Source organism: Kitasatospora sp. P5_F3, assembly GCF_054049135.1.
This window is the reverse complement of the sequence record NZ_JBFUMY010000009.1, coordinates 110,875-224,920: the sequence shown is the minus strand read 5'-3', so window position 1 is coordinate 224,920 and position 114,046 is coordinate 110,875. Positions and strand designations below refer to the sequence as shown.

Here is a 114,046-nt window from a genome sequence, read left to right as displayed (position 1 = left end):
ACGACCGATGACCAGGTCGATCAGGAACGGTCCCGGGTGCGCCAGCGCCCGTGCGATGGCCGGGGCGACCTCAGCCGGCTTCTCCACCCGTACGGCCGGGACGCCCAGCGACTCGGAGAGCGCCGCGAAGTCGATCTCGGGCCGGGAGAGGTCGAAGATGCCGGGGAAGTCGTGGTGCTCGATGTCCTGGCTCCGCCAGTACTGCTCGATGTTGTCGTCGAGCAGCTTGTAGCGGCCGTTGTTGCAGATCACGAACTTGGCGGCGATGTCGTACCGGGCGGCCGTCCACAGGCCCTGCACGGTGTACATGCTGCCGCCGTCCCCGGTGAAGCCGACCACCGTCCGCTCGGGGTGGGCCAGCTTGGCGCCGATCGCGCCGGGGATGCCGACCCCGAGCGAGCCGCCCCGGGTCTGGTGCCAGTGGCCGGGCTCGTTCGGCGGGTTGTACCGGAAGATGCCCGGCGAGGAGGTCAGCGCCTCGTCGAACAGCACGGCGTCGGGCGGGAGTTGGCGGGCCAGCTCGCGGCCGAAGTACGCGGCGGTCAGCGGGCCGCCCTCGTCGGCGGCCAGGTCGCGGGCGACCGCGTCCGCGTAGGCGGCGGCCTTCTTGTCGGCCAGCCCCTGGATGCGCTCGGCCACCGCCTGCTGCCGCTCGGTGGACTGACGCTCCGTCAGGGCCTCGGTCAGCCGGGCCAGCGAGAGCTTGGGGTCGGCGACCAGACCGAGGTCGACCGGGAAGTTCTTGGCTATCGCCGCACTGTCGAGGTCGATGTGGACCACCGGCGCGCCCTCGGCGAAGACGCCGTCGAGCAGCGGGTAGACCTCCGGCAGGGCGTAGGTGCCGACGATCAGCACGGCATCCGCCGCGGCGGTCACCCGGCTGCTGTTCTCGCCGAACATGTGGCCCAACTGGCCCTGGTAGAGCGGGTGGTCGGCCGGCAGGTTGACCTCCGCCCAGTCCGCCCCCCAGACCTCGGCGCCCCACACCTCGGCGAACCGGGCCAGCTCCGCCTGTGCGTCGGCGAAGTGCACCCCGTCCCCGGCGATGATCAGCGGCCGCTCGGCGCCCGCCAGCAACGAGGCTGCCAGCCCGATCGTCCCGGCGTCCGGGACCACGGCGGTGTGCAGGTAGGAGGTGGGGACGGCCGGCTCGCTGGTCGGCCGGTCCAGCACGTCGGCCGGCAGCACCACCAGCACCGGTCCGTACGGCGGGGTGGCGGCGACCTTGAAGGCCCGGCGCAGCACCCGCAGGGTGGACTCCGGATCGACCACCCTGGTGGCCCACTTGGTGACCGGCTTGGCCATCCCGACCAGGTCGGCGGCCATCTGGGCGTCCATGCTGTCGTACGCGAGGCCGGACTCGCCGACCACCACCACCAGCGGCGCGTGACCCCGCATCGCCTGGTAGAGCATGCCGATGCCGTTGCCCAGGCCCACCCCGGAGTGCAGTTGCAGCAGGGTGGGCGTGCGGGTGGCCCGGGCGTAGCCGTCGGCGATGCCGACCACCACGGCCTCCTGGAGCGCGAGCACGTACTCGATCTCGGGGAAACCCCGCAGCTCGTCCAGGAAGCCCTGCTCCACGGTGCCGGGATTGCCGAACATGTACTTCACGCCGTCGGCTTTGAACTGCTCGAGCATCGCCACCCGGGCGGGCCTGCTGGCCATGGCTTGCGTACCTCTCGATCGGTGGACTGTACGGAGGAAGCCGGGAGCGGGCGGCCGGCCGGTATGCGCCGGGGCACGGCCGCCCGTCTCCACGGGTCAGGCCTTGAAGCCCCACTGGCGCAGGCCCTGCTCCAGCACCTCGACGACCTTCTGGCCGGTGAGGTAGGAGTCGGGGGTCGAACGCCCGGTGATGAACGGGTAGTCGACGATCACCGAGGTCTCCTTGCCGAAGTTGCCGTGGTAGGCACCGTCGGGAGCGGTGGCGTCGCGCAGGATGTACTCCAGCGGGTATGGCGGCGGGCCGATCACGAAGTCGGTGCCCATGAAGCCGGTGCCGTCCTTGTAGTCGTACTCGATGCAGTGCCCGGTGACGTGCTTGTTGCGGATGATGCTGGCCCGGTCGTCCTGCTCGCGGGCGAAGGCCAGGCAGGCCACGCCGTAGCACTCGGCGGCGATCGGCAGGCCGAGGTTGTAGAAGGCCAGCACCAGGTCGTGCACCCGCCAGTTGTTGGCGAGGTCGACGATCGGACCACTGCCGCCGACGATCAGCAGCGCGTCGTACCGGTCGGCGATCTGCTCCTGGACGTGCTCGCGGCGGTGGTTGTAGCCCTCCCACGCGCGCAGGAAGTCGTTGCGGCTGCGGTACGGCCGGTCCGGCAGCCAGGACGACAGGTCGAGCGGGCTGTCCAGGCGGTTCGAGCCGTCGAACGCGCGGACCTTCTCGGCCATCTCGGTGCTGGTCACCGAACGGCCGAGCGGCGGGTCGATGTACTCCGGGTCGTAGCTCGGCGGCAGGGCCACCGCGCGCTTGCCGGTCGGGGTCGCGAAGGTGATCTCGTAACCGGCCTTGTCGAAGGTCTCGAGCGGGCCGATCAACTCCTCTCCCCAGTAGCCGTACTCGGAGAGGACGATGAGAATGCGCTTCTTCGCCATCGGCGTTGGTCTCCTTCAAAGGGATTGCGGGCCGGCCACGAGCGGGCTGCTGCCCCGGTGGCCCCACTCCTGTCTACCGGCTCACGAGTACTCCAACTGCCTTTCCAGGCAGCCGAGTTGGGCATGCGGTAAGTCGGAGGAAGTACTGTGCGAGGTCAGTCGGCGTAGGTCAGGGCGGCCTTGGTGATCAGGCCGTCCGCGATGTCGAAGGCGTAGTTCGCCCGGAAACCGCCGGAGCCGCCGGGGGCGAAGACCACCAGCATGGTGGTGCCGTTCTCCCGCGGGGTTTCGCGCAGGACGGTGAGCCGTCCGCCGATCACCTCGGAGGCGGCCCAGTGCCGGATCGCCTCGTGACCGCGGATCTCGCGGCCGACGTCCACGATCAGGCCGTCGGGGTGGAAGGAGGCCACCAGGGCGTCCAGATTCCTGGCCTCGACCGCGTCGACGTAGCTGCGGGCGGCCGGCGGCAGCGCCTGCAGGGTCTGCGGCGCACTGGTGGTGGGATCGTTGCGGATCGACTGGACCACGGTGGCCCCGGCGGGTCGGGCCACGAGGATTCCGGACAGTGGTTCAGCGACTTCCGGCCGTCTCGCGCCCCTCGACGCCGGCCTCGGCCGGGGCCTCGGCCGGGGCCTCGGCCACGGGCTGCTGCTGCGGCTTCGGACGGATCCCGAACAGCGCGATCAGCACGCCGACCAGGGAGAACAGGCCCGCCGCCAGGAAGGCCCAGCGGTAGCTGGTGACCCCGACGCCGGAGCCCTCGGTGACCACGGTCGCCGTCATCACGGCGGTCAGCACGGCGACACCGACACCCGCACCGATCTGGTACGAGGCGGTGATCAGGCCGGAGGCCACACCCTGGCGGTCGTCCGAAACCCCGCTCACCCCGGCGATGTTGACGGTCGGGTAGACCAGGCCGTTGCCGATGCCGTGGATGATGATGGCCGGCAGCAGCACGGTGACGAAGTCCGCGTCGTGGCCGATCCGCAGGAAGAGCAGCACGCCCGCGCCCTGCAGGATCATGCCGACGGTGGTGACGGTGCGGACCCCGAACCGGCCGACCAGCGGGCCGGACGCGTACTTGGCGGTGGCCACGATGACCAGGCCGAGCGGCAGGAAGCAGAAGGCGGTCTGGAGAGCGGTGTAGCCCAGGGTCTCCTGGAGGTACAGGCTCGCCACGAACTGCCAGCCGATGGTGGAGCAGGCCCAGACGATGCTCACCAGGTTGGCGCTGCTGAGCGTCGACGAGCGGAAGATCGAGAGCGGCACGAGCGGCGCGCGGTGCCGGGCCTCGATCAGGACGAAGCCGATGAGCAGTGCCACGGCGCCACCGATCGTGCCCAGGGTGCCGACCGAAGCCCAGCCCCAGGACGGGGCCTGCACCAGGCCGTAGACCAGCAGCATCGCACCGGCGGTCGCGGTGACCGCGCCGCCGACGTCGAACCCGCCCCGTCGGCCGGAGCCGGCGGCACGGTCGTCGCCGATGATCAGCGGGCTGGCGATCAGGACGCCGAGCGCGATGATGGCGGGCACGAAGAAGACCAGCCGCCAGTTGATCTCGGTCAGCACGCCGGAGAGCACCAGGCCGAAGCTGTAGCCGCCGGCCCCGGTCATCGCGAAGATGCCCAACGCCCGGTTGCGCTCGGTGCCTTCACGGAAGGTCGTGGTGATCAGCGACATCGCCGCGGGCGCGGTGAACCCGGCCGCGACACCCTTGAGCACCCGGGTGGCCACCAGCAGCGAGCCGTCGGTGAAGAAGCCGCCGAGCATGCTCGCGATGATGAAGACGACGGTCGCGGCGACGAAGGTCCGCTTGCGACCCCACACGTCGGCCACTCGGCCGCCCAGCAGCAGGAAGCCGCCGTAGCCGACCACGTAACCGGAGACGAGCCACTGCAGTGAGCCGTCGGACAGGCTGAGCGCCTGCTTGATGCTCGGCAGCGAGACGCCGAGCACCGAGTTGTCGAGCGAATCGAGGAAGACCGCCGCGCAGAGCACGAGGAGCGAGAGGTTCTTCCTTCGTTCCGTCAGCGCCGAGGCTGTGCGTTCGATTGTGGTCATGGTGTGTCAGGCTCCTCGCTCTTCCGGATCGGAAGGAACGTCGAGGCGGAGCCCCGCGGAGGACCGCCCCCGCCGGGGCATGACAGTGCGCAAGCAGTTAACTACGAGCGCGGATAGCTGTCAAACCATCAGTCAATTCATTGCCGGGCGAGCACCTCGATCCGCATCACCCCTGCTCATAGAGCCCATGCCTCACATGGCTTGCACCTTGTCACTTATATGGTTGACTAGAAATGACTGCACTGGTTAAGTCTGCTGACGTTAAGTCCGGTCACCCCTGACCTGCCGCACACCTGGAGGTTTCATGGACAGCCCCATCGCGGTGATCGGCGGCCGTGGCCGCACCGGCCGCCTCGTCGTGCAGAAGCTGCTCGAGCGCGGCGAATCGGTCCGCGTGCTCAGCCGGGGTGCCCGGCACGGCCAGGGCGCCGAGTTCGTCCAGGGCGACGTGCGGGACGCCGGCTCACTGGTCAAGCCGCTGGCCGGGGTCTCGGCCGTGGTCTACGTGGTCGAGCCCGGCACGTCCGACTCCGGCCCCGACAGCCCGCGCGCCACCATGTTCGACGGCGTCCGCAACGCCCTCGCCGCCGCCACCGCCGACGGCAACCGCCCGCACTTCGCGCTGGTCAGCCAGATCTACGTGACCCGGCGCAGCCACTCGATGAACAGCTACGGCCGGCTGCTCGACTGGCGGCTGGCCGGCGAGGACGCCGTCCGCGAGTCCGGCCTGCCGTACAGCGTGGTGCGACCCAGCTGGCTGACCGACCGGCACAGCGCCGGCAACCAGGTCCGCCTCGAGCAGGGCGACACGGGCGACGGCAAGATCTGCCGGGACGACGTCGCCGAGGCCGTCGTCCAGTCGCTGTACACCCCGGCAGGCGCGGGGATCACGTTCGAGATCTACAACGAGTCCGGCAGCGCGGCCACCGACTGGCCGGCCCTGTTCGCCGCCCTCGACCACACCGCCCCGGCGGTGGCCGAATGAGCACCGCCGCCGCCCGGCCGATACCCGCGCTGACCCTCTCCGGCTGCCTCTCGGTCGCCGACCTGGACGCCACCGCCACCTGGTACGCCGAGGCGCTCGGATTCCACACCGTCCGGCGGCACACCTTCGCCGAGTTCGGCGCCGAGGTCGCCTACCTCAGCAACGGCACGCTGGCCCTGGAGCTGCTCCAGGTCACCGACGGCATCTCGCTGCAGCGGCCGGCCCCGCCGAACCACGGCGCACTGCACGGTCTCACCCAACTCGCTTTCTACGTCAGCGATCTGGACCAGACCGTACGCGAGCTGCGCGAGCGCGGCGTCGAGCCGGTGACCGACATCGCCGAGGTGCCCGTGCTCGGTGTCCGGGCCCTGTTCGTGCGCGATCTCGAAGGTCACTACATCGAGTTCATCCAAGCCGACTGGCTCTGACGACCCGTCGGCACCAGCCGCCCACAAGGAGCCTGCACATGAGCGAAGAGCAGCTGAGCGCCGCCACCCGCGCGGTGGCCGAGCGCTGGTTCACCGCACTGACCACCGGGGACTTCCCCACCGCCCTCGACTGCCTGGCCGATGACGTGGAGTGGGTGAACTATGCCCCCGTGCCCGGCTACAACGACGACATGCCCTGGATCGGGACCCTGCACGGCAAGGACGCCGTCCTGGCGAGCCTCGGCGTCTTCACCTCCCTCGTCGAGGTCGGCGAGGAGGTGCTGGTGCGGCTGAGCGTCGACGGCGAGAACGCGGCCGGCGTGATCCACGAGCGGTCCGTGGTCAAGGAGAACGGCCTGCCGTTCGAGATCGAGTTCATCCAGTGGCTGACCGTCCGGAACGGCCGGATCGTCCGCTGGAAGTCGTACACCGACCCGTCCGAGATCGTCCGCGCGCTCCGCGGCGACCACGGCGCGCGCAGCACGCACAGCAGCCTGGCGCTGCTGGAGGCCGTCCGCGCCGGGGACACCACGGCCGTGAACCTGCTGATCGCCCAGGGTGCCGACCCCGGCAGCCGGGACGAGGCGACCGGGCTGACCGCGCTGATGACCGCGGCCGGCCAGGCCGACGCCGCCACCGTCCGGGCCCTGCTCGCCGCCGGGGCGGACCCGCTGACCGCGGACACCCGGGCCGGTGCCACCGCCCTGCACAAGGCGTGCCAGGGCGGCAGCGTCGAGGTCGCCCAGGCGCTGGTCGAGGCGGGCGCCTTCGTCGACGCGGTCGCCCCCACCACCGGCCACACCCCGCTGATGGACGCGCTCTGGTACAAGTTCCCCGACCTGGTGCGGTACCTGCTCGGCCAGGGGGCCGGCCTGGAGGTCTACACCCACTACGGCTTCTCGCTCAAGCAGCACTTCGAGTACGAGCTGAACGTCAACACCCGCGGCAAGGACCTGCTGCTGCAGGCCGAGGAGCACCTCAACAACCGTCGCTCCCAGGACAGTTCGGCCGTCCAGTCGCAGCGCCTGATGGCCGCCGTGGCGGCCGGGGACACCGCTCAGGTGCCCGGCCTGCTGGCGGCCGGCGCTCCGGTCGACGAGATCTTCCCCCGGCTGAACGGCTTCAACGACGGGCACACCCCGCTGCACGTGGCCGCGCGGGACGGACACACCGACATCGTCGTCGCCCTGCTCGCCGCCGGGGCCGACGTCAACGCGGTGGAGCCGTGCTTCGGTGCCGTCCCGCTGCACAAGGCGGTCTACAACGGCCACGCCGCGATCACCGGGCTGCTGGTCGCCCGGCCGGGCATCCAGCTGGACTTCCAGGGCGCCACCAACGGCTACACCCCCCTGCACGACGCGCTCTGGCACGGCTACGAGGACTGCGTGCGGATCCTGCTGGACGCCGGTGCCCGCACCGACCTGGTCGGGCACGACGGCAAGCTCCCGTACGACCTCGCGGTCGAGGTGTTCGGCGACGGGCACCCGCTCGCGATCGAGCTGAAGTCCTGACCACCCGGCACCACCCTTCCCCGCACCACGACAGGAGATCGCCATGCTGTTCTACGTCCAGATGAAGTGGAAGCACGAAGGCCGGATCACCCTCGACGAGCTCTGGGAGCTGGAGCAGGAAGAGGCCGAGCACGCCCAGGAGACCATCAACTCCGGGTTCTGCGTCGGGATCTGGAAGGTGGCCGCGCAGAAGCGGGTCATCGCCATCATCGAGTCCCCGGACGCCGAGGAGCTCGACCGCACCGCGCTCGGCCGACTGCCGATGCGCGAGTACCTGGAGTTCGAGACGGTCTGGCCGCTCCGTGACTACCTCGGCTTCGCCGAGGACGTCAAGAAGCGCTACCAGGTCTGACCCGGCCCGCCTCACCCACACACCACGGAGTCCCGATGATCCATCAGTTGATCTTCGCCCACCCCAAGCCCGGGATGAGCGAGCAGGAGTTCCAGCGCTACTGGCTGGACGTGCACGCCCCGAACTACGCAGCCAAGATCCCGCAGATCCGCAAGTACTGCGTGGACACCCGCATTCCGCTCGGCCCCGAGCCCGCCGACCCGCTCTGGAGCGGCATAGCCGAGATCTGGCTGGACAACGACGAGGACCAGCTGGCCTCGCTGCAGACCCCCGAGTTCCTCGAGGGCGCCCGGCTGGACGAGCCGCGCTGGGCCGCCTTCTGGCGGACCGTCGTGCTGGACACCGACGCTCAGGTGCTGCTCGCCGGCCCGGGCACCGAGCGGCCGGAGGGCACCAAGCTGGTGATCCTGGCCAAGCGCGCCAACGGGACCACGGTGGAGGACTTCCGCCGCCGCAGCCTGGAGGGCCACGCCAAGACGGCGCTGGACGTGCCGGGTGTGGTCCGGTACGTGCAGGGCTTCGTCCGGGACGGCGCGTACGCGATCGGCGAGTCCCTGCTGGACGTCGCCTACCAGCTGAGCTTCGAGAACGAGGAGGCACTGCGCCTGGCGGCGGACTCCGCGGAGTTCGGCCGGCTGCTGGCGGACCTGGCAGAGTTCACCGAGCCGCGCTACATCCACCAGCTGGCGGTCCGTGAGCACTGGATCATCGGGGCCGAATAGCCGATCGGGCCGGGAGGCCGCCGTGAACCGTACCGCTCTCGTCACCGGTGCCAACCGTGGCATCGGACTGGAGACCTGTCGTCAACTCGCCACCGCCGGACTGGACGTGGTCCTCTGCTCCCGCCGGGCCGACCGCGGCCTGGCCGCCGCGGCCGGCCTGGCGGGGCTCCGCGGCCGGGTCCGGGTCGAGCAGCTGGACGTCGAGTCGGCGGAGAGCGTGCGAGCCTGTGCCGGACGGCTTGCCACCGACGGCGTGCAGGTCGACGTCCTGGTGAACAACGCCGCGGTCTACCCGACCACGGGGTTCTTCGCCGCCGACGAGGACCTGCTGGAGCACACCTGGCAGGTGAACCTGGTGGGTGCCTTCCGGACCTGTCAGGCGTTCGTGCCCGGCATGGCCGAACGCGGCTGGGGACGGGTGGTCAACGTCTCCTCCGGCGGCGGCTCGCTCGACGCGGGCCTCCCCGGGCCGCCGCTGTACGGGATCACCAAGGCGGCACTCAACGCCCTGACGGTGACGCTCGCCTCCACCGTGCCCGCATCGGTGAAGGTCAACGCGGTCTGCCCGGGCTGGGTCCGTACCGACATGGGCGGCGCCGGTGCCCCGCTGAGCGTCGCTCAGGGCGCCGACACCGTGGTCTGGTTGGCGCAGCTTTCCGAGTCCGGCCCCACCGGCGGTTTCTTCCGCGGGCGCAAGCCCATCCCCTGGTAGCCAGTCAGCCCGGCGGCACCGGTCCCCCACMCCGGTGCCCCCGGGCCGGCGACTCCCCTGGAGGTAGTCGACTGTGAAGAGCAGTCAGCAACATCAGGTCCAGCATCAGCATCAGCACGAGACGGCTCCCGAGCCGGTGGAGATGAACTCCGCCCGTCTGGAGGCGTTCAGCGACGGGGTGTTCGCGATCGCGATCACCCTGCTGATCCTGGACATCCGGGTGCCGAAGGAAGGGCCGCTGCTCCAGGGCCTGATCCACGAGTGGCCCGCCTACTGCGCCTACGTCGTCAGTTTCCTGATCATCGGCATGGTGTGGATGAACCACCACACCATGCTGTTCTACATCCGCAAGGTCGACCGGGGCCTGCTGCTGTTCAACCTGCTGCTGTTGATGAACGTCGCGTTCATCCCCTTCCCGACCCACGTGCTCGCCGAGGCGATGAGCTCCGGCGAGGGCGGACGGACGGCAGCGGTGTTCTACGGTCTGACGCTCACCCTGGGCGGCATCCCGTTCAACGCGATCTGGGTGTACGCCTCACGCGGGCACCGGCACCTGGGCAACATGATCACGCCCGAACAGGCCGCCGTGATGCGCCGTCACTTCCTGATGGGGCCGGTGCTCTATCTGGGCGCCACCCTGGTCGGGCTGATCAGCGCGGTGGCCAGCCTCACCATCTTCGGGGTGCTGCTGCTCTTCTACATGATCGAGGTGCTCAGCTCGGTCGGGCACTCCCAGGCCGACGCACAGGCCAGGCCGCCGATCAAGACGATGGGGGCGGTGGCCGAACCGCCGACGCCCGCGCCGCCGGACGCCGTCACGGCATCCGCCCCGGCTCCGGCTCCGGCCGACCGGGCGCACGAGCAGGACGACACCGGCACCGCCCCCACCCCGCTGCGCAAGCCGACCCCCACCCAGGCGAACGCGGCACCGGAGCTGCGTGCAGTCCCCATTGTCGTGCCCCAGCCGGGCGTCCCGGTGGCGGTCGGCGGCGGGGAACGCTGCACCAACTGCGGCCGCGCCGACTGACGGCACGTCCGTTCCGCCCGCTGCCCTGCCGAGTCCTGACCGACCCGGCAGGGCAGCGGCGTTCACGCCCGTAAGTTCTTCGAAGGAGGAGGACCACCATGCAGTACGCGGTCATCGGTACCGGAGTCGTCGGCCGGACCCTCGCGGCCGGCCTCGCCGCCCTCGGACACGAGGTCACCGTCGGGACCCGGGACGTACGGCAGACCATGGAGCGCACCGAGCCCGACGGCTACGGCACTCCGCCGTATCCGCAGTGGAGCACCGAGCACCCCGGCATCCGACTCAGCACCTTCGCGGAGGCGGCGCACGGCGCCGAGGTGGTGGTCAACGCCTCGGCGGGAGCGGCCAGTCTGGCCGCGCTGACCGCCGCCGGCGCCGACAACCTCGCGGGCAAGCTGCTGATCGACGTGGCCAACCCCCTGGACTTCTCGCGCGGCATGCCGCCCACCCTGGACCCGGTCAACATCGACAGCCTCGGGGAGCAGATCCAGCGCGCGTTCCCGGCTGCCCGAGTGGTGAAGACCCTCAACACCATGAACACCGCCGTCATGGTCGACCCCCGGCGGGTGCCAGGACCGCACAACGTCTTCGTGTGCGGCGACGACGAGACGGCCCGGAAGGAGGCGGCCGAACTGCTGGTCGGCCTCGGCTGGCCCTCGGACTGGGTGATCGATCTCGGCGACCTCACCGCCGCCCGCGGCCTGGAGCAGATCCTCCCGCTGTGGCTCCGGATCTGGGGCACGCTGGGCCACGCTCGTGCTCAGTGCTCAGCCCACCTCGGCCTGGAGCACCGGTTCGGCCGCCGCGCCCTCCAGCTCCTGCAGGGTGTGGAAGCCGAGCGCGGCGGAGGCCAGGGTGACGTGGTGGTGCCAGCCCCGGAACGACCGGCCCTCGAAGTCCGCCAGCCCGTACCGCTGTTGCAGGCGTTCGCAGCCCGTACCCGAGCTGTGCCGCAGCCCGGCGAGCGCGACCATCTCGGCGAGCTGGTCGGCCGGCAGGTTGGTGACCCACTGCGAACGCGGCTGCGGGCGGCCGAACGGCCACTCCACCACCAGGTTGCGGGTCGGCCGACGGCGGATGCCGGACATCCGGGAGGGCAGCACGGCCGGGCCGCCCGGGAGCCCCAGCACCATGAACTGCGAGTGCCTGCGCCGGGCCGCCGAGCCGTCCCGCCAGGCCAGCACGGTGCCCGCGTTCCGGCTGCCGAGGACACCGGCCAGGTCGGCGACCGACCGCCGGGCCACCCCGGGACGGCCCGGCTGGGTGGGGACGGACAGCATCGTGCTCGGGCTCACTTCGATCAGGTAGGACAGACCCCGGCCCTCCAGGCCGAGCTGCAGCGGCTCGAGGTCCGGCTGGTTGGACCAGTCGGCGAGCACCGGAGCCCGGGGGACGTTCCACTCCAGGATCTGGTCGAGCGACTGCAGGACGTACTCCCACCGCGGCCGGTGCCGCTGCTCGTCCGGGAGATGGGCCTGTGACCGCAGCTGCTCGTCGGCGTCCCACTGACGGGGCAGCAGCAGGTGCCAGTTGACCGGCAGGCTCCCCTCCGCGTGGACCAGTGAAGTGGCCAGCGCCAGCTGGCAGTTCATCATCCGGCCGGCCGACGGCGCGAACTGCCGGGCCACCCCGACCGACCGTGACCCGTTCTTCTGGAAGGCCACCTCGTCGAAGGCCCAGGCCAGTGGCGCCGTCAGGGCGCTGACCCGCTCGGCGAGGTGGCGCCGGACGTCGTTGCACTCCCAGGTCGACTGGCTGACGAACTGTTGGATCGGCTGCACCACACGTCGCCCCAGCACCGCTTCGGTGATGTTCGCCGGAGTCCTGCGCCCGGAGCCGTGGAGCAGACCGCGCAGGTAGACCTCGCCCCACCGGCGCTGGTCGCTGCGGGCAAAGCAGGCGAAGAGCTCCCGGCAGTAGTCGGAGAGCCCGTCCTGCTGCTCCCGGTCAGGTGCTTCGCGGAGGTGTGCGATCGTGGCCACAACAGTCCTTCGGAGTCTCGGAAAAGGGGCCTGTCCTCCCCCGCGCCGTAGTCAGCGGGAGAGGACAGGCGCTGTGGGGTCAGGCGTGTTCGGGGCAGCTGTGGTCCGGGTCCAGCACGAAGGCGTCGGTGGCGATCAGCGCCTGGGTCACGTCCGGCAGCGCCGAACCGACGATCACGAAGTCCACGTCCAGGCCGACCTTGGTGCGCTGGAAGAGCAGCTCGTTGATGGCCGGACGGGCGATCTCGGTGACCTTGCACAGGTGGAACTCCACCCGCTCGGGACCGACCGACAGGGCCTCGCTCATGCCGCGGCGGAACTTCTCCAGTTCCTCCAGGTCGACGATGCCCTCCAGGAAGATGTGCGTCGTCCGGCCGTCGAAGTCGCTGCGGATCCGCAGCCGCATGTCGGCCGGCTCGACCGCGACCCGCACCCGCAACGGCTGGTCTGAGACCGGCAGATTGACCGTCAGCTGCTTCGGGTCGAAGTCCTCGTACGGCTGGTCGTCGATCCACACCCGGTCGATCTGCACCGAACCCGGCGGCAGCAGGTCGGGCGAGACCCGCAGCACCCGGTCCGGGAAGGAGTCCGGCAGCGGCCGGAAGTGCAGGGTCAGCGGCGAGGAGGTGATCAGCAGACCGGTGTACGCGGCGGCCAGGTAGCAGAGCTCCAGCGCGTGGTAACCCGCCATCGAGTGGCTGCCCTTGAGCCGCTCGGTGCCGAGCAGGTAGGGGATGCCGTTGGCCAGCACGTTGAAGTAGACGCCGCCGTCGTCGTAGTCGAGGAAGAAGGCGTTGTAGAACGCCGCCGCCTCGCGGGCGAGCCGCTTGTGCTCCGGGTCGCCGGACACCCCGGCCAGGATCAGGTAGGCCAGGATCGACTGCTCCTGCTGCCACCAGGCCTTGCGGTCGTGCCAGACCAGCCGGTGCGCACCGCTGTCCGGGTCCGCCCGGCGCTCGACCACGTCGTACCAGCCACCGCGCTGCTGGTCGCTGCCGACCGACGGCATCATCTCGGCGATCCGCTCGGCCAGCGCCGTGTACTCGGGCTTGTCGCGCAGGGCCCGGATCCGGGTCAGGTTCCAGGCGATCTTCAGGTTGTGGCCGACCACGGCCCGGTCCTGCTGCCAGCCCCAGGTCCGGTCCGGCGTCCAGTCCTCGTGGAACCGCTCCTGGACGAACGGGCTGGCCGGCTCGTCCGGGAAGTGCCGGGCGATGTCGTCGGCGGTCTGCTCCAGCAGCTCGGCGAAGTCCTCCCGGCCGGTGGCCAGGTAGGCGTTGATCAGGTACGCCGGGGCGTGGTCGCCGACCGAGTTCCAGTTCTTCCGGGCCCGGTTGCGACCGAGCGCGTCGGAGCGCGGGTCCATGGTGATCGGGTCCAGGTGGGAGAAGAAGCCACCCCGGTCGTGGTCCTCGAAGTACCGGTGGAACAGCGCCACGGTGTGGTCGATGTCGTTCAGGATCCGCGGGTCGCCGGTGATCCGGTAGGTCTGGGTCGGCCCGGCCAGCGCGTAGATCTGCTCGTACATCGGGATGGCGTCGAAGTCGTCGCCGAACTCGGAGGCGAACACCTTGCGCTGGCCGGCCGGGGTGATGTCGATGCCGTGGTACCAGTAGGCGATGCCCTCCCGGTCGTCGCTCACCCGCATGTGCTCGCGCAGGTAGTCGGTGCCGGACTCGGCCGCGTCCAGGAAGCGCTGCTCACCGGTGAGCAGGTAGGCGGTGGACAGACCGTAGACCAGCCGGGAGATGGTGTCGGTCTCCTGCCGCACGTCCTGGCCGGCCGAGTCCGGCAGGTGGGTGCCGCTGAGCGTCAGCTTGGTACGGAAGTTGCGCCAGTCGTACACCCCGTCGGGGAAGTGCCCGCGCAGGTAGAAGTCCGCTATCTCGGCGGCCTGCTGCACCCACCAGCCGGGCTTCTCGAAGACGTACGTGCCACGGCTCTCCTCCGGGAAGGTGATCTGCCGGGCCTCGATCCGCTCGCCGCCCTCCCACTGGTGGAACAGGCCGTGCACGAAGACGTAGCGGCCCTCGGCGAGCATGTCGCGGGTGGCGCCGGAGGTGTCACGCACCTCGTCGCCGAGGTTGCGGACGATCTGCGAGCCGAGGAAGCCGTCCAGGTGGATGGTGAACTCGCGGCCGTCGGAGGTCCGCAGGCCGAAACGCTCGCGGGTCGGCTCGTAGGACGTCACGTAGCCGGCGATGCTGTCGGAGTACGTACGTCGGGTCTCGGGTGCGCTCATCGGTGGATGCCTCCGTCGTGGGGCAGCGAGGTCAGGACGACCACGCTGCGACCGTGGGCGTGGTAGGTGTGGCCGGTCACCGGCTCCTCCGTGCCGGGCGGCAGGATGTCGGCCGGGCCCTCGAACGCCGTGTCGACGGTGCGGGCCCACTGGTGACCGGTGATCCGCGGCAGCTCGAAGTCGAGGCCGAAGTGGAACATGTTGAGGATCACGTGGGTGTCCGGCTCCCCGCCGAACCCGGCCAGCGTGAACGCGAGCACCCGGGCGTCGGAGTCCTCCCAGCCCGGCTGCTCCAACTTGGTGCCGTGCCAGGTGACGTCCGGCAGGTCCCGGTCGTTGCGGCGGCCGGAGAAGAAGTGCGGCTCACGGACGGCCCTGGTCCGCTTCCGGAAGCTGATCATCTCCTGGAAGAAGTGCCGGGTCTCGGTGTTCTTCTCGGACTGCTCCCAGTCCAGCCAGGCGATCGAATTGCCCTGGCAGTAGGCGTTGTTGTTGCCGTCCTGGGAATTGCGGAACTCGTCGCCCGCCAGGATCATCGGCACGCCCCGGCTCAGCATCAGCAGCGCGACGTGGTTCTTGATCTGACGGATCCTCAGCCGTTCGATGTCGAACGCGTCGGTGGGCCCCTCGACGCCGCCGTTCCAGCTGAAGTTCTCGTGCGAGCCGTCCGCGTTGGACTCGCCGTTGGCGTGGTTGTGCTTCTCGTTGTAGCTGACCAGGTCGTTCAGCGTGAAGCCGTCGTGGCAGGTGATGAAGTTGACGCTGTTGGTGGGCAGTTCACCACTCTTGCCGAACAGGTCACGGGAGCCGCCGATCCGGGTGGCGACCGCGCCGACCAGGCCGCTGTCGCCGCGCACGAACCGGCGTATGTCGTCCCGGTAGGGCCCGTTCCACTGCGCCCAGCGCTTCCCGGGGAACCGGCCCACCTGGTAGAGGCCGCCGCCGTCCCAGGGCTCCGCGATGATCTTCGTCTCGGAGAGGATGCCGGACAGCTCGATGCCCCAGAGCACCGGCGGCACGTCCATCTCGTACCCCTCGGCGCCGCGCGAGAGCTCGGAGGCGAGGTCGAAGCGGAAGCCGTCCACGTGGTGTTCGGTCACCCAGTACTCGAGGCACTCGATGATGAACTTGGCGACCGCGGGGTGGTTGGCGTTGATCGCGTTGCCGCAGCCGGTGAAGTCCATGTAGTGCCGGCGGTCCTGCGGCCACAGGTGGTAGTAGGTCTCGTTCGCCTGGCCGCGGAAGCTGATGGTCGGGCCGTGCTCGTTGCCCTCGGAGGTGTGGTTGAAGACCACGTCGAGGATGACCTCGATCCCCGCCTTGTGCAGGGCCTTGACCATGTCGCGGAACTCGGTGATGTGGGTGCACTCGCAGGCGTCCGAGCAGTACCCGGTGTGCGGGGCGAAGAAGCCGAACGGGTCGTAGCCCCAGTAGTTGTGCAGCGGGGTCCCGTTCGGACCGGTCCGCAGCACCTGGCGCTCGTCGAAGTCGAAGACCGGCAGCAACTCCACTGCGGTGACGCCGAGTTCCTTCAGGTACGGGATCTTCTCCACCACGCCGGTGAAGGTGCCGGGATGGGTGACCCGCGAGGTCGGCGATGCGGTCAGGCCGCCGACGTGCACCTCGTATATGACCGAGTCGGCCAGCGGCGTGCGCAGCGGCTCGTCACCCTCCCAGTCGTAGCCGTCCAGGTCCACGACCATGCTGCGCATCGAGTACGCGCAGTTGTCCTCGGGGCCGATCGCCCTGACCCGCTCCCAGAGCGAGTTGACGTTGGCCCGCGCGTAGGGGTCGAGCAGCACCTTGCGGGGGTTGAAGCGGCTGCCCGAGTCCTTGGTGTGGTGCGGTCCGTCCATCCGGTACGCGTAGGTCTGACCGACCGTCAGACCCTCGACCCGGCAGTGCCAGAAGTGGTAGCTGCGGTGGTGGTCCGGGTCCAACCGGATGACCTGACTCGGCGCGAGCGCGTCGTACCGGTCGAAGAGCAGCAGCTCGACCTGGGTGGCGTGCTCGGAGTACACCGCGAAGTTGACTCCGGTGGCATCCAGGGTGGCACCGAGCGGCTGGGGACGCCCCGGGCCGACCTTCACCTCGGTCGGCCCCGGGGGCGCTTCCACGGGCGCATGACTCATTGTCATTTTCTCTGTCATTTCTGTCGCTGCGACGGGGGATTATCGAGCGGCGGAGCAGGCTCGGCCGACGTTCCGGCCGGCCCGTTTCAGGCCTGTTGTCAGGCCACCGGGGCGCGGTCCAGCTCGAGCGAGGCGAAGGCCCGCTCCCAGTCCGCAAGCCGCGCGCCGGGCTCGTTGAACAGCTCGAAGGTGAGGCCGCGCGCCGGGATGGAGTAGAGGGCCTGCACGACCGCGTCGGCGACGTCCTGCCGGTCGACCTGACCGAAACCCCGGTCGCCCTGCTCCAGCCGGACCCGCTCGCCCATCCCGTGGTCGTCGATCAGCCACCCGGGTCTGACCACCGTGTACGGCAGCCCCGACTCGCGCAGCAGTTCCTCGCCGGCCCTGCGCCACTCGAGCAGCCGGCCGTAGGCGTTCAACGGGTGCCCCTGGTGGGTGGCGTGCAGCTGGCTCACCAGCACCACGTGCGGGCGGGCTCCGGCGGCCGTGGCCGCCTCCAGGACGTTCCGTACGCCCAGGTACATCGTCGCCTCGGGCCGGTTCGGGCCGTCGTCGTCGGTGCCCGGCTCGACCGAGATCACCACCGCCGACGACCAGGCCAGCGGCCCGGCCAGGGTCTCCGGCAGGCGGACGTCGCCCTGGACGAACACTGCGCCTGGCGGCAGGTGACGTCTCGCCAGTTGCACCGTGCGGCCCATGGCCCGCACGCTCTCACCTCGGTCCAGCAGGCGCTGCACGATCAGTCGGCCGAGTCGGCCGGCACCGCCGACCACCACTACCGGGCTGTCCATCGGTTCCTCCTCGTTGCGCTCGAAGCCTTGCCCCGTCGCTCACCGGCCGCAGGAGAAGCCCGCGGCCGGACCTGTCACTCCACCGGCCGGTCACGCCGCCGGAGCTGTCCCGCCGCCGGGCCGGTCAGACCCAGCGCAGGATGTCGTCGGAGCTGGTCAGTGCCGTCCCGGACGGCAGGTTGGCCATCGCCGGGACCTTCAACCGGGGGTAGACACTCACCCCCGACAACCGCGTCCCCGGCCACAGGAACGCCCCGTCGCCCACGGCCGAGAAGCCGTCCAGGCGCACCGGTTGCGCGCGCTCCGAGCGGATCTCCACCATCGGTCCGACATAGCTGTCCTTGATCTCCGCGTACGGGCCGATCACCGCCGAGTCGCCGCAGGACGCGCCGACCAGACTGGCTCCTTCGCGGACCTCCGCACCGTCCCCTATGTCGGCGTACTCCAGCCGGACGTCGGCGCCGATGGTGACGTGGCGGCCGATCCTGACCCCCGCACCGATCTGCACCGTGCCGTTGGCGATCTTGTCGGCCAGCGTGGTGCCGGTGACGTCGTCGCGGGTGCCGAGCGAACTCTCGTGGACCCAGAAACGCGGGCGCTCGCTGTGCGGCGCCGTCATCAGCTGGTTCATCTGCGGGTAGTCGCCCGCCAGCACGTTCCGCAGCGTGACCAGGTAGTCCTCGACGTTGCCGAGGTCGCCGAGCCGGGCGATGTGGTGCGCCGCCACCGGGTGGCCGTTGCGCACCAGCCAGGGCAGCAACTCCCCGCCCCAGTCGAGCCGTTGCTGGGCCTGACGCATCAGCTTCGGCTCCCGGGCGGCGGCCCGCAGCCGCCCGCAGTCGATCAGGTACATCCCCGCGTTGGTCGGGATGAGCCCACAGCTGTCTCCGCTGATACCGGGGAAGAACTCGTGCACCTGGGCCAGGTTGGGCTTCTCCACGAAACCGGTGACCCGACCGTCGGGGTCGGTCTGGACGGCGCCGTACTTGCCGGCCACCTCGATCGGGCTGCGGGCGACGGCCGCCACCGTCACCAGCGCGTCGTTGGACTGGTGGGTGGCCCGCAGCTCCGCCAGCGAGAAGTCGAAGATCGAGTCGACCGGCAGGACCAGCGCCTCACCCGTGAGGTCCCACTGCTCCAGGTTGTGCAGGGTGGCCGCGCCGGAGCCGACGTTGTACCGGTCGAAGCTGGAGCGCGAGTACCTGACCTCGACTCCGTACCGCTCGCCGTGACCGAGCAGGAGCTTGACCTGGCTGCGGTTCTCCAGCCCCTGCGCGACCACGTAGAACCGACGGATGCCCTGCTCACGGCAGGCGTCGATCACCCACTCGACGAGTCGGCGCCCGGCGAACGGGATCAGCGCCTTACTGCGGATGTAGTCAGTGGCTTCCAAGGTGATCGGTTTGGCCCGTTCACCTCTGCCTCCGGCCAGGATGATCCCGACCGTGTCACCGTCTCCCCCGGCCATCGCGTTCCTTCGCCTCGCATCGGCAACCTTGTCCTTCGAGATTCAACATGCGCTGTCAAATCTTGTCAATCCCCCAGTTAATTCGACCCCTCGGCAGGCCGGCAGCCACTGCCGAGCGGCTCCCACCGTGTCGGTTCAGAGCCCATTTGGACCGTCACGCCCCCATATGAGCCAGCCTCCGGCGAATTTCCCCAATCGTCGTGATCGCGACTCGCTGGGAGCATTTCCGAGCAATCAGACGTGTTTCTCCCTCCTTTTCCCCGATCAAATAATCGTCATCCACCGTGGCCGTTCGATCACCCAATGCGCTATTTTCGATAGACAGCATTGGTCGCGGGCCAATGAAACGAGCAGCGGGGGCCACGGCGTGACAGGCGGGATCGGCCAAAGGACATTGACGGCGCCACAAAGTCGGCGAGCTGCATTCTTCGATCTCAGAGGCGGCACCGGCGATTCGGTCGATCCCGCCAGAGCGGCGATGTACAGACACCGGGCCGAGGGCGACCTGGTGGTGCTCCTGCTCCCGATTCTCGACGCAGAGTCGCCGGACGGCTACAGAGGGGCAGCAGCCGATGTCGTCCTCTATTACTCTCCCGGGCCCAGCTCCCCCAATAGTCGGCTCGCCATTGTTGTCGGGCTCATGGCAACAATGGAACTGTCGGCGTCCCGCTGCTTCGGCTACGGCGATCACGCCGCAAGCGCGGGAATGCTCTGCGCAGTCGGCAATCCACGCGTACTCGGCCACGATCCGGAATTGCAGAAGGTCGCCAAGGACCGGGGCTGGCCCACAATCGAAGCACCGTCTTCCGCGAATTCTTGACGGGACCTGTCAGAATACGACGTCCGCCGCTGCTCGAAGCCGTTACCCGATCGGTCCGGCCGCAGGCCGAGCCACCGCAGCCGCGTGCAGCGCCCAGCAGTGCAGGCAGTACCTGGCGTCCGAACGCCGTCCAGCTGAGATCATGGACCGATGCGACCTCTGTACTCCGTCCCGCTCGGAATCGCCGCCACCGGCGCCGCCTGCCTCGCCTACTCCGCCGGGTTCGAGGTCCGCTCGTTCCGGCTGCGCCGGGTCGAGGTACCGATCCTGCCGAAGGGCGCCAGGCCGGTACGAGTACTGCAGGTCTCCGACATCCACATGGTCAACGGCCAGACCAAGAAGCAGCGCTGGCTGCAGAGCCTGGCCGGGCTCCGCCCCGACCTGGTGGTGAACACCGGCGACAACCTCTCCGACCCGCTCGGCGTACCCGCCACGCTCGACGCGCTCGGCCCGCTGCTCGACTTCCCCGGCGTGTACGTCTTCGGCTCGAACGACTACTACGGCCCGAGCCCGAAGAGCCCCACCCGCTACCTCGCAGCACTCAAGAGCGGCGTGCACGGCCTGAACAACCCCGACGGCTCCGGCCGACGCGGCATCACCGGCGCCGTCCACAACCCGTGGGAGGACCTCCGCGACGGCTTCGACGCGGCCGGCTGGCTCGACCTCACCAACACCCGCGGCCGGCTGAAGCTCGCCGGCCTGGACGTCGAGTTCACCGGCCTGGACGACCCGCACATCCGCCGCGACCGCTACACCGAGGTCAGCGGCGGCCCGTCCGCGGACGCCGACCTCTCGGTCGCCGTCGTCCACGCCCCCTACCTCCGGGTCCTGGACGCCTTCACCGCCGACCGCTATCCCCTGATCCTGGCCGGCCACACCCACGGCGGCCAGCTCTGCATCCCCTTCTACGGCGCCCTGGTCACCAACTGCGACATCGACACCCGCCGGGTCAAGGGCCTCTCCGCCCACCGGGCCGGCGGCCACCAGTCCTACCTGCACGTCTCGGCCGGCTGCGGCACCAACCGCTACACCCCCGTCCGCTTCGCCTGCCCCCCCGAGGCCACCCTGCTCACCCTCACGCCCCGCCGCTGACCCCTCCTCAGCGCCCCGGGAAACCGGATTTCGTCTCTCGGCGACCGTCCGGTAGAGTTCTACTCGTTGCACCGGAGACGGAGAGCAACGAAGCAGGACCGGGGTGTGGCGCAGCTTGGTAGCGCGCTTCGTTCGGGACGAAGAGGCCGTGGGTTCAAATCCCGCCACCCCGACCCAGTAAGACCAGCTCAGGGCCGGTCTCCCGCAAGGGAGACCGGCCCTGACTGGTTCTCAGGGGTGTCTCTGGAGAAATCCTGGAGAAGATCATGGAATCCGCCTCCAGAGCTGCTCCTACTGACGGGCCTTCAGCAAGACGTCGAGGACGGCTACAGGAGAACCTGGATTCATCGCCCGGCGTGCCTCCAATGCCTCCTCCCACATCTCCGAGAGTGCGGCCATGAGCGTCTGCCGCATCGTCGCGGTGATGTGGTCGTAGCGGGACTGCACCGAGCCGTCCTCATGCCCCATCCGCTCGTCCATGAGCTTCGGCGGAGTGCCCATCTCCCGCATCAGGGTCTTGTGGGTGTGCCGCAGACCGTGCGGGGTCAGCCCCGGAGCGATCGGCAGCCAGCACGCCTCCGCGCGCCCCGAGGCTCCACGTCCGCGAGCCGGGATCCCCGGCCAAGGCTCGGCAACCACAGGCACCGGGTGGGCCTCATGCTGGCCGCGCTTGGGGTAGACACCGGTGGCGGCCGGCTGGAACAGCCAGGTGGCGAAACCGGAGCGCCGCCAGTGTGCCGCCAACTCCCCCGCCGCCGCGTTGCGGACGTACCCGAGCTCGGAGATGGCCGCCAGGACATTGAGGCGAGTCGGGTCCGCCACGGCGTGGGGCCGGTTCAGGACGTTGGAGACCGTTCCGGTCGAGACTCCGGAGCGCCGGGCGACATCGACCAGCTTCGCCCCCGGGCGGCTGGCCGACCCGTTGGCAGCGCCGTGCCCCTGGAAGGCGTACGTCAGCCCGTGGCACTCGCATGGCCTCGGCCGAGTGCGGGTGATGTGATCCGCCAGCAGCGCTCCGAGGAAGTCGGGAGTGTCGATGTCCCGATAGGAATCGTCCTTCGGCGGGCAGCGGTGCAGCTCCCCCGTGTCCAGCTCGTAGAGCTGCCACTCAATCCGGACGCTCTTGGGCCGGATGAACTCGGTCTCCATGCCGACGACTTCGCCCCAACGCATGCCCGTGTAGCCCTTGAGTACGGTCGCGACGAACTCGTCGTCCCGGCCGGAGAGCAGCGCCATCCTCTCGGCAAGCAGCAGGATCCCGAGCGCCGTCGTCACCGCCTTCTCCGGACCACGGTTGCGCGAACGGCCGGCGCGCTTCCCCCGTCCACGCCGCTTGGTCGCGGGGTTGGAGTCACGCAGCCCCTCTTCGACCGCATCAGCAAGGATCAGATGCAGCGTCGCCCGCCACGTCTTGACGCTGGACGCCGCGTAGGGAACGGCGCGTTCCCGCTTCTCCCAGGCTGCGATGTCCGTGCTCAGGATGTCCGCGACGGCGAAGTCCTCGAACGTGGGGAGGAGATGCTCCTCGATGTGGCGCCGATAGTTCTGCATGGTGGAGGCGGCCAGGTCCTGCGCCTCGTACCAGCGGCTCACGTAGGCGCCGAAGGTGACGCGCTCGGGGGCCACCTTCTTCACGCCCGCAAGCAACTTCGCCTCTTCCGCGTCCGCTGCCTTCTTCGCTGCGGATTTGGTCTTAAAGCGGATCGCCTCTCCGGCGGCATCGCGGACCGTGGCGTACTTGCCGGGCTCGGCCTTGTATCGGCCGCGCCAGTAGCTGCCGAGGTTCTCGGCGTATCCCAACTTGCTCTCCTTTATAGCGGCATGCGGCCCGGCGAGATCGCCGGGCCGCACGGACTTCAGGCCGCGCTGGACTGCGCCTCGCTCTGCTGGGCCCTACGCGGGGTCCGGGCCCGGAGCCTCACGGCTGCGGTCGGCGCGGCTGTTTGCTGCGCGACGATCGGTACCGGTCTGGCCATCGGCTGGCACGACTGCGGTACAGATACAGCGGCCGGCCTTGTCTCAAGAAGCCGGATGATCTCGGCGTACTGCTCGGCTGTAAAGCGGTAGGCACGGCCCGGCTTCGTGAACGGAATCCGCCCTCTGCGGGCTTGTTCCTTGACCCACCACTCCGACATGCCGAGCGCCTGGGCGATGTCGGCTGGGCTGTAAAGGGTCGGTAGCGCACTCCGGTTCTGGGACAAGATCAATCCTCCCGATCATCGGTGCGTACGGGGCTAGGCGTGCTCCGCCCGTCCCCTTCTCCCAGGTCCGCTACCGCCGCTACTCCGCTACCGCGCAGGTCAGATGGGGTGTGGTGGTAGCGGATGGGGTAGCGGTAGCGGATAGGTGCGGCTCTACCGGGCGGTGACGAGGTCGGGGCGGAGGGCGGCGGAGGCGGGTTCGCTATCCGCTACCGCTACCGGTTCCGCTACCGAGAAGAGGGCCCTGACCTGCGCGGTAGCGGAGGTAGCGGCAGTAGCGGACTCCTCGGGATAGGCCGGGCAGTAACGCAGCCAGGCATCGGCGAGATCCTCGGCGTAGTAGCCCTTGGGGACGGAGGTGCCGATCTTGATATTGCGGGGACGGATCGGCTGGTTGGCAGCGGTGACGTAGTCCCCAAGCATCCGGGCGAGGGTGCGCGTGTTGAGGGGGCGGCCGTCGAGGTCGGCCCAGGGGGCGTCATCCAAGCCGGTGAGACGTTCGATGATGACGGCGCTGGTGAGGCGGTCGGCTCCGGCGAAGATGTCGCGCAGGTCGGCGAGCAGGCGGATGCCGGTGGAGCCCTTGTCGTTAGCCTTGGCGGCGTTGACCAGGTGGAGACAGGCGGCACGGGCGCGGGCGGGCCAGAACCCGCCGGCGGCGTCGGCGACGGCGAGCAGGGGCTCCCACACGTCAGCGGGCCGGTCGGTGACGCCGTCGGGCATCTCGGGCCAGGCACCCGCCAGTTGCTCGCGAACGCTGTCGGCCCAGGTGGCGAGCCGGTCGCGCAGGGCGTGGCCCTCGGGCTCGTGGATGCGCTGGCGGAACTGCTCGACCGTCTCGTTGGGTGCGCGGCGGCGCATCCGGATGACGACGGAGCGGCTCATGATGGTGTCCGGGAGGTCCCCGAGGCCGCCGACGGCGAGGGCGGCGTAGACGGGGAACTTCTGGACCTTGTGGTTGTCACCGTCGCGGACGCTGCGGATGACTCCGCCGGTGCGGCGGTATCCGGCGTTGATCAGGCCGCGCAGGTCTTCGTTTCCGGCGGCTTTGGGGCCGAAGACGGTGTCGATCTCGTCGAACAGCACGGTGGGCCGGGCGTCGCCGTCGGCGATCGAGCGGAACAGTGCGGAGGGGCTGATGTCCACCGTGGTGAGCGGCCGGGGCGCCAAGGTCTCGATGATCTCCAGCGCGCGGGTCTTGCCGCTGCCGGGCTCCGGGGAGAGGAAGGCCAGGCGCGGGGTGGCCTCGAAACAGTCCATGAGGTGGGTGTGGGCGTCCCACAGGACGACGGCGACGTAGGCGTGCTCGGAGGGGAAGGCGTTGAAGCGGCGGTGGTGGGCTTCGACGGCGTCGAGGAGGTCGGCGCCGTTCTCCTGTGCGGGCGGGGTGGGATCGGTCATGCTGGTTCTCCGTTCGTATGGCGGAGCCCAGGGGCGGCCGGTGTCTTCGCGAGAGAGACGGCCGCCCCTTGGGCATTAACGGGTGTGGTCGAGGCCCCGGGTGACGGACCGGAGCGCGTAGGCGTGCGGGACGCCCACGGACTCGGCGGCGGCGACCAGTTCGGCTGCGGCGTCGTCCAGGTGGCAGGGGCCGGGGCAGGTGCGGTGTTGGGCTGCGAGGAATCGGGCGGCGCTGTGGGCGGCGGTGCCGGCGCCGTGCTCGCGGTGGGAGCGGATGCGGGCCAGGCCCTGGTCGAGGCCGGTGCGGATGAAGCGCTCGGTGTGACGGCACCCGGGCCTGGCTGTGCGGGACCAGCCACCGGCGGGGGTGGAAGACACCAACGTCCCGCGCGACGGGGCGGGGTTGGTGTCTTCCCTGTCCGCCAGTGTGCGGACTGCTTCGGGCAGGTCGGTGAGGGTGCCGGTTCCGTGGCCGAGCCAACGGGCGTACTGCATCCGGGATTTGATGTCGACGCCGTCCCTGACTCCGTTGGAGGAGCGCATGGTGCCCCGGTAGATCCAGTGCTCGCCCCGGGTGCTGGCCACGGTGACCGTGGTCGGCAGGGTGGCGCGGGCCCAGGTGACGGCGTCGGCCGTGTCGAGGTCGAGGACGGTCACCCCGGCGCCGCCCGGGTGGTAGGCCACCGCCACCGCGTCCCGCCAGGCCTTGGCCCACGCGGTGCTGGTCAGGATGTTCGGGTTGGTGGTGGCGGCGGCCCAGGCGTGGCAGGGGCGCGGGCAGTGGCAGGGACCGGGGTTCAGCATGTTCGGCCGGCCGCCGCACGCGTTGCCGTGGCAGGTGCGGCAGTTGCCGACCGGGCCCTTGCCCTCGCGCACAGGCATCACCGGCAGGCCGGTTCGGGCGAGGTCGAGGGCCAAGGCGGACAGCGGGTCCTGAGATGTGGTCATCAGTGCCCTTTCGGGAAGCACCGGGCCCGCCCCGGATTGGCCACGGGGCGGGCCTGGTGATGGTGGGTCAGAGGTCGAACAGGGCGCCCGACTCGGGGGCCGGGGTGGTGGTGCGGTGCTGCTTGCGGGCGGCGGAGAGGGTGCCGTGGTGGCAGGCGGGGCACCAGGCGGCGAGACGCCCGGCGGGGAGCGCGGCGGCCCGGTGGGCTGGGAGGAGCAGGTCGGCCTGCTGGGCGGGGGCGGCGATGAGGCGGACGGTGCCGCCGCCGTGCCGGTGTCCGTGGCCGCCGTCCTCGCGGGGGCAGCGGGTGGTGGCGTCGTCGGCCTTGTGCTTCTTGCCGCACTGCCCGGTGCAGCAACAGCGGTGCCCGTGCTTGTCCATGACGTCCTGCCAGAGACCGGCTGCGGCCTGCGACGGGGCGCTCACGCGGCGACCTCCGTCGGCTGGATGGCGAGGAGCTGGGCAGCGGCGTGACGGCCGATCAGTTCCGCGTAGGCGGGCGGGATCGCCTCGGCGATCTCCCGGCGCACGTCGGTCCAGTCGATGCCCATGGCCTGCTGCCACTGCGTGATGGTGCCTTTGCCGCCGCCCTCGCCGTAGACCTGGAAGTACCGGCCTTCCTGCTCGGTGACGCGCCGCCCGTGGCGGTAGCCGATGGTCAGCCCCCGGTGGGCGACGTGTGCGGGCTGGGGCATGGTCCAGTCGCCCAGCTCGAAGTTGCGGTGCCGGATCACGCGCAGGCCGAACATCTCCCCGCACAGGGTGACGTCGACTCGCATGCGGCGCGACGCACGGCCGGGCGGCTGCTCGATCACGTACGGCCGGCCCGCCGCTTCGAGGGCGGCCCGGGTGGGCTCCAACAGGTCCGGATACCGGTCTCGTCGCGCCTGGTTGGTGCCGGCGGTGAGCGTGCAGTCGAACTGGCACGGCGGCCCGGCCGAGATGAGGTCGAAGTCGGCGCCGTGCGCACGGATGTACTCGACCGCGTCCCCCTGGACGTACGGGAACGGGTAGTTGGGCTGTTCGGCGATATCGACGCCGACCACGTCGAACCCCGCCCGGTACAGGCCCGTGCCGGTGCCACCGATGTTGCAGAACGCATCCAGCACGGTGAGCCCGTTGGGCACCCGCCTGGCGGTCACCGCAGCGCCCCGATCAGGTGGGCGTGAGCGTTGACGTGCCGGACGAGCGCCTGGACGGCGCTCTTGGCCTCCTTGGTGGTCCGCTGCCGGTCGTAGCCGCTGGTGGGTGCGACCAGGTCGGCGACCGGGACGGGCAGCAACAGGGCAGCGGTGGTCAGCAGGGTGGGCCGGGTGATGGCCTCCGGCTCGACCAGCAGGCTCCACGGGCAGGGGTTCCAGCGGTCACTGCGGGCGTCCCAGTCCGCCGGGCGGGAGCTGGGCCGGATCGCCAAGGCGCGGTGCGGCAGCGGGAGTTCGAGCCGCAGATGCAGGTTGCCTTCGTCGTCGCGGCCAGTGGTCAGGCCGGTGAGGTCATGGCGGACGCGGACGTAGCCGGGGCTCATGACGGGGCTGGTGGCGACGCGCCAGGCGGCGATCGCGAACTCGACGGGGGTGAGCGGGTCGCCGAGGTCGCTGAACTGCTCGGCGCGGTCGGCGAGGTAGGCGCCGTAGCGGGAGTGGCCGTCGGAGGCGCGCTCGCGGTCGTACGCGTCGTCCGTGTAGGCGATGGTGTGCTCGTCGAAGGCGGTGTTCTGGGGCATGCTGGACCTCTGATCTCGTCTCGTACGCGATCGGGAAGGGCCCCGCAGCAGCCAGCTCTCTGCCAAGATCAGGCGGCTGCTGCGGGGCTTCGTGCTGTCCGGCCCCCGGCCTAGAACGGGGGCTCTTCGCCACCGGCGCCGGCCGGGGCAGGTGCGCTGGTGGACCACGGGTCTGCCGGAGCGGGTGCCGAACCGGTCTGGGTGCGCTGGGCTTTGGTGACCGTGGCGTTGGCGAATCGCAGGCTGGGGCCGATGTCGTCCAGGTCGAGGCCGAGCATGGAGCGGTTCTCACCCTCGGGGGTCTGCCAGTTGTGCTGGACGAGTCGGCCGGTGGCGACCACGCGCATGCCCTTGGTGAGGGACTCGGCGGCGTGTTCGGCGATCTCGCGCCAGGCGGTGACCCGCAGGAACAGCGCGGTGCCGTCCTTCCAGGTGTTGGTGGTCTTGTCGTAGGAGCGCGGGGTGGAGGCGATGGTGAAGCGGGCCATCGCCACCCCGGCCGGGGTGAAGCGGAGTTCGGGGTCGTCGGTGAGGTTGCCGATGACGGTGATGGGGGTGTCTCCGACGGACACGGGAGCCTCCGGGAAGTGGGGCGAGTGTTGGTCCGGGAGCGGATCTGTCCGTCCCCCGCACCGTCCGGCCACCGCTTTCTAAGCGGTTGCTGGGCGGCACGGCCGGTCGGGCAGACGGTCAGCGGTTCCGGTTGGTGACGTTCACGTGGACGCTGACGGCGCCCCGGCCCGAACTGTCTTTGCCACCAGTGCTCTTGAGGAGGTAGCCGAGGGCGAGGACGGCGGCCAGCAGGCCGAGGCCGGTGGTGGCGGCGGCGATCGCCTGGAGGAGTAAGGCGGTTCCGACGCCGGCGGCGCCGATGCCGATGCCGCCGCAGAGCAGGCGGGCGGGCCACGGGTCGCGCCCGGTCACGCCGACCGGGGTGGGCATGTGGACGGCGGTCGGGTGGAGCACCTGCGGCGTGTACTGCTGGGCCGTCAGGTACTGGACCGGGGCGCCCTGGTACGGGATCAGGGGCGCCTGGGCGGCGGGGGCGCCGTAGTAGTGATGGCCGTCGGTGGGAGTGGGCACCGGGGCGGCGACATAGAGGGGGTAGGGCTGCTGGTCCACGGTGATCTCCTCCGGGCTGGTGTCAGTTGAGGGGCAGGAGGCCGACGACGGCCGTTATGGCGGAGTTGACGGGGCCTTGGATGCCGGTCTGGGCGAGGGTGAAGCCGGACAGCCAGAGCACGAGCGCGGTGGGCAGGGAGACGCGGCGGCCCCGGATCAGCAGGACGCCAACGAGAGTCAGGACGGCGGTCAGGGAGGCGGAAACGATCACGGCGGTGCCTTCCGTTGTCGGGCGCGGGGCTTGGGGGTCATCACGTGGCAGCAGTGGCAGGCCGCATGGTCGGCTTGTCGCCTGGCTTGTCGTGCGGCTTGTCGCTTGTCACTTGTCGTGCGGGGCTTGTCGCTTGTCGCGTCCCAGGTCAAAGCGGGGGTTCCGGATCCCCGAGGGCCGGAAAGGCCCCTGTGCTGGGTGGTGGCGACAGGCGACAAGCCCGGCCCGGTCAGCCCTCGGCAGGGGGCTTGGGCACGTACTGGCGGTGGACGTAGCGGGCCTTGGTGCCCTCTCCGACACGCACGGCCTCGCCTGCTTCGACCCATGCCTTGAGCCAGCCGTTGATGGTCTGGCGGGTGGTCCCGAAGTCGGGCTTGAGGACCTTCTCCATCGCGGATGCTCCGGTACCGGCAGGGCCTGCCGTCACGAGCAGCATGAGCGCGGCCTCGCGGGCCCCGGACTCCTCCACCGGGGCGGGCTCGTTGCGGCCGCTGGTCCACGTGCTCGGGTCGGACCAGTCCGTCGCCGACGCGGTGGACGGTTCCTCGGCCGGCGGGAGTAGCCAGATGCTCTCCAGCTCGTCGTCCGAACCGGCGGTGGGGCGGTCCCAGTTGGCGGTGGCCTTCCACTGCGCGGGCAGCGGCCCGCCACCGGCCTGCCCGGCCGCAGCACCACTGGCCGCTCCGCCGGCCACGACCGTGGTCTGGTCGGCGGTCTCGGTGGTGTTCCAGAGGTGGCCGCAGCGCGGGAGGGTCCAGCGCTCGGTGTAGTCCTCGCCCGCGGCTTCGAGCGACGGCTGGTCGAGGGCGGGACGGCGGTTGGCGGTGAGGGCGCTGATCTCCTCGATCTGGGTGGGGGTGATGCGCCACTGCCGGGCCTTGGCGGGCTGCTTGCCCTCGGTGCCCACCAGCAGCGACCCCGGACCGGAGAAACTGTCCTCGGCACGGAGGGCACGCCAGCCGAAGAGGTGGCCCAGCTCGGAGTCCTCGTAGGCGCCGGTGGCGACGCGGTTGGACGCCATCTTCCGCACCAGCGGGTCCGGCATCACGTCGCTGGTGACGCGCAGGACCGAGACGACGGCCCGGATCGCCATGGCGCGGGCGATGCGGATCACCTCGGAGACACCGGCGAGGACGGCGCGGGCCTCGCGGGTGGCGGCGACCTCGGCGCCCTCGTCCATGACGATGACGATCTCCGGGACGCTCGGCCCGACGGGGAGCTTGTCGTCGTTGGCGTCGCGCATGGCGTCCTGGTAGGCGACCTTGCGGCGCTTGGCGATCCGCACCGCCGCAGCCAACATCCGCTTCGCCTCCGCCGGCGTCGACGCGACCCAGTCCACGCCCGGTACCGGCACCTGCTCCTTCGTCCAGCGGGCTCCGTCGCGGCCGGTCTGGGCGTCGTGCCAGGCGTTCAGCCAGGGCAGGCCGATGGAACCGGCGTTGAGGTCGATCACCCACACCAACGTGTCGTTGGTGCCGTTGAGCTGGGCGATCAGGGTGTGCAGCCAGTTGGTCTTGCCGGAGCCGGTGGGGCCGGTGACGATCGTGGACGCCTGCCGCAGGTCCAGCTCCGCCCGAGCCCCGTCCGATAGCACGGCGATCGGCAGCGGGTTGTTCACCGTCGCCAGCTCGCTCAACTCGGTGACGGGGAACGGGATCTCGATCCCCGCCAGGGACTGGGTGGTCACCAGGATCAGCACGCGGCGCCGGGAGATGCCGGGCATGACCTGGAGGCCGCAGCCCTCGGGCAGGTCGAGGTCCGCCCCCAGGCCCTCGGAGCGGTCGGTGATGGCCCGGCGGGTGGTGCCGCCCTCGGGCAGCTCCACTTCGAGGGTGTATCCGGCGCCGCTCGGCCAGTGCTCGATGCCGAGCACGGTGACGGCGACGTTGCAGACGCGCTGGATGCGGTCGGTCCAGTCGGCGGCCATCTGCCGGCGGGCACCGATCAGGAGCAGGTGGCGGCGCGCTTCCTGCTCGATCTCCTCGTGCCCGGCCAGCACGGGCGCCAGGCACCCACCCGCGATCCCCGCCACGGCGAGGGTGCCGACCTGCGGCCAGTGCCAGGGCCCGCCGTTCGCGATGGCCCAGGAGGTCCAGCCGCCGGCGGTCAGCCAGCACGCGGTCCGGAAGGTCAGGGTGGCGGTGGTCAGGCGGCGGCGGGCCGAGGCGTAGGCGGTGGCCATCGCACCCGCAGCACCTGCGGCGAGCGCCCATCCGGCGGGCATCCCGGTGGAGTGACCCAGGGAGGCGGCGGCAAGGGCGCCGGAGACCGAGTTGATGGTGCCGGACAGGGGGCCGTGGCCCGCGCTCCAGTCAACGCGGTCCAGCAGAGCGGGGCTGGTCTTGCGGGTGTTCTTGCTGAACGTGGTCATGGGGCGTGCCCTCCTTGGGCGAAGGGGACGGGCCGCCCATACGGTGTGGACGGCCCGTCAGGCGGCGGCGCGGGGTTGGTGTCTTGGCTGGTCAGACGTTCCACTTCCGCTCGGCGTCGAGGCCGTTACGGGGGTTCTCGACGCGGTCGATGTCGACCTGGTGGGCGCGGCGGTAGGCCGGGGCGACCTCTTCGAGGGCCAGGACGACCCTGCTCATCGCGCGGTAGCCCTCCCCGATCTCCTCGACCACCACCGGCTCGACCGGCAGACGCTCCATCGTCAGCTCGGTCAGCACCCGCAGCGCTTCCTGCAGGGTGGCGTAGGCGGTGGGCAGGTCGATGACGAGCTGCTCGAACTCCGACATCTGCTCCGGGTCGAAGCTTGCGGCGGCCTGGAGCAGGACGTCGGCGGCGGAGGACAGGGAGAACGCGGGAACGGTGGACTCGGAGTCGGACACAGTGCTCTCCTTCACGGTGGACTTGCCCAGACTGATCGGGGACGCCGGAACCACTGCGGCGCCCGGTGCGGCGCTAGCGCGCTCGGTGGTGGGGCGGTGTGAGGCAGGCCAGTTGACCTTCGTAGCGGGCACCGGCACCGCCGCCTTGCCGGTACTGTCGGCGCCCTGACCGGTGCCGAGGATCGCGGCATCCCGCCGGTCCCGGGCTGCGCGGGCCCCGGACAACAGCCGGGCCCAGGTCCGGCGGACGTGGGAAGACACCAACCCCCGGTGCCGCCAGTTGCCCACCAGCGCCGAAGCCAACCCAGCCCCGGCGGTCGCGAGCACGGCACCACCCATCCGGGCCTTGAACCGGCCGGCCGACCGCTTGAGCCGCTTGTGCTGCTCGGCGTTCAAGCCGTCCGGCGAGGGGGACTTGGCGTCCTTGGCCGTGTTCTTCAAGCTGGTGGTGGGGGTGATCCCGGTGCGGCGCTCGGCTCGCGCCAGGCCCTTGGCCAGACGCGCGTCGGTTCGGCCGACCCTGCGTTCCTGCCTCTTGTCCGCTCCGCCCGGCGACAGCGGGCCGCCGGACGGCCGAGCCTTGTCGAGGGAGCGGGCCATCCAGCCGGGACGCTGCCCGCCCGAGTACCCACCGGGCCGGATGGACGGGACACGCCCGCCCTGGCGCTGACGGTCCTTCTGGCTGGAACCGCCGTACGCCGGAGCTTGGTTGTGGCTGCCGACGGTCGGGCGGTGGCTGGGTCGGGGTGGGATGGTGGCGGTCTGGCCGAGCGCGGTCGTGCTCCGGGCTGGGCCCCCGGCGGTACTTCTGCGGCCGGTCGCGGTCCGAGCCTGCTGGCCGGGGACGTGCGGGGCGGTGGTGCGGCGGCCTGCGGACGCCGGGCCGTAGGCGGTGGTGGGTGCCGCGTGCCGGGCGGCGGTGCGGGCGAGGTGGCCCGCGTTCGCGGCCCGGATGGCCTGGTGGGCGCGGGTCCGGCCCGCTCGGCGGCGCAGGACGGCAGCGCCAGCGGCGGCACCGGCCGCGACCCCGGCGACAGCCAGGCTGATCGGGCCTCCGGCGACGACGGCGCCGGAGGCGATTCCGGCGGCGGCGTTCGCGGCGGCGACCGCCAGCGGCATCCCCGGCACCAGCGAACCGGCCGAGGGATTGGTGCGGGGAGCAGCAGGAGTGTTGGAGAGTGGTGCGGTGGTGACCTCGACCACGGTCGGGGCATCGGACATGATGACAACTCCGGATCTCTCGCAGGGAGTTCTGGGAACCCGGGACGGCCGGACAAGCTGCCAGGCCGTGTGGCCGTCCCGGGGCAGGTCAGAGCTTGTTGCTGCCGAGCGAGAAGTGGATCGTGGCGGCGGTGGAGACGCCCATGCGCTCGACCACCAGCCGCAGGGCCTCGTAGTAGATGCTCTGGCGGGTGTTGCTGGGGCGGGCCGGGGTGAGACCGTCGAAGGTCTCCAACTGCCCGTTCACGCTCTGCACCGTGAGGATCCAGTGGTAGAGCAGCGGTTCGGCCGGGTTCGGGGCGCTCACTGGCCCTTCCCCTCGGACGGGGTGGGCGGGTTCGGGGTCGGGATCTTCGGCGAGCCGTAGCCGCCGTTGGTGTTGTAGTCGCTCATGACGGTGGTCTCCTGTCTGGTTCAGGCAGAGGCGATGAGGGCGGCGGCGGTCTCGAAGGTGTGGTGGAACGCCTGGTCGAGGGCGTAGGCACCGTTCATCCCGAAGTCGGTCAGCCGCACGAAGTTGGCCTTGCCGGTAGCGTCCGCCAGGCGCCGCAGGGGCTCGCGCCGGTCGGCGGCGTAGTGCGTGACAGCCGACAGCGCCAGGGCCACGGCGACCGGGCCGGGCCGCAGGCGGACACCAAGGACTCGGGAGCCGATCAGCAGTGCAGCCGTCTGGGTGGCGGTGTAGGTGGCCACGTGTGCGGCGCAGGCGCGGCGGCCGGCCGCGCAGGACTGGCCGTCGTTGTGGTCGTGTTGGCCCTTGTTGCTGGCCTGGTGGTCGGTCTGCACCCAGTGGTCCGCCAGATCACCGGCGGCACGGAGCAGGGCGTAGGCGGCGGCGAACCGCGCGGCACGAACGTGGGACATGACTATCTCCAAGTCTTCTACGGCACAAGGAAGTTAGGGGAGTGGAGTGCCGGTCAGGCGGCGAGCTGGCCGCCGTCGGCGCAGGGGATGCAGGTGCCCAGGTGTCGAGGCAGGACGTATCCGGCGTCGCGTCCGCAGCCGGGGCACATGCGGCGGGCCCGGTTCGCGGCGTCCAGCGCGGCCCGACGTCCGGGAGTCATCTCCCGTACGGGAGCTGCGAGTTCGGCGCGGTAGAGGCAGGCGAGAGCGGTTCCGCCGAAGCGGGAGCGCCAGAGGATCTGCCCGGCGACGTCCTGCCCGTTGGGCCGCAGGCCCTTTGCGCGGAGCTGGCGGCGGGTCAGAAACCCGTCAGGCGCCTGGCGCCAGCGGTAAGTCGGCAAGACACCAACCCCGGCCGGGACGCCCGGGGCCCGGCGGCGGGGGCGGCTCACCCGGCGGCCAGGGCCAGAACGGTGGACAGGGTGGTGTCGTCACCGGAGCGGATCTCCTGGAAGCGGGCGGCGACCCAACCGGCGGACCAGCCAGTCAGCTCAACCACCCGACGCTGCGGAATCTGCGCGGCGTGAGCCGCACCAACGATCAGCCGGGCCCGCTCCTCCGGCACCCGCTCGGCGACGGGTTCGGCGTGCAGCAGCTCGTGCCGCAGCCGTTCGAGGGCATCGCGCTCACGGCGCTCACGCTCGCTCACCTCACGCTCACGACGCTCACACTCGGCCCGCTCCGCCGCCTCCAGCCGCTCCCGCTCGGCGCGCTCGGCAGCCTCACCGCGCGCCCGCTCCTCGCGCTCGGCGAGGAGGAGTTGCCGCTCGTGCTCACGCTGCTCGCGCAGCAGAGCGGCTTCGTGCTCACGGCGCTCACGCTCACGCCGCTCGACCGCCTCGAACTCGGCCAACCGCTCCGCGCGCTGCCGTAGCCGCTTCTCCTCCGCACGCCGTTCGCGCTCGGCCCGTTCAGCGCGCTCAGCGGCCTCACGGCCGGCCAGAGCGGTGCCGATCGCCCGCCGGTAGGCGAGGGAGGCTTCGGCGGTGACGATCAGCAGCAGCGGCGCCACCGAGTGGACCGCCACCCCCACACCGTCCCGCTCCAGAGCGGACAGGCCGACGTTGAGCAGCAGCGTCATCGCACCGGTCAGCCAGCGCAGCACGATCGGCCACCGGCCGCCCTGCCCGCCGAGACGGGCCAGGATCGCGTCCATCCGGACCACGATCACCACCGCCGCATCCACCACCAGCGGCAGGATCGGCGCCGTCCACTCCCACCCCTGCGGGGAGTGAGTGCGCATCAGCGGGGTCACCGTGAGCACGCTGTAGAGCACCGCGCCGAACGTGATAGTCCACGTCCCAGCGGTCAACGCCCGCTCGGCCGAACGGATCTGATCGGCAGTCACCGGAAGCCTCACCCGGACCACCCCATCCGCACCGGCGAGGGGCCGGTGAGCGCCGGGTGAGCGGCCGTGAGCATCGCGCGGTCCCACTCCCGCAGAACGGCCAACTTCTCCTGCTGCTGACGGGTCGCGGTGGCGTTCTGCTTAGCCGCCAGACGTACCCGACGCAGCGACTCGTCCACGTCCGTGCGGGCGGTCATCACGCCACCTCGCCGAACGCGAAGGACTGCGGGCGACGCCGGACGGTCAGCCGCACCAGCGGCACCGGCGCCAACCTCAGCAACCGCTCGGCGTAGGCGGCCAGCTCGAAGTCCTCCCGGCGCAAGTCCTCCAGCACCGCGCTGGCCACGTCCAGCCGCACCGCCCGCTCCTGCGGGGACTCACCCGGCACCCCGGCGAACAGCTCGGCGTCCACACCGAGCGCCAGCTCCGCGAACTCCTCGGTACCGACAGCCGTCTGGCCTGCAACAATCGACCTCATGGGTCTGCCTCTTCCAACTAGGGAGGTAGGCCCTAGAGACCGCCGCGCTCCGACCAAGAAAGGCGCGGCGGTTTCGTCATGTCTGGGCCCGACCACTCGTTACGCACGAGTAGCCATGGATCCCGGCCCGCCCAGGTACGGGCGGACCGGTCACCAAAGTGACTCGTTCGTTCGTTGATCAGCACACTGTTCAGTTCTCAAAGAGCCACAGTCACAACAGCCCGTGGGCGTGCGGCAGAGCCGCCTTCCCCGACAACCGTCGGCCGCATTTGCGCAGTGCAGAGCAGCCCAAAGAAGGGCCTTTCTGGCTTGCCGGGAATATCAGCAGAGCCAGAACAGCTCCTAAGGAGATGCTGTCCTCAACTCCTCTTGAGGAGTTGCTAGAACTATGACGGTCTTTCAGGTAGTCGTCAACACCTCTTGAGGACTTACGATGATGCGAGACCAAGACAGGACGGTGACCAGCCCGATGGCCAACCAGTACGAGCGGATTTCAACCGATCTGCGGCGCCAGATCACCAGCGGCGAACTGGCTCCGGGCGACAAGCTCCCGGCGGAGACCGCACTTGCGGACCACTACGGCGTGAGCCTGCCGACCCTTCGACAAGGCGTAGGCGTGCTCCAAGCCGAGGGGTTGATCGAGAAGCAGCACGGGCGCGGCACCTTCGTTCGGCGCCGGCCGAAGTCAGTCACGCGCACCAATGACCGCCACCAGTGGGAGAAGGACCGCGCCCGCGAACCCGAAGACGTGCGCCGCAAGACTGGGGCGACTGAGCACGACACCGGGTTGGTCATCAACGACCTGGTGTTCGGCGCCGAGTACGACCAGGTGCCCGCCCCCGCCGAGCTGGCCGAGCTGTTCGGGGTCGAGGAGGGAGCCACCCTGCTGGAGCGGACCTACCGGACGCGCTACCGCGAGGAGCGCACGCCGATTCACCTGGTTCGCTCGTACCTGCCGCTGAGCTTGGTCTCCGGCAACCCGGACCTTCTCCGGGCCGACACCGAGCCCTGGCCTGGGGGTACGCAGAACCAGCTCTACACCCTCGGCATCGAGTTGGACCGAATCGTGGAGACCTTCCGGGCCCGGCCCCCGACGCCTGATGAGAGTGAAGAACTCGGCCTGCCAGTCGGTGTGTCCGTGGTGGTCCTCCGCAAGACTTCGTACGACACCGACGACCGGGTGGTCGAGGTCTCAGAGGTGATCCTGCCGGGCGACCGCACCGAGCTCGTTTACACGACCAAGCTGAACAGGTGGTGAGCATGACCAGCGTGGTAAGCGTGATCACAGCGGTGCACGGGCCGAGCGCCAAGTTCCTGGCGGACGCTTACAAGTCGCTCAACGAGCAGCAGCTCCCTGCCGGTTGGGACTGGCAGTGGGTGATCCAGCAGGATGGCGAGACCGATGACGTCGCCCCGTACGTGCCCGACGATCCCCGGATCAGCTTCGGTCAGGGGCGCCACGGTCGAGCAGCGATGGCCCGGATGATGGGCATGTCCAGGGTTGTCGGGGAGTATGTCCGGGTTCTGGATGCGGACGACATGCTCACCCCCGGAGCGCTGGCCCGCGATCTGACGGTGCTGACCGGTCAGCCGGGCATCGCGTGGACCACCTCACGAGTGCTCGACCTGCTCCCGGACGGCAGCACGGTCGGCTTCGACCAGGACCCGCCTGAGGGGCCAATCGAGCGCGGTGAGGTACTGACGCACTGGCAGGCCCATGACTTCAGGGCTCAGGTCCATCCGGCGACGTTGTGTATGCGGCGGGATCTGGTGCTGGCGCTCGGGGGATGGATGGCACTGCCCGCTTCGGAGGACACCGGGCTGCTGCTGGCGCTCAACGCGGTAAGCCGCGGCTGGTTCACGGCGGAGACCGGACTCCTCTACCGGAAGTGGCCCGGACAGAGCACCAGCCAGGCTGCCCACAGCGAGCAGGAAGAGCGTGCCGCCCGGATGGCCGTGGTCGAGGCCCGGGCCGAGGCGCTGCTCGCGCTGGAGAACTGGCGCATCGACGCAGCCTGAGCAGGAAACAGCACGGAGCGGCCTCGGCGGGATCTACTGCCGGGGCTGCTACGTATCCTCGGAGCTGCGAGTGGCCGGCAGGATCAGGCCGCGAGATGAGTGCTGGTCACCGGCGAAGCCGCCACGCACGCCGAGGTCAGCGCGAGCCACCTCGTGGAACACGTTCACGGCCCGGAAGAATTCGGCGTGGAGAGCGCGCCAGTCGGCGAGGGTGCCCTCCACCAGGCGGCGGGCCTGCCAGTCGATCGCCAGGGTCGCGGTGTTGACCGCATGGGCGGCTTCGATCACCTCGTCACCGGCCAGCATCATCAGCCGCTCGAAGGCCAGGGCGCGGCGGCCTTCGGCTTCGGTGAGGTCCATCAGCAGCTCGTGTTCGGTGCGGGGCATCGCCCGGATGTCGTGGGTTACCTCGTAGGCCAGCACGGCCGCGTAGACACAGGACCGGACGCCGCCGACGTACTCCACGTAGGTGTCGAGTTTCTTCTCGTCCCAGCGGACCCGCAGGCCGTCCTTGCGCTTACTCCGCTCCATCAGCTGGTTCGTCACGTACGTGGTCAGCGCGCCGAGCATGACAGCAGCGATGGTCACGAGCTGGGTGATGGTATCCACGGTCCCCCGCACAGGATGTGAAGCACAGTCAGATCAAGCTGCCGAGCCTAGCGGCGGGCGGGCCGGATGTGCAGGGGAGGGTGAGGAAGAGGGAGTGATGAGAAGGGGTGCGTAAAAATCCTCTCTACGGGTTCAAGGCGGCGCGCGGTTCCGCAGTCACTCGGCTTAATTGCGGTCAGACCCAAAGAACCTAGTCGACCCGCTCATTATTACGGCCCCTGATCGCAATTCACCCTAGCCCGGACATGGCGCTGGCCATAACAGATCTACTACCCGTAGCCGTGTAATTCTGAGCCTCGCCGGATCGCCGCGCCTATCGACGTCAGAAATCAATCCGAGTCGACTGCAGCGGGTTCCCACGTGCGCATATCCGATACTAATCTGTCGCGCTTCTCGTGATCTCCGACGTAAGCATAGAGCTGCTCTAGAACTTCGGAGACTTCCTCGCCTTGAGCAAGGGCGGTCTCAAACGCAGATATCGCCCGGTCGATTTTATTTCTACTTAGATAGAAATACCCAAGATGATAGTGAGCATGAGAATTTCCACCTTGTGCAGCCTGCTCATATAGGCGGATCGCCTCTCGCCATTTCCGAGAGCGCTCCATCAGGTATCCCAAACAGACCGCAGAAGAAAGTTCCCCTAGATCTACGGCGCGCTTATACCAGAAGCGAGCAAGCTGCGCATTTCCCATCCCCTCTTGAATGAGGCCCATCTCCGTGAAGGCCTCGGTAAGTCCTGCCTCAATCGCCTTATTGCACCACGCAAGCGCTTCACGGAGCGAGCCCTCTCTTCTGAGCCGTTTTGCCAATGCATTCATTGCGTGAGGATCGCCAGAGTCCGCCGCTTCGCGAAATAGTCTCAGAGCTTCCGATTCTTCACCCCGCTTAGAAATGAGAATCGCAAGGTTTGTCTTGGCGGGTGTTGAGCCCCCATCAATGCATTCACGGTAGAGTTTCTCGGCCTCGGACTCTCGCCCCGTTTCGCCGAGGATGACGGCAAGGTTGAAAGCTGCCCGACGGTCACTGTCGGAGAGCTGGCGAAGAAGCTTCTCTGCCTCTTCAAGCCGCTTAGCATGGTAGAGCAATGTTGCTAGGTTATTCCGAGCCCGGCCAAAGCCGTGGGAAATCGCAATCTCATAGGATTCTTCCGCAGCGTCGGTGTCGCCTCTATCTTCATGCAGCCGACCAAGATAGAAGTAGGCCTCGTTCTTCCCTTCGAGCACAGCGGCGTTGAGCCAGTCCCACGCAAGATCGTAACTACCCTGGTCCAACTTGAGGCGCCCCAGAGTCATCTTTGCCATCGGCGACTGGGTATCAATGAGACTTTCAAAGAACTCCTCGGCGGCAAGCCAACTCTTCTCCGCCGAGTAATAGTCTGCTAGATGCTGAGCAGAGACATGGTCCCCTTTGGATGCCCCGGCTCGAAGGGTATCCAAAGCTTCCGGCAGTCGGCCACTCTTTTGCAGAATGGTCCCGAGATTAGCATGGGCCAGAAGATTTCCCTGAGATATTGCCTTACGAAACCAGTACTCTGCCTCTTCCGACTCGGCGCGCTGTATTGCGAAGTACCCAAGGTGAAATGACCCATGGCCTACACCTGCATCCGCGCTTCGCATATAGGCGCTCTCGGCAATTTCCATCCGGCCGAGCTCTTCGGCCTTGTGCCCGATAAAATGGAGCGCATTAGGCGGCAAGCTCTCCAGGGCATACTTCCAAATAAAATCCGGCAGCCGTGGGGCGCTTACATCGCGCGAAAGCGCATCCGGCAGATAGTCGAATGCAACATATGTGTCATCGCCGACTGGAATCAAGAGACTACTTGTGGCATGCAGAGGTTGAGTCGCCCAGTGAAAGGCGTCTTGGATCGATTCGGGCCTGAGGCGCGCACCACCGCGCTGCTCTAGATATTCACCATGGACGCTCTCTAGCACATGTCGAGGAATTGACCACCCGACCCCGATCCTTTTAAAGTCCACTGCTGCGGCAACAAGAGCAGCCCCACGGGGATTAAGTCCAGGTGCCCAGGCACCCTTCCAATCAATCATCAATTGCGGGCCTGCAGCTAGATACTCGGCAACCCCAACCTCATTACAGTGCTGCACCGCATCTTTCAGTCGGGAATCATCCGAACCCCTAGCGCGCCATATCTCAGACTCGCTCCACCTGCGATCGAGATGTATGATGTGAGACCTAGAAATAACTCCGCGTGAATTTCTGAGGAAATTAAGCATTTTACTGTTGGGTTCTGGCGCCACTCGGGGTGAGACTAGAGAAAGCTGCTCCGACCGCATTGTGCCAACTATGACCGCTCCGGCCCGAAGGGTCGAGTCAATCATTTCACCAGTGATTGCTGGTGGGGCTAGGAATCTCTCCAGGTCGTCGAGCCATATAGCCAGCCTGCCTCGCTCCGAATGCATCATTCCGCGAGCAAAGTCAGCCCCATCTTCGGGGCGAAATAGAAGATAATCTTTAAAGTTTGATCTCAGCGATTCGTAGGCACAGCGAGACTTCCCGGCAGTCGAATCTCCGACAAGGAGGGAAAATGATCCTGGACGCATCAGTGCGGAAACGTCCGAATCGACGTCACGTTCAATATATGGAGGAACTCTATCCCCGTTTAGGATAGGCGCAGGGTGAACGCCCCAAGCGATCGGATCGCCACAATCTCCCACTCTCGGCAGATCCGATAGGGCCGCAATCTTGAAGGCATCAAATATACCCGCATCCGACTCGCGGTCGCGGCTGCCGACGTAAATTTGCACACCATGGCTCTGTTGAAAGGCCGTGCCGTGGTCATGGACTGCAGCCTTTTGAGTATCGTGGTCCCCGTAATTCTTCCCGGAAGTCTCGCCGCTCACTTCGGTCCGTAGATTTGAGTGCCAGATCCCTGCTGAAATACAACGCCATGATCTCGCGCCACCGCATCCTGCTTGAGTGAAGAAATGTTCACCTGCGGCTGAGGGGAATTCGCCACCAAGCTGGCAATCTCTTCTCTGAGATCTGCGTCTTCGTGAAGCGCCTTCGTGATCTGGTAGCGAAGAGCAGCCGCAGCGTCGGAATCGGCACCATCATTCGCAGCATCTACGATGGCCGCCTCCAACGCCGGCTGTTTGCCTGCGCCGACTCGCCGCCAGACAGATTGCAACAGCTGGCGCCCAAAGTTAGCCGTCGTGTCAACTGCTGCATCCTCGGCGCGTGCGAGCACCGAACCGCCGTACGCGCTCAAAGCCGACGCTACGTACGGACCAGCTTGCGTCATCAGCTCTGCGATCTCTGCACTCACGGTACGCCTCCTGCACCAGTTCGCCGTGTCCGCAGCCTAGACGCAAGAGCACCTGGAGGTAGGACACTTGAGGAGGCTGGTCAGTCCGCGCTGTTCCAGCTGGCGGAGGCCAACTGCAAGGGCGAGGTGTGTCGAGGCGCCCATTGACGCCCTGGCCCGGTGCCTCATCAGAGCAAGCGACTCGGGTGCCTACGAGCAACACCCACAGTGTCCGCACGTCTCCCGGGAACGGCCCGCCCATCGGGCGGTTGCACCTCGGGCTCCGACACGGCAGAGCGGCTTCTGGAGAAATCCTGGAGATGATCTTGATTGCGAGGCTTCGCACCACCTATGCAGACCAAGGCACAGCAACCTTCTGACCTGCATCATTGACCGGAGTCGCAGGTCGGCGATCTTCCAGGGCCTACTTCGGGACGAAGAGGCCGTGGGTTCAAATCCCGCCACCCCGACCCAGTAGTACGAGTTCAGGGCCCTATCGGAGAGATCCGGTGGGGCCCTGATTCGTTGTGTGTGACCAGCTGGGTGACTGAGCCTCAGAACAGCCAGGGTGGCGGAGGGGCGCAGGCCGCAGCCCACGTCCCTCCGGACCGGTGGAACAGGTCAGTTGACGGTGAAGAAGTAGTAGGTCGGAGCCGTCTGAACCCCGTCCTTGGTGGTGCCGTAGACCTCCAGGGCGTACCAGCCGCTGTCGGTCGGGGTCCACGAGATCTGCGCCTCGCCGCGGGGCCGGCCTGCACCGTGGTGCCCTCGCCCCAGTTGACGGAGTACGTGTAGCTGACCGCGCCCTTGATCTTCGGGGTGAAGGTGCCGGGCACGTCGGCCGCGTGCGTGGGCGCGGCGACAGCGAGCAGCGCGAGGGCCGGCCGCAGCGACCGCGGCGAGGGCCGCACGGGCTATCCACATGGGGCGGGTGCCCTGGTCGGTTCGGCACGCAGAGGACGTGGGTTCAAGCCCCGCCACTCCGACCCAGTTCTGAGGATCCATCAGAGACATCTGACGGGCCCTCTGGGCGGCGGCGCCCTGACGCCGGAACTCGTGGCCGATGAGCTCGCTGGGCGCGTGTCGTGATCCTCACTGCCCCCGGGTCCTGGGCAAGCGTGCGCGGCGGTCCTGGTGAAAAGTATTGAAAAGCAATGTGACGTGTGCCATTTTACTCCGCAGTCCGTCACAGACGGGACGTCCGCTCCAACCCCCAGGAGTGAATCTTGCGTGCCATAGCCACCGCACTGCTGATCGCGGCCATCGCGGTTACCCCCCTCCAGACCGCCCAAGCCGCCCAGGCCGCCCCCAAGCCGGACCAGGTCTCCACGGACCCGGGCCAGCGCCCGGCCCACGGCAGCGCCCAGGGCGCCCCCGGCGCGACCGGGACCACCGGCGGCAGGCTGGAGTCGCGCATCCTGCCGATCCTCCACACCTGTAGCCCGTCGCTGCGGATCCGGGCGCAGGAGATGACCGCCGACCAGCTGACGGCGACCTGCACGAGCCTGGCCAACCAGGACGCCTACTTCCACAGCGTGGTCAAGGACTCGGGACCGGTCGCGAACGACTACAACGCCACCCTCGAGGTCGACGTCTTCAACTCCAGTGCCGACTACAAGTCCTACGCGGGGAAGATCTACGGCATCGACACCAACAACGGCGGCATGTACCTGGAGGGCGACCCCGCCAGGACGGGCAACCAGCCGCGGTTCATCTGCTACGAGCGCACCGACGTGAGCCCCGGCTGGCAGATCTGGAACCTCAACCACGAGTACACCCACTACCTCGACGGCCGCTACGACCAGTACGGCGACTTCAACGCCGGCCAGACCACCCCGACCGTGTGGTGGGGCGAGGGCTTCGCGGAGTACGTCTCCTACTCCTACCGCGGCGTCACCTACGCCAACGCGGTGGCCGAGGCCGGCAAGCACACCTACTCACTGCGCACGCTGTTCGACACCACCTACAACAACACCGACACCACCCGCACCTACAACTGGGGCTACCTCGCCACCCGCTACATGATCGAGAAGCACCCGGCCGATGTCGCTGCCGTGCTCGGCTACTACCGCACCGGAAACTGGACCGCCGCGCGCTCCCTCCTCACCTCGCTGGACTACGAGAGCGACTGGAACACCTGGCTGACAGCCGTGGCCGCAGGCGCCTGACCCGTACCTCCGCCGCGACCGGACTCCCCTCCGGTTGCGGCGGACGGTTCGAATCCCGCTACCGCTGCCCGGTTCGGCGGGCCGGTCAGAACAGTCTGACTGCCCGTCTGCCGCCGCGCTCCGACGTCCGGTCAGGCGGCGGCGAGGCGGCGGGCCGCGGCGGCTGCGGCGGCGATCGCCTACTTGGGGGCGGGGAGTTTGAACTCCTTGACGAGCGGGATCCAGCCGATCACGCACACGACCACCACGGTGAGCGCGATGAGATTCTGCAGGGCGATGTGATCTTCGAGCGCGTCCACCCACTCCTCGTCGGTTCTCGGACGACTGCGCCGGACGATGCTCTTCACAGCGCGGGGGACAGTGCCGGGTTGAACCATCCGAAACTTGTCCTCGCCGGGCCAGGGCTCGTCCGGGCTGACCAACTGGTGTCGCCGGAAGGCGGCATGGCGAGAGTTGTACTGGAGGATCCAGCAGAAGATCGCGGTGAACAGCAGCATGAACCCGAACGCGATCTGGGGAATCTGCAGCCACCGCTCACTCGTGCCCTCGGGGACATGGGTCACGATCAGTGCGGGGATCCAGACCAGTACGAACACGAGCAGGCCGATCATCGCCTGGTCCTGCTGGACTCCGGCGGCGGGCCGGTAGTTCGTGCCACCCGCCGTCGGCGGCTCCGGGAAGGTCGAGACAGCCGCGACGGCCATCGCGAACGTGATCAGCAGCGGAACGGTGAGCCCGAGCGCGGACCAGTAGACGTTGACCGGCTGGTCGTGCCAGTACATTCCTTCGGTCAAGGCCCACAGCACGGAGGAGGCTGAGGCCGACCCGACCGATACGGCCGACAGGGACTGACTCCACGTCACTTCCTGCCGCTGCAGGAGCCGACCGTTGCTCCGGATGCTCTCGGTGGTCCACAGGCCCACGAGGACGACGATCGGGACGGCGGCCCAGTGCAGGCCCTCGATGTGGATCCGGGAGAGAAGCGCCGCAGACCATCCGACGGCGGCCACCGCGATCACGGCCTGCGCGACTCCACGGGACCGGTCAGGCGACCGGCTGTACCGGACCGCACCGCCCACCGCGACGAGAGCGACGACCGCCGTCACGGCCAGGAACGGCCACCCCGTGGCGTGGTTCACGCCCCACTGGAATCCCTTCTTCCCCGCGACGTCGACCGTCACGAGAAGGAGGCAGGTGATTCCGGCGAATGCGCTCCCCGCGGAATTACGGGCAACGCGGCGGCCGAGGGATTTCTGTTCTTCCGAGGTCGGCCCCCAACGCGTCGCCTCCTCCTCGGCCTCGACGAACCGGTGATAACTCCGCCGCAGAATCGGCGAGACGATATTGACGATCACCAGCGAGATCAGGATGACGACCAGCGCGCCGGAGTTCGAGGTGGGCCGGTTTCCCTGGGCGAACCATCCCGATCCCACCGCCAGCATCATGAGCACCCACGACGGTGCGGCGACTTCCAGCGCAGCCCGCGAAATCCGTGGGGCGGGGATCCCGGTCCGCCGCGCCTGAAGCGTCGTGGTCAGCCCGCGCAGCAGTACCAGGGAGACTGCGCTGCCGAGCAGCGCCGACCCGACGGTGAGGAGCGAGGCACCGCGCTGCATGGTGGGCACGACGGCCAGGCCGGCCAGGATCAGCAGAGCGCCGATGCCTTCGATCCGGCCCCAGGCGTGACGTTCCCGGCTCTCCGGCCCGAGGTACGCCGACGCGAAGGACACCGAACAGGCGAGCGCGATCCCGACGAGCGGCCCGGCATGCCCGTCGAGCGGCCCCCGGTAACCGGACGCGATCGCCATGGGGGCTGCGATCACCAGGGCCAGGGCGGTCGAGAGCACCAGGCTCTCGACGCGAACCTTGGCGACCGCGCGCAGACCTGCCAGTGCAATGACGGTCGCGACGGCGAGCGCACCCAGCGAACTGAGGCTCGCCGTGCCGGCCACCTGCTTGCTGTCCGTGCCGACCAGTCCGGCGAACCCCAGCAGGCATGCCAGCAGCGCGACCCAGGCGGGCGAGGAGACGATCCGGTCCGCAGCCCCGGGCTCGCTCTGCCCGATCCTGCGAAGGCGCACGACGAGGACTCCGAAGAGGCCCGCCAGCAGCGCCGGGCAGAGGGCGAGAAAGACAGCATGGTAGACACCTGCGGAATTCAGCCTTCCGGGCACGGGCAGGGTCCAGTTCAGAGCCGGTGCGGGATCCCGGAGCCACTGCCAGGTGACCAGGCAGCCGACCGCAAGGCCGCAGAGCGACGAGACCGCAAAAATCTTCCAGTCGGTTCGTGATCCGCCAGATCTTCGCACCAGACCGAGCAGGAGTGCCGAGGCCAGCGGAATGAGCAGGCCGTCACCCCAGGTGGCGCTGCGGAAGTACGGGAGCCCCGGCGATACGGGCCAGCTGATCGATATGTATAACAGGGTCATGACACCGAACCCGAATACCGCCACCGCACCGCCCAGTGCAGCCTCGCGGGAATAGGGGACGCGTCCCATTGATCTCCCGCCATGCCGCACGAAATGAGGTGAGCATGAGCGTACTGCTTTCCGGTCGGATTTGACTGCCCGTCAGCACACCTCGGTTTTCGATCAACGATCGCCTGCGGCCAGTGCGGCGAGCACTTGCCCGAGGTTGTACTCGGCGATTCCCGCCATGACCGCGCGGTCCGGGAAGTCGCCGTCGAGGAGCCGGAGCGGGCCCGCGACGAGGGACAGGCGCATCGCCAACGCGTAGAAGGCGAGACGCTGTTCGTCGAGGCCGCCGCTGTCCAGCCACCGGTAGTGCTCGTCGAAGCGGATGCGCAGGAACACGTGCTCCCACTCGACGTCGAAGAACATCAGGCCCTCGATGTCGATGAGGACGGGGCGCCCGTCCCCGTCCACCAGGACGTGATCCGGCCCGAGTTCCCCGTGGATGAGCCCGTACTCCGAGCGCGGGCGCACCGCGGCGGCCAGCCCGCGGACGGTGTCCTCCAGCCGGGAGCGGACGTCAGTGATCCGCGGATCGCGGGCGGCGGCCTCGGCGAGGTCCTCGAGTGCGCGGTCGAGGACCACCTGTTCGCACGAACTTCCCTGGGAGACACCGCCGTTGTCGATCAGCGCGACCTTGCCGAAGCGTGGCCTCGAGTGCCGTCGCAGCACGTCGAGCGCCTCGGCGAGCCGGGCCAGGGTCGGTTCCGCCCGACGCGGGTCGCGGTGGAGCAGTGCCTCCAGGTTATCGCCGGGCACGTCCTCCACCACCGCCACGTCGGCCGGGTAGTGGGTCCTGCTCCGGTCGGCCAGCCGGATCCGGGGCGTGCGGATCCCCAGGGCGTCCAGGTGTCTGCTCGCGGCCTCGAACAGGTCGATGCCGGAGGCGGGCGAGAAGGGATCCGCATGGTTGTCGGCGGCATCGGCCCCCGAGGTGGGCCAGTAGTTCTCGGCGTCGTCCCAGATGTAGAGGATCGCGGTGGAGTCGTCGTCGTAGGTGAGGCGGTAGACGCCCTTCTTGCTGCCGCCCCGCAGCCGCGACACGCCGGCGAGGTGACGCCCGGCTCCCCGGGCCGCCCGGGCAACTGCGGCCAGCTGATCACGCGTCACAACCCTGCGCACCACGCCCATCGGGCGCCTCCCCCTGCACGTCGAATGGCCGAGTCGGAGCAGCCGAGACCCGCCTCGGACACCCCGCCCCGCCGCTTGATCGCGATCCTAGGCGCGGCCGGCCCGGTACGCCCGCAAGAAAGCGAGCACGCCGCCCTCGATCAGGCGGTCGGCCTCCTCCTTGGGCAGCGGCAGGACGCCGTAGTGCGAGAGCTGCACGATCGAGTGCGAGGACAGCGCCGTGAAGTGCGCGCCGGCCATCGCCGCGTCCCCGTGCAGGTCGATCAGACCCGCGTCGGCCAGGCCGGTCATCGCCTCGGCGAGCGCGCGGCCGACCGGGCCGGGGCCCGCGTCCTTCCATGCCTCCAGCACCTCGGGCGGCACGTGGTCGGCCTCGGCGTGGATGTGGCGGACCAGGGCGAAGTGGTTCGGGTAGTCGGTCATCAGGCCGACGAACGCGCGGGCCAGCGCGGTCAGATCGCGCGCCAGATCATCCGGGTGCGGCGGCCGCTCCGGGTCCAACAGCGCGCGCAGGCGGCCTAGTTGGGCATCCCGCACCTCTCCTGAGGTCCAGGTGACGACGGTACGGAAGAGGTCGGCCTTGCCGCCGGGGAAGTGGTTGTAGAGCGTGCGGGTCGAGACGCCGGCGGCGGCCGCGAGCGCGTCGACCGAGGCCCGGGCGTAGCCCTCGCGGCCGAAGACCGAGCAGGCCGCACTCGCGAGGGCGATCTGCTTCTCCAGCTTCCGGGGCGAGACCTCGCGCCGGGCCTTCTCCATCCAAGCCTCGTTGCCGCTGCTCACACATGCCTCCCAGACGAATTACAACGACCGTTGCACTTTCGACAACGCTCGTTGTACTTTACCGGAGGGGAGGCCGCGACGGGCGGTCACCCCACGAGGAGGGGACATCACCATGCCTGTCAGCGAAGCCGCACCCGCTGCCGTCAGCACCACCCACCAGGACGCGCCGCTGCGCGTGGCCGTCATCGTCGGCAGCGTCCGCGAGGGGCGCCAGGGCCCGGCCGTCACCGACTGGTTCGTCGGTGCTGCCGCCGCCCAGGCCGGCCTGGAGCTGGACGTCGTCGACCTGGCCGAGGTCAACCTGCCGCTGGTGATGCCTGGTTGGGGTAGTACGCCGAGCCCGGAGACCGCCGCCGCACTGGCGGACGTGACGCCCCGGCTGGCCGCCGCCGACGCGTTCGTGGTGGTCACCCCCGAGTACAACCACAGCTTCCCGGCCGCGCTGAAGAACCTGATCGACTGGCACCACCAGCAGTGGCACGCCAAGCCGGTCGGCTTCGTCTCGTACGGCGGACTCGGTGGCGGCCTCCGCGCCGTCGAGCAACTCCGGCTGGTCTTCGCCGAGTTGCACGCCGTGACGGTGCGCGACTCGGTCAGCCTGCACGGGCCGTGGTCGGGGCTCGGTCCGGACGGGGCGCCGCGCGACGCCGCCGTGACCGAGGGTGCGGTCAAGGGAATGCTCGGCCAACTCGCCTGGTGGGGACGGGCCCTGCGGGATGCCAGGACCACCCGCCCCTACCAGGGCTGAGGGGGTCGGGGGATGACCACGGCCCAGCTCGTAGAGGCACCGCAGCAACCACCTCCGCCTCGGGCCCTGTCCACCGCCCTCGGCCGCACCCTCACCGTCACGATCATCGGCTCGATGATGTCGGTGCTGGACACCACGATCGTCAACGTCGCCCTGCGCAGCCTGGCCGAGACCTTCCATGCCCCGCTGGCGACCATCCAGTGGGCCACCACCGCCTACACGTTGGCACTCGCGGCCGTGATCCCGACCGCGGCCTGGGCGATGGGGCGGATCGGTGCCAAGCGCAGCTACCTGACCGCCCTCGCCCTGTTCACACTCGGCTCGGTGCTGGCCGCCTTCGCCTGGGACGCGGGCAGCCTGATCGCGGCCCGCGCCGTGCAGGGGCTCGGCGGCGGCCTGCTGATGCCGGTCGGCATGACGATGGTGATGCGCGTCGCGGACGGTGCGCAGCTCGGGCGAGCGATGGCGCTGGGCGGACTGCCCATCCTGATCGGTCCGGTGCTCGGCCCGGTGCTCGGCGGCTGGCTGCTCGACACCGCCTCCTGGCACTGGATCTTCCTGGTCAACCTGCCGGTGGGGGCCGCCGCCCTGGTGCTCGCCGCGAAGCTGCTGCACTCCGACCGGCCGAACGACTCCTCGGCCGCGCCCAAGCTGGACCTGCCCGGCCTGCTGACGCTCTCGCCCGGTCTGGCACTGCTGCTGTTCGGCCTGGCCAAGGGCGGCGAACAGGGCGACTTCACCGCCGCCGGACCACTGCTCCCCACGCTGGCCGGGGCACTGCTGGTGGCCGCCTTCGGGTGGCGGGCCCTGACCACGCGTCAGCCGCTGCTGGACCTGCGGCTGCTGCGCGACCGCAGGTTCGCCGCCGGGATCGGCACGCTCGCGCTGTTCACCGGCGGCTACTTCGGCTCGATGCTGCTCGGCCCGGTGTACTGGCAGCAGGTCCGGGGCGTGAGCGCCACCGAGGTCGGGCTGCTGGGCGCGCCGATCGGACTGACCGTCGGCCTGACCCTGCAGGTCGCCGCGCGGCGGATCGACCGGGTGTCACCCCGGCGCCTGATCACCACCGGCGTCGCCCTGGGCGCACTCGGGATGGCCCTGACGGGACTTCAGGTCGGCGTACCGGAGGTGGCCGCCTGGCGGGTGGTCGGCTCGGCGATGGTGCTGGGCGTCGGCGCCGGGATGGTGCTGCTGCCGACCATGACGACCGCGAGCCGCGACCTGCCGAAGGAACAGCTGGCGGCGGCCTGCATACCGGGTATACATACTCGGTATGCAGGCGCGTCTGGGTGGTTCGACCGGCCGGGTCTGACAGGACAGTGACTGGGGTGCCATCCCCCGGCGGGGCCTATCGGGCCCGGCCGACGGGACGGCAGCTGTGCTGCGCCCGGTACCTCGGGCCCGGCCGACGAGAAGGAGCCGACGAGTGACAGCCACAGAGATCAGGGACACCGAAGGGGCCGTCCTGCACCTGCGGGGCGTGTCCCGGGTGCACGGCCACGGGGCGACCCGGGTGCACGCCCTGCGCGGGGTGGACCTGACGGTCCGTCCGGGGGAGTTCGTCGCGGTGATGGGACCCAGCGGGTCGGGCAAGTCCACCCTGCTCACGCTGGCAGGGGGGCTGGACACCGCCAGCTCGGGCCAGGTCCGGGTGGAGGGGCAGGACCTGGGCAAACTGTCCAGGACCGCACTGTCCACGGTCCGCCGCCGGGCGATCGGCTACGTGTTCCAGGACTTCAACCTGATCCCCGCGCTGACCGCCGCTGAGAACGTCTCGCTGCCGCGCGAACTGGACGGGGTGACCAGCCGCCGGGCCCGGGCCGAGGCGCTGACCGCACTCGCCGAGACCGGCGTGGCCGAGTACGCCGACCGCTTCCCCGACCAGCTCTCCGGCGGGCAGCAGCAGCGGGTCGCGATCGCCCGGGCCCTGGTCGGCGAACGCCGGCTGGTGCTCGCCGACGAACCCACCGGCGCGCTCGACTCGACCTCCGGGGAGACCGTACTGAGCGTGCTCCGGGCCCGCTGCGACGCCGGGGCGGCCGCCGTCATGGTGACGCACGAACCCGCCCACGCCCAGTGGGCGGACCGGGTCGTGGTGCTGACCGACGGTCAGGTGGTGGAGGAGCGCCAGGGCCGCACCGACGCCAGGACGGACGAGACCCGATGAGCCTCTCCGCCTGGCGGGCCGCGCTCCGGATCGCCCGCCGTGACGCGCTGCGGGCCAAGGGCCGCAGCGCCCTGATCATCGCCATGATCGCGCTGCCGGTGGTGGGTGTCACCGGCGCGGACATCGTGGCCCGCAGCACCCAGCTCTCGCCGCAGGAGCGCAGCACCCGCCTGATGGGCGCCGCCGACGCGTACGTCAGCACCAGCTCGCAGCCCGGCTGGCGGCTGGTGCAGGGCGCGGAGCCCAGCATCGACAACACCTCGATCCTGTCCCAGAAGGGGGCGAAGCCCACCCCCACGCCCGAGGAGGCGGCCCGCAGCGCCCAGCCCCTGCAACGGCTGCTTGAGCAGGCGCTGCCGGCCGGCGCCAAGCTGCTGCCGGTCGAGGCCACCACCGGCTACCACCTGACCAGCACCACGTACGGTCAGGGCCAGGTGCAGGTCTGGGGGATGGACCTGACGGACCCGCTGGCCGCCGGGATCACCACGCTCCGGCAGGGGACGTGGCCCGCCGCGCCGTACGAGGTCGCCGCGACCACCGCCTTCCTGACCGAGTCCGGGCTCCAGGTCGGCCAGAGCACCACGCTCAAGGGCACCACCCAGCCCCTCCGGATCAGCGCCGCCGTCGAGTACCCGGGCGAGCTGCGGGCGAACCGGCTGGTCGGCCGGCCCGGCGAGCTGAACGGTCTGCTCAACGCCCTGCCGGAGAAGACCGGCCTGGCCACCGCCCCCGGCGCCCGCGACTACCTGGTCTCGCTGCCCGGGCACGCCGCCTTCAGCTGGGAGGCGGTGCAGCAGGCCAACACCTACGGCTTCACCGTGGCCTCCCGGGCCGTGCTCGCCGACCCGCCGCCGGCCAGCGAGGTCAGCTCCAGGGCCAGTACCCAGGACACCCAGGCGCTGCGCAAGGCCGAGACCATCGCGGCCACCGCGGCCGGGCTGGCCCTGCTGGAGATCGTGCTGCTGGCCGGTCCGGCGTTCGCGGTCGGTGCCCGTCGCTCCCGGCGGCAGCTCGGGCTGCTCGCGGCCTGCGGCGGCAACCGGGCGCACATCCGCCGGGTCGTGCTCGGCGGCGGCATCGTGCTCGGCGGCGCGGGTGCGCTGGCCGGCGTGGTGCTCGGCGGGGTGACCGCCCTGGTCGCCCGGTCCTACCTGGAGGGCAGGTCAGGGGCCCGGTTCGGGCACTTCGCGCTGAACCCCACCGACCTGTCGGGCATCGTGGCGCTCGGTGTGGTCACCGGCCTGCTGGCCGCGCTCGTCCCGGCGGTGCAGGCCGCCAGGCAGCCTGTGGTGGCGGCCCTCACCGGACGAGTCACCGCCCGGCCGCCGGCCAAGTGGCTGGCCGTCGTCGGCGCACTGACCGCCCTGGCGGGCACCGCCCTCGCGCTGAGCGGCGAACTCACCGACTCGGGCTCGCGCTCCGTCCTGGCGGGCTCGGTGCTCGCCGAGCTCGGACTGATCGCCTGCACCCCGCTGCTGATCAGCCTGTTCGGCCGACTCGGCCGGTTCCTTCCGCTCTCGCCTCGGCTCGCGCTGCGCGACTCGGCCCGCAACCGCGGACGGACCGCCCCCGCGGTCGCCGCCGTGATGGCCGCCGTCGCCGGTGCCGTCGCGGTGCTGACCTTCCAGGCCAGCGGCGAGTCGGCCGCCCGGTCCGGGTACGTGGCCTCGGCCCCGTCCGGTGCCGTGGTGCTGAGGGCCGACTCCGTCAGGGGCACCGACAGCCTCGCGGTGTCCATCGCGAAGAACGCCGCCGCGCTGCGGACCGCCGTGGAGGGCACCGTGCCCGAGCTCGGGCAGCGCGCGGACCTGAGCGTGCTCAGCTACGGGGCGTGCGACAGCACGCCCGGCTCGTTCTGCGGCCGGGTACAGGTAGTCCCGGCGCCCGGGAACGACTGCCTGGCCCCGCCCGGTCCTGGCGGCATCGACCTCCGCTGCGCGCGCAACACGCCCGAGCCCGAGGACATCCGGGACGTGATCAGCGGCGATCCGGCCGTGCTGCACAACCTGCTCGGCGTGGACTCGCCCGTCGCCACCAAGGCCCTGACGGACGGTCAGGTGGTCGTCCTGAACCCCGGCTACCTCCAGGACGGCAAGGTCACCCTGCAGCTCACCCGGTTCGGCGCGACCGGACCGGAGGGCAACCGGACCAGTACGGTCAGCCTGCCCGGCGTGGCCGTGACCGGCACCGCCCAGGCCGCCCGCGCCGTGATGTCACCGGCCGCCGCCCAGGCGGCCGGGCTGCTCTCGGTCGACCAGCAGTCGGTATGGCGGCCCGCCCGGGCCCTCACCTCGGCCGAGGTGCAGCGCGTCACCGCCGCCGCGCTCCAGACCGGCCCCGGCAAGCTCACGGTGGAGCGCGGCTACCAGGAGGGCTCCGGCAACGCCCTCGTCCTGGGGCTCGCCGCCGCCGCCTCGGCGGTCGCCATCGCCGCCGCCGCCATCGCCACCGGTCTGGCGGCCACCGACAGCCGGGGGGACCTGGCCACCCTGGCCGCCGTGGGTGCCACCCCGGGCATCCGCCGCCGGCTGTCCGCCTTCCAGTGCGCCGTGGTGGCTGCGATGGGCGCCTCGATCGGGGCACTGGCCGGGCTGGTGCCCGCCGCCGCCCTGCAGCGGGTGCAGAACCTCGGCATCGAGGCCAAGTTGGGCTCCGGCTCGTTCCGGATCGGCAGCAACCCGCTGGTGATCCCGTGGCCCGAGCTGGCCGTGCTGGTGATCGGGCTGCCCCTGCTGGCCTGGCTGCTCGCCGCCGTCTTCACCCGCTCCCGGGTGGCGCTGACCCGGCGGACGCAGTGACCCGACGGGAGAAGTACTGACGTACGGCGGCCCTGCCGGGGAGACCCGGTGGGGCCGCACCGTTTGCGGGACGCCCAGGCCTACTGATGGCTGATGCTCGATGCCTGGTCCGGGTACTGCCAGAGCGCGGCCATCAGCTCGGCGATCCGGTCGGCGGTGAGCGGGCCGGTGCTCAAGGCGGTGGCGAGGGCGGGCAGCAGGTCCGGCGGGAGGGTGCGGGGGTCGCCGATCAGGACCGACTCGTCGGGGAAGGTGAGCAGGACGAGGGGAGCGCCGTCGTCGAGTTCGGCGTGGTACCAGGTGACTCTGTTCATGTGCCCCCTCCCGGCGACGGCAGTTGCGTGCGACCCGAGACGGAATCGAACGTACACCCGATTATGGGGGCAGGCGAGGACGTCGCGGAACCGCAATACCGCATGGGTCCGACAGTCAGCGTTCGTCGGCGCCTTCGGACTCGGTCCGGGCGGCCACCAGAGCCTCGATCACGGCTCGGACCCGGGGCAGATCGGCCGGGTCCAGCTCGGCCAGGTGCGCCACGATGGCCCGGGCGTCGGCGGGCAGGCCGGTGAGCTCGGTGGTGACGTAGTCCAGGTACTGGGCCGCGGCGGCACGCTGGACCTGGATCAGCGGCAGGCCGAGCCCGGCCGCGAGCGCGCGGAGCACCTGCGGCTCGGGCGCGCGGACCACCTCGTTGCGGACCAGCTTGTGCAGCCAGGTGGTGCCGGGGCGGTAGCCGGTGGCCGGGTCGACGGTGGCCTCGGTGAGCCGGCGGAAGGTCACCCCGGGACGGTCGAGCGCCTCGCGCACCAGCCGGGAGAGTGCGTCGCCGGTGTCGCCGGGCATGGTCACAGGCATCTCGTCGTCTCCCCTCACGGCAGTCGGCCCCTCGCTCCGGCCTGGGCGAGGGCGCGGGCGGTCGGCGGGCGACAGCCGCGTTCGCGAACGAGGCTAACAGCGCCGGACCTGCCGATGCTGCCACTTCCCCTGGCCCATGACCAGCCCGTTCGGTGAAGGCCCCGCAAATCGAAAAATAATCGAATACGTGTTCGCGTTCGCGAACGCAGCTAGGTAAGGTCCTGTCCGCGAGCAACGACCAGCGGTTCAGCGCAGCAGATCAGAGCAGCAGCAGGAGGCCACCCGTGTCCATGCCGACCGAGTTCTTCGGAGTCCCGATCCAGCGGAGTCGCCAGCCGGTCGCCTGCCGGGTGCAGCAACGGCCGCTCTCCGCTCTCCGACCGCTGTTCGAATCGGTGCTCCGGGACCCGGTGATCACGGCCTTCGGCTGGTCCCAGACCGGCCCGGCCCCGGCCGAGCCCGGCGGCGCCCGGCTCCGGGTCGGGCCGCCCTGGTTCCGCACCGCGGCCGACCGGGCGGAACAGGACCTGTACGCGCTCTCGCTCGACCTCCCGCACCCCAGCCTCGGCGGCCACCACTACGGCCCCGGCGCCACCCCGCTGCGCTGGCGCCGGCTGCCGTACCAGGGGCCCGACCAGGACCGGTTCGACCGGGCCAGGCGACTGTCCGAGGCACTGGAGTCCGGCTCCTTCGACCGGGCGCTGGCCGAGTCGTTCGGCGGACCGGCCGGCGGCGCCACGGCGGTGACGGTCTGGCGGGACCGGATCAGGGTGGTGCAGTGCGCCTTCGCCTGACCGGCTGTCCCCGCCGTTCCGCCGGGCCGCAGGGATCGGGTTTGATGGGGGGATGAGCAACGAGAAGAGCCCCGTACCGGAGTGGGAACAGCGGTTCCGGGCGGCACGGGTCTCCCTGCCCGACTGGGCCGAGCAGGCCCCCGAACGCGCCCTGTACGTCTCCAACTCCACCGGCACGTACGAGATCTACGCCTGGGACCGGTCGGCCGACAGCCACCGCCAGGTGACCTCCCGCCCGAACGGGACCACCGACGCCGAGCTCAGCCCGGACGGCGGGTGGATCTGGTGGTTCGACGACACCGACGGCGACGAGCTCGGCGTCTGGCGCCGCCAGCCGTTCACCGGCGGCCCCGACGAGCAGGCCGTGCCGGGCGTGCCCGCCGCGTACGACGCGGGTCTTGCGCTCGGCCTGGACGGCACCGTGGTGGTCGGCACCTCGGACGACGAGGACGGCACCACCCTCTACCTGCGCCGCCCCGGCGCCACCGAGCTCGAGAAGGTCTACCAGCACGAGGAGTACGGCGGGGTCGGCGACCTCAGCCACGACTCCGCCCTGCTGGCCGTCGACCACACCGAGCACGGCGACGCGATGCACTCCGCGATCCGGGTGCTCCGGCTCGCCGACGGCGCCACCGTGGCCGAGCTGGACGAGGTGACGGGCCATCAGAAGCCCAGCGGGGTGGCCTGCCTGGGCTTCGCCCCGGCCGACGGCGACACCCGGCTGCTGATCGCCCACCAGCGCACCGGCCGCTGGGAGCCCGCCATCTGGGACGTGGCCACCGGCGCCGAGACCGCACTGGTCCTCCGCGACGACCAGGGCCGGGAGTTCCCCGGCGACCTGTCCGCGCAGTGGCGCCCCGACGCCCGCGCCCTGCTGGTCGAGCACGAGTACGAGGCGCGCAGCGAGCTGTTCTCGTACGAGCTGGCCACCGGTGCGCTGACCCGGCTCGACACCCCGCGCGGCACGGTGTCCGGTGCGACCGCCCGGCCGGACGGGACGGTGGAGTTCCTCTGGTCCTCGGCGGCCGAGCCCTCGGCGGTCCGCTCGACGGCGGGCACCGTGGTGCTGCGGGCCCCGGGCCCGGTGCCGCCTGGTTCGGTGCCGGTCGAGGACGTCTGGGTGGAGGGACCGGGCGGCCGGGTGCACGCACTGGTCCAACGCCCGTCCGGGACCGGCCCGTTCCCCACCCTGTTCGAGGTGCACGGCGGGCCGACCCACCACGACAGCGACTCCTTCGCGGCCGGACCCGCCGCCTGGCTGGACCACGGCTTCGCGGTGGTCCGGGTCAACTACCGCGGCTCCACCGGCTACGGCCAGGCCTGGACCGACGCCCTGCACGGCCGGGTCGGCCTGATCGAGCTCGAGGACATCGGCGCCGTCCGGGACTGGGCCGTCGACTCCGGCCTGGCCGACCCGTCCCAACTGGTGCTCTCCGGCGGCTCCTGGGGCGGCTACCTCACCCTGCTCGGTCTCGGCACCCAGCCGGACAGCTGGACCCTCGGCCTGGCCGCCGTACCGGTCGCCGACTATCTCGCCTCGTACCAGGACGAGATGGAGGCGCTCAAGTCGCTGGACCGCACCCTGTTCGGCGGCTCGCCGGACGAGGTGCCCGAACTCTGGCACGCCTCCTCGCCGTTGAGCTACGTGGAGCAGTTGAAGGCACCGGTCTACATCAGTGCCGGGGTGAACGACCCGCGCTGCCCGATCCGGCAGATCGACAACTACGTGACCAGGCTGGAACAGCTCGGCAAGGAGCACGAGGTCTACCGCTACGATGCTGGGCACGGCTCACTGGTGGTCGAGGAGCGGATCAAGCAGCTCCGACTGGAGATCGACTTCACACTGCGACACCTGGGGAGAGCACGTTGACCATCAGACGTGGGGTGGTGGCCGCCACCGCCGTACTGGCCTTGCTGCTGACCGCGGCGGGCTGTTCGTCGAGCTCGTCCGACGACTGCGACGACAACCGGTCGGCGGGCACCGTGGCCGGGACGGGCTCGACCGTCCAGGCCCAGCTGCTGGCCAAGTCCAGCAAGGGCTCGAAGAGTTCGAAGAGCTCGAAGAAGACGAAGAGCCACACGCACAAGGGTGCGGACAACGACGACTGCGACGACGACTGACGTCGTCGCCGTTCAGTTCGGGACCGGGTCCAGTCCAAGGGCCCGGTCCCTGGCGCTCTCCGCCTCACGGCGGGCCAGCCGGAACCACATGAAGACCACGAAGCCGCCGAAGACGAACCACTCCAGCGTGTACCCCAGGTTCTGGAACGCCCGCAGGCTCAGGCCGTTGCCCCCCTGCGGCTGCACCGTCGGTACGACGGTCAGCCCGGCCGGCACCGTGTCGGCGGCCACCCAGCCGTCGTACCCGACGTCGGGCAGTACATTCACCAGCGCCGCCGGGCTGATCGTGCCCAGCTGTCCCTCGGGCAGGCCACCGGCCACCGCGCCGTTGCTGCCGCTGTTCTCCGGAGCCTGCAGCCGCCCGGTGACGGTCACCTGCTCGGCACCGACCCCCGGCGCGGTCCGCCCTGCGGCCGGCCCCGGCGCCCAGCCCCGGACCACCGCCACGCAGCGGCCGTCGCCCGGGCAGAGCGGGGTGAGCACGTAGTAGCCCTGCTTCCCGCCCACCGTGCGGTTGGGAACGAGCAGTTGGTGAGCCGGGTCGTAACGGCCGGTCAGAGTGACCGCGCGGCCGACCGTCTCGGTGGTGACCCTGGCCCCCGAATCCGGCAGCAGCACGGCGAACGGGACGGCCTCGCCGCCGGTCGCCGCGTCGGCGGAACGGACCGCGTCCCGATGCCGGTTCACCTGGTCCTCGAACCGGCTGAGCTGCCAGGAACCGAGGAACATGCAGACCACGACCGCCAGGACGGCGACCACGGTGCCGCCGAGCCAGCGCGAAGTCAGGAGAAACCGGTACACACGCACCACGGTAACCACCCCTACACCACCCCCGGACACCAGGGCCTCCCCCGGTGGCACACGCCAGGGGCTCGGGGAACTGCGACGCCGACCTCTGAACAAGGTGATCCCTGCGTAAATGGTCAGGCACTTTCGTACGTGACCCAGGCGCCAGACCTTCTCGCAGTTCCCCGAGCCCCTGGCATCTGTCCTCCGAGCGCCCTGCAAAAGGCTGAGCACCTGCAAAAAGGCTCAGCCCGTCGCCGGCGGCGAGACGTCCGGGATGCGCTCCGGACCGTTCTGGTAGACGGTGCCCGCACAGGCGTTGGCCAGGGTGGCAACCACCTGCGGCCCCCCCGGTTCCGGGGTGTGGGTGAGCGTGACGGTGGGCCGGCCTGAGGTCGGGCTCGCCGTCGGGTTCGGCGACTCGACCGGCGACGGCGAGGTCTCGGGGCCCGGGGCCTCACTCGGTCTCGCCGACCCCGACGGCCCCGCGCCGACCACGAACGCGGCCGCCCGAACACCGCCGCCGTCACCGCCCGGACAGGGCCCGTCCGGCACCCAGCCGAACCGGACCTGGTACCCCGCCAGCGGCGGCAACAGCACCGGCCCGCCCGCAACCGGTTCGGCCAGCCCGGTGGCCGGCCCGCCGGCCGTGTGCGCGGCCACCTTGACGGTGGCCGAGTCGGCCGCCAGCAGCCCGCCGCCGGCCACCTCGCAGGCCCGCCCGGAGGTGTTCACCACCCGGAACCAGCCGTACACCCTGCCGTCCGCCTCGACCGCCCCCAGGTGGGAGCTGCCCTGGCCGAGGTCCGCCGGCCCGCAGCCCGGCGTCGGCACCGTACCCGCCGACGGCGAACCGGGGACGCCGGCCAGGGACCCGCTGGTGGTCAGCTCGGGCACCTGACCGGACGGGGAGCCGGAGGGCATGGCGGTGATCACCGGCAGCGGCAGCGAGCTCGGCCGCCCGGCGCCGCCGCTCGCCGACGGCCCGGGCGTCACCGCCGAGCGGGACGGGCCGGGCGCGAGCGGACCGTCGACCGGTCCACCGGAGAGGTCGAGTTGCTGCACCCCGTGGATGGTCGGCAGCGCAGCCGCGGTGAGCAGCGCGGCAGCCGCCACGCCCGTCCACCGCGCACGGTGCCTGGCCCGCCTCCGGGGCACCTGGTCGTGCAGCCGGCGCAGCGCCGCCGGGTCCGGCTGGACCTCGGCCACCGCCCGGTGCAGCCGCTCGCGCAGCTCCCGCGCCAACGGGTCCTCCCCCGAGGGCCGTTGATCGTCAGTCATCGCTGCTCTCCATCAGCACCCGCAGCGCGGCCAGTCCACGCGAGCCGTACGCCTTCACCGAGCCGACCGAGATCCCGAGCGCGTCGGCCACCTGGGCCTCCGTCAGATCGGCGAAGTAGCGCAGCACCAGCACCTCCCGCTGACGGCGTTGCAAGCGTCGGAGCGCGGTCTTCAACTGGTCGCGCTCCAGCGCATCGTAGGCGCCTTCTTCTGCACTGGCCATGTCAGGCATCGGCTTGGGCAGCAGCCGCAGCCCGAGGATCCGGCGGCGCAGCGTGGAGCGGGACAGGTTGACCACGGTCTGCCGCAGGTAGGCGAGGGTCTTCTCGGGCTCGCGGACCCGGCGCCGGGCTGCGTGCACCCTGATGAACGCCTCCTGCACCACGTCCTCGCAGGAGGCGGTGTCGTCCAGCAGCAGGGCGGCCAGCCGGAGCAGGGAGCGGTAGTGCGCCTGGTAGGTCGCGGTCAGATGGTCGACGCTGGCTCCCGCCGCGTCCGCCGCGGCGGTGCCCATCCGGCTATCGACCGGTCGCGCCGCCACGCGCACCGTGCCCACCCGCACTGCCCCCACCACGTTCGCCACGCATGTTGGACACTTGATCCCCTGTCATGGTTGCCCCCGACTGCGGGCCTATTCTCCCGCACCGGCCGGAGTGCCTCCAGTGCCCTTACGAGGGAATCTGACGGATCGTCTCCCGTTCACCCGGACTCAACCTCCACCGGACGACCACACCGGGGCTCAACCCAGCCGGGCGAACTCCGCCGCCACCAGCTCGGCGATCTGCACCGCGTTCAGCGCGGCGCCCTTGCGCAGGTTGTCACCACAGACGAAGAGGTCGAGCGCGGTGGGGTCGTCCAGCGCCACCCGCACCCGGCCGACCCAGACCGGATCCGTGCCGACGGCGTCGTTCGGGGTGGGGAACTCCCCCGCCGCCGGGTCGTCGTAGAGCACCACGCCCGGGGCGTTCTGCAGGATCTCCTGCGCGGCGGCCTGGCTCACCGGGCGCTCGAAGACCGCGTGCACGACCAGCGAGTGGGTGGTGACCACCGGGATCCGGACGCAGGTGGCGGAGACCTTCAGGCCCGGCAGGCCGAGGATCTTCCGCGACTCGTTGCGGACCTTGAGCTCCTCGGAGGACCAGCCGCCGTCCTCCAGCGTGCCGGACCACGGCACCGCGTTCAGCGCGAGCGGCGCGGCGAACGGGCCGTTGTCGCTGACCACGGCCCGCAGGTCCCCGGTCTGCTCGCCGACCGAGGTGCCCGCCACCTCCGCGACCTGGGCCCGCAGGGTGTCCACCCCGCTCTGCCCGGCGCCGGAGGCGGCCTGGTACGCGGCGACCACCAGCTCGCTCAGCCCGTACTCGGAGTGCAGCGCGGCCAGCCCGCCGATCATGGTGAGGACGGTGCAGTTGGGGTTGGCGATGATGCCGCGGGGCCGGATCTGCGCCGCCGGGGCGTTCACCTCGGGGACCACCAGCGGGACGTCCTGGTCCATCCGGAACGCACCGGAGTTGTCGACCACCACCACACCCTTGGCGGCGGCGATCGGGGCCCAGCGCGCGGCGACGTCGTCCGGTACGTCGAAGATCGCCACGTCGATCCCGGCGAACGCCTCCTCGGAGAGCTCGACCACCTCGGTCTCCACCCCACGGACCGTCAGCCGACGGCCCGCCGAACGGGACGAGGCGACCAGCCGGATCTCCCCCCAGACGTCCCGCCGAACGGAGAGGAGGCCGAGCAGCACGGCTCCGACGGCGCCCGKGGCGCCGACCACCGCGAGGCTCGGCCTCCTCTCCGAGGTCATCGGCCGGTACCGCCGTAGACGACCGCCTCGTCCGTGTCGCTGTCCAGACCGAAGGCGCTGTGCACGGCGCGGACCGCCTCGTTCACGTCGTCCGCGCGGGTGACCACCGAGATCCGGATCTCCGAGGTGGAGATCAGCTCGATGTTCACGCCGGCCTCGGAGAGCGCCTCGAAGAAGGTCGCGGTCACGCCCGGGTTGGAGCGCATGCCCGCGCCGACCAGCGAGATCTTGCCGATCGCGTCGTCGTAGCGGAGCGACTCGAAGCCGATGCCCTCCTTGACCCGGCCGAGCGCGTCGATGGCCTTCTGGCCCTCGGTCTTCGGGCAGGTGAAGGAGATGTCGGTGAGACCGGTGGACGCCGCCGAGACGTTCTGCACCACCATGTCGATGTTGACCTCTGCATCCGCGATGGCGCGGAAGATCCGGGCGGCCTCGCCCGGCTTGTCCGGCACGCCGACGACCGTGACCTTGGCCTCGGACGTGTCGTGGGCGACTCCGGAGATGATCGCCTGCTCCATCTCGCCACCTTCGGGCTTGTTCGGATTGATGCTACTGACAATGGTCCCCGGCAGGCCGGAGAAGGACGAGCGTACGTGAATCGGGATGTTGTAGCGCCGCGCGTACTCCACACAGCGGTCAAGGAGCACCTTGGAGCCGGACGAGGCCAACTCCAGCATGTCCTCGAAGCCGATCCAGTCGATCTTGCGGGCCTTCTTCACCACCCGCGGGTCGGCGGTGAACACGCCGTCCACGTCGGTGTAGATCTCGCAGACCTCGGCCTTCAGCGCGGCGGCCAGCGCCACCGCGGTGGTGTCCGAGCCGCCCCGGCCCAGCGTGGTGATGTCCTTGCTGACCTGGGAGACACCCTGGAAACCGGCCACGATCGCGATGTTGCCCTCGTCCAGGGCGTTCCGGATCCGGCCCGGCGTCACGTCGATGATGCGCGCCTTGTTGTGGACCGAGTCGGTGATGACCCCGGCCTGGCTGCCCGTGAAGGATTGGGCCTCGTGGCCCAGCGACCGGATCGCCATGGCCAGCAGGGCCATCGAGATCCGCTCTCCAGCGGTCAGCAGCATGTCGAACTCGCGCCCGGAGGGGATCGGGGAGACCTGCTCCGCGAGTTCGATGAGCTCGTCCGTCGTGTCGCCCATGGCGGACACCACGACGACGACCTCATGGCCGGCCTTCTTGGTGTCGACGATCCTGCGGGCTACGCGCTTGATGCCCTCGGCATCCGCAACGGATGAGCCGCCGTACTTCTGCACGACAAGGCCCACGTGCGCTCCTCGACTAGTGTCGTTTTCGGGGGACTGGTGGCCCCCGCACCCCCGGTGGAACGGGGGCGCTGCGGTCGGCGCCAGTCTAGCGAGCGGCCTGGGCCCGACCGGCGGTTTCCATATGATGAGACGCGGATATCACGAGGTGGGCAGGGGTCCGCCCGGCCGGACCGGCAGGTCTGCGGGCCGCACCCGGCCTCCCCGGAGAATTGCCGGGGAGGGGGGCGCGACACCTCGGATTTCACTCCGTCGCCCGCGCGGTGACTGCTTCGTCACACCGGCGTGGCGCTGTTTACCGTGGTGCCGGCTACAGACCGAGCTCGGCGGCCATCAAGTCGCCCGCCTGCTGCCCCAGCTGTTCGTCCGTCAGCCCGTCGTCGTCGATGTCCGCACCGTCCGCCGCCGCACCGATCGGGCTGTCCAGCCGGACGTGCGCGATCAGCGACTGCAGCGCCCGAAGCACCGCCGTACAGGTCGAACCCCAGCTGGACAGGTACGAGAACTGCCACCACCAGAGCGCCTCGCTGACCCGGCCCTCCTGGTAGTGCGTCAGACCGTGCCGCAGCTCGGCCACCACGCCCGCCAGATCGTCCGAGATCCGGAACGCGCTCGGCTTCTCCGGCGGCCCGTACGGGTCGAAGACCTCGTGGTAGACGTCGATCGGCGCGAGCAGCGCGGCCAGCCGCTCCCGCAGCTCGACCCCGTCCGGTTCCGGGCCCGCGTCCGGCTCGAACCGGTCCTCGGGCACGACGTCCTCGATCGCGCCCATCCGGCCACCGGCCAGCAGGAGCTGCGAGACCTCCAGCAGGAGCAGCGAGACCACGCTGCCCGGCTCGTCGCCCTTGGCGACCTCGGTCACCGCGAGCACGAAGCTCTCCACCGAGTCCGCGATCTGCACCGCGAAGTCGTCCGGCTCGTGCTTGTGCCCGCTGTTGCCGGGTTGGGCGCCGTTGCTGGGGTGCGTGCTGGGTTGGGTGCTGCTGGGCTGCTCAGACATCGAGAAGTCGTCTCCCTTCGAAGGCCCGTCCGAGGGTGACCTCGTCGGCGTACTCCAAGTCCCCACCGACCGGCAGGCCGCTAGCCAGCCGGGTCACCTTCAGGCCCATCGGCTTGCACAGCCGGGCCAGATAGGTGGCGGTCGCCTCCCCCTCCAGGTTGGGGTCGGTGGCCAGGATCAGTTCGGTCACCGTGCCGTCCGCAAGCCTGGTCATCAGCTCGCGGATCCGCAGGTCGTCCGGGCCGATGCCCTCGATCGGGCTGATCGCGCCACCCAGCACGTGGTACCGGCCGCGGAACTCACGCGTCCGCTCCACCGCCACCACGTCCTTGGGCTCCTCGACCACGCAGATCACCGCGAGGTCGCGCCGCTGGTCCAGGCAGACCCGGCACCGCTCGGCCTCCGCGACGTTGCCGCAGACCACGCAGAACCGGACCTTCTCCTTGACCTCCAGCAGCGCGTGCGCCAGCCGACGTACGTCCACCGGGTCGGCCTGCAGCACGTGGAAGGCGATCCGCTGCGCGCTCTTGGGCCCGACGCCGGGCAGCCTGCCCAGTTCGTCGATCAGGTCCTGAACCACGCCCTCGTACAACTTCGCGCCTTCCCTCGGGCCCTGGCCGCCGGCGGTGCCGTCGGCTCCGGTGCCATCATCCAACGAATCGGGCGCCGGACACACCGTCCGACGCCCGACTCACCATAAATCTCGCTCCGTGAACGCTCCGTAAGCACTCCGCAAGCGCTCCGCCGAAGGAGCGTCAGAACGGCAGACCGGGGATCCCGCCGCCCAGGCCCTGGGCCAGCGGGCCCATCCGCTCGGCCTGCATCTTCTGCGCCGTCGCGTTGGCGTCCCGGACGGCGGCCAGGATCAGGTCCGCCAGCGTCTCGGTGTCCTCCGGGTCGACCGCGGCCGGCGCGATGGTCAGCGCCACCAGCTCACCCGCACCGGTCACCGTCACCTCGACCAGACCGCCGCCCGCCGAACCGGCGACGTGCGCCTCCGCCAGCTCGCGCTGCGCCTTGGCGAGCTCCTCCTGCATCTTCTGCGCCTGCTTCAGCAGCTGCTGCATATTGGGCTGGCCACCACCAGGGAACACGGCTCACTCCTGTACCTGTACGACTTACCTGTACTTACCTGTACGACTGCGGAAAGCTTCCGACCCGAGCCTACGTCGGCGGGGCTCAGCGGTTGTGGTGAATCTCCTCCAGGACCGTGGCCCCCAGCTCACGGACGATCAGCTCCTGGCTGTTCGCCCCCTGGTCGACCTGAGTCGGCGAGGGGCCGGTGAAGCTGGCGTCGCCCTCCAGGTCGTAGTCGTCCGGCGGGTACTCGTCCGCCGGCGGCCCCTCGACCGGCGCGGGCGCGCGGATCGGCGTGGGCGCCTGGGCCGGCGCGGACGGGGCTGCCGCCTGCTGCGGGGGCGGCGTCGGCTGGACCTGCGGCGGGGCGGCCTGCACCGGTGCGGGGCGCGCGGGCTGCTGCTGACTCTGTTGCTGCGGGGCGCCCCAGCTTGCGGTCGACGGCGGGGTGGTCCCGGTGCCGCCGGCCACGCCACCGCTGGTGCCGCCGGACGGGTCGACGATGCACTCGACCCGCCAGTCCACCCCGAGGGCGTCGGCCAGCGCCTGCTTCAGCACGTCGTCGCTGTTGCTGCCGACGAAGCTGTCGCGAGCGCCCGCGTTGATGAACGAGACCTGCAGGGTGCTGCCGTCGAACCCCGCGACCTGGCCGTTCTGGCTGAGCAGGATCCAGGTGAAGCGGCGGCGGTTCTTCACCGCCTCCAGGATCTGCGGCCAGAGCTGACGGACCTGGCCCGCGCCCTGCTGGGCGGAGACCGAAGGCTGACCGGCCGTCGGCTGCTGTTGTTGCTGCTGCGGTGCCGGGGACTGGGCCTGCGGTGCCGGTGCCACCGGCACGGGGGCGGGCGCCGGGACCTCCTGCGCCGGCGCACCGGCGGACGTGAAGCTGCGCGCGATCGGCCACGCGCCGGGCGCAGCAGCAGGCTGACTCGGCGTCACCTCCACCGGCGGGGCGGGCTGTTGCTGGACCGGCGCGGGCATCGCCTGAAGCACCGGCGCCGGGGCCGCGACGGCCTGCACCGGCGGAGCCTGCTGGACGTGCTGGGCTTGCTGGACCTGCTGGACCTGCTGGGCTTGCGGCGCCGCGAAACCACCCGCCGCCGCCCGCCGCTCCAGCTTGTCCAGTCGCGCCTGCAGCGACAGCTCGTCCCCGTACGCGCCCGGCAGCATCACCCGGGCGCAGATCAGCTCCAGCTGAAGCCTCGGCGCGGAGTTCCCCCGCATCTCGGTCAGTCCGGTGTTGACCAGGTCGGCCGCCCGGCTCAGATCGGCCGGCCCGAACCGGTCCGCCTGGGCCTGCATGATCGCGACCCGGTCGGCCGGAGCGTCGATCAGCCCCTTCTCCCCCGCGTCCGGCACGGTCGCCAGGATCACCAGGTCACGCAGCCGCTCCAGCAGATCCGTGACGAACCGCCGCGGGTCGTGGCCACCCTCGACCACCCGGTCGACCACCTGGAACACCGTCGCCCCGTCCTGCACGGCGAACGCGTCCACCACCTCGTCCAGCAGCACCGAGTCGGTGTACCCGAGCAGCGCGGTGGCCATCGGGTACGTGACGCCACCCTCCCCCSCCCCCGCGAGCAGCTGGTCCATCACCGACATCGAGTCCCGGACCGAACCGGCCCCGGACCGGACCACCAGCGGGAACACCGAGTCCTCGACCGCGATCTGCTCCCGCTCGCAGACCTGTGCCAGGTAGTCCCGCAGCGTGCCGGGCGGCACCAGCCGGAACGGGTAGTGGTGCGTACGGGACCGGATCGTCCCGATCACCTTCTCCGGCTCGGTCGTCGCGAAGATGAACTTGAGGTGCTCCGGCGGCTCCTCCACCACCTTCAGCAGCGCGTTGAAGCCGGCCGAGGTCACCATGTGCGCCTCGTCCAGAATGAAGATCTTGTACCGGCTGTGCACCGGCGCGAAGAACGCCCGCTCCCGCAGGTCACGCGCGTCGTCCACACCACCGTGCGAGGCTGCGTCGATCTCGATCACGTCGATCGACCCGGGCCCCCCGGTCGCCAGGTCCGTACAGGACTGGCACTCACCGCACGGGGTCGGCGTCGGGCCCTGCGCACAGTTCAGGCAGCGGGCCAGGATGCGCGCACTGGTCGTCTTCCCGCACCCGCGCGGGCCACTGAACAGGTAGGCATGGTTGACCCTGTTGTTGCGCAGGGCCTGCTGGAGCGGAGCGGTCACGTGCTCCTGCCCGATGACCTCGGCGAAAGTCTCGGGGCGATAGCGGCGGTACAGGGCTAGGGACACACCCCCGACGATATCGGGACAGGCGGACAAACGCGGTCCCCCCGGAAACGCAAGGACCCCTCGTGTACCCGCCAGAGCCCTCCTACCCTTGCTGCCTTCCGGCCCTGGGGGAGTTCAGAGAGATAACGCCACACGAGGGGCTGCCCCAAGAGTAGCGGATCCGCGACCGAAGCCGTACCACCACCCCACCTCCCCCATCCGCAGGCCACCACCCCCACCCACCTGCGGATGGGTGGTCGCGAGCACCCCCGAACATGTACTAAGCTCTCCCACGGAGGATTCGCCTAGTGGCCTAGGGCGCACGCTTGGAAAGCGTGTTGGGGGCAACCCCTCACGAGTTCGAATCTCGTATCCTCCGCCATGGCTGACCAGCCATAACGAAGGCCCCSACCGCCCMGCGGTCGGGGCCTTCGTCGTGCCGTGGTCTCAGTTTTGGTCTCAGTTGCGATTCTGGGCCCTGGGGGAGACGACCTACGTGATCTGGAGGAACGGCATCCACCCGCGTTCCTTCTGATCAAAAAAGATGACCCTGCCTGGGATCGAGGTCGGGTCCGATCGGCCCGCCCGCCTCACGGCGAGTTTGCCCCTTCAGCCACCCGCTCACGACCCCGAGCGGAGCGTCAGCCTCCTTGGCGAGAGCAGTCTGCGTGGGCTGCTCTCCTGCCGGATGCCAGAAGCGCCACCGCAGACGCTCGATCAGCTCGTCCGGGTACCGCTGGCCCATGTGGTGCTTCTCGCCCATAGGCATGGTGCCGTGCAACCGCTTGTCCGCCATGTTCTCGGCTTGGTCACCGAGCTTCAGGTGAGCAGGGTTGTTGCAGTTGTTCCGATGGGCTGCCTCAGGGCACTTATGGAGGACATGTCGGCCGCGGATATCTGCAAGGGACAGACCGCGGGCGAGCACGTAGGCGATCCGGTGAGCGGGGGGCGTGTTCTGGCCGTCGAACCGCATGAAGCCGTAGCCGAATTTGTTGCGAGGCTTCCCCGTCCACGGCCAGCACGCCTCCGGGCCGCCGGAGGAGTCCACCTGGGCACGGAACTCCGAGGTCCTGGCCGCACGTTCGAGGGCCACCATGTCGGTTTCCTCAGGGACACTCCACCCGCCGGGCGGGGGCAACTCGGGGTCGTCCACTACCCGGGGAACGGTCGGGCCGGCCATGCGGCCTTCCCGTCTGGCGCGGGCCTGGTCTCGGTTGTTCTCTGCTTGGCTGCCCGGACGCAGGTGCGCGGGGTTGCAACAGGAGCGGTTGTCGCACAGGTGCCGCAGCAGAAGGCCCACGGGCGCTTCGGCAAGGCCGTAAGCAAGGGTGTACGCGACCACGTGAGCAGATGGCGAGCCGACCAGATTCTGACCAGACGGAGCCCACCCGTAGCGATTGCGAGTCGTCCCAGACCACAGCCAGCAGGCGCCCGGGCTGCCGGAACGGTCAATCTGATCCCAGATCAGGGCCTCGCGGTAGCGGCGACGCTCGGGAGTCTCCTTCAGGCCGTAAAGGACCCCGCCATCGGTGACCCGCTGACCTTCAGTGCCCTGGAGATGCCGGTACGTCTTGCCATTCACCAGTTGGTTGATCCGCGACAGCGTGGCGCCGAGGGCTTCGGCGATCTGCGTCTGAGTCAGCTCACGGGATTCGTACTGCTTCAGCGCCCAGATCGCCTGAGCATCCGTCAAGGAGCGTCTCATGGCCGGAGGGTAGTGGCGTCCACTGACATTGAATCCGGCCGGGTTTGGCCGAGCAGGCCGAGTGCTCCGACCTCGCAGTCGAAGCACTCAGCCCTGGCCAGCTCATCAAGCCGCGTGCTCGCCAGGATCGGTGCCGTCAATCGCTCCACCCCAGAGCAGGCCGCTGATCTTCTGGCCGACATCGTGCAGCATGGGGTCGGTGACGTGCTGGTAGCGCTGGGCCATCGAGGTCGAGGACCAGCCCATGATCGCCATGACGATCCGCTCCGGCACGCCGAGCAGGAGCAGGACGGTCGAGGCGGTGTGCCGGGCGTCGTGCAGGCGGCCATCTCGGATGCCCGCCTCGCGTAGGAGCCGCTTCCAGTGGTGGTAGTCGGTGCTGGGGTTCAGCGGCTCGCCGACCTCGGAGGTGAACACGTAACCCTTGTCCACCCACAGGTCGCGCGCGAGGGCCTGTTCGCGCTCCTGCTCCTCCTTGTGCTGCCGAAGGACCACGGCGAGCGGCTCAGGGATGGGCACCGGTCGACGGCCAGCCCTCGACTTGGTGTCCTTGGTCTCCCTGCGGATCGGGACCTTCTGGGGACAGAAGCCGGGCTTGCGTCCGCAGAGGTCGCCGCAGCCGTGCGCGTACTTGGGCCGCAGCCGGCCGCGCCTGACCCAGGCGATGCCGCGGACGAAGTCGATGTCCTTCCACTGGAGTCCGAGCACCTCGCCCTGGCGCAGGCCGAGGGCGAGCGCGAAGATCCATCGGGCCGAGTTACGGCGCTTGTGCGCAGTCTCCATGAGCGTCTGGACTTCCTCGACCTCGAAGGGCTCGACCTCTTCCTCGTCGAGCTTCGGGGGCTTGGCGATCGTGGCGACGTTGCGGACCAGGTGACCGCGTCGGATGGCCTCGCCGAGCGCTACCCGGACGGTGCGGTGGGCCTGGTGGGCGGTACCGGCCGCGCTGCCACCGGCCTGCATCTTCTTGTAGAAGCGCTCCAGGTGCTCGGGCTCCAGCTTCTCCAGGCGGTGGGCGCCGAGGCCGGGGACGAGGTGGACGCGGACGGCGACCTCGTAGCCAGCGTAGGTGTTCTCGCCGACGGTGCCGGGGATGATCGCCGTGATCCAGTGGGTCAGCCACTTGCCGACGGTCCACTTCTGTCCGGCCTTGGGCACAGTCCCGTCGTCGCGCAGCTTCTCCAGCTTGCGGACCTTGGCCGTGACCTCGGTGCGGGTCTTGGCGCTGGCGTGGCGGCGGTCGGGGGTGCCGTCGTCCTTGACGCCGACGGTGACGCGGCCGTGCCAACGGCCGTCGCTGCCCTCGTAGATCGAGGAGTCGCCGTTGGGCTTGCGGGTGTTCGCCATCGGTACCCCCTTCAGGCCGCGAGAGCGACGGTCGGATCGGCGGCCTGAGAGCGAGCGGCTATGTACTCCTTGAGCCCCTCGGCGGGGACGCGGCGCAGGCGGCCGATCGTCACGGACGGGATCTCGCCGGAGGCGACGAGGGCGTACATCGTCGTCCGGCCGACGCCCAGTCGGCGGGCGGCCTCTTCCACGGTGAGGGCGACGAGTGTCGGGTCCGGCATCCCGGTGCCGCAGTGGGCGACGAGGGCAAGGAGCTGGTGCTCCGTGAGGCCGACTGCGCCAGCAAGGCGCGAGAGAGACAGGGGCGTTTCAGGCATGGGCATTCCTCCCAGCGGCGCGGGGCAACGCGCCGCTGTGGCGACTGTTGGGATGGGCGGTGGACTGAAGACAGCTGCTTATCGGCCCTCGCCGTTCGTAGCGCCGGGGGTCGGGCAGCGGGGGTCGGTTGCGGGCGGAGTGGGCACCTTACGGCGACTCCCGGCCCGCAACCTAGAACGATCTTGGGCAGGTGGGCCGGGTCGGCCGTTTTAGGTTGCGAGCCGGGGTGTTGGTGACGATGGGCCCACGAAGTCGTCGCAACCCAAGGGAGGTTGAACGTGCGGGCCTACCGGTCGGCGTCCGGCTCCTTGCGGAGCGGGTCGTCTGGAGAGTTGGGGGCCGGGTACCACTCGGACCCGGTGCTGCCGACGTCGATGCCTTGGGCCGCGAGGCGTTCGGCGATCTCGTCGTACTTGCGCTCGGCCTCATGCAGCCGGGCGCTGGCCGCCTGCTCCAGATCGCGGGCGGTTCTCCACTCCTGCTCGGCCTTCTGGACCTCATACCCGGCCTCCTGCAGCTCGTAGTCCGGCTCATCGGGGCCGGCCACGGCCTCGGTCATGAAATTTCCCGCCGGGACACTGAGCGCCTTGGCCAGGCCGACCACCTCGTCGAACCGCACCGGGCGGGTGCCGTTCTCGATCTTGGCGATCTGGGTCTGGTGGAACTTGAAGCCGAGCCGGGTCATGCGCTCGGCCACGTCCTCCTGGGAGAGGCGGGCGGCCTTGCGCAGGACCTTCAGGTTGTGGGCCACCAGGGCCTCGCCCTCCAGGGGCGTGAAGCGATGCACCATGGGGTTGACCATACCAACCTCCTCTCGATTGCGTGACGGCGCGACGCGACCCTGGATAGACCATACCAGCATGGAGATGCCAACCTGCAAGCGGTTGGATCGATTCATCACACGCTCTTCACGACTGGCTCAGCCAGCCTGTATGCGGAAGGAGGTTGAAATTCTTACCCCCCTATCGCTTGACTGAGGGTCGCAAAGGGTGCTACACATGATCCTGCCAGCATAAAGAACTCAACCCAAGGGAGGTTACACCAGGTCGCACGGCGACCCTAGTGTCCCGAAAAACACGAAGCCCCCGGCGCTACGAACGCCGAGGGCTGATCGGAAATCTCGCCACCGCCCATCCCAGGACAGTCGACCAACGGCGGACCGGGTTGCCCCCCGGATCCGCCGAGTGAGGATCTCCATGACCGAGAGTACTGCCTCCCTCCCCGCCCCCGCAGCCCCCAGCCCGACAGCGGCCACCACCAACTGGCCGCCCGTCGCCAAGGCCGGCGAGCCCGGCACTTACCTGCCCCACCTCCGGCCCGGGGCGTCCACAGCCTGTGGACAGAAGGCCGACCCCACACCGTCGGAGCCCGCCGCCCCTTCCGGGATCGACCTGATGCCGGACGCCGAGGTGACCGAGGGCGCCGACCTACTCGCGGAGCTGAAGGCGCTGATCGCCACGTTCGTGATCCTGCCCTCCGAAGAGGCCCTGGTCGCCGCCACTCTGTGGGTGGCGGCGACCCACCTGCAGGGCTCGTGGCAGCACGCCCCGCGCCTGGCGGTCGTCGGCCCGGCGAAGCGCTGCGGCAAGTCCCGCCTGCTCGACGTCCTCACCGAGACGGTGCACCAGCCGGTGCTGACGGTCAACTCGACCCCTGCGGCGGTCTTCCGCTCCATCACCGAGGAGCCGCCCACCCTGCTCGTCGACGAGGCCGACACGATCTTCGGCAGCCCGAAGATGGCCGAGAAGAACGAGGAGATGCGCGGCCTGCTCAACGCCGGGCACCAGCGCGACCGCTACGTGCTGCGCGTGGTCGGCAACGACCACACCCCGCGCCGCTTCCATACCTTCGCCATGGCGGCCATCGCCGGGATCGGCGACCTCCCCGACACGATCATGGACCGCTCCATCGTGATCCGGATGCGCCGCAGGGCCGAGGGCGAGCGCGTCGCGCCGTACCGCACGATGCGCGACAGGCCCGCCCTGCACGCCATCCGCGACCGGATCTCCCAGTGGACCGCCCCGCTGGCCGAGCGGGCCCTGCTGCTGGAGCCCGCGATGCCGGTGGAGGACCGCGCCGCCGACACCTGGGAACCCCTGGTGATCATCGCCGACCTCGCCGGAGGACCCTGGCCGCGCCTGGCCCGCCAGGCGTGCAGGCGCATGGTCGACGCCGAGGTCCAGACCGAGGAGGACAGCCCCGGCGGCGCGCGGATCCTCGCCGACATCCGGCGGATCTTCCACACCAACGGCGAACCGGACAGCATCACCACCGACCAGCTGCTCTTCGCCCTGACCAGCGACCCCGAGGCCCCCTGGGCCGAATCCGGCCGGGGCGGGCTGAACCCGCGCGGGCTCGGCGCGATGCTCCGCGAGTTCGGCATCTCCTCCGGCAACGTGCGCATCGGCGACGGAACCCAGCGCAAGGGCTACCTGCGCCACAAGTTCACCGACGCCTGGCGGCGCTACTGCCCCGCCGTCCACCCCCTCGCCCCCAACGCGAGCACGGGCCAGGACCAGGGCGCCAGAACCTGACCGCCATCCCGTGGCTGCCGTCCCTGCCGTAACTGCGCAGGTCACACCACATCAGGCCAAGACGGCAACCACGCCCAAGACGACACACCAGCCGACACCGCAACTGGCCTGCCGCCGCGCGCACCAACCGCGCCGACGGCMGGCCCCGCCGGGACGGCAACGACACCCGTCTTGTGCCGTCCCAGCCGTCCCTGCCGTAAAACCGCAGCTCAGACGGCCTACCGCCAAGACGGATCGCCGTCCCAAGACGGAAGCGATCCCGTACCGGGAAGCCACCGCCCCACGTCCAAGACGCCACCGGCCAGCCGCGCCCGCCCCTGCCGTACCCGCCCTGACCTGCGGATGCAACGGCAAGACGGCCAAGACGGCAAACCCACAAGCCCCTCACCACCGCAAGGACCCCGCCCGCATGCCCACCGCCCCGCCGACCGGCTCCGGCGCCTTCGCCCGCACCACCATCACCGCCGTGATGGCCACCACCGCCGTCCTCGCCTTCACCTTCTCCTTCGGCAACGTCTGGGCCCTCGCCCTGCGCCTGGGCGTCTCACGCCCCGTCGCACCGCTGATCGCCCCGATGGTCGACCTCTCCGTCGCCGGCCTCCTCATAGCCCTGCACCACCTCGCCGCCACCGGCACCCACCCCGGCCTACTCCGCCCCGCCACCCGCCTGATGCACCTGTGCGGCCTGCTCACCCTCGCCCTCAACACCGCCGAGCCCGTCCTCGCCGGGCAGTACGGCCGCGCCTGCCTCGACATCGTCGCCCCCGTCCTCCTCCTCGGCTGGTGCAGCGTCGGCCCCGGACTCCTGCGCGACCTCCACACCCCGACCACCGCGGGCCCCACCGAACCCGGCCCTCCCAACCCCAGGCACACCGGGCACGCCGGGGAGAGCGAGCAGACCGAGGAGACCGGCGACGGGTACGCGGCCACCGACCACGCGCAGGACACCGAACCGCATCTGCCGGTCGGCGACGACAACGCGATGCTGACGCTGGTGTCCGCCGCCGGAGTCCTGCCCGACGAGTGGAGCGACGCCCTCGACGACTCCCACCCGGCACAGAACGACGACCCACTGGTTCACCCTCGGGACACCCCGGCAGAAGAGCAGTCCGGGCAGGTCGGCGAGGAGCCCACCGGCGGGCGGGACAAGCCGCTCGGCCGACCGCCCGGCGCCAAGATGAAGCAGCTGCGGGAGATCGGCCTCCAAGCCGCCACCGCCGAGGGCAAGCTCACCCGCACGGTCGTCGAGCAGGCCATCCGCGACGCTGGCCTCCCGCTCGCCAGCAACCGCCTCACCGAGCTGATGAACGACCTCCGCCTCCGCTGGGACCCCAAGGCTGGCCGCCCTCACCCCACGGCCGACTGACCGCCCACACCCTGCCGACCGGCCCGCCCCGATCAGCTGGACACCGCGCGCAACCGGAAGACGGCCAGCGGAAGTCCGCCATCACCCCCCCCCCCCCCCCCCCCCCCCCACGCCCCGGACACCGGAATCCCGTACCGCCGCCTCTACACCGCGCATCCGGCACGGCCAAACCGCTCATCACCCCGACCATGGCCCGCGTCCGCCCCGGACCGCACAAGCCGACCCACCAACCCGATCAGAGAGCATCCGTGACCCACCACCAGCGCACCACCCCGAGCAACGCCGAGCAGCCCGCCAAGTCCCTTACGCTGAAGGCCCTGTGGCGTAAGGCGTTCACCAACTCGGCTCCTGGCGGAGCAAGCGAGTGCGTACGAGGCCCCTACGGGGCCACGTACGCGGACGCCCACGCCCAGGGGGGCGTGGACGAGCCGGTGTTGCCGAGCGCGAGGGCGCACTCGGCAACACCGGGCCTTCACCGCGAGGGCGCGGCGAAGGAGGAGAAGCCCGCCAACTCGCCGTCCGCGTTCATCACCGACGTGCTGCCGCGCACAGTCGTCAGCCCTGCTTCGCGTGCCGCCAGCCGTACGCAGCGCGCCGCGAAGCGTCGCCGCCGTGACAGCGAGAACCCCAAGACGAAGAAGCTCGGCTTTCGCTGCACCGACGAGCAGAAGACGCAGATCGAGCAGCTGGCTGCCGCAGCTGAGCTGAACGTGGCTGACTACCTCGTCCGCAAGGCGCTGGCCGAGGACTTCGCCAGCATCACCACCCGAGACGAGCATCTAGAGCGGGCCATCACGGCACTCGACATGGCACGCGGTCAGCTCGCACCGGTCGGCAACAACGCCAACCAGATCGCCTACCGCCTCAACGCGGGCGCCGACGTCGAGCCGGGTCCCGCGACGGTCGTCCTCGACACGACCCTGGCCCTGGTTGTCGAGGTCCGCGCGGCGGTCGCGGAGGTCGACGCGTCGGCGATGCGGCTGGCGAAAACGAAGCGCCGATGATCAGCAAGCCCGTACGTGGGTCCAGGACGATCGGTGCGCTCAACTACCTTTTCGGTCCCGGCGAGAACAACGAGCACACCGATGCGCACATCGTCGCGTCCTGGGATGGCTTCGCCCCCGACCCGGGCCGCGATCCGGGCGACCCGGACGCCATCCTCGGTCAGCTGCGCGACGCGCTCGACCTGCATGTGGTTCGCTACGGCAGGCCGGTCGCCAAGCACGTCTACCACCGGCCCGTGCGCGCCGACGGCAGCGACAGGATCCTCAGCGACGAGGAATGGGGCGCCATCGCACGCCGGATCGTGGCCGCCGCAGGCATCGCACCCGACGGCGACCCGGACGGCTGCCGCTGGATCGCCGTGCGGCACGCCGACGACCACATCCACATCCTGGCCACCGTCGTGCGCGCCGACCTCACCCAGGCCCGCCTACGAGGCGACCAGTACCGAGTCGAAGACGAACTCACCAAGATCGAGCGCGAGTACGGGCTTGTCGACCTCTCCGAGACCCGCACCCGCGAATACCGGGCTGCCACCCCCAAGCGCGCCACCGGCAAGGAGCTGCACAAGGCCCAGCGCCTCGGCCGCCAAGAGCCTGCCCGCGACCGCCTGCGCACCTCAGTCCGGCGGGCCCTCGCGGGCGCCGCCAGTGAGGAGGAGTTCCTGGCCCGGCTCACTGAGCAGGGCATCCGCTACGGCGTCCGCCGCGCACCGTCGGGTGACGCGACCGGCTACAAGTTCGCTGTGCCCGGAGACCGCGGCTCGGACGGCCTGGTGTGGTTCTCCGGCAGTAAGCTCGCAGCCGACCTCACGCTGCCCAAGATCCATGCCCGCTTCGCAGTTGGCATCGACAAGCTGGCCTACCCCGACCCGGACAAGCGCACCTGGCCAGCCGGTAGCCGCCGCCAGGCCAGCACCACGATCGACCACGCCCTCGCCAACCTCGCCGACGACCAGCCCGCCGACCGGGCCGCCGCCACCGTCAGTGGCGGAATCGAGGTCCTCGACGCCCTCGCCCTCACCAGCACCACCCTCAGCAGGAAGGAGATCAACCAGGCCGCCCGCGCACTCGAGTACACCGCCCACGCCCACACCCGCGCTGCAGGCAGTGACCTGCGCGCGATGCGCTCGGCCGCCCGCACCGTCCTCAACGCCGGGCCGGCCCTCGGCCGCGGCGAAGACGGCGCCGCAGCAGCCACCATGCTGTCCAGCCTCGTCCTGCTCGCCATCCTCATCGCCAAGTGGCACGCTGCCCAAGGCCACCAGCGCCAGGCCGCCACCGCACGCGCCGCTGCCGACCACCTGCGCACCGCCTACACCCGCCACGCCACCACCCCGCTGGCCGTCCTCGACGTCCGAGGACAACAGCTGCCCCAACCGACCAGGGACCGCTACTCCGAGGCGGTCCGAGCAGCCGTGCCCGCCAGCCAGGCCGTCCGGGTCCTGGGAGAGGGCGGTTGGCCGGCGCTCGCCGCTACCCTCGCCGAGGCCGAAGCAGCCGGCCACGACCCGGCAGCCCTGATCCAGCAGGCCACCACGCGCCGCGAACTCGCCAGCGCCGACTCGCCCGCTGCCGTCCTCACCTGGCGCATCCGCCGCGACGCTGGCCTCCCCGCCGCACCACCCGCGACCAGCGAAGAAAGGCGAACCGGAGCGGCACTCGCAAGGACAACGGCCACCGGCCGCACAGCCGCCGGGTCGGTGACCCCGGCCATCCCGCCACCGCCAGCGCCGACTACGCCGACGGCCCGCCCCAGGCGTTGACCACATCAACTGCCGGGCACAGGAACCTTCCCGTGCCCGGCAGTTGATGTCGCTTTGATGTCTTCTGACGGGTCCGGGAACAGACCTTGCCAGGGCGTCCTTCTGTCGGTTCCACCGCGATCACCCGACCAGAAGGGCGCCCATGACCAACCCCATCCCGAACAGCCCCGAGCCCATTCCCGGCCAAGCCGTCACCCTCGCCGTCCCCCACCCCGAACCCCTCAACCCGCGCGGCATCGTCATCACCTGCACCGCCTGCGGCGCCACCCGAGACTGGCTCCTGATCCGCGTCCGCCAGCTCGTCTTCGTCCGATGCCGCTGCGCCCACGAATGGCACGAACACGACCTGGAAACCGAGGACTTCGGCGACGCATATAGCGGGCCCGAACGGGAGTGGGACGACTTCGACCAGATGTACCGGGGCCTCGGCTTCGACGGGCTCTTCCGAGGTACATACCTCAACGCTTGAGCCCTGACAGCCCGTAGGTCCGTTCGCCAGCGCAGCGAACGGCCCTACGGGGCGAGTACATAGTTCTATGCCAGAGCATGGCACCCGTGACGGTGAGAGCGGCATCCCGTTGGCTCCGTTCAGGCAAGGATCTCGCGCCTGAGCACTGCCGAAACGGCGCGTTCGTGCACGAGGCCGGCCCGGACAAGGCGGGCGTCGGCTTTCGAGCAGTCGACGATCGTGAGGTGGTTGGCAGCTGGGCAGACTCCGCCGTCCAGGATTACGGTCGCCTTGACTCCGGTGAGGCCGAGGAAGTCGGCGACCTCCTCGGGTGAGATCGCAGGCCCGCGCGCGTCGATGCCCGCATCTCCGGAGATGTTGACGGTGGTCGCGGCGATGGGCGTGTGGGTCAACGATGCCACCGCCCCGAGTGCACCTGGAGCGTTGGTGACGAGGGCGGGAGCACCGACTGCTGAGTGCCGGGCACCCTCGTCGGGGTCGCGCCACGGCAGAAGGAGAGCCAGATCGCCGGGCCAGAAAGCGTCGGCAAGCCTGCGGGCTTCGTCGGAGAGCGTGAAGCGTTGCTCGCAGTCCGTCAGGGACGGGGTAACGAGGACGAGGGACTTGCCGGAGGGCCTCTGCTTGCCCTCGAAGATGCTTCGGCAGGCACGCGTGTTGGTCGCGTCGGCACAGATCATGTACCAGCGCGAGGTGGGGACGATGACCAGCTCGCCGGCCTCAAGCGCGCGGGCCGCTCGGTCGAGCTGATCAAGTGGGATCGGCTGCATGGACACTCCCTTTTCGAGATCGGTGAGTTGGACCCGGCCGGGCCCGGCGATGTGCCTCTGCCGGAGGCTCGGCCAGGAGGACGGGGATGCTCCTAAGAGGCCGCCTCGGTTGGATGCAGATCGGCAAGACCGGGGTAGTCCAGCCACGGGTTCTGGAGAGCCTGGAGCCGGTGCTCGGTGTGGACGAGGTTCGAAACGCGGAAGTACGCCATGACCCTGGGCTCGTGGCTGAGGTTGCGACCCACAGCGTGAGGCACGAGGTGGTGCATGAGCAGGACGTCCCCTGGCGCCCCGAGGAACGGCATCCCAGTCCGTGCGTCGACGTCCGGAGGGACCTGGTCGGTGATGCCGAGGGACCACTGCTCGCGGAACCACTCGGACATGGTCAGGTGCCCGCCGGGCTGGTAGCGCAGTGCTCCGCCGTCCGGGTCGGTGACGTCGGAGAGCACCACCCCGACGAGCAGCGAGAAGGTCCGCAGCTCGTCGGGATCGAGGTGGGGACATGCGACGCCGTCGACATGCATCGCCTTCTCGGGCTGCCCGTTGGGGAGTTGCGATTCAGGGATGCGGATCTGGATCTGCGTGGTCGTGACGGGCTGGAACTCTCCGACCAGCTCACCGGCGAGGGTGGCCGCCCCAGATTCGGCGAAGAGGCCCAGCAGATCGGGGTGACTGCCGAGTTCGGGGGCGAAGGTGCGCTGGGTGTAAGAGCTGATGAGGGTGGGGTCCATCGACTCCCGGCACCAGTCGTCGACGAGTGAGCGGGCGCGAGCGATGAGGTCGAGGGCAACGGCGCCGCGCTTGATGACCAGGCCGTCGCGTACGAAGGCGCTCTTCTCAGCAGCGTTGAGAGCCATGGAATCTCCTGACGAGGGCGGGCCTCTACGGGCGGTGAAGGGAGAGCCGGGTGAGAACGTCAGCGGCCGCGTCCAGGACGCTCTCGATGATCGTGTGGCCGACGTCGGCGGAGGCTGCGCGTGGGTCGCCGCCGATCACTCCGCAGGCCGCGATGGCGGTGTCGCCGGAGCTCCATGGCCAGGTCGTCCCACGGTCGAGCACCAACCGGTTGATCTCCCTGCGGCGCTCGCCATCGGCGGCGAAGTCCGTTGGGAGCCGGTCGAGCTGGACGGCCTCGGGGGCGAGAGCGAGCATGAGGGAGGTCTCGCGAAGGCCTGCGTGAATCTCCGGAAGCTCACCCGCAGGCCGGAAGGCCGTCAGCGAACTCGGGTGGACCACGCAGGCAGCGAGCGCGTACCGGTCCTGTAGCTCGTAGAGCGCGGCCTCCAGGATGCCGCGGTTGCCGCCGTGACCATTGACGACCAGAAGGGTCCGAGCAGGGGTAGCCCGGACGTAGCCACCGACGACCGCGTCGAGCAGCGACATGAAGCTCGCCACCCGCAGCGAGACCGTCCCAGGCGACCACGCGTGCTCAAGCGACAGGCCGTAGGGGATCGCTGGCAACGTCCACAGGTCGTGGCGTTCGCCGTAGCGCTCGATCAGCCGGGCGGTGAACTGTTCCGCGATGACCGTGTCCGTGTTCAACGGCAGGTGGGGGCCGTGCTGCTCGAAGGACCCGATCGGCAGGCACAGCACCGACCCAGCACCAAGCTCGGCAGCTACGTCCGGTGCGGCCAGCCGGCCGAACCGCCGAGCAGCCGTTCCGACTTGGGTCATGTATTACTCCGGCGGCCGATCCGGATGAGGAACTCGTTGTCCTCAGGGAAGATGCCGTTGCTGCTGTGCTCGGCAAGAGCGGCCTTCACAGCAGTCTCGAAGTCGGCGAGGCGGTCACCGAAGAGATGGGGCGCGGCGAAGCTGGTCGAGTAGAGGTAGCCGAGGATGCCCTCGGTGGTCCAGGTCCGCTGGACCGGCACCCGGACCTCTTCGACCTGGCTGAACGGGGACTCCTCCATGATTTCGCTGTAAGGCCGGTTGTGGTGCTTGAAGGTGCTGTCGCCGGCCCGGCGCTCCTCGCCGAGGAAGTCCTGAACGACCGCGCGCACGGACTGCTTCCAGGGGCTGTCGGCTGCCCAGAAGCTGTTGTCCCCGAAGATCGCGACCGCGCCGCCGGGGGCGACCTGGTCGTCAAGGAGCGCCAGGACGGTGGCCTGGTCGAGCCAGTGGAAGGCCCTGCAGATCGTGACGAGGTCGGCGCGCCAGCCCGCCGGAGGCGTGAAGTCCTCCGCCGTGGACTCGACGAGAGCCAGGACAGTGCCGTCCGGCAGGGCGGGGCGGAGGGCCGACTCGGCCGCTGCGAGCATCTCGGCGTCGTTGTCGATCGCGATGATCTCGTCGAACCGGCCCAGCAGGGCCTCTGCGACCAGCCCGGTGCCGGTGCCGACGTCCAGGAGCCGGCGGGGGCTGCCCTTCGGAGCCGCCTGGTCGAGGACGACCGCGACCTCCTCCGGGATACCCGGACGGTACTGGCGGTAGTAGCCGACGGTGCCGGTGAACAAGTTCATGAAAGCCTCCGCGCGAGTAGGTGACGGACGTGCTGCACAGCATCAGCGAGATCGTTGGCCACCAGCACGTCATGTTCAACGAGTGACAGCTCGTCAGGGACCGTACGCCCATGGGAGACCCAGACGGCGCGCAGTCCCGCTGCCGTGGCCCCCCGGATGTCGCACTCCCAGTCGTCGCCGACGTGGACGATCTGCGAGGGCGGCATCTTGAAGGAGTCGGCGACCGTCCAGAAGGCCCGGCAGTCCGGCTTGGCGTAGCCGGTACGGCACGAGGGGAAGTGGCCGCTGACCCAAGGGGAGAGGAGCTTGAGGAGCCGCTCGGGGTCGGCTTCCGTACAGGTGACGTTCGACAGCGTCACCACCGTTGCCTCCTGGCTGAGTTCCTCCAGCGCCTCGACCGTCCCTGGGAACAGCACGAGCGGCGCCACCGGAAGATCTCGGGGGAAGGCCGAGGGTTCGATGCTCAGGGCACTGCACACCCGGCCGATCACCGCGTCGGTGATCTCGGGCGCGGTGTGCAGGACATCACGCATGATCCTCCGCGCCTGCTTCGGGCCGAGCGGCGAGGCAGCTGCCAGGTGAGCGGCGAGGCCCGGTCCCTGGGCGTTCCCCAGCGTGCCTCCGATGTCGAGACTGACCAGAGGTCGGGTGGACTCCATCAGGCGGCCTCGATCCCGGCGAGGGGCAACGCGGAGACGATCGCCTCGATGCGCGCTGTACGGATCGACTCCGTGGTGGCCTCACCGAGGAAGGTCAGCGCGTAGCGCATCTCCGCCTGGTCGAGGACGTCCAGGTCACGCCCATGCGCCTGGGCCGTCTCCGCGAGATCCACCGGGACGGTGCGCGGACGCAGTCCGTGCGGCAGGTGGAGGGTGCCCGACCACACGGGCGCCGGCACCGGCAACTCGTGTATCGGCCGCAGGACGGTGACGTCGTCGAGGCTGATGATGCGCACAGGCGCTCGCCCCTCGCCGAGGTCGAGTTCGCCGGACAGGAACGTGTCGTGGCCGTCGAGGCGGTGTTCGAGCACGAGGAGGAGCCCGTGTTCGTCGTGCCGGGTCGTGCCGCGGACGGGAAGGCTTTCGCTGCTCCGGGTCATTGGGGTCTCCGTGGTTGGGTGCCGAGGCCGGGGGTTCGGGGCGAGGGAAGGTGGCCGTGCTCGGGTATCCAGGGTTCGGCGTAGAGGCTCTGACGCCGGGGTTCCCACTGGCGGCGGTACTCGACGGCAGGGACGGCGTCGGGGAAGGCCGCCGCCAGGTGGATCCCGGGCACCATCGAGCGGCCGTGGGGGTAGACGGGGACGCCGACCTTGCGCGCGGCTGTGGTGATCTCGACCGCCCGGGTGAGCCCGCCACAGCCGACGACGTCGATGGTGAGCGCTTTCGGCCGCACCTGGTCGAACAGCATGGGCAGGTCTTCCTCCGGCCTCAGCCGCTCGCCTACGGCCACGGGCAGGCCGGCGGTGGCGAGGCGGTGATAGATCCGCAGGTAGTGCTCGGGCAACGGGTCCTCCAGCCAGGTCAGCGCCGGATGCCCGAACCGCTCGGCGAACGCCATGGCGAGCTGGGGACTCCACGTTCCAACCGCGTCGACGGCGAAGCCCTTGCCGAGGACCTCGGCTGCCTGCTCCACGGCTTGGACGAGATGCCTCGCTTCGGAAGCTGTGGTGGCACCCGGTCGGCGCCGCAGGCCCCACTTGGTGAAAACCCAACCCTCGTCTGCGACTTGGGACAGCACACCCGGAGCCGGAGGACCGCTGAGGTCCAGGCGGAGCCACGAGGCGTACGCCGGTACCGGCGAGCGGCGGGCCGCCGCAGGGGCCAGCAGATCGGCTACCGGCTGATTGGCCAGCCGTCCGTGGAGGTCCCACAGGGCACAGTCCACTGCTCCGACAGCCCACTCGGCCACGTTGCCGGCCAGCCCGCCGGCCGCGACCTGCAGCCGTGCCTGGTGGCCGTCGTGGTCGACCACTGGGTAGCCGATCGCAGCGCTCGACAGCACGTCGATAGTACGGCCGACAGGCGCGCTGACCGGGCCGTACCAACCGGTCTGACCGCCACCGTGTACGGCGACGAAGACGGTGTCGTCCCCGGCAGCGGCGTCTGCTTCGGCCAGCACCGTCTCGACCTTGTCGATCGCGGCCTCCATCACGACGACCCCTGCCGCGAGGCGGTCAGCCTGCGGGCGGCCCGGAGCAGACCAGCCGGGTCGAGTCCAAGTTCACCGGCGAGCGCTGCCTGGGGCATCGGACCAGAGGGTTCGCGCCAGCCGATGACCTCGACTGGGCGGCGGAGCCGTCCGGCGATCAGCCCCCACACGGCGGCAGGGTGGCCCAGCGTGGCGACAAGCACCGAGGCGTGCTTGCCAAGGTAGGTTCCAACCTCGGTCTCCGACAGGCCTCTTGGCCAGGTCCGCGGATCCCCGAGGACCGTCAGGTCCAGTACGCCGACGACCCGAATTCGGCAGCCCAGCTGCTCGCGGATCGTGGGAACCGCTGCGGTGGCCGCCTCTGCTGCGAGATCACCTGCGACCAGGATGGTGAGGTCGGGCTCGCCCTCGTCGCTGAGGTGCGGCCAGATCGCCAGTCCCCGCGCCAGTTCCTGCTCGACGGTCTCGTCGGGCTGCCGCACCGTCACGTGCTTGCCAGCGATCACCACGTTGACCCGGTCCGTCGACCTCAGCGCCTCGTCCAGGGCGCGGGCCGCCCGCTGTGGGTCCGCCGGGGTCAGCACCCGCACTGCCGGATCGCAGGTCGCCAGCAGGGCGGTGGTCAGGGAGGGGTCGCCGTGTGTGTAGACGTTGTGCCACCCGTAGGAGGTCAGCAGCAGGTTGAGGCTCGGCGCAGGGGTGCCGGTGGCGAGCCGACGGTGCTTGAGGTGGCTGACGAGTCCGGAGGTCAGGAGCGGTGCGAACGCCTCGTAGGAGACCAGGACGCCGCGCCGACCGCTGGCGAGCCAGCCGGACAGCCAACCCAACAGGACTTCCTCCGCCAGGACTTCGGACACCCATGGCTGGTCCTGCAGTGCACCGAGGCGGTTCGAGGCGAGCTCATCGGGGCTGAAGACGCGGAAATCTCCTGCGTCGGCATGGTCCCGAAGCACCTGGCCCATGAGGTGCCCGAAGTTGCCACCGTCCCGAGGCCGAGCGGACAACGGCTGGAGCGTGGTCTGCCGGGAGGGCACGCCTGCCGGGTGCCATCCTGCCGTTTCGAGCGCGTCAGCCAGTTCTCCGGTCGGGTGCCCATCGGAGTCGAACAGCTCCGCCGGCCGGTACGAAGCGAGCCAGTGCTCCAGCAACTCCCGCTGGATGGCGTCCTCGTGTGCCAGGCCGAGCGGTGTCTTGTGCGCGTTGGGCGTGCCGAGCAGCGCCCGTCCCTCAACTCGCTCGGGCCCGCTCCAACCCTTCACGCACCGCAGGAAGATGGCGGTACGTACGCCGTCCGTGACCTGTCCCACGGATTCCAGGAGTGCCTGCCGGAACGATTCGTGCTCTTCGCGGGAGGCGGTGGACACGTGCACCACTCGGCTCTGCCAGCCCAACCCGGCTGTGTACCCTGCGAGTTCACCGTCCGTCATCGCTCCCAGCAGGGACTGGTCGCCCATGCGGAAGCCGTTGACGTGAACGATCGGGACGACCGCGCTCCCGTCCAAAGCTCGCGCGGCAAGCCAGGACGCCGCCGTGGTCGGCGTCTCGCACTCGCCATCCCCGATGATCGGGAGAACGACCCGGTCGGGCATGCCCAGCGCGAAGCCGTGGCTGAACGCTAAGGCGCCACCGAGGCAGCCCCCAGGAGCTGACCCCGCCGCGAGCCGGGGGTGAACCTCCGATCCGAGGCCGTCCACCTCCGGAAAGTCGCGGGCCAGACGCGCCAACCCCGCAGCATCGCGGGAGTACTGCGGACGTACGGAGGCGAGCTCTCCCGACAGCCACGCGAAAGCCAGCTGAACCACGCCCGCATGGCCGGCGCCAAGCACGGGGATGAGCGTTCGGCCAGGCGCCGCCTCGCCCGCCGCGAGCGCCGTGTGGGCAAGGGCCCAGGCTGTCCCGGGCACCGTTCCCCAGTGGCCCGTCGGTCGGCGCTTGGTGTGGTCGGCGAGCAACGGTTCAGCCAGGAGCACGTTCCCGTCGAGGTGCAGGAGCACCACCGACACGTACACGGCCGCCCTCCACAACGCGTCGGCTCGGCTCAGCACGGGGGCACCAGACTCTCGCCGTCGAACGTGAAGTACCACAGCGGCCGGTAGCACTCCCAAGCCGCCGGACGCAGCCCGGTCGGGCCCACGATCCGTTCGATCTCCCGGCGCGCCTGGAGGTAGAACTCCAGGGCATCCGACCCGCTGGCCCTCAGACCAGCCATGATCGAGTTGTGCGCCTGGTAGACCTGGAAGTTCGGGAACTCGGTGACGAACGGCATCAACTCGGATACCCCCTCGCGAAGTTCCGCGAGGCTGTCCAAACCGACTATGTAGGTGAACGACGTAGCGTGGCCGGCCGCCCTCGCCCGCCGAAGAACCTCGGGCATCTCCTCGGTCGTCAGCACCGCCTTGCTGGCCTTGAGCAGCAGGTCCCGGCGGCCAAAGCACTCGGCGGTCAGCCGAAGTACGAACGGCGTGACGTGCTGGGACAGTTCCTCAAAAGCGCCACTGCTCCGGATCACCGACGTGAGGAAGCCGATCCGGGCGCCGATGCCGTGGGCACCGAGCACCTGGCGCAGCCCGATCAGGTGGTCGACGGCAGCCCGCTCCCTCTCGAAGCAGCCGGTCGACACGGTCACCTCGCGCAGTTCGGTCAGATCACGGCTGGGGTGCTGCTCGACCATGGCTGCGAGGAGCTCGGTCAGCTCACGCTCCTCGGCGAGCCGGGGGTCAGCCGCAGCCTCCAGGGTGTTCGGGCAGAACGCGCAACCCACACAGCGACTGCGGGCGTTGGGGTTGAGCGTGGCGGCACGACCACCATCCCGGAAATACCCGCCGACCGCCTCGTCGGCAGCGACCCGTTCGACGGTGGCGATGGGTCGGCTGGTCAGCAAGAGGTCCTCCCCCTCCAACCTGAACGGCGAAGCCTCGGCGTTGAGCGGGACGATCACCATCCACGAGACCTCTGGCCGCGTGGCCAAACGCACCGAGACACGAGCCCGGTGGCGGGCGTGGACGGAAGAGATGCCGAACAGGTTGATCGCCATGAGCAGCGCGTCCTCGACCGGCACGCCGAAGCGGTCCGCCATGCGTTCGACATGCGGGAGCGTGAGTTGTGTTGTTGATGAGTCTCCGAGGACTGCCGTCATGATCCGCTCTCCGTCGGTGTCTGGGCTCGTTCTGGGATGAGTCGTCCGCCTGTATGCCCTGCTGGATGCGCCGTCCTCCCACCGTCATCTGGGATGATCGGCCCGTGCGGGCCTGCCGGGTTCCGTCCAGCAGGCCCGCACGGTTTCTCCTCCGACTAGCGGCCCGGGTAGGGCGGCTGCGGAATCGGCGGTGCCGGCGGCGCCGGGGGAGGTGGCGGCGGAGGCTGCGACGCTTCCAGTCGGATGCTGATGGACGTCATGGCTGTGCTCCCTTCTGATCAGTGGTGCGGGTGTCGGGACCTGGCGTCGTTGTCAGGCCCCGGTTTCGACCGCGAGGTCACGCAGCAGTTCGCGGTCGGGCTCGTGGTCGGCCGCCAGAGCGGGGCCGAGGTAGTCAGCGCTGAGCTGGTGCTGCGCCGTGATGCCGAGAAGCGTCAGAACGATCAGGTGGCCGAGCGCACACAGCCAGGCGAGTGCGGTGCCCACCGGGTCGTGGTGAGCGCCGCGATGCCGGGCGGGCGCCGGGTGGTAGGAGTTCACGCGGTATCAGCTCCGACCTCGGCCCACACGACCTTGCCGCTGCCGCCCTCCTCCACACCCCAGCGCCGGCACACCGCCTCGACCAGAAAGAGTCCGCGACCGCGCTCCGAGGTCGACTTGGACTGCTTGAGGTGGGGCAGGCTCGGGATCCCATCGGAGACCTCGATCCTCAGCCCGCAGGCGCAGGGAGCGAGACGGACGTCGAAGCAAGCCCAGCCCGTCGCACCGCTGTGCAGCACGGCGTTGGCCGAAAGCTCGGACACAACCAGCTCGGCATCGTCGATCAGCGAGGCGTCGAATCCCCAGGCGTCCGCGATCCGCCTGACCGACATCCGGATCAGGGGCACAGAACCGGCGGACAGCAGGAAGCTCATCTGCAGTGACAGGCACCGGACTTCTTCGGCCTGCGTGCTCCCCGCCGTCACGGAGCCGCTGCCCAGGCTGTGATCCTCCGGCACCCGCAGGACGCGAGGTTCAAAGCTCAGGGAGGGCTCCGGCCCGTCCTTGTCAGTGGATGCACCGGCCTGATGGCCGCGATGTTGCGTCGCCATTCGCCCCTCCTCGTCCACAACAGGAAGCTCATCAGCGGTGCTTGATGGCGAGTCAGAACGCTAGGAGGATGAGAGGAGCGGAACCCGGAAAATTCTTCCGGGGTGAGGAAACCGAGCGGCGCCAGGCTGGGGACATGCGAGGAATGACCGAGACGCTGAGCGTCGGGGAGCGCGTCGCCTGGTACCGCCGACGACGAGGCATCCCGCAAGAGGTACTGGCCGGCCTCGTCGGGCGAACCGCCGACTGGCTGAGCAAAGTGGAGAACGGCCGCATCGAGCTGGACCGGCTGTCGGTCATCAAGGCGCTGGCCGCTGCCCTCGACGTGCAACTCGGCGACCTGCTGGTCGAGCCGTCCCTTATCGACTGGAGCACCGACGGCCAGGGTGGCGCGGTGCCGAAGCTGCGCGAAGCCCTCACGGACTACAAGCACATGTCGCCGCTGCTGGCCTCCGGATCCACGGAGCCGCCGCCCGACCTGGAGATCCTGCGAGCTGCGGTCGGTTCCGCGTGGTCGGCCTACCAGGACGCCCGGTACGCGCGGGCCACCCGACTCATCCCGGAGATCCTCGCAGATGCCCAGCGCGCTGTCCGCGCTTACGAGGGCGACGACCAGCTGCAAGCCAAGGCCCTGCTGGCGATGGCATACCAGGGCGCGGCCATGGTGCTGGCGAAGATAGGGGAAGCCGATCTCGCGTGGATGGCCGCCGACCGGGGCCTGGCCGCCGCACAGGAGTCGGGTGACATGGTCGTCATCGGCTCCCTCTTCCGATCGGTCTCCCACTGCCTCCTCGCCAACGGCCGCCTCACCGCAGCACGGGACCTCGTGACGGACTCGGCCGGATACCTGGAGAACGGCCTCGCCGACGCCTCACCGACCTACCTGTCGATCTACGGGACGCTTTTCCTCGTCGGCGCGGTGACCGCAGCCCGACTCGATGACCGAGCCACCGTGAACACCTTCCTCGCTGAGGCAGATCAGGCCGCACAGCGGCTCGGCCATGACGCCAACCACATGTGGACGGCCTTCGGGCCGACCAACGTTGCCATCCACCGCATCTCAACGGCCATGGAACTGGGGGACGTTCAGGTCGCCGCAGACCAGGGGCCGCGTGTGGACTCCTCCGCCCTGCCGCTGGAGCGGCGTGTTCGGCACACCCTCGAAGTCGCCCGCGCCTACAGCGCGCAGAACCGCACGGACGAGGCCCTTGCCCTCGTCCTCGACGCCGAGGAACTGGCTCCCGAGCAGGTCCACTACCACTTCATCCCACGGCACCTGGTGACTGCCTGGGTCCGGCAGCAGCGCGGCAAGCCGAGCCACCTCCTCACCGGCATGGCCCAGCGGTTGCGCATTGTCGGGTAGCCCAGGGCGGACGACTACAGTCGTCGCCATGAGCGACTCCGACGCACCCGAGGCCGTTGCCCAGCCACGCACCGCCGCCGGCGTGCTGTTCTTCGACGAAGCCGACCGCGTGCTCCTGGTGAAGCCCACGTACAAGCCGGGCTGGGAGATCCCGGGCGGTTACCTCCACCCCGGCGAGACCCCCAGCGAAGGCGCCGCCCGGGAGGTCAAGGAGGAGCTCGGCATCACCCCGCCCATCGGCCGCCTCCTCGTCGTGGACTGGGCACCCCACCCGACCGAGGGCGACAAGCTCCTCTTCGTCTTCGACGGGGGCACCCTCCCTGTGGACGAGCGGGCCCAGATCGACCTGGACGGCGTGGAGATCGGCGAGTACGCCTTCCACGCCTCTGACCAGATCGACGCGCTCCTCATCCCTCGCCTGGCCCGACGAGTTCACGCCGCCATCGACGCCCGATCTCACTCGGCGACCGCTTACCTGGAGCACGGGGTGCCTCGCCTCTGACGATCTCCGCGGCCGACCCGCCGCACCTCGGTACCTCCGCGTCAACACTTAGAGGAGCAAACACAAAGTTCGGACGCGCCTGTAGATCATCACGCAGCAGGTCAGCCTTAGGAACGCCTCGTGCGCGCCGGGGTCACCTTCAGAAACGGCCTCCTCTTCGAACGCAACGAGACCGCTGCCGTCTGATCACCTACCACCCCACCCACAACTCTTCACTAGTGCTCCGCCTCTGCAGGTCCCGGCGGATAGGGTTCGGGTAACGCGGCACAGCTCTCGTCTTGCAGAGCTGTGCCCGCCCGAGCTTTAGACCGGAGAAGACCTGCGTGAGCGTCCTCAGCCAATTCGTATGGAGCGTCGCCGACACACTGCGCGGCCCCTACCAGGAAGCCGAGTACGGCTCGGTGATCCTGCCTTTCACCGTGCTGCGCCGCCTGGAGTGCGTGATGGAACCGCACCGGGAGGCGATGGCCGAGATCATCAGCCAGTACCCCGGTGATCAGCAGCGCCGCACCTACCTGAAGCTCAAGACGCGCACCCAGGACAGTGCGGGCCTGAACTTCTGGACGACCAGCGAGTACACCCTGAAGAAGGCTTTGCAAGACCCGAACAACCTCGCGGCCAACCTCATCGACTACGTCTCTGGCTTCTCGTCGAACCTGGACGTGTTCAAGTCCTTCGACTTCGAGAACGTCCTGCGCACCCTCGATGCCCGCGACCGCCTCTCGCCGGTCGTCAAGCACTTCCAAAAGATCGACCTGCGCCCTGAGACCGTCTCGAACGCGGACATGGGCGACCTGTTCGAAAACCTCATCTACCGGTTCGCCGAGTCCGCCAACGACGGCGCCGGCCAGTTCTACACGCCCCGCGACGTAGTCCGCCTTCTCGTCGACCTCGTCTATGCGGAGGACACCGAGGCACTGCGCGACCGAGGCCAGGTCCGCTCCATCTACGACCCCACCGTCGGCACCGGCGGCATGCTGACCGTCGCCGACGAGCACCTCCACGACCTGAACCCGTCCGCCTCAACGGCCCTGTTCGGCCAGGAGATCAACCCGCGCACCTACGCGATCTGCAAGGCCGACCTGCTCATCAGGGGCCAGGACCCGACCAACGTCCGCCAAGGCGACACCCTCGTCGTCGACCGATTCGCGGACCGCAAGTTCGACTATGTCCTGTCCAACCCGCCGTTCGGCACCGACTGGAAGGCCGTCGCCTCCGAGGTGACTACCGAGCACGAGCGCGGCGGCCAGGGACGCTTCGCCCCCGGGCTGCCCGGCATCGGCGACGCCGCAATGTTGTTCCTCCTCCACGTCGCATCGAAGATGCGCGGCGTGGACGAGAACGGCCGCGGTGGAAAGGCTGGCATCGTCCTCAACGGTTCGCCACTCTTCACCGGCGGCGCAGAATTCGGACCGTCCAACATCCGTGGGCACATGCTGGAGAACGACCTGGTCGAGGCGATCGTCGCTCTACCCAACGACATGTTCTACAACACCGGCATCCCGACCTTCCTGTGGATCCTCGCGAACGCCAAGCCCTCCGAACGCAAGGGCACCGTGCAGCTCATCGACGCTACCGGGCTCGGCTCCAAACTGCGCAAGTCGGTCGGCTCCAAGCGCGTCGAAATCTCTGATGACGCTCGCACCGCGATCGTGCAGGCCTTCGCCTCCCGCGAGGCATCGGACATCTCGAAGATCTTCGAGAACTATGACTTCGCCTACTGGACGATCACCGTCGAGCGTCCCATGCGCTTCAAGTTCCAGTGCAGCGCCGAGCGGATCGCCGACGTGACCGACCACAGAACCCTTGGCAAAATCCCGGACCTGGTTGAGGCCCTCAGCTCCTTCGGCGAGCAGGTCTACCTCAACAGGGAGAAGTTCCTCCATGACCTCGGCAAGCACCTACATGATTGCCCAGTCACGCTGACCCCGGCTCAGCGCAAGACACTGTGGCAGACGATCGGCGAACACGATGACGACGCCGACATCTGCCGCTACACTTCCGGCCCGCACAAAGGCGAGATCGAGCCCAACCCTGCGCTGCGCGACACCGAGAATATCCCCTTCGGTTGGGGCGGTCACCCCAAAACCCATGACGCCGCACAGGAAACCATCGCCGCCTACTTCGAGGCTGAGGTCAAGCCACACGTTCCTGACGCCTGGGTCGACAAGAAGACGAAGACCGGCTACGAGATCCCGTTCACTCGGCATTTCTACCGTTACACTCCGCCCCGCCCGTTGGAGGAGATCGACGCTGACCTCAACCGCGTTGTTGGCGAGATCATGGAGATGCTGCGGGAGGTAGAGGCGTGAGCACTGTTCTGCCAGTGAAACGACTGGCGAACGTCGTACTCGGGAAAATGGTTCAGCCGGAGCCGAAGAGTCCGTCTGATATCCCCGCCCCATATCTGCGAGCGGCACACGTCCAGCCTCAAGGGAAGATCATTGATCTGCCGGAGCAGCCGATGTGGTTCCACCCGAGCGAACTACGGGCGCTTGACCTGCGCCGCGGCGACGTTGTAATCGTCGAAGGTGGCGCCGGTTACGGTCGATCAGCCGTGGTCCGTGAGGATATGCCGGGGTGGGGTTTCCAGAACTCGATCATCCGTCTTCGTCCCCTCGTTGGGCGCGCCGATGGAAGGTTCCTCGACTATGCGCTGCACGACGCACTCACGCGCGGCCGGGTCGACCTCGTCGCAAGTACTGCGACGATTCCACACTTCACCGCCGACAAGGTATCAAAATTCGAGATCTCTGCACCTGCCCTCGTTGAGCAGCAGGTCATTGCCGATTTTCTAGACCATGAGACAGTACAGATCGATGCCTTGGTCTCCAAGCAAGAGAAGTTCACTGAATTCCTCCGGGAACGCCGGGCCGGACTCATTGCCAGCGCCCTAACTGGTCTCGTGCGCGACGCCGACCCTAATTCGGATCACGCTTCCTGGATCGGTTCTTGTCCTCCGGGATGGACTCGCAGCCAGGTCAAACACTTCGGATCGGTAACCCTTGGCAAGATGCTGCAGAGCAGTAACAAGGGCTCGGATGTCCTCGCTCCATATATGCGAGCCGCCAACGTGCAGCCAGACGGGGAACTTGCTCTAGCCGACGTGAAGTCTATGTGGTTCAATCCACGTGAATTTCGAATGCTCGACCTGCGCGCAGGAGATGTGGTCGTAGTCGAGGGGGGGATCGGCGGCTATGGTCGTGCGGCTTTCATCTCCGAGTCGCTCGATGGCTGGGGATTTCAGAATTCGATCAACCGGATCCGTCCCGCCGGGGAGAACGATGGTCGCTATCTGACCTACTTCCTCATTATGGCCAGACAGAAAGGCTTTATTGCGGCATACTGCAATATCGTCTCGATGCCTCACCTGACTGCCGAAAAGCTGGCGGCAATGCCAATGATGATTCCGCCCTCAGATGTGCAGCGCAAGATCGCCGATGGACTTGACGAGCAGACGGCAAAGATCGACGCTCTCATCGCCAAGGCACAGGAACATATCTCCTACGCCAAGGAACGTCGTGCCGCGCTCATCACGGCCGCTGTGACCGGACAGATCAACGTACGCACCGCTCGGAAGGCAGGCTGACGATGGCGGCGACGGATCAGACCCGCGAGGACGCATTCGAAGCCGAGATCGCCGACTACCTGGCGGCTCACAGCTGGGAGTACAGCCCGTCCGACGACGGCTATGACGCCAAGCGCGCCCTGTGGCCGGAGGACGTGCACTGGTGGCTGCAGACGACGCAGCCCGAGGAGTACGAGAAGGTCGTCAAGGTCGGCACGCCTAGCGAGCAGGCCGACAGGGAAGCGCTGCTCGACGCGCTCGTGTCACGCCTGGACGCTCCGATGGGCTCGGGCGGCGGCACCCTCAGCGTGCTGCGACGGAGGTTCTCTCACACCCGTGGTGCGACGGGGCACTTCCGGATGTGCCAGTTTGCACCGGCGGCGACTCTGAATCCGACGGTGACGAAGGCATACGAGTCGGTACGACTGCGGGTGGCGCGGCAGGTGCACTTCTCGTCGGCCCGTGGTGACACTAGGTCGATCGACCTGGTGTTCTTCGTGAACGGGCTGCCGGTGGCGACGCTGGAGCTCAAGTCATTCTTCAAGCAGGAGTGGCGTACTGCGGTCAAGCAGTACAAGCAGGACCGCCAACCGAAAGGCCAGCCGCTTCTCGGCTTCGGCACTCGCGCCCTAGTCCACTTTGCCGTTGACGACGACGAAGTCTGGATGACTACGAAGCTGGCCGGCGACAAGACCCACTTCCTGCCGTTCAACCGGGGCCACGCCGACGGCGCGAAAGGCAACCCCTCGAACCCAAACGGCGCGGCCACCTCCTACCTGTGGGAGGAGGTTCTCGATCGGCACAACTGGCTCCACATCCTCGGCGCGCTGATGTTCCTGCGCAAGGACGAGGACGAGGATCCGGCCACCGGGAAGATCAAGCGGACGACGAACCTGCTGTTCCCCCGCTACCACCAGTGGCGTGCGGTACGGCGGATCGTCGACGAGGTCCGCTCTGGTGGGCCAGGGCGGCGATATCTGATCGAGCACTCGGCCGGCTCGGGCAAGACCAACACGATCGCCTGGACCGCACATCACCTCGCCCGGCTGCACGATGGGGACAATCGCAAGATCTTCGACAAGGTCCTGATTGTCTCCGACCGCAAGGTCCTCGACCGGCAGCTCCAGGAGGCCGTCAGCCAGGTCGACGACTCCGGCGACTCGGTGGCAGTCATCGATTCCGCCGCGGTGCGCCGCTCCGGCGGCTCGAAGTCCCGGGCCCTGCTCGACGCGCTGACCGGGCCTGCTCTGGTCGTCGTGGTCACGATCCAGACGTTCCCGTACGTCAAGGGCCTGATCGACACGTCGCTCAGCGACAAGGTGTTCGCCGTCATCGTCGATGAGGCCCACACCTCCCAGTCCGGCAAGACGGCCAGCGCCCTGAAGCAGGTCATCACCGAGGGTGGGCAGGTTGCCGAGGACGAGGCGGTCGACACCCAGGACGTCGTCAACGAGCTCCTCTCCGCCGACGACGAGTACGCCAAGCGCGAGCGGCGGATCTCCGCCGAGACAGCGGCCCGAGCGTCGTCACCGAACGTGTCGTTCCTTGCGTTCACCGCCACGCCGAAGCACAAAACGAAGACCCTGTTCGGGCGCCCCGGCGACGATGGCAAGCCCGAATCGTTCGACGTGTACACAATGCGGCAGGCCATCGAGGAGGGGTTCATCCTCGACGTGCTGCGTGGATACCAGACGTACAAGACCGCCTTTGAGATCGAGGAGCGCGGTGCCGATGGCGTCGTCACCACGATCAGCAGCGACGATGAGGGTCAACTGGTCGACCCGAAAGCCGCGACGAAGAAGATCATGCGGTTCAAGAACCTTCACCCGTCCAACATCGGGCAGAAGGTCGAGATTATCGTCGAGCACTTCCGGGCCAATGTCGCGCATCTCCTCGGCGGTCAGGCCAAGGCCATGGTCGTCACCTCCTCGCGCCAAGCAGCCGTCCGCTACAAGATCGAGACGGACAAGTACATCCGCGCCAAGGGCTACAAGCTCAAGACGATCGTGGCGTTCTCCGGTGACATCACCGACGAGGACTACGGCTTGGAGAACGCCACCGAGGCATCCTTGAACCCGGGCCTCGGATCCGATCTCGCCCGGGAGTTCCGGCGGCCCGACTACCGGCTAATGCTGGTGGCGGAGAAGTTCCAGACCGGCTTTGACCAGCCGCTGCTGTGCGCGATGTACGTCGACAAGCAGCTCCCCGATGTCCACGCCGTCCAGACCCTCTCCCGTCTCAACCGCACGTACCGCACCCCGTCTGGTGAGGCGAAGGACCAGACGTTCGTCCTTGACTTCGTCAACGCCCCCGTCGACATCCAGAATGCGTTCCTGCAGTACTACACCGAGGCCCACGTTGAGACTGCCACCGATCCCAACCTCGTCCACCAGCTCGCCACGAAGCTCATCCAGCCCGGCATCTACACCCGCGCCGACGTCGAACGCTACGCCGAAGCCTGGTGGGGCCAGCAGCGGCACTCGGCCCTGGCGGCGGCGATCACGCCGGCCCGCGACGAGTTCGCCAACCGATGGGCCGACGCAACCGAGCGGGACGACAGCGAGGCGCTGAACGAGCTGCGGACCTTCCGCAAGGACTGCGGCTCCTACGTCCGCCTCTACGACTTCATGTCCCAGGTCCTCGACTACTCGACCACCGACCTGGAGAAACTTGCCGAGTTCCTGCGCCAGCTGGTGCGCCTGCTCGCGGTCGACGATCCCAGCGCTGATGTGGACCTGTCCGGGATAGTCCTCAAGCAGGTGCGACACATTGACCAGGGCATGGCGGCCATAGCCCTATCCGGAGATCAGGAGGCGCCGGGACTGCGGGGCGTCACTGGTATCGGCACCGCGGTGGCCCGCGATCCACAGCAAGTGCTGCTGTCGGAGGTGATCGCCAAGATCAACAGCCTATTCGGCGGCGAGTTCGCGGATCCGCAGATCGGCGGCTTCATCACGGCTGCGGCCGGGATGGCCGAGGAGGACCCGCGGATCGCCGAGCAGATCGACAACAATGCGCAGGACCAGTTCCTCATCTCCCCTGACCTACGCGAAGCCCTTACCGACGCGGCCGTACTCAACGAGGGAGCCTTCGGGAAACTGACCGGCGCGCTGACCGGCGAGGGCGAGCGGGCCGAGGAGCTCATCAGGCTGATCGGTGCGTACCTGTACCAGTCCCGGCGCGCGCGCACGGAGCCGGAGTCTGGGCCGGAAGAACCGAAACCATAAACTAAACCGCCGGGTCGACAGAAGACCTTGGTCTCATTCGCCCCCGTCCCGCAAGGCTCAGAGCCTAGCCAGGGATCGGCTCCGCCGCAGGCCAGGATGTGTGTGAACCCCGGCGGACGGGGTTCGGGAAAATTGGAGAGCGTGTTGGGATAAAACCCTCACGAGTTCGAATCTCGTATCCTCCACCTCTGCCCGCCAGGGCAAACGGAGAGCCCCGATCGCTCAGCGGTCGGGGCTCTCGTCGTTGCATAGTCTCAGCCGCCGGTCGGGCCTCAAGAGGCAGTCTGTGTCACCGGACGCCCGTGCGGATGCGCTTGGCGTCCGACGACCGCCTACCTCGGAGTACTAGAGCGCGCGGCAGCGCCCCAACAGCGGTAACCCTGAGTGATCTGCTCAGGTAGGTGGATGCCGTCGTCGAGCGGTTTTTTTGGGGGTCCGACGACAGCCTTGATCCTCGGCACCCCCACCGGACGGTCAGTGCTGGTGGAACGCGTCCGTCAAGCGCAGCCGCCGCTTCTGCGACCCAGCAGCGTTCACCCGCTCCTCGATCAGCTCCCCCTCGGCGACTAGCCGCTTCGCGAAGGCCGTCCACTTCTCCGCGCCGAACTCGCGAGTCCACCTCATCCGGACGTCCTCGTCCGGCGCGTTGTAGTGCCGGTCCACCACGATCGCCACCCGGGAATTGGCAATCTTCTCCCGGAAGAACTTCTCGATGAACCCCTCGTCAGCCACCTCCTCAGGCAGGCCGAGCAGTTCCCGGATCTGCCGCGGGCTAGTCACCAGCCCGCTTTGGGTGAGGAGCTCGGATACGTGCTCATGGGAGTCGCCCACTAGCGGATTGCCCGAGCTCTGCGAGATGTCGAGCCGATGAATCCGACTCGCTGTCAATCGCAGCCTCACATCGGAGCCGACGACCAGGGTCTGCACCTCCGCCTGGTCAAGCGTGACCACACCTGACCCGCCAAGTTCGAGCCGGTCGACGATGATCCGGCTCGCGGACCGTGCGACGTCGTCTGTTCCGTGGACCCTCGCCCACAGCTCGCCGAGACTGGCCATCGCGGGGCCGCAGTCATCAGGGGAGCCGGCTGCCGTCACCCGCTCCTGGAGTTCGGTAACCAGCGCCGCGAGGCTCGTCTCCGGCTCAGGCGGCCACATCGAGGCGATCAACTGCGCGCACAGCGCCGAGATCGCGACATTGGTCAGCAGCGACAGCGCCTGACCGGACGGTACCCGCACAACCTGCCGGGCGAGGAAGTGCTCGGCGATAGCGAGATGGGTAAAGCTGAACGAGAGCTCCTCGTCAGACCATTCGGCACTCATGCCGCACAGCGCGACTAGCCGGCGCTCCTCCTCCGGCTCCAAGGCGCGCCCCAGCGCCAGCTCCGCCGCAAGCTTCAGTTCGTCCTCGGAGACCTCTGAAGACTCCTTGCGCTGGCTCATTTCCGCGGCTTCACAGAAGATCGCGGCGAGCATTTGCTGATCGAAGATCGGGCCACCGTGCTTGCCCTCCAGCTTGCCCAACTCCCGTTGCAGGTAGCTGTCGACCACGAACTGCAGGAACCCGGTGGTGCGGTCGGACAGCATCCAGGCAGCGAATGCGAGGCAGAAGAACGGTGTGGTCAGCATCTGCCGGGTCTCCGGCGCAGTCTCGGGCGACGCCACGTCGATCGGCAGGTCCGCGGTGAGCTCGCGCAGTTGCTGGGCTCGCCACGGCACCAGCTCCATCATCGTGAGGCGGTGCTGCCCATCCTTCGCCGGATGCTTGGCCAGGCTTGTCCGAAGCCGGGCCTCGGAATAGCTCGACCGCGCCGAGAGGATGACGGCACCACGGTCCCGGAGCTTGCGGAGGATCCCCTCCAAGCCCGACAGCGGGTTGTCGTAGGTGCGGAAGCCGAGCATCTCGTCGAATCCGTCGATCACCAAGACCGCCAGACCCGCCCGGCACAGGGCCAGCACCGACTCGAGAACCAGGATCATCGTCCCTGTGACCGAGTCGTTGATCAGCTTCTCAAGGGTGGTGGCGCCGGACCTACTAGACGAGACATAGATCACCACCGGGGCGAGCTCGCCGCCCGCAGTCAGCGACTCCCGAGCAAACTGCAGCAGGCTGTGTGTCTTACCTGATCCGGCCTCGCCGGTCAGCGTGATCAGGCTCGTGCTGCCACGATAGGCGTGGACGCCGTCGGCGACCCTCGTGCACGCCTCGGCAATCGTCAGGTCGCTTTCTGTCCCCTGGTACTCATCATCGATCCGCACCAGGGTTGGCACGTCCCGCACCTGCTCATGCAGCTTCCCAAACAGCTCCAGACTGACCCGCTTCTCTGCGGAAACCTGGTCCTCGAGCTTCTCCAGCAGCCGCTCCTTGAGCAGCGGCCAGTTGCAGATGTCAGCCAGAAACGCCTTGTACGGCTTCGGGCCCGACTCCGACAGCCAGGTTCGGGCGTGATCAGCACCGACCTCAAACCGGTCGAAACGCTCGACCGAGCCGACCGTCGTCCGCCGCTCCCAGCGGACCACGACGGGCTCGGGCGGTGACACCAGCGTGCAGACCGAGTCCGGTTCAGCGAAGCCTGCGAGGTCCCGAGCAATGTCGCGAGCGTAGTCGTCGAGCAACCGGTCGCCACGCTGGAGTTCCAGCCTTCGCAGCGCGTCCACGATGTCCCGGTCAGTCAGTTCGAACGCCTCACCGCGCCGGGGCCAGTACCGCGCCGACGTGCCCGAGAACGAGTGCAGGGCGGCGAGCGTACCGTCGGCCGTCCCGAAGTAGGGTGCCAGCTCGGTGACGTGGCCGTGCTCGTAGATCCGCACGATCCGCTCGGCGTTGTCGGCCACCACCCGGTACAGGACCTCGCGGTCCACCGCGTCCGGCATCGGACCGCCGTGGCACACCTGGTTGCGCACCTTCTGGATTGACATCCCAGGTTCGGCAACCACCTCGATGTCAATGCTGGCCGCAACCGCCAGCGCATCCGTCCGGCACTCCGCGCAGCCCAGCCTCTCACTCTGCGCCACGCTGTACTCGGCCCACTTCTCCAACGATCCCGGCGTCGCGAACTTCGCCGGCCTCTGGTCCGCCGCCGCACAAAGCAGCCCCAGCACCCGGAGCTGGTACTCGACGTGCACCAGAGCTCCGAAGGGCTCCCGCCGTACGTCGGGCGCCGTAACAAGGTCCGCGATGGTCACAGCCACTCCAGGGGGTGAAGACGGGTGGGCGAAGCAGTCGAAGCACCTACCAATCAGATACCTGACGGCCTGTCAAGTTACCTCCCTCGCGTTAGCGTTAATGGCCGCCTCCACCGTGGCGCTCACCGCAGCGTGAGCTGCCCCATCGCCAGTGGACGGTTCATCAGTGCCAAGCTGGCAAGCTCGCCCCCAGCCGACGGCGCCGAGGACTCGGATGGGCCCCGCTCCGGGGCACCCCGGCGCTGGAAGCCTGAGCAAACGAGTTGAGGACCGTCAATCTTCTGTACCGCACTGGTCCCAAGTCGACACGGCAATGCCGGATCGGCCGGAGGCCGACGCGGTGGTCTCAGTTCTGGTCTCGTTCACCACCATCCAGCCGGGTTCGGCCGCTAGCCAGCAGCCAGCTCCGCCCCAGCTCAGGACGGGTACAGACTCCGGCGGACGGCACCGAGGAGAATTGGAAAGCGTGTTGGGGGCAACCCCTCACGAGTTCGAATCTCGTATCCTCCGCACCTGCCCGCCAGGGCAAACGCGAGGCCCCGACCGCACTGCGGTCGGGGCCTTCGTCGTTCCTGTCGCCATACTTGCCGGATTCCGGGCTCGGTCGATGGCCCGGGCCTCGGCGAACGCCACCGCGACTTTCTCCTTACTCCGTGCCGCACACCTGAGCCTCCATCAGCTGCTCGGGGCCGGGCCGACGAGTTGTGCCAGGACACCGGCCGGTCTGTGCAGAGGTGAGTCTCGAAGTCCCAGGCGGAGACCGTCCCGCTGCTCGCGGATGGGGACGAAGGCTCGGCCGCGAGCAGTCGCTACCGGATCTGGCCTACCGCCCACTCGGCCCACTCCCGGCGCATGGCATTGAACCGCAGGCCGTACTCCAGGGTGATCCTGCCGTAGACGGACAGACTGTCGCCGTCCCAGTCGATCGACTCATCCAGGTGGCGCAGGTTCTCGTGCGCCTGCTCGGACAGCTCGATCAGCTCGGCGAGGTAGCCCCGCGCCTGCTCGGGCGTGAGCACGCCGAGGAAGAACACCCTCAGCAGGACCTCGCTGCGGGTGTTCCGCTGTGGCTTGGTCTCGGTCAGCCAGTGCCGCAGTTCGGCCAGCCCCGCGTCGGCGAGGGTGTACTCCTTGCGGCCACGCGGACCCTCCGCCGTGACGCTGATCATCCCGGCGTCGGCCAGCTTGGACAGCTCTGTGTAGATCTGGCTCTGAGTGGCGGGCCAGACGTTGGCCAGCGAGGTGTCGAAGCTCTTGAGCAAGTCGTATCCGCTGGCCGGGCGTTCGGACAGGAGTCCGAGAAGGGCGTGTCGAAGACTCATGTCGGCCACCCTACCTTCCACTCTTGACATGTCACTAATGCAGGCTCTAGTTTCGACATGTCAGAGTAGGAATATAGAAAACGGGGACCACCGATGTCGTACCTGCGCACCTTCCTTCCGTGGATCGTCTTCGCGGTGCTTCCGTCCGGCCAGTGGCAGTGGGCCGCGCTGGCCGCCCTGGTGGTGGCCGTGGCGTTGACCATCCAGCAGCGCAGGACCGGGGCCGGCTTCGAGGCGTTGATCATCGAGCTGGGCTCCGCGGTCTTCTTTGCGGCCCTGACGGTGATCGCCTTCGCGGACCCGCACTCGGGCGTGCACGACTACTCGGCGGCCCTCTCCTCGGCCACCCTGGCGATCATCGCCGGGATATCGCTGCTCATCGGCAAGCCGTTCACCCTGGGCATCGCCAAGCGCAGCACACCCCGCGAGGTCTGGGAGCTCAAGCCGTTCGTCCGGACCAACGTCGTCATCACCACCGTGTGGACCGCGGCTTTCGTGGTGACGGCCGCCGCGCTCGCGGTCATCGCCCATGCCGGCAGCGCCCACTCGACGTCCGCCACGCTCGTCCAGGTCGCCGGGTTCGCCATCCCCATGGTGTTCACGGTCCGCTACGTCGCCGCCGTGCAGGCCAAGGCCGCTGCCCGATGAACAGCCCACGGCACCTCGCGGGCAACTACGCCCCGGTGAGCGAAGAACTGACTGCGCATGACCTGTCCGTCACCGGACAGATCCCGGCCGAGCTGACCGGCTGGTACCTGCGCAACGGGCCCAATCCGGCCGACGCCGCCTCCGGCCACTGGTTCTTCGGCGACGGCATGGTCCACGGCGTCCGGCTGGAGGGCGGGCGGGCCATCTCGTACCGCAACCGCTGGGTACGGACCCGCAGCTTCACCGACGGGGCCCGCAGCTACGACGAGCAGGGCCACCACGACCTCACCGCAGGACCGGCCAACACCCACGTCATCCGGCACGCCGGCCGCACCCTCGCCCTCGTCGAGACGGCCCTTCCCTACGAGCTCACCTGCGACCTGAACACCGTCGGCCCGTACGACTTCGGCGGAAAGCTGCGCACCGCGGTGACCGCACACACCAAGACGTGCCCCGTCACCGGGGAGCTGCACTTCTTCGGCTACGGGATCCTGGAGGCCCCCTACCTCACCTACCATCGGGCCGACGCCTCGGGCGAACTGGTGATCAGCAGGCCGGTCGAGGTGCCCGGGCCGACGATGATGCACGACTTCAACCTCACCGCCGAGCACGTCGTCTTTATGGACCTGCCCGTGGTGTTCGATATCGACCTCGTCGCCTCCACGATGCCCTACCGCTGGGATGACGGCTACAGAGCCCGGCTGGGCGTACTGCGCCGCGACGACCCGTACAGCCGGGTGCGCTGGTTCGACATCGACCCGTGCTACGTGTTCCACCCGCTCAACGCCTACGACGCGCCGGACGGGACGATCGTCGTGCACGTCATGCGCTATCCGGAACTGTGGCGGCGCACCGGGGACGGCGCCATCGACCGCACCCAGGAGGCCGTGCTCTGGAAGTGGACCATCGACCCGACCGCCGGGACCGTCAAGGAAGAGCAGTGCGACGACCGTCCCGGCGAGTTCCCCCGGGTCGACGACCGGCTGACCGGGCTCCATGCGGCGTTCGGGCACGTGACCTGCGGCGACTCGCTGGTGCGCTATGACCTGCGCACCGGGGCTTCGACCGCGCACGACTTCGGCCCGGGCCGCACACCCGGCGAGGCCGCGTTCGCTCCGGCCGACGCGACCGCCGACGGGGCCGGCTGGCTCATGACGTACGTCTACGACGTCGGCACCGATCGCAGCGACCTCGTCATCCTGGACGCGGGCGACCTCGCGGCCCAACCGGTCGCCGCCATCCACCTGCCGGCCCGTGTGCCGTACGGCTTCCACGGCAACTGGCTGGCCGACCCTCAGCAGCTCGGGAGTTGATCACCTTGCGGATGCGCTGGGTGACCACCGTCATCGCCTGCGCCGTCGACTGACCAGCGAAGGGCCGGCCACCCCACCCATGCGGCGTGGAGAGGGAGGCGGTCGGTGTCCTGCGGGCCCTGTGCTCGCGGGACACCGACCGGCTCTGAGCTCTACCAGCAGTGCGGCGAGGAGATCGCGCCGGGCGAAGGGAACTGTCGCTTGGCCAGCACCAGCATTGAGCGCTGCGAGGGTTGCAATTCCGGTTGCATTCACCCCCCTTCAGCGGCGTCCGAAGCCTGGCGACCGTTCCGCTCCACCGCAGGCCAGGACCCGTACGTACACGACTGGACGCCCGGACGAACATTTGGAAAGCGTGTTGGGGGCAACTCCTCACGAGTTCGAATCTCGTATTCTCCGACGGCCGATGGCCCGGACTGTCTCAACAGTCCGGGCCATCGTCGTTCTCCCGCGCGGTTTCACTTGATCTTGAATTCCTCCCAAGCCCGGCCTCCCCACCGACAACCCACACGCTCACCCCACAGGTCCAGCAGTAGAGCCGGCTCTCGGGGCCGTAGCCAGGGGTGTGCCAGGGCTGGCTCAGGGCCCGGTCCGGGTTGGCCCCGGATGGCCGGGCGGGCGCGGACCAGCAGACTTCTCGATGTCACCAACCGGGCCACGAACCACTGCCAAGGAGTATCGAGATGACCACCACCGCCGTAAACCACCGTTCCACCCAGCGTGGTTGGGCCGGCGTGGGTGCGATCGGCGCGCTGGTGGTCGCGCTCACCGCCGGGGCCGCGACCGACGCCCAGGCTGCCGGCACGCTACCGCCCCCGAACCCCCAGGCCCTGCGCGCCTCGATATCCGGCCTGCCGAACGCCCAACTGACCAGCGCAGTGGTCCTGGTGGACGGCAAGGATGGCCGCTGGTCGGGCACCTCCGGCAGCGGCGAACTGGCCACAGGTCGTCCGGTGGCAGCCGACGGGCGGTTCCGGATCGGCAGCATCTCCAAGGTCTTCACCGCCACCGTGCTACTGCAACTGGCCGCCGAGCAGCGGGTCGGCCTGGACGACACCATCCAGCAGTACCTGCCCGGCACCCTGCCGGCTTCCTACCCGCCAATCACAGTCCGCCAGTTGCTCAACCACACCAGCGGTCTACCGACCGGCGGCGACCTCGGCGAGGACGACGGCAGCGCTCGGTGGTTCGTCGACCACGAGGACGAGAGCTGGACACCGCAGCAGGTGGTGGCCGAGGCCGGCACCCATCCGATGCAGTTCCAGCCGGGCACCGCCCAGCAGTACAACGGCCTCAACTACTTCCTGGCCGGCCTGCTGATCGAGCAGGTCACCAGTCGCTCCTACGCGCAGGAGGTAAACGCGCGGATCCTGCGCCCGCTCGGGCTCCACCACACCTCGGTCCCGGCCGCCGACGACGCCCGACTGCCGCACCCGACCGCGCACGCCTACCTGACCGTCACCCGGCCGGACGGCTCCACCGAGCAGGCCGACGTAACCGAGCAGAGCCCCTGGCCGTGGGCCGAGGGCGGCATGATCTCCAGCGCGCCCGACCTGGACCACTTCCTGAGCGCCCTGCTGCGTGGCCGACTGCTGCCGCCCGCGCAGCAGGCCGAGCTGTACTCGGTACCGGACGTGCCGAACTTCAAGAACCGGAACTGCGACATCGGCCCGACCACTGGGCGCGCCTGTTTCAGCACCGGACTGATGCGGTTCAGCCCGTCGGACGGTGTGGTGCTCTGGGGCAAGACAGGCAGCCGCCCCGGCTACACCAGCGGCATCTTCGCCACCCGGGACGCGACCCGCGAACTGGTCTACTCGCTCACCCCGACCAGCCGCAACGGCGCCTCTTTCGCCGCCCAGTACGGGATCGCCAGCGCCGCCTTCAACCTGGCCGGCCACTGACGCTCCCCGCACGGACCAGCCGCGCCACCGGCATCGACGGGCCGGGGTCGGGGTCGGTCTCAGTTCTGGTCTCATTCACCCCTGTCCAGTGAGGTCCGGACCTCGCCCAGGAGAAGCCTCCGCACCCGCCCGCCAAGGCAGACGAAGGCCTCGACCGTTCAGCGGTCGGGGCCTTCGGCGTCTCGGGTCTCACAGGGCCGGTACGTGACGTGGCGTCCGTTTCGCGGTTTCAGTTGGGGTCGGTGGGCTGGTCGCGAACTCGTCGGCCTCCTATGGCCGCGGCTGGGTGAGCAACCCCTGCTGGGTTCGACCATCGATCGCCTTGCACGCCGCCCTGTCCCACGGAGGAACTCCCGGCCATGCGGCCGGTGCCGCGCCGGGCGACGGGCCCGAACGGCTCCCGATACCCACCGTCTACCCACCGCCGACTCGCGGTGCAAAAAATCTTCGCGGTCCGGGGCAACCCTTCCGGGGGCGGTGACAACTGGGTGGTGTCCGGACAGGCGGTCCGGTCAGAGGCCACGGCTGAAAGAGAGCATCGACATGTTCCCTCGCCCATCCACGTCGCCGGAGGCGTCGCCCGGCGGCCGCGCCCGCCGTGGTCGCGAGTCGTTCCGCTCGGCTGTTCTGGGGCGGCGGCAGACGCATCGTGCCCGTCGGTTGTACCAGCGTCGGAGTTTCTGGGCGGCCGTCGGCCTGGCCGTCGTGGGCAGCTCCGTGGTCGTGGTCAACACGGCCTCAGCGGGAGCCGTGGACACGAACCCCTGGTACGTGCTGGTGAACCGCGACAGCGGCGAGGTGCTGGACGGCCCCGGCTACGCCACTTACGACGGTGCTTCGCTGGTGCAGTGGAGCCGTAACAGCGGGACCAACCAGCAGTGGAAGTTCATCGACTCGGGTGACGGGAACTACCGGCTGCAGAACCGGAACTCCGGCAAGGTGCTGGACAACTACAACTGGTCGAAGACCGAGGGCTCCGGGCTGGTGCAGTGGCGCGACCTGAACGGCGCCAACCAGCAGTTCCACGTGGAGAAGTCGTCGGACGGCTACGTGCGCCTGATCAACCGCTTCAGTGGCAAGGCCGTTGAGGTCCCGCTCGGATCCAAGGCCGACGGGGGCCGCATCGCCCAGTACCACGACTGGGGCGGCGCCAACCAGCAGTGGAAGCTCGTCCCGGCCGACAGCGTCAGCGGCACCGGGAACACGGGGAGCTCCGGCAGCAGCGCCACGCCCACAACTCCCACCACGCCGGGCGGCAGCGTTCCGGCGAGCCAGGCTCCGAGCGGTACCCGCCCGGCGTCGGCGCCGCCGGCGTCTCCGACTGCCGCCGGCGGCAGCTCGACGAAGCGTTTCATGGGCAGTAGCACGGTGCTCGTCGGCGGCATGATGGAGGACGCCTCGGCGAACGCCGCGCCGTTCGACGTGCGGTACGCCTACGTGCACAGCCAGCCCGCGCCCTCGTCGGACTACTACTCGGCATCGCGTTGCAAGGCCGAGTGGTCGAGCTGGTGGGGCTGCTGGAGCGGCGAGACCACGGCGCCCGGCTTCTACGTGAGCTGGAACGACGACCACGTGACCAAGGCGACGTACCAGGGCAAGCCGCGCCCGCAGAAGTTCTTCTGGACCTGGTACTCGCTGCGCGACCTCGGAGATCTGGCAGGCGAGGGCGACGGTCCGGGCGAGGTCAAGGCCATCAACAGGACCGACCTGCTCACCCGCTACATGAACGACTACCGCTTCTTCCTCCAGAAGATCGGCAACTCGCAGGACATGATCGACATCGAGCCCGACTTCTGGGGCTACGTCCGGTCGCTCGGCAACCCGCACCGGGTCGCCGCGCAGGTCAAGGCCGCGAATCCGACGGACTGCGGATCGCAGGAGAACAGCGCCGTCGGCCTGGCCCAGTGCCTGATTGCGATGGCGCACAAGTACGCGCCGAACACGGGCGCCGGGTTCCACCTCACCTGCTGGGACTGGCAGAGCAACATGCAGGGATGCGTCAAGGACTACTCGGACCTCGGGGCGAAGAACGCCGACTTCCTGGTCGCCGACGTGGTGGACCGCGATGCGGCCTGGTACGCGAAGCCGGAGAACGGCGGCCGTGACACCTTCTGGAACGACCAGAAGGCCGCTGCTGCACTGGATTGGTACAAGACGATGGCCGACTCGGTGGGCAAGCCGGTGGTCCTGTGGCAGATCCCCCTGGGCAACATGGCGCAGAACAACACCCGCAACCACTACAAGGACGACAAGGTCGACTGGCTCCTCTCGCACATGGACCAGGTGGCGAACGCACACGTCGCCGCTCTCCTGTTCGGCGCGGGGCACCAGGAACAGACCGCGGTCGAGACCGACGGCGGAAACCTGATCAACAAGACGATCGCGTACCGCAACTCGGGTGGCACGCCGCTCAAGTAGCCACACGCAGCCGGTCGGCCCACCCTTCGACGGGGCCGCGTTCATCCCCCCGTCGTCCCGCCCAGCACTTCTCGGCCGGTGCCGACCGGCTGCCGGCGCCTGCGGGCGCCGGCAATCTCAGTTCAGAAGGAGTGCAGGCCCGCCGGGATCGGGCCACGGTCAACCGGTGACGTGTGCTGTCACAGGCGCAGGTACCCGAGGTCGACGGCGGCCGCCATCGCGTGCGCGCCCGCGTCGTTGAGGTGGAGGTGGTCGCCGCTGTCGAGGTCGGCCCGGATGAATTCCGGAGCGTCCGGGTCCTGGACGGCCGCGGCGACGTCGACGACGGTGTCGAAGACGGTGGAGGTGCGGATCCACGCGTTGACCTCGCGCCGGACCGCGCGGCCCTCGGGGGTGTCGATGCCCGGATAGATGGTGCCGGCGTACGGGCCCATCGTCATGCCGATGGTGGTCAGCCCGTTCGAACGCGCGCGGCCGGCAAGTGCGGTGAAGCCCGCGATCAGGTCCTCGGCGGTGGCCGGGAGCTCACCGGACATGCCCGGCAGGCCCACGTCATTGAGGCCGAAGTGGAAGAGCACATGGGTGACGCCGGGCACCTGGAGGACGTCGCGCTCGAAGCGGGCCAGGCCGCGCAGACCGACCTCGTCGGTCAGCAGGCGATTGCCGCCGATGCCCTGGTTGACCACCCAGCCGCGATCGAGCCGCCGGTTCAGCTGGTCGGGGAAGCGCTCGTTGGCGCCGGTGGAGGTGCCGACGCCTTCGAACCAGGAGTCGCCGAACGCGACGGCGATCGCGGTGCCTTCGGGTGCGAGGACGTCGATACCGGTGACGTAGTAGCGGCCGTCGATCTCCTCGGCGCCGGTGAAGTCCGCCGCGACCGCATTGCCGGGCAGCAGGTAGGCGTTCTGCGACGGGGTATGGGCGTACGTCGCGAGGCCGGTGTCCTCGGGCAGACGGAGAGTCAGCGCCAGGTCGGTCCCGGCGGACACCGCGAGGGCGACCGGGTCGCTGTGGAGCCGCTCGCCGACGGGGATGACCACCTCGGTCGCGCCGCCGAAGCGCAGCGGGGTGTCGGTGGCGGGGTCGACGGCGCTGCCGCTGGTGCGGACTGCGAGCCGTGCCGCCTCGATGACCAGGGGTTCCTTGCCGTACTCGTTGCTGAGGAGGACGCGCAGCGCCTTGCCGCCGCCGTCGAGGCGGAGGATCTGGCGCAGCGTCTGGTCGTGGAATCCGCGGGAGGGCTTGATCTGGATGGCCTCGTGGGGGCTGAGGACGGCCGAGCGGAAGCCTGCGACCCAGGTGGTGGTCATGATGGTGAACTCCTCGTCGTGGTGCGGGGTTGCGCGGTCGATCGGCGTCCGACGGAGCCGTTTAGTTGCCGTGAGGAATATCCTCGCAGCAAGCAGATGTCTACCGTGCGGATATTCCGCGTGTCAACTATCCGCACGGCAAGCACTTGCGGCTAGGATGAGGGCATGGACCGATCCGATGTCTTCGACGACCCCCGCCTGACTGCGGCCGGCCTGCTCTTCGAAGCCCACGACGGGCTGATCGCGAAGCTGGCGCCGACCCTGGAGAAGGCAGGGCTGTCGTCTCTGGACTTCGAGGCCTTGATGCGGCTGAGTCGTTCCCCTGGGGGGCGGTTGCGGATGACCGACCTGGCCGCCCAGTCCTTCCTGTCGACCAGCGGCGCCACGCGGGTTGTGGACCGCCTGCAGCGCGGCGGCCTGGTGCACCGCGAGTCAAGGGCCGACGACCGGCGCAGCACCTATGCCGTCCTCACCACCGAAGGCGCAGACCGACTGCGCGGAGCGCTGGCCGATCACCTGGACGAAATCGAGCGCTGGTTCACCGGCCTCTTCACCCCTGATCAGCTGCGCGACCTGGTCGCCAACCTGCGGACGCTCCGCGATGTCGTCCACCCGAACGCAGAGATGAACACCGCCCCGCCGCCGACCGCCACAGAGTGAGCCCCTGCCCGCCAGGGCAACCGAAGACCCCAGCTGCATCGCAGCTGGGGTCTTCGTCGTTCTGCTGTTGGCAGTTCTGACCCCAGGGCCACCGATGAGGCGTGGGTCACATTTTCGGGGGCGGACCTCACAATCCGGGGTCCTGAATCGCTCGTAGTCCGGAATGCATCCGCGACGGAGACCCACGATGTCCCACGTCGACTGAACGCTGAGGAATCAACATGATGCGAAGAATGGCTTCGTTGCCCGGTGGACGAGTCGGGAAGTGGGTCGTCCTCGCGCTCTGGGCGATCCTGCTGATCCCGGTCCTGATGCTGGCCGGCCGGCTCGGCGACGTCGAGGAGAACGACAACTCGGCTTGGCTGCCCGGTAACGCGGAGTCGACCAAGGTCGTCGCGCAGGCCGAGAACTTCCAGCGAGCCGACACCCTGCCCGCGATCGTGATCTACGACCGGCCCGAGGGCATCACCCCCGCCGACATGGCCGAGGCCCAAGCCGACGCCGAAGCCTTCAAGGGCATCGCGAACGTCGCGGGACAGCCACAGGGGCCGCTGAAAGCCCAGGACGGCAAGGCCATCCAGACCGTGGTCCAGGTCCGCAAGGACAAGACGGGCTGGGAAGGGATCGGCAAGACCGTCGACGCGATGCACAAGGTCGGCGAGGAGAACGCCAACGGTCTCGGCTTCCACGTCACCGGACCGGCCGGTCACGCGTCCGACTCGATCAAGGCGTTCAGCGGAGGGGGCGCCTTGACCACGATCACCGCCTTGGTGGTCGTGGTGATGCTGCTGCTCACCTACCGCAGCCCGTTGCTGCCACTGCTGCCGCTGCTGACCGTGGGCGTCGCCCTGGTCACGTCGGAGGCGGTGATCTACCTGCTGGCGAAGAACGCCGGACTCGTCGTCAACAAGCAGACCAGTTTCATCCTGACGGTGTTGGTGTTCGGCGCCGCCACCGACTACGCGCTCCTGCTCATCTCGCGGTACCGAGAGGAGCTGCTCCGACACGAGGACCGGCACGAGGCGATGGCAGAGGCCCTGTATCGCTCCGGTCCCGCGATCATCGCCAGCGCCGCGACCGTCGCGGTCAGCCTGATGCTGCTGATGCTGGCCACCCTCAGCTCCACCCAGGGGCTCGGGCCGGCCTGTGCCGTCGGCGTCCTCGTCGGGCTGCTCGCCATGGTCACCCTGATGCCGGCCCTGCTGGTCGTCTGCGGCCGCTGGATCTTCTGGCCGGTCAAGCCGTCGTACGGATCGACCGCGGTGGCCAAGGAAGGCATCTGGACCCGGGTCGGCACCGCTGTCTCCCGTCGACCGCGGACCGTGTGGATCGGCACCACGCTGGTCCTCGGCATCATGGCGATCGGGGTGTTCGGGCTCAGGGCCGACGGACTCTCCAACAAGGACCAGTTCACCAGCACACCGCAGATGGCTGTCGGCGAGAGGATCCAGTCCGAGCACTTCCCGGCCGGGTCGGGCGACCCGATCTTCGTCGTGACCAAGGCTGACTCGGCGGAGCAGGTGCGGACCGCGCTGTCCGGCGTACCGGGAGTGGTCGGCGTCTCGACGCCGACGGTCAAGGACGGCGAGGCCCTCATGCTCGGGGAACTCGAGGACGACCCCAGCAGCAAGGCCGCGATGCGTACCGTCGAGCAGGCCAGAACCGCGGTGCACAAGATCGAGGGTGCGAATGCCCAGGTCGGCGGCAGTACGGCGATCATGCTCGACACGCAGGATGCGGCCGCCCGCGACTCCAAGGTGATCATCCCCATCGTGCTGGTGGTGGTGCTCCTCATCCTCGCGCTGCTGCTGCGGGCGATCGTCGCGCCGCTGCTGCTCATGGCGACGGTGGTGCTGTCGTTCGGAGCGGCCCTCGGCGTGAGCAGTCTGGTGTTCGACCACGTGTTCCACTTCGCCGGCGCGGAAGCCTCCTTCCCGCTCCTGACGTTCGTGTTCCTGGTCGCCCTGGGCATCGACTACAACATCTTCCTGGTCACCCGGGTACGCGAAGTGGCACTGCTGCACGGCACCCGGCGCGGCGCGCTGACGGGGCTGTCCACCACCGGGGGTGTGATCACCTCGGCAGGCCTGGTGCTGGCCGGCACCTTCGCGGCGATGGCCTCGCTGCCGCTGGTGTTCGCGGCCGAGCTCGGGTTCGCGGTGGCGTTCGGCGTGCTGCTGGACACCATGATCGTCCGCTCGGTGCTGGTCACCTCGCTGACCCTGGACGTGGGTCGATGGATGTGGTGGCCCAGCAAACTGTTCCGGCACCACGACGCCGACGCCCCCCAGCCGCCGGCGGTCGAGCCCGACCTCGAACTTCAACCGACCTGCAACACCGAGAGGTGGAGGTGAATCCTTTCCGGGTCTCCTTGTCTCTCATCCACGTGACCGGTCGCACGGGCCGGTGGATACCCCGAGGAGAAGCACCATGGTCGTCGTCGGCATCGCAGTGATCGGCACGTTGCTCGTAGGAGCGTGCACCTGGCACCTGACGAGGCGTCGGAAGAGCCGGACCTGACGAGCGCATTCCGGGTGCGAGGAGGGCACATGAACCACCGTCACCTCTGGCCGGACGAGCGGCTGATCGAAGCCGCCCAGGCCGGCGACGTCACGTCGCTCACCGCCGTCGTCATGGAGTCGCAGCCCCATGTACGCAAGTTCGCCCTGTCCCTGTGCGCCACACCGCAGGACGCCGAGGACGCGGCGCAGGAGGCGCTGATCATCCTCTACCGGAAGATCGGCACCCTGCGGGCGACCGGTGCGCTCGCCTCATGGGTGTTCCGGATCGTCCGCAACGAATGTCTTCGGCAGGTGCGGCTGTTCGTCTCCCACGCCGACGAGGCGTCCGCCGAACCGGAGGCCGGCGCGGAACCGTCCGCCGAGGAGGCGGTGCTGCGCAGGCTGGAAGCGGAGCGGATCGCGGCTGCGGTCAGTGCCCTGCCGCACGACCAGCGGCAGGTCCTGATCATGCGGGACGTACAGGGCCTGCCCGGCAAGGCCGTGGCCCGTTCGCTCGGTCTGAGCACGCCTGCGATGAAGTCGCGGCTGCACAGAGCTCGCGCGGCACTGCGCCACTCCTTGGCCATGACCGAGGAAATCGTCGATCCACCAGTTGCAGGAGAACGATGACCGTGATGCCCACGAAGGTTCCGACCGCGCCCGAGACGGGTTTCGCCGGCAAGTCCGTTCCGCGTCACCTGGCGCGCGGCCTGATCGGCTTCGGGCTGATCATCGGCTCGATCGCCCTCACTCCCCTCCTCGGCCCGGTCGCCCTGGCGGCGGCGCCGTTCGGCCTGGTAGCGCTGCGCGGCTGCCCCGTCTGCTGGACCATCGGCCTGGCGCAGACGATCTCCCGCGGCCGTCTGCAGCGCGAGTGCGCGGGCGGCGTGTGCACCCTCACCGCCGCGCGGCGGTGAGCCGTTCAACCAGGGCACTCGACGGCCAGGGGGGTGCGCTAATCTCCTCGAATGTCCCTCACAACCCAGGCGCCCGCTCCCGAAATACCTGGGGGCCCGGCCGGACCGGCCTCCGGCGCTACCAAGCCGAGGCTGGGCTGGCTCGACGCACTGCGCGGATTCGCCGCACTGGCCATCATGGTCGGGCACTTCGTCCAGAACGTGATGCCCGAGGAGTTCGCCCGCACAGCCGGCAAATTCGATATCGGGACCTACGCGGTCTTCCTGTTCTTCCTGGTCAGCGGCTACATCGTGCCCGCTTCACTGGAGCGCCGGGGCAGCGTGCGGGGCTTCTGGATCAGCCGGCTGTTCCGGATCTACCCGCTCTGCGTGGCCGTGGTGGCGCTCGGGGTCGTCGTCTGGAAGTTGGGCGACTACACCGACGCGCTGCCGCCGCTGAGCTGGTTCACCATGGACCACCCGGCGATCGCCGCGCTGGGCAACGTGACCATGCTGCACGACTTCCTCGGGGTGGGCGGCACGGTCTTCGTCATGTGGACGCTCTCCTACGAGATGATCTTCTATCTACTGGTGGCGTCGCTGTTCGTCCTGGGCGTGCACCGGCGCAGCGCGGAGCTGTCCACCGCGTTCGCGCTGGTCGCCCTGCTCGCGGTGGGTGCCTTCCCGCTGTACACGATCACCCACGACCTGCCGAGCGTGCGCCGCGCGGTCGTGGTGGCGACCGTCGTCATGGCGGTGGGACTGTTCGCGGTGATGAGCCGTCGCCGGAGTGTGGCGGTCCTCGGCGCGGTGCTGCTCGGTGCACTGGCGCTCGGCCTGCTGGTCGCCAACAGCCGGATGCCCGGGTGGTTCAGCATGACCATCCTCGCCACCATGTTCGCGGGCACCGCGATCTACCGCGTGGAACAGCGCCAGATCAGCTGGGTCAAGTGCGCGGTGGCGGCCGCGGTCGCCGTCCCGGCACTGCTGTACGTCGGCGGGCGCTACGGCGAGACCGGTGAGGTGACACCCGAGTTCCAGTGGCACTGGGTGACGACCATGCTGGCCACCTGGGCGACCTTCGCGATCGGCATGGCACTGCGGCGCTTCCGGATGCCCACGGCGCTGACCTGGCTGGGCTCGATCAGTTACTCGGTCTACCTGGTGCACGCCGTCATGCTGAGCGTGCTGCTCTGGCTGATCACCCCCACCCCGGTCACCTCGCTCTCGCTGGGGACCCGGTTCGTGCTCGGCATCGGATTCTGCGCCGCCGTGCTCGCGGTCAGCCACCTCACCTTCCACCTGATCGAACGGCCGGCCCAGCGGCTCGGCACCCGGCTGACCAAGGCCGTCGACCGCCGCAGTGCCCGGCGGTCCGGCTCGCCGGAGTAGCGGCCGGCCGACGCCGGACGGGGAAGCAACGGTGGGGCCGGTACGCACGTACCGGCCCCACCGCCGTGTCCGGACGCCCCACCGGCGGATGTCCGGATGTGACAGGGAATCGTCATTGCGGCCATGCCCGGCGACGGCCACGATGGACGCATGCCCACTCCCCACCGCGTCGTCATCGCGGTCTTCCCCGACGTCGACCTGCTCGATGTCACCGGCCCCGCCGAGGTGTTCGCGCTGGCCAACCGGGAGACGGCCGGCCGGGCCGGCTACCAGGTACGGCTGGCGGGGCCGGTGGCCGGTGCGGTGCGGACGTCGGCGGGGGTGCGGCTGCTGACCGATCTGACCTTTGGTCAGGTCGGGGGGCAGCTGGACACGCTGCTGGTGCCCGGGGCGGTCGAGATGACCGACGACGGGCCGGTGGCGAAGGTCGACCCGGACATCGTGGCGTGGGTGCAGGAGACCGCACCGCACGCGAGGCGGGTGGCGTCGGTCTGTGTGGGTGCGCACGTACTGGCGGCGGCCGGGTTGCTGGACGGGCGGACGGCGACCACGCACTGGTCGACGGCGGCTCAGTTGGCCGCCGATCATCCGGCTGTCACGGTCGACCCGGATCCGATCTTCGTCCGGACCGACCGCGGTCGGCTCTGGACCGGTGCGGGGATCAGCGCCTGCCTCGACCTGGCGCTCGCTCTGGTGGCGGAGGACCAGGGCGAGGAGGTCGCCCTGGCGGTGGCCAGGCAGTTGGTGATGTACCTCAAGCGGCAGGGTGGCCAGAGCCAGTTCTCGGTACCGCTGAGCCGCCCGGCCTCCGCCCGCCGCGACATCGACGAGCTGCGCCTGTGGATCGCCGACCACCTCGACGAGGACCTGTCCGCCGCTGCCCTGGCAGCCCGGATGTGTCTGAGCGAGCGTCACTTCGCCCGGGTGTTCAAGCAGGAGACCGGCACCGGTACGGCCGACTACGTCCAGGCCGCCCGGGTGGAGGCGGCCCGTCGGCTGCTGGAGAGCACCGACTCGCCGCTGGAGCAGGTCGCCGCCGCCGC

The 114,046-nt window shown here is 69.4% G+C and carries 100 protein-coding genes, 2 tRNA genes, 1 other RNA gene and 2 pseudogenes (2 of these 105 running past the window's edge); 42 read left to right on the top strand and 63 right to left on the bottom strand.

Features of this window, described 5'->3' with window-relative positions:
* The 4 genes from ACXJMZ_RS08125 to ACXJMZ_RS08110 form a co-directional block, all read right to left on the bottom strand.
* Window positions 1–1,665, bottom strand: the 5' portion of a protein-coding gene (locus tag ACXJMZ_RS08125; protein WP_457029274.1) for a thiamine pyrophosphate-binding protein. It extends 6 nt beyond the left edge of the window; the window shows 1,665 of its 1,671 coding nt (coding positions 1–1,665); it begins with the start codon at window positions 1,663–1,665; its stop codon lies off the left edge, out of view.
* A gap of 96 nt (window positions 1,666–1,761) precedes the next feature.
* Window positions 1,762–2,598, bottom strand: coding sequence for a type 1 glutamine amidotransferase domain-containing protein (locus ACXJMZ_RS08120; RefSeq protein WP_457029273.1), 837 nt, complete (start codon window positions 2,596–2,598; stop codon window positions 1,762–1,764).
* 155 nt (window positions 2,599–2,753) lie between these two features.
* Window positions 2,754–3,149, bottom strand: coding sequence for a nuclear transport factor 2 family protein (locus tag ACXJMZ_RS08115; RefSeq protein ID WP_457029272.1), 396 nt, complete (start codon window positions 3,147–3,149; stop codon window positions 2,754–2,756).
* Window positions 3,150–3,168: 19 nt separating this feature from the next.
* Window positions 3,169–4,659 carry an MFS transporter gene (locus tag ACXJMZ_RS08110; protein ID WP_457029271.1) on the bottom strand — a complete coding sequence of 497 codons (1,491 nt, stop codon included), beginning with the start codon at window positions 4,657–4,659 and terminating at the stop codon, window positions 3,169–3,171.
* Window positions 4,660–4,963: 304 nt separating this feature from the next.
* Here ACXJMZ_RS08110 and ACXJMZ_RS08105 point away from each other — a divergent pair, with 304 nt between their 5' ends.
* The 8 genes and pseudogenes from ACXJMZ_RS08105 to ACXJMZ_RS08070 form a co-directional block, all read left to right on the top strand.
* A complete protein-coding gene (locus ACXJMZ_RS08105; RefSeq protein ID WP_457029270.1) occupies window positions 4,964–5,644 on the top strand; it encodes an SDR family oxidoreductase in 681 nt (226 codons plus the stop codon).
* On the top strand, window positions 5,641–6,072 hold the full coding sequence (locus ACXJMZ_RS08100; protein WP_457029269.1) for a VOC family protein: 432 nt from the start codon (window positions 5,641–5,643) through the stop codon (window positions 6,070–6,072). Before ACXJMZ_RS08105 ends, ACXJMZ_RS08100 begins: the two co-directional genes overlap by 4 nt.
* Window positions 6,073–6,110: 38 nt before the next feature.
* Window positions 6,111–7,583, top strand: coding sequence for an ankyrin repeat domain-containing protein (locus ACXJMZ_RS08095; RefSeq protein ID WP_457029268.1), 1,473 nt, complete (start codon window positions 6,111–6,113; stop codon window positions 7,581–7,583).
* Between the two features lie 43 nt (window positions 7,584–7,626).
* On the top strand, window positions 7,627–7,935 hold the full coding sequence (locus tag ACXJMZ_RS08090) for a muconolactone Delta-isomerase family protein (RefSeq protein WP_057234017.1): 309 nt from the start codon (window positions 7,627–7,629) through the stop codon (window positions 7,933–7,935).
* A 35-nt stretch (window positions 7,936–7,970) separates the two neighbouring features.
* Complete coding sequence (locus ACXJMZ_RS08085; protein WP_457029267.1) at window positions 7,971–8,657, top strand: EthD domain-containing protein; 687 nt, start codon at window positions 7,971–7,973, stop codon at window positions 8,655–8,657.
* Window positions 8,658–8,679: 22 nt separating this feature from the next.
* Window positions 8,680–9,369: an SDR family NAD(P)-dependent oxidoreductase gene (locus ACXJMZ_RS08080; protein WP_457029266.1), complete on the top strand. Its 690-nt coding sequence runs from the start codon at window positions 8,680–8,682 to the stop codon at window positions 9,367–9,369.
* Between the two features lie 142 nt (window positions 9,370–9,511).
* A complete protein-coding gene (locus ACXJMZ_RS08075) occupies window positions 9,512–10,396 on the top strand; it encodes a TMEM175 family protein (RefSeq protein ID WP_457029265.1) in 885 nt (294 codons plus the stop codon).
* A 98-nt stretch (window positions 10,397–10,494) separates the two neighbouring features.
* Window positions 10,495–10,803: pseudogene (locus ACXJMZ_RS08070) on the top strand (NAD(P)-binding domain-containing protein); the annotation flags it as partial.
* Between the two features lie 360 nt (window positions 10,804–11,163).
* Here the strand turns inward: ACXJMZ_RS08070 and ACXJMZ_RS08065 are convergent.
* The 5 genes from ACXJMZ_RS08065 to ACXJMZ_RS08045 form a co-directional block, all read right to left on the bottom strand.
* Window positions 11,164–12,378 carry an IS701 family transposase gene (locus ACXJMZ_RS08065; protein ID WP_457029264.1) on the bottom strand — a complete coding sequence of 405 codons (1,215 nt, stop codon included), beginning with the start codon at window positions 12,376–12,378 and terminating at the stop codon, window positions 11,164–11,166.
* Between the two features lie 79 nt (window positions 12,379–12,457).
* On the bottom strand, window positions 12,458–14,620 hold the full coding sequence (locus tag ACXJMZ_RS08060) for an AGE family epimerase/isomerase (protein ID WP_457029263.1): 2,163 nt from the start codon (window positions 14,618–14,620) through the stop codon (window positions 12,458–12,460).
* Window positions 14,617–16,737, bottom strand: coding sequence for a glycogen debranching protein GlgX (gene glgX, locus ACXJMZ_RS08055; protein ID WP_457029262.1), 2,121 nt, complete (start codon window positions 16,735–16,737; stop codon window positions 14,617–14,619). Before glgX ends, ACXJMZ_RS08060 begins: the two co-directional genes overlap by 4 nt.
* A gap of 113 nt (window positions 16,738–16,850) precedes the next feature.
* Entirely contained in the window at window positions 16,851–17,543 is a 693-nt protein-coding gene (locus ACXJMZ_RS08050) for an SDR family oxidoreductase (protein WP_457029261.1), read from the bottom strand.
* A 124-nt stretch (window positions 17,544–17,667) separates the two neighbouring features.
* Window positions 17,668–19,011 (bottom strand): sugar phosphate nucleotidyltransferase, encoded by a 1,344-nt coding sequence (locus ACXJMZ_RS08045; protein WP_457029260.1) that lies wholly within the window; start codon window positions 19,009–19,011, stop codon window positions 17,668–17,670.
* A 166-nt stretch (window positions 19,012–19,177) separates the two neighbouring features.
* On the opposite strand from ACXJMZ_RS08045, the gene ACXJMZ_RS08040 reads away from it, so the two are divergent.
* From ACXJMZ_RS08040 to ACXJMZ_RS08030, 3 genes are all read left to right on the top strand, one after another.
* Window positions 19,178–19,831, top strand: a complete 654-nt coding sequence (locus ACXJMZ_RS08040; protein ID WP_457029259.1) for a hypothetical protein — start codon at window positions 19,178–19,180, stop codon at window positions 19,829–19,831.
* A 150-nt stretch (window positions 19,832–19,981) separates the two neighbouring features.
* Window positions 19,982–20,923, top strand: a complete 942-nt coding sequence (locus tag ACXJMZ_RS08035; RefSeq protein WP_457029258.1) for a metallophosphoesterase — start codon at window positions 19,982–19,984, stop codon at window positions 20,921–20,923.
* A gap of 99 nt (window positions 20,924–21,022) precedes the next feature.
* Window positions 21,023–21,096, top strand: a tRNA-Pro gene (locus ACXJMZ_RS08030).
* A gap of 118 nt (window positions 21,097–21,214) precedes the next feature.
* On the opposite strand, the gene ACXJMZ_RS08025 is transcribed toward ACXJMZ_RS08030, so the two are convergent.
* The 18 genes from ACXJMZ_RS08025 to ACXJMZ_RS07940 all read right to left on the bottom strand — a co-directional run bounded on the left by ACXJMZ_RS08025 (window position 21,215) and on the right by ACXJMZ_RS07940 (window position 35,308).
* Window positions 21,215–22,723, bottom strand: a complete 1,509-nt coding sequence (locus tag ACXJMZ_RS08025; protein ID WP_457029257.1) for a tyrosine-type recombinase/integrase — start codon at window positions 22,721–22,723, stop codon at window positions 21,215–21,217.
* A gap of 56 nt (window positions 22,724–22,779) precedes the next feature.
* Window positions 22,780–23,058: a DNA-binding protein gene (locus ACXJMZ_RS08020; protein WP_457029288.1), complete on the bottom strand. Its 279-nt coding sequence runs from the start codon at window positions 23,056–23,058 to the stop codon at window positions 22,780–22,782.
* Window positions 23,059–23,277: 219 nt separating this feature from the next.
* On the bottom strand, window positions 23,278–24,525 hold the full coding sequence (locus tag ACXJMZ_RS08015; RefSeq protein WP_457029256.1) for a DUF3631 domain-containing protein: 1,248 nt from the start codon (window positions 24,523–24,525) through the stop codon (window positions 23,278–23,280).
* Between the two features lie 75 nt (window positions 24,526–24,600).
* Complete coding sequence (locus ACXJMZ_RS08010) at window positions 24,601–25,473, bottom strand: bifunctional DNA primase/polymerase (protein WP_457029255.1); 873 nt, start codon at window positions 25,471–25,473, stop codon at window positions 24,601–24,603.
* 67 nt (window positions 25,474–25,540) lie between these two features.
* Window positions 25,541–25,900, bottom strand: coding sequence for a hypothetical protein (locus tag ACXJMZ_RS08005; protein WP_457029254.1), 360 nt, complete (start codon window positions 25,898–25,900; stop codon window positions 25,541–25,543).
* Window positions 25,897–26,601 carry a DNA methylase gene (locus ACXJMZ_RS08000; RefSeq protein ID WP_457029253.1) on the bottom strand — a complete coding sequence of 235 codons (705 nt, stop codon included), beginning with the start codon at window positions 26,599–26,601 and terminating at the stop codon, window positions 25,897–25,899. Before ACXJMZ_RS08000 ends, ACXJMZ_RS08005 begins: the two co-directional genes overlap by 4 nt.
* Before the next feature lie 11 nt (window positions 26,602–26,612).
* Window positions 26,613–27,197 (bottom strand): hypothetical protein, encoded by a 585-nt coding sequence (locus ACXJMZ_RS07995; protein WP_457029252.1) that lies wholly within the window; start codon window positions 27,195–27,197, stop codon window positions 26,613–26,615.
* Window positions 27,198–27,307: 110 nt separating this feature from the next.
* The gene (locus tag ACXJMZ_RS07990) at window positions 27,308–27,769 is read right to left on the bottom strand and encodes a single-stranded DNA-binding protein (RefSeq protein WP_457029251.1); all 462 of its coding nucleotides are present in this window, start codon (window positions 27,767–27,769) and stop codon (window positions 27,308–27,310) included.
* A 118-nt stretch (window positions 27,770–27,887) separates the two neighbouring features.
* A complete protein-coding gene (locus tag ACXJMZ_RS07985) occupies window positions 27,888–28,319 on the bottom strand; it encodes a hypothetical protein (protein ID WP_457029250.1) in 432 nt (143 codons plus the stop codon).
* Window positions 28,320–28,341: 22 nt separating this feature from the next.
* Window positions 28,342–28,530, bottom strand: coding sequence for a hypothetical protein (locus ACXJMZ_RS07980; protein WP_457029249.1), 189 nt, complete (start codon window positions 28,528–28,530; stop codon window positions 28,342–28,344).
* 229 nt (window positions 28,531–28,759) lie between these two features.
* Entirely contained in the window at window positions 28,760–30,901 is a 2,142-nt protein-coding gene (locus tag ACXJMZ_RS07975; protein ID WP_457029248.1) for a hypothetical protein, read from the bottom strand.
* 91 nt (window positions 30,902–30,992) lie between these two features.
* Window positions 30,993–32,579 carry a hypothetical protein gene (locus ACXJMZ_RS07970; RefSeq protein ID WP_457029247.1) on the bottom strand — a complete coding sequence of 529 codons (1,587 nt, stop codon included), beginning with the start codon at window positions 32,577–32,579 and terminating at the stop codon, window positions 30,993–30,995.
* Window positions 32,580–32,667: 88 nt separating this feature from the next.
* Window positions 32,668–32,886, bottom strand: coding sequence for a hypothetical protein (locus tag ACXJMZ_RS07965; RefSeq protein WP_457029246.1), 219 nt, complete (start codon window positions 32,884–32,886; stop codon window positions 32,668–32,670).
* Window positions 32,887–32,993: 107 nt separating this feature from the next.
* Window positions 32,994–33,443 (bottom strand): hypothetical protein, encoded by a 450-nt coding sequence (locus ACXJMZ_RS07960; protein WP_457029245.1) that lies wholly within the window; start codon window positions 33,441–33,443, stop codon window positions 32,994–32,996.
* Window positions 33,444–33,496: 53 nt separating this feature from the next.
* A complete protein-coding gene (locus tag ACXJMZ_RS07955; RefSeq protein WP_457029244.1) occupies window positions 33,497–33,823 on the bottom strand; it encodes an RRQRL motif-containing zinc-binding protein in 327 nt (108 codons plus the stop codon).
* Between the two features lie 47 nt (window positions 33,824–33,870).
* Entirely contained in the window at window positions 33,871–34,830 is a 960-nt protein-coding gene (locus tag ACXJMZ_RS07950; RefSeq protein WP_457029243.1) for a DUF2637 domain-containing protein, read from the bottom strand.
* 8 nt (window positions 34,831–34,838) lie between these two features.
* Entirely contained in the window at window positions 34,839–35,027 is a 189-nt protein-coding gene (locus ACXJMZ_RS07945) for a hypothetical protein (protein ID WP_457029242.1), read from the bottom strand.
* The gene (locus tag ACXJMZ_RS07940) at window positions 35,027–35,308 is read right to left on the bottom strand and encodes a hypothetical protein (RefSeq protein ID WP_457029241.1); all 282 of its coding nucleotides are present in this window, start codon (window positions 35,306–35,308) and stop codon (window positions 35,027–35,029) included. The genes ACXJMZ_RS07945 and ACXJMZ_RS07940 overlap by 1 nt, the downstream gene beginning before the upstream one ends.
* Before the next feature lie 469 nt (window positions 35,309–35,777).
* Here ACXJMZ_RS07940 and ACXJMZ_RS07935 point away from each other — a divergent pair, with 469 nt between their 5' ends.
* Both ACXJMZ_RS07935 and ACXJMZ_RS07930 read left to right on the top strand, forming a co-directional pair.
* On the top strand, window positions 35,778–36,566 hold the full coding sequence (locus ACXJMZ_RS07935) for a GntR family transcriptional regulator (protein WP_457029287.1): 789 nt from the start codon (window positions 35,778–35,780) through the stop codon (window positions 36,564–36,566).
* A gap of 2 nt (window positions 36,567–36,568) precedes the next feature.
* Entirely contained in the window at window positions 36,569–37,327 is a 759-nt protein-coding gene (locus ACXJMZ_RS07930; protein ID WP_457029240.1) for a glycosyltransferase family 2 protein, read from the top strand.
* A gap of 48 nt (window positions 37,328–37,375) precedes the next feature.
* On the opposite strand, the gene ACXJMZ_RS07925 is transcribed toward ACXJMZ_RS07930, so the two are convergent.
* The 3 genes from ACXJMZ_RS07925 to ACXJMZ_RS07915 form a co-directional block, all read right to left on the bottom strand.
* Window positions 37,376–37,915, bottom strand: coding sequence for a hypothetical protein (locus ACXJMZ_RS07925; protein ID WP_457029239.1), 540 nt, complete (start codon window positions 37,913–37,915; stop codon window positions 37,376–37,378).
* A 350-nt stretch (window positions 37,916–38,265) separates the two neighbouring features.
* Window positions 38,266–40,038: a tetratricopeptide repeat protein gene (locus ACXJMZ_RS07920; RefSeq protein ID WP_457029238.1), complete on the bottom strand. Its 1,773-nt coding sequence runs from the start codon at window positions 40,036–40,038 to the stop codon at window positions 38,266–38,268.
* Between the two features lie 752 nt (window positions 40,039–40,790).
* Window positions 40,791–41,219, bottom strand: a complete 429-nt coding sequence (locus ACXJMZ_RS07915; RefSeq protein WP_457029237.1) for a hypothetical protein — start codon at window positions 41,217–41,219, stop codon at window positions 40,791–40,793.
* 1,379 nt (window positions 41,220–42,598) lie between these two features.
* Between ACXJMZ_RS07915 and ACXJMZ_RS07910 the strand changes: the two are divergent.
* Window positions 42,599–43,360: pseudogene (locus ACXJMZ_RS07910) on the top strand (collagenase); the annotation flags it as partial.
* Between the two features lie 185 nt (window positions 43,361–43,545).
* Here ACXJMZ_RS07910 and ACXJMZ_RS07905 read toward each other — a convergent pair.
* From ACXJMZ_RS07905 to ACXJMZ_RS07895, 3 genes are all read right to left on the bottom strand, one after another.
* Window positions 43,546–45,864: a hypothetical protein gene (locus ACXJMZ_RS07905; protein WP_457029236.1), complete on the bottom strand. Its 2,319-nt coding sequence runs from the start codon at window positions 45,862–45,864 to the stop codon at window positions 43,546–43,548.
* A 93-nt stretch (window positions 45,865–45,957) separates the two neighbouring features.
* Window positions 45,958–46,968 (bottom strand): phosphotransferase family protein, encoded by a 1,011-nt coding sequence (locus ACXJMZ_RS07900; RefSeq protein WP_457029235.1) that lies wholly within the window; start codon window positions 46,966–46,968, stop codon window positions 45,958–45,960.
* An 87-nt stretch (window positions 46,969–47,055) separates the two neighbouring features.
* Window positions 47,056–47,748, bottom strand: a complete 693-nt coding sequence (locus ACXJMZ_RS07895; protein ID WP_457029234.1) for a TetR/AcrR family transcriptional regulator — start codon at window positions 47,746–47,748, stop codon at window positions 47,056–47,058.
* 112 nt (window positions 47,749–47,860) lie between these two features.
* Between ACXJMZ_RS07895 and ACXJMZ_RS07890 the strand changes: the two genes are divergently transcribed.
* The 4 genes from ACXJMZ_RS07890 to ACXJMZ_RS07875 all read left to right on the top strand — a co-directional run bounded on the left by ACXJMZ_RS07890 (window position 47,861) and on the right by ACXJMZ_RS07875 (window position 53,461).
* The gene (locus ACXJMZ_RS07890) at window positions 47,861–48,496 is read left to right on the top strand and encodes an NADPH-dependent FMN reductase (RefSeq protein WP_457029233.1); all 636 of its coding nucleotides are present in this window, start codon (window positions 47,861–47,863) and stop codon (window positions 48,494–48,496) included.
* A gap of 12 nt (window positions 48,497–48,508) precedes the next feature.
* On the top strand, window positions 48,509–49,819 hold the full coding sequence (locus ACXJMZ_RS07885) for a DHA2 family efflux MFS transporter permease subunit (RefSeq protein ID WP_457029232.1): 1,311 nt from the start codon (window positions 48,509–48,511) through the stop codon (window positions 49,817–49,819).
* A 103-nt stretch (window positions 49,820–49,922) separates the two neighbouring features.
* The gene (locus ACXJMZ_RS07880; protein WP_457029231.1) at window positions 49,923–50,663 is read left to right on the top strand and encodes an ABC transporter ATP-binding protein; all 741 of its coding nucleotides are present in this window, start codon (window positions 49,923–49,925) and stop codon (window positions 50,661–50,663) included.
* Window positions 50,660–53,461 carry an FtsX-like permease family protein gene (locus tag ACXJMZ_RS07875; protein ID WP_457029230.1) on the top strand — a complete coding sequence of 934 codons (2,802 nt, stop codon included), beginning with the start codon at window positions 50,660–50,662 and terminating at the stop codon, window positions 53,459–53,461. Before ACXJMZ_RS07880 ends, ACXJMZ_RS07875 begins: the two co-directional genes overlap by 4 nt.
* 80 nt (window positions 53,462–53,541) lie before the next feature.
* Here ACXJMZ_RS07875 and ACXJMZ_RS07870 read toward each other — a convergent pair whose 3' ends face one another.
* Together ACXJMZ_RS07870 and ACXJMZ_RS07865 are read right to left on the bottom strand one after the other, a co-directional pair.
* A complete protein-coding gene (locus ACXJMZ_RS07870) occupies window positions 53,542–53,775 on the bottom strand; it encodes a hypothetical protein (RefSeq protein WP_457029229.1) in 234 nt (77 codons plus the stop codon).
* Window positions 53,776–53,890: 115 nt separating this feature from the next.
* The gene (locus ACXJMZ_RS07865; RefSeq protein WP_457029228.1) at window positions 53,891–54,316 is read right to left on the bottom strand and encodes a hypothetical protein; all 426 of its coding nucleotides are present in this window, start codon (window positions 54,314–54,316) and stop codon (window positions 53,891–53,893) included.
* 284 nt (window positions 54,317–54,600) lie between these two features.
* Here ACXJMZ_RS07865 and ACXJMZ_RS07860 point away from each other — a divergent pair, with 284 nt between their 5' ends.
* The 3 genes from ACXJMZ_RS07860 to ACXJMZ_RS07850 are packed head-to-tail and all read left to right on the top strand — an operon-like array spanning window position 54,601 to window position 57,231.
* Window positions 54,601–55,110 (top strand): hypothetical protein, encoded by a 510-nt coding sequence (locus ACXJMZ_RS07860; protein WP_457029227.1) that lies wholly within the window; start codon window positions 54,601–54,603, stop codon window positions 55,108–55,110.
* Between the two features lie 52 nt (window positions 55,111–55,162).
* Window positions 55,163–56,980, top strand: a complete 1,818-nt coding sequence (locus ACXJMZ_RS07855) for a S9 family peptidase (protein ID WP_457029226.1) — start codon at window positions 55,163–55,165, stop codon at window positions 56,978–56,980.
* Window positions 56,977–57,231: a hypothetical protein gene (locus ACXJMZ_RS07850; RefSeq protein ID WP_457029225.1), complete on the top strand. Its 255-nt coding sequence runs from the start codon at window positions 56,977–56,979 to the stop codon at window positions 57,229–57,231. The genes ACXJMZ_RS07855 and ACXJMZ_RS07850 overlap by 4 nt, the downstream gene beginning before the upstream one ends.
* Before the next feature lie 12 nt (window positions 57,232–57,243).
* Here the strand turns inward: ACXJMZ_RS07850 and ACXJMZ_RS07845 are convergent, their stop codons facing one another.
* The 10 genes from ACXJMZ_RS07845 to ffs form a co-directional block, all read right to left on the bottom strand.
* Window positions 57,244–58,032, bottom strand: a complete 789-nt coding sequence (locus ACXJMZ_RS07845; protein ID WP_457029224.1) for an SURF1 family protein — start codon at window positions 58,030–58,032, stop codon at window positions 57,244–57,246.
* Window positions 58,033–58,263: 231 nt separating this feature from the next.
* The gene (locus tag ACXJMZ_RS07840) at window positions 58,264–59,298 is read right to left on the bottom strand and encodes a hypothetical protein (RefSeq protein WP_457029223.1); all 1,035 of its coding nucleotides are present in this window, start codon (window positions 59,296–59,298) and stop codon (window positions 58,264–58,266) included.
* The gene (locus ACXJMZ_RS07835) at window positions 59,291–59,812 is read right to left on the bottom strand and encodes a SigE family RNA polymerase sigma factor (RefSeq protein WP_057234096.1); all 522 of its coding nucleotides are present in this window, start codon (window positions 59,810–59,812) and stop codon (window positions 59,291–59,293) included. Before ACXJMZ_RS07835 ends, ACXJMZ_RS07840 begins: the two co-directional genes overlap by 8 nt.
* Window positions 59,813–60,037: 225 nt before the next feature.
* A complete protein-coding gene (locus ACXJMZ_RS07830) occupies window positions 60,038–61,102 on the bottom strand; it encodes an aspartate-semialdehyde dehydrogenase (protein WP_457029222.1) in 1,065 nt (354 codons plus the stop codon).
* Entirely contained in the window at window positions 61,099–62,379 is a 1,281-nt protein-coding gene (locus ACXJMZ_RS07825) for an aspartate kinase (RefSeq protein WP_457029221.1), read from the bottom strand. Before ACXJMZ_RS07825 ends, ACXJMZ_RS07830 begins: the two co-directional genes overlap by 4 nt.
* A gap of 307 nt (window positions 62,380–62,686) precedes the next feature.
* Window positions 62,687–63,376 carry a DUF5063 domain-containing protein gene (locus ACXJMZ_RS07820; protein ID WP_457029220.1) on the bottom strand — a complete coding sequence of 230 codons (690 nt, stop codon included), beginning with the start codon at window positions 63,374–63,376 and terminating at the stop codon, window positions 62,687–62,689.
* Window positions 63,369–63,968 carry a recombination mediator RecR gene (recR, locus tag ACXJMZ_RS07815; RefSeq protein ID WP_057234470.1) on the bottom strand — a complete coding sequence of 200 codons (600 nt, stop codon included), beginning with the start codon at window positions 63,966–63,968 and terminating at the stop codon, window positions 63,369–63,371. The genes ACXJMZ_RS07820 and recR overlap by 8 nt, the downstream gene beginning before the upstream one ends.
* 163 nt (window positions 63,969–64,131) lie before the next feature.
* Window positions 64,132–64,470: a YbaB/EbfC family nucleoid-associated protein gene (locus ACXJMZ_RS07810; protein ID WP_082598478.1), complete on the bottom strand. Its 339-nt coding sequence runs from the start codon at window positions 64,468–64,470 to the stop codon at window positions 64,132–64,134.
* An 85-nt stretch (window positions 64,471–64,555) separates the two neighbouring features.
* Window positions 64,556–66,709 carry a DNA polymerase III subunit gamma and tau gene (locus ACXJMZ_RS07805; RefSeq protein WP_457029219.1) on the bottom strand — a complete coding sequence of 718 codons (2,154 nt, stop codon included), beginning with the start codon at window positions 66,707–66,709 and terminating at the stop codon, window positions 64,556–64,558.
* Window positions 66,710–66,757: 48 nt separating this feature from the next.
* Window positions 66,758–66,854, bottom strand: an RNA gene (gene ffs, locus ACXJMZ_RS07800) — signal recognition particle sRNA small type.
* A 128-nt stretch (window positions 66,855–66,982) separates the two neighbouring features.
* Here ffs and ACXJMZ_RS07795 point away from each other — a divergent pair.
* Window positions 66,983–67,070: transfer RNA gene (locus ACXJMZ_RS07795), tRNA-Ser, on the top strand.
* Window positions 67,071–67,223: 153 nt separating this feature from the next.
* Here the strand turns inward: ACXJMZ_RS07795 and ACXJMZ_RS07790 are convergent.
* From ACXJMZ_RS07790 to ACXJMZ_RS07775, 4 genes are all read right to left on the bottom strand, one after another.
* Window positions 67,224–68,393 (bottom strand): HNH endonuclease, encoded by a 1,170-nt coding sequence (locus tag ACXJMZ_RS07790; RefSeq protein ID WP_457029218.1) that lies wholly within the window; start codon window positions 68,391–68,393, stop codon window positions 67,224–67,226.
* Between the two features lie 105 nt (window positions 68,394–68,498).
* Window positions 68,499–69,740, bottom strand: coding sequence for a tyrosine-type recombinase/integrase (locus ACXJMZ_RS07785; protein ID WP_457029217.1), 1,242 nt, complete (start codon window positions 69,738–69,740; stop codon window positions 68,499–68,501).
* Between the two features lie 11 nt (window positions 69,741–69,751).
* Window positions 69,752–70,057, bottom strand: coding sequence for a helix-turn-helix domain-containing protein (locus ACXJMZ_RS07780; protein WP_457029216.1), 306 nt, complete (start codon window positions 70,055–70,057; stop codon window positions 69,752–69,754).
* Between the two features lie 287 nt (window positions 70,058–70,344).
* Entirely contained in the window at window positions 70,345–70,848 is a 504-nt protein-coding gene (locus ACXJMZ_RS07775) for a helix-turn-helix domain-containing protein (protein WP_457029215.1), read from the bottom strand.
* Window positions 70,849–71,254: 406 nt separating this feature from the next.
* On the opposite strand from ACXJMZ_RS07775, the gene ACXJMZ_RS07770 reads away from it, so the two are divergent.
* The 5 genes from ACXJMZ_RS07770 to ACXJMZ_RS07750 all read left to right on the top strand — a co-directional run bounded on the left by ACXJMZ_RS07770 (window position 71,255) and on the right by ACXJMZ_RS07750 (window position 77,194).
* Window positions 71,255–72,592 (top strand): DUF3631 domain-containing protein, encoded by a 1,338-nt coding sequence (locus ACXJMZ_RS07770; protein WP_457029214.1) that lies wholly within the window; start codon window positions 71,255–71,257, stop codon window positions 72,590–72,592.
* 409 nt (window positions 72,593–73,001) lie between these two features.
* The gene (locus tag ACXJMZ_RS07765; RefSeq protein WP_457029213.1) at window positions 73,002–73,958 is read left to right on the top strand and encodes a DUF2637 domain-containing protein; all 957 of its coding nucleotides are present in this window, start codon (window positions 73,002–73,004) and stop codon (window positions 73,956–73,958) included.
* A gap of 419 nt (window positions 73,959–74,377) precedes the next feature.
* Window positions 74,378–74,962 carry a plasmid mobilization protein gene (locus ACXJMZ_RS07760; protein ID WP_457029212.1) on the top strand — a complete coding sequence of 195 codons (585 nt, stop codon included), beginning with the start codon at window positions 74,378–74,380 and terminating at the stop codon, window positions 74,960–74,962.
* Window positions 74,959–76,725 (top strand): relaxase/mobilization nuclease domain-containing protein, encoded by a 1,767-nt coding sequence (locus ACXJMZ_RS07755; protein ID WP_457029211.1) that lies wholly within the window; start codon window positions 74,959–74,961, stop codon window positions 76,723–76,725. The genes ACXJMZ_RS07760 and ACXJMZ_RS07755 overlap by 4 nt, the downstream gene beginning before the upstream one ends.
* 142 nt (window positions 76,726–76,867) lie before the next feature.
* The gene (locus ACXJMZ_RS07750; protein ID WP_457029210.1) at window positions 76,868–77,194 is read left to right on the top strand and encodes a hypothetical protein; all 327 of its coding nucleotides are present in this window, start codon (window positions 76,868–76,870) and stop codon (window positions 77,192–77,194) included.
* A gap of 119 nt (window positions 77,195–77,313) precedes the next feature.
* Here ACXJMZ_RS07750 and ACXJMZ_RS07745 read toward each other — a convergent pair whose 3' ends face one another.
* From ACXJMZ_RS07745 to ACXJMZ_RS07695, 11 genes are all read right to left on the bottom strand, one after another.
* Window positions 77,314–77,961 (bottom strand): L-threonylcarbamoyladenylate synthase, encoded by a 648-nt coding sequence (locus ACXJMZ_RS07745; protein WP_457029209.1) that lies wholly within the window; start codon window positions 77,959–77,961, stop codon window positions 77,314–77,316.
* Between the two features lie 92 nt (window positions 77,962–78,053).
* Complete coding sequence (locus ACXJMZ_RS07740) at window positions 78,054–78,818, bottom strand: phytanoyl-CoA dioxygenase family protein (protein WP_457029208.1); 765 nt, start codon at window positions 78,816–78,818, stop codon at window positions 78,054–78,056.
* Window positions 78,819–78,843: 25 nt separating this feature from the next.
* Window positions 78,844–79,635 carry a creatininase family protein gene (locus tag ACXJMZ_RS07735; RefSeq protein ID WP_457029207.1) on the bottom strand — a complete coding sequence of 264 codons (792 nt, stop codon included), beginning with the start codon at window positions 79,633–79,635 and terminating at the stop codon, window positions 78,844–78,846.
* Window positions 79,632–80,423: a class I SAM-dependent methyltransferase gene (locus tag ACXJMZ_RS07730; RefSeq protein WP_457029206.1), complete on the bottom strand. Its 792-nt coding sequence runs from the start codon at window positions 80,421–80,423 to the stop codon at window positions 79,632–79,634. Before ACXJMZ_RS07730 ends, ACXJMZ_RS07735 begins: the two co-directional genes overlap by 4 nt.
* Window positions 80,420–81,082, bottom strand: a complete 663-nt coding sequence (locus ACXJMZ_RS07725) for an HAD family hydrolase (RefSeq protein ID WP_457029205.1) — start codon at window positions 81,080–81,082, stop codon at window positions 80,420–80,422. The genes ACXJMZ_RS07730 and ACXJMZ_RS07725 overlap by 4 nt, the downstream gene beginning before the upstream one ends.
* Window positions 81,082–81,522, bottom strand: coding sequence for a hypothetical protein (locus ACXJMZ_RS07720; RefSeq protein ID WP_457029204.1), 441 nt, complete (start codon window positions 81,520–81,522; stop codon window positions 81,082–81,084). The genes ACXJMZ_RS07725 and ACXJMZ_RS07720 overlap by 1 nt, the downstream gene beginning before the upstream one ends.
* Window positions 81,519–82,571, bottom strand: coding sequence for an enolase C-terminal domain-like protein (locus ACXJMZ_RS07715; protein WP_457029203.1), 1,053 nt, complete (start codon window positions 82,569–82,571; stop codon window positions 81,519–81,521). Before ACXJMZ_RS07715 ends, ACXJMZ_RS07720 begins: the two co-directional genes overlap by 4 nt.
* Window positions 82,571–84,580, bottom strand: coding sequence for a phosphoketolase family protein (locus tag ACXJMZ_RS07710; protein ID WP_457029202.1), 2,010 nt, complete (start codon window positions 84,578–84,580; stop codon window positions 82,571–82,573). Before ACXJMZ_RS07710 ends, ACXJMZ_RS07715 begins: the two co-directional genes overlap by 1 nt.
* A 29-nt stretch (window positions 84,581–84,609) precedes the next feature.
* The gene (locus ACXJMZ_RS07705) at window positions 84,610–85,707 is read right to left on the bottom strand and encodes a hypothetical protein (protein WP_457029201.1); all 1,098 of its coding nucleotides are present in this window, start codon (window positions 85,705–85,707) and stop codon (window positions 84,610–84,612) included.
* A gap of 312 nt (window positions 85,708–86,019) precedes the next feature.
* Entirely contained in the window at window positions 86,020–86,247 is a 228-nt protein-coding gene (locus ACXJMZ_RS07700) for a hypothetical protein (RefSeq protein ID WP_457029200.1), read from the bottom strand.
* Window positions 86,244–86,798, bottom strand: coding sequence for an ATP-binding protein (locus ACXJMZ_RS07695; protein WP_457029199.1), 555 nt, complete (start codon window positions 86,796–86,798; stop codon window positions 86,244–86,246). Before ACXJMZ_RS07695 ends, ACXJMZ_RS07700 begins: the two co-directional genes overlap by 4 nt.
* A 143-nt stretch (window positions 86,799–86,941) precedes the next feature.
* On the opposite strand from ACXJMZ_RS07695, the gene ACXJMZ_RS07690 reads away from it, so the two are divergent.
* The 5 genes from ACXJMZ_RS07690 (at window position 86,942) to ACXJMZ_RS07670 (ending at window position 95,456) form a co-directional block, all read left to right on the top strand.
* A complete protein-coding gene (locus tag ACXJMZ_RS07690; RefSeq protein ID WP_457029198.1) occupies window positions 86,942–88,159 on the top strand; it encodes a helix-turn-helix domain-containing protein in 1,218 nt (405 codons plus the stop codon).
* Window positions 88,160–88,187: 28 nt separating this feature from the next.
* Window positions 88,188–88,661 carry an NUDIX domain-containing protein gene (locus tag ACXJMZ_RS07685; protein ID WP_457029197.1) on the top strand — a complete coding sequence of 158 codons (474 nt, stop codon included), beginning with the start codon at window positions 88,188–88,190 and terminating at the stop codon, window positions 88,659–88,661.
* Between the two features lie 323 nt (window positions 88,662–88,984).
* A complete protein-coding gene (locus ACXJMZ_RS07680; protein WP_457029196.1) occupies window positions 88,985–90,973 on the top strand; it encodes a type I restriction-modification system subunit M in 1,989 nt (662 codons plus the stop codon).
* A complete protein-coding gene (locus ACXJMZ_RS07675) occupies window positions 90,970–92,250 on the top strand; it encodes a restriction endonuclease subunit S (protein WP_457029195.1) in 1,281 nt (426 codons plus the stop codon). The genes ACXJMZ_RS07680 and ACXJMZ_RS07675 overlap by 4 nt, the downstream gene beginning before the upstream one ends.
* Before the next feature lie 2 nt (window positions 92,251–92,252).
* Window positions 92,253–95,456: a type I restriction endonuclease subunit R gene (locus tag ACXJMZ_RS07670; RefSeq protein ID WP_457029194.1), complete on the top strand. Its 3,204-nt coding sequence runs from the start codon at window positions 92,253–92,255 to the stop codon at window positions 95,454–95,456.
* Window positions 95,457–95,930: 474 nt separating this feature from the next.
* Here ACXJMZ_RS07670 and ACXJMZ_RS07665 read toward each other — a convergent pair whose 3' ends face one another.
* Together ACXJMZ_RS07665 and ACXJMZ_RS07660 are read right to left on the bottom strand one after the other, a co-directional pair.
* Window positions 95,931–98,639, bottom strand: a complete 2,709-nt coding sequence (locus ACXJMZ_RS07665) for an NACHT domain-containing protein (RefSeq protein WP_457029193.1) — start codon at window positions 98,637–98,639, stop codon at window positions 95,931–95,933.
* Between the two features lie 809 nt (window positions 98,640–99,448).
* Entirely contained in the window at window positions 99,449–99,961 is a 513-nt protein-coding gene (locus ACXJMZ_RS07660) for a PadR family transcriptional regulator (protein ID WP_457029192.1), read from the bottom strand.
* A gap of 93 nt (window positions 99,962–100,054) precedes the next feature.
* Here ACXJMZ_RS07660 and ACXJMZ_RS07655 point away from each other — a divergent pair, with 93 nt between their 5' ends.
* The 4 genes from ACXJMZ_RS07655 (at window position 100,055) to ACXJMZ_RS07640 (ending at window position 106,244) form a co-directional block, all read left to right on the top strand.
* Window positions 100,055–100,609 (top strand): hypothetical protein, encoded by a 555-nt coding sequence (locus tag ACXJMZ_RS07655; protein WP_457029191.1) that lies wholly within the window; start codon window positions 100,055–100,057, stop codon window positions 100,607–100,609.
* Complete coding sequence (locus ACXJMZ_RS07650) at window positions 100,606–101,922, top strand: carotenoid oxygenase family protein (RefSeq protein WP_457029190.1); 1,317 nt, start codon at window positions 100,606–100,608, stop codon at window positions 101,920–101,922. Before ACXJMZ_RS07655 ends, ACXJMZ_RS07650 begins: the two co-directional genes overlap by 4 nt.
* Window positions 101,923–102,605: 683 nt before the next feature.
* Entirely contained in the window at window positions 102,606–103,826 is a 1,221-nt protein-coding gene (locus ACXJMZ_RS07645) for a serine hydrolase domain-containing protein (RefSeq protein ID WP_457029189.1), read from the top strand.
* Window positions 103,827–104,576: 750 nt separating this feature from the next.
* A complete protein-coding gene (locus ACXJMZ_RS07640; protein ID WP_457029188.1) occupies window positions 104,577–106,244 on the top strand; it encodes an RICIN domain-containing protein in 1,668 nt (555 codons plus the stop codon).
* Window positions 106,245–106,423: 179 nt separating this feature from the next.
* On the opposite strand, the gene ACXJMZ_RS07635 is transcribed toward ACXJMZ_RS07640, so the two are convergent.
* Entirely contained in the window at window positions 106,424–107,554 is a 1,131-nt protein-coding gene (locus tag ACXJMZ_RS07635; RefSeq protein WP_457029187.1) for a GDSL-type esterase/lipase family protein, read from the bottom strand.
* A gap of 165 nt (window positions 107,555–107,719) precedes the next feature.
* On the opposite strand from ACXJMZ_RS07635, the gene ACXJMZ_RS07630 reads away from it, so the two are divergent.
* The 6 genes from ACXJMZ_RS07630 to ACXJMZ_RS07605 all read left to right on the top strand — a co-directional run.
* The gene (locus tag ACXJMZ_RS07630) at window positions 107,720–108,214 is read left to right on the top strand and encodes a MarR family winged helix-turn-helix transcriptional regulator (protein WP_457029186.1); all 495 of its coding nucleotides are present in this window, start codon (window positions 107,720–107,722) and stop codon (window positions 108,212–108,214) included.
* Window positions 108,215–108,435: 221 nt separating this feature from the next.
* Window positions 108,436–110,568 (top strand): MMPL family transporter, encoded by a 2,133-nt coding sequence (locus ACXJMZ_RS07625; RefSeq protein ID WP_457029185.1) that lies wholly within the window; start codon window positions 108,436–108,438, stop codon window positions 110,566–110,568.
* A 195-nt stretch (window positions 110,569–110,763) separates the two neighbouring features.
* Window positions 110,764–111,345: an RNA polymerase sigma factor gene (locus tag ACXJMZ_RS07620; RefSeq protein ID WP_457029184.1), complete on the top strand. Its 582-nt coding sequence runs from the start codon at window positions 110,764–110,766 to the stop codon at window positions 111,343–111,345.
* A gap of 5 nt (window positions 111,346–111,350) precedes the next feature.
* Complete coding sequence (locus ACXJMZ_RS07615; RefSeq protein ID WP_457029183.1) at window positions 111,351–111,632, top strand: hypothetical protein; 282 nt, start codon at window positions 111,351–111,353, stop codon at window positions 111,630–111,632.
* A gap of 51 nt (window positions 111,633–111,683) precedes the next feature.
* Entirely contained in the window at window positions 111,684–113,003 is a 1,320-nt protein-coding gene (locus ACXJMZ_RS07610; protein WP_457029182.1) for an acyltransferase family protein, read from the top strand.
* Window positions 113,004–113,153: 150 nt separating this feature from the next.
* Window positions 113,154–114,046: the 5' portion of a GlxA family transcriptional regulator gene (locus tag ACXJMZ_RS07605; RefSeq protein WP_457029181.1), read on the top strand. 100 nt of this gene lie beyond the right edge of the window; 893 of the gene's 993 nt are visible here — the first part of the coding sequence; its start codon is at window positions 113,154–113,156; the stop codon falls past the right edge of the window.

Bases quoted from the DNA above. Each gene is read 5' to 3' on its own strand.
- ACXJMZ_RS08120 (WP_457029273.1), bottom strand. From the start codon at position 2,598: ATGGCGAAGAAGCGCATTCTCATCGTCCTCTCCGAGTACGGCTACTGG.
- ACXJMZ_RS08110 (WP_457029271.1), bottom strand. From the start codon at position 4,659: ATGACCACAATCGAACGCACAGCCTCGGCGCTGACGGAACGAAGGAAG.
- ACXJMZ_RS08105 (WP_457029270.1), top strand. From the start codon at position 4,964: ATGGACAGCCCCATCGCGGTGATCGGCGGCCGTGGCCGCACCGGCCGC.
- ACXJMZ_RS08100 (WP_457029269.1), top strand. From the start codon at position 5,641: ATGAGCACCGCCGCCGCCCGGCCGATACCCGCGCTGACCCTCTCCGGC.
- ACXJMZ_RS08095 (WP_457029268.1), top strand. From the start codon at position 6,111: ATGAGCGAAGAGCAGCTGAGCGCCGCCACCCGCGCGGTGGCCGAGCGC.
- ACXJMZ_RS08090 (WP_057234017.1), top strand. From the start codon at position 7,627: ATGCTGTTCTACGTCCAGATGAAGTGGAAGCACGAAGGCCGGATCACC.
- ACXJMZ_RS08085 (WP_457029267.1), top strand. From the start codon at position 7,971: ATGATCCATCAGTTGATCTTCGCCCACCCCAAGCCCGGGATGAGCGAG.
- ACXJMZ_RS08075 (WP_457029265.1), top strand. From the start codon at position 9,512: ATGAACTCCGCCCGTCTGGAGGCGTTCAGCGACGGGGTGTTCGCGATC.
- ACXJMZ_RS08060 (WP_457029263.1), bottom strand. From the start codon at position 14,620: ATGAGCGCACCCGAGACCCGACGTACGTACTCCGACAGCATCGCCGGC.
- ACXJMZ_RS08050 (WP_457029261.1), bottom strand. From the start codon at position 17,543: ATGGACAGCCCGGTAGTGGTGGTCGGCGGTGCCGGCCGACTCGGCCGA.
- ACXJMZ_RS08045 (WP_457029260.1), bottom strand. From the start codon at position 19,011: ATGGCCGGGGGAGACGGTGACACGGTCGGGATCATCCTGGCCGGAGGC.
- ACXJMZ_RS08040 (WP_457029259.1), top strand. From the start codon at position 19,178: ATGAGCCAGCCTCCGGCGAATTTCCCCAATCGTCGTGATCGCGACTCG.
- ACXJMZ_RS08035 (WP_457029258.1), top strand. From the start codon at position 19,982: ATGCGACCTCTGTACTCCGTCCCGCTCGGAATCGCCGCCACCGGCGCC.
- ACXJMZ_RS08020 (WP_457029288.1), bottom strand. From the start codon at position 23,058: ATGTCGGAGTGGTGGGTCAAGGAACAAGCCCGCAGAGGGCGGATTCCG.
- ACXJMZ_RS08015 (WP_457029256.1), bottom strand. From the start codon at position 24,525: ATGACCGATCCCACCCCGCCCGCACAGGAGAACGGCGCCGACCTCCTC.
- ACXJMZ_RS08010 (WP_457029255.1), bottom strand. From the start codon at position 25,473: ATGACCACATCTCAGGACCCGCTGTCCGCCTTGGCCCTCGACCTCGCC.
- ACXJMZ_RS07995 (WP_457029252.1), bottom strand. From the start codon at position 27,197: ATGCCCCAGAACACCGCCTTCGACGAGCACACCATCGCCTACACGGAC.
- ACXJMZ_RS07975 (WP_457029248.1), bottom strand. From the start codon at position 30,901: ATGACCACGTTCAGCAAGAACACCCGCAAGACCAGCCCCGCTCTGCTG.
- ACXJMZ_RS07970 (WP_457029247.1), bottom strand. From the start codon at position 32,579: ATGTCCGATGCCCCGACCGTGGTCGAGGTCACCACCGCACCACTCTCC.
- ACXJMZ_RS07960 (WP_457029245.1), bottom strand. From the start codon at position 33,443: ATGTCCCACGTTCGTGCCGCGCGGTTCGCCGCCGCCTACGCCCTGCTC.
- ACXJMZ_RS07945 (WP_457029242.1), bottom strand. From the start codon at position 35,027: ATGACCGCCCGCACGGACGTGGACGAGTCGCTGCGTCGGGTACGTCTG.
- ACXJMZ_RS07940 (WP_457029241.1), bottom strand. From the start codon at position 35,308: ATGAGGTCGATTGTTGCAGGCCAGACGGCTGTCGGTACCGAGGAGTTC.
- ACXJMZ_RS07935 (WP_457029287.1), top strand. From the start codon at position 35,778: ATGGCCAACCAGTACGAGCGGATTTCAACCGATCTGCGGCGCCAGATC.
- ACXJMZ_RS07930 (WP_457029240.1), top strand. From the start codon at position 36,569: ATGACCAGCGTGGTAAGCGTGATCACAGCGGTGCACGGGCCGAGCGCC.
- ACXJMZ_RS07905 (WP_457029236.1), bottom strand. From the start codon at position 45,864: ATGGGACGCGTCCCCTATTCCCGCGAGGCTGCACTGGGCGGTGCGGTG.
- ACXJMZ_RS07900 (WP_457029235.1), bottom strand. From the start codon at position 46,968: ATGGGCGTGGTGCGCAGGGTTGTGACGCGTGATCAGCTGGCCGCAGTT.
- ACXJMZ_RS07890 (WP_457029233.1), top strand. From the start codon at position 47,861: ATGCCTGTCAGCGAAGCCGCACCCGCTGCCGTCAGCACCACCCACCAG.
- ACXJMZ_RS07885 (WP_457029232.1), top strand. From the start codon at position 48,509: ATGACCACGGCCCAGCTCGTAGAGGCACCGCAGCAACCACCTCCGCCT.
- ACXJMZ_RS07875 (WP_457029230.1), top strand. From the start codon at position 50,660: ATGAGCCTCTCCGCCTGGCGGGCCGCGCTCCGGATCGCCCGCCGTGAC.
- ACXJMZ_RS07870 (WP_457029229.1), bottom strand. From the start codon at position 53,775: ATGAACAGAGTCACCTGGTACCACGCCGAACTCGACGACGGCGCTCCC.
- ACXJMZ_RS07865 (WP_457029228.1), bottom strand. From the start codon at position 54,316: ATGCCTGTGACCATGCCCGGCGACACCGGCGACGCACTCTCCCGGCTG.
- ACXJMZ_RS07855 (WP_457029226.1), top strand. From the start codon at position 55,163: ATGAGCAACGAGAAGAGCCCCGTACCGGAGTGGGAACAGCGGTTCCGG.
- ACXJMZ_RS07840 (WP_457029223.1), bottom strand. From the start codon at position 59,298: ATGACTGACGATCAACGGCCCTCGGGGGAGGACCCGTTGGCGCGGGAG.
- ACXJMZ_RS07835 (WP_057234096.1), bottom strand. From the start codon at position 59,812: ATGGGCACCGCCGCGGCGGACGCGGCGGGAGCCAGCGTCGACCATCTG.
- ACXJMZ_RS07820 (WP_457029220.1), bottom strand. From the start codon at position 63,376: ATGTCTGAGCAGCCCAGCAGCACCCAACCCAGCACGCACCCCAGCAAC.
- ACXJMZ_RS07790 (WP_457029218.1), bottom strand. From the start codon at position 68,393: ATGAGACGCTCCTTGACGGATGCTCAGGCGATCTGGGCGCTGAAGCAG.
- ACXJMZ_RS07785 (WP_457029217.1), bottom strand. From the start codon at position 69,740: ATGGCGAACACCCGCAAGCCCAACGGCGACTCCTCGATCTACGAGGGC.
- ACXJMZ_RS07780 (WP_457029216.1), bottom strand. From the start codon at position 70,057: ATGCCTGAAACGCCCCTGTCTCTCTCGCGCCTTGCTGGCGCAGTCGGC.
- ACXJMZ_RS07775 (WP_457029215.1), bottom strand. From the start codon at position 70,848: ATGGTGCATCGCTTCACGCCCCTGGAGGGCGAGGCCCTGGTGGCCCAC.
- ACXJMZ_RS07770 (WP_457029214.1), top strand. From the start codon at position 71,255: ATGACCGAGAGTACTGCCTCCCTCCCCGCCCCCGCAGCCCCCAGCCCG.
- ACXJMZ_RS07765 (WP_457029213.1), top strand. From the start codon at position 73,002: ATGCCCACCGCCCCGCCGACCGGCTCCGGCGCCTTCGCCCGCACCACC.
- ACXJMZ_RS07755 (WP_457029211.1), top strand. From the start codon at position 74,959: ATGATCAGCAAGCCCGTACGTGGGTCCAGGACGATCGGTGCGCTCAAC.
- ACXJMZ_RS07750 (WP_457029210.1), top strand. From the start codon at position 76,868: ATGACCAACCCCATCCCGAACAGCCCCGAGCCCATTCCCGGCCAAGCC.
- ACXJMZ_RS07745 (WP_457029209.1), bottom strand. From the start codon at position 77,961: ATGCAGCCGATCCCACTTGATCAGCTCGACCGAGCGGCCCGCGCGCTT.
- ACXJMZ_RS07740 (WP_457029208.1), bottom strand. From the start codon at position 78,818: ATGGCTCTCAACGCTGCTGAGAAGAGCGCCTTCGTACGCGACGGCCTG.
- ACXJMZ_RS07735 (WP_457029207.1), bottom strand. From the start codon at position 79,635: ATGACCCAAGTCGGAACGGCTGCTCGGCGGTTCGGCCGGCTGGCCGCA.
- ACXJMZ_RS07730 (WP_457029206.1), bottom strand. From the start codon at position 80,423: ATGAACTTGTTCACCGGCACCGTCGGCTACTACCGCCAGTACCGTCCG.
- ACXJMZ_RS07725 (WP_457029205.1), bottom strand. From the start codon at position 81,082: ATGGAGTCCACCCGACCTCTGGTCAGTCTCGACATCGGAGGCACGCTG.
- ACXJMZ_RS07720 (WP_457029204.1), bottom strand. From the start codon at position 81,522: ATGACCCGGAGCAGCGAAAGCCTTCCCGTCCGCGGCACGACCCGGCAC.
- ACXJMZ_RS07715 (WP_457029203.1), bottom strand. From the start codon at position 82,571: ATGGAGGCCGCGATCGACAAGGTCGAGACGGTGCTGGCCGAAGCAGAC.
- ACXJMZ_RS07705 (WP_457029201.1), bottom strand. From the start codon at position 85,707: ATGACGGCAGTCCTCGGAGACTCATCAACAACACAACTCACGCTCCCG.
- ACXJMZ_RS07695 (WP_457029199.1), bottom strand. From the start codon at position 86,798: ATGGCGACGCAACATCGCGGCCATCAGGCCGGTGCATCCACTGACAAG.
- ACXJMZ_RS07690 (WP_457029198.1), top strand. From the start codon at position 86,942: ATGACCGAGACGCTGAGCGTCGGGGAGCGCGTCGCCTGGTACCGCCGA.
- ACXJMZ_RS07685 (WP_457029197.1), top strand. From the start codon at position 88,188: ATGAGCGACTCCGACGCACCCGAGGCCGTTGCCCAGCCACGCACCGCC.
- ACXJMZ_RS07670 (WP_457029194.1), top strand. From the start codon at position 92,253: ATGGCGGCGACGGATCAGACCCGCGAGGACGCATTCGAAGCCGAGATC.
- ACXJMZ_RS07660 (WP_457029192.1), bottom strand. From the start codon at position 99,961: ATGAGTCTTCGACACGCCCTTCTCGGACTCCTGTCCGAACGCCCGGCC.
- ACXJMZ_RS07655 (WP_457029191.1), top strand. From the start codon at position 100,055: ATGTCGTACCTGCGCACCTTCCTTCCGTGGATCGTCTTCGCGGTGCTT.
- ACXJMZ_RS07650 (WP_457029190.1), top strand. From the start codon at position 100,606: ATGAACAGCCCACGGCACCTCGCGGGCAACTACGCCCCGGTGAGCGAA.
- ACXJMZ_RS07645 (WP_457029189.1), top strand. From the start codon at position 102,606: ATGACCACCACCGCCGTAAACCACCGTTCCACCCAGCGTGGTTGGGCC.
- ACXJMZ_RS07635 (WP_457029187.1), bottom strand. From the start codon at position 107,554: ATGACCACCACCTGGGTCGCAGGCTTCCGCTCGGCCGTCCTCAGCCCC.
- ACXJMZ_RS07630 (WP_457029186.1), top strand. From the start codon at position 107,720: ATGGACCGATCCGATGTCTTCGACGACCCCCGCCTGACTGCGGCCGGC.
- ACXJMZ_RS07625 (WP_457029185.1), top strand. From the start codon at position 108,436: ATGATGCGAAGAATGGCTTCGTTGCCCGGTGGACGAGTCGGGAAGTGG.
- ACXJMZ_RS07620 (WP_457029184.1), top strand. From the start codon at position 110,764: ATGAACCACCGTCACCTCTGGCCGGACGAGCGGCTGATCGAAGCCGCC.
- ACXJMZ_RS07615 (WP_457029183.1), top strand. From the start codon at position 111,351: ATGCCCACGAAGGTTCCGACCGCGCCCGAGACGGGTTTCGCCGGCAAG.
- ACXJMZ_RS07610 (WP_457029182.1), top strand. From the start codon at position 111,684: ATGTCCCTCACAACCCAGGCGCCCGCTCCCGAAATACCTGGGGGCCCG.